Below are 113,370 nucleotides of genomic sequence, written 5' to 3'. Positions count from 1 at the left end.
CGATCTTGGCCCGGCCCGTGTACCCGCGGGCGAGGCGCACCGCGCTCATCGTCGCCTCGGTGCCGGAGTTGACCATGCGCACTTCCTCGACGCTGGTGCGCTCCACGATGGCGTGGGCGAGCTCAATCTCGGCCTCGGTCGGCGCCCCGAAGGACAGGCCCTTGTGCAGCGCCTTTTCCACCGCCTCGATGACCTGCGGGTGAGCGTGCCCGTGGAGCATCGGACCCCAGGAGTTCACGAGGTCGACGTAGGCGTTGCCGTCGACGTCGTAAAGCGTGGAGCCCTCGGCGCGCTCGATGAAGCGCGCCTGCCCGCCCACCGAGCCGAAGGCACGCACCGGCGAATTCACCCCGCCCGGGGTGAGCGTTTGGGCACGGGCGAAGAGCTCGGCCGAGCGCGCGGTGTTGGCGGAGGTCGGGTGTTGCGCAGTCATGGCCCCTATCTTAGGGCACGGGGGTGCGCGCTCCGCAGCTGCGGAGTCGGCGGGGTTTAAGCAGCACGGCGCTGCCCCCGGAACGCCGTGAAGAAGATGACCACGATGAGCGCGATCGCGATCCAGTTCGCCACCCGCGCGTACTGCTCAAGCACGAAGACGACGGGCTCGCCGATGCGCCAGCCGAGCGCGAAGTAGAGCAGCGACCACAGCGTCTTGGCCACGAAGTTGAGCAGCATGAACTTCCACAGCTTCATCCCGGTCATGCCCGCGAGCACGAAGACGACGAACGCGATCGGCAGCGGGATAGGAAGGTAGGCGAGGAAGATGCCGACCCAGCCGAGCTTGCGCCCCCACGCCTCGGCGCGAGCGATGTTTTTTGCCGCGCGCTTCGATTGGCTGGCCTGCACCTCGAGCATGCCGCGGCCCCACAGCTTGCCCGCCCACCAGTAGATCCAGTCGAACTTGATCGCCACCACCGAACCGATGAGCAGGTAGGCGAGCCAGTTCTCCGCCTGGCCGATAGAGGCCAGCGCGCCTGTCGATGCCGCGCCGATGCGCGAGCCGGTGAGCGCCAGCATGACCGGCGGGTCGAGGCCGAGCAGCCAGGCGCGCAGCGGGATCATCGCCATGCCGAACAGGCCGACGAAGCCGAAGAGACCCAGGCACCAATAGTCCTGCTTCGTCGGCTTCGAGTTCCAGGGCAGGCCGTCTTCCTCCCACCACTCCTTCTCGGCGGTAGGCTCCGCGCTCGTCATCGCAAGACCTCCGCCGCCGCCCGACGCGCGCCCGCGATGACGTCGGGCACGCCAACGCCGCCGACCCAGGCGCCGGCGACCTCGATGCCGGCCGTGCCCGCCAGGTGCCCGCGCACGGCCTCGACGGTGGCGAGGTGGGAGGCATCAAAGCGCGGCAGCCCGCCGAACCAGCGCTGGGTGTAGATCTCTTCTAGACCGGCGGCGCGGCCGTCAAAGCCGGTGATGGTCTGCAGGTCATCGAGCGCCCAGTCCACCAGGTCATCCTCGCTGGCGCGCAGCGCGACATCGTCACCGAAGCGCCCGAAGCTGGCGCGCACGAGCGCCCCGCCGCGCTTCGCCAGGTGGGGCCACTTGCGCGAGGAGAAGGTAAACGCCTTCGCGCGCACCCCCTGCTCGCCGGAGGCGACGAGCACCCCGGAGTTGTTCGGCAGGCCGGCGTCTGTGGCGAAGCGCATGCCCACCACGACGGAGTTGGCCAGCTTCACCGCGGAGAGCGCAGACGCCGCCTCGGGCGCAACCTGCTTCAGCAGAAGCGCCGCCGTCGGCGCGGGCACGGCGAGGATGACCCGGTCGTAGTCCTTGTCCTCGCCGCCGGCGAGCCGGTAGCCCGCGGCGGAGGACGAGATCCCGGAGATGAAGGCGTCGACGTAGATGTCGGCGCCAGATTTTTCCGCGAGCGCCTCGTAGAGCTCCTGGTAGCCCTCGCGGAAGGTGGAGAACACCGAGCCCTGGCCCGTCGGCAGCTCGGCGCGCGAGGCCTCGAGGTTGCCCACCGCGTCCCTCAGGTGCACCGGGCCGTCGGCGGCGAGGCGGTCGAGCTCGCCGGCGAGCTGCGGCAGCGTCGCGCGCAGCCCCAGGTCGTCCGCGGAGCAGGAATACACCCCGCCGAGCAGGGCGGAGACCACCACGTCGACGACCTCGTCGCCGTAGCGGGCGCGCACGAGCGCACCCACGCTCACGTCTCCTCCGGCCTCCCAGGTGAACCCAGGGGCGTCGGATTCGGCGTCGATACGCGCCGCCGCCTCCGCACCCACGAGGTGCGCCACCGCCTGGCCCGTCGACGGAATGCCCATCACCCCGCCGCGCGGCAGCGGCAGTGCCCGGCCGCCGGCGTAGACCAGCGAGCCCAGGCCGGAGGGCGCCACGAGGGAGTCTTTCAACCCGAGCTCGGAGATGAACTCCACGGCGTCGGTGCGCCGCGAGAGGAAGGCCTCGGCGCCCATGTCGGTGGGCCCGGCTTCGAAGGGCACCGTGTACAGCTTGCCGCCGATGCGGTCGGTGGCCTCGTAGACGTCGACGTCATTCTCGCGCAGCTCGTAGGCTGCCGTCAGCCCTGCCAGGCCCGCGCCGATGATGGCAATACGCATTTAGCTCTCCTCGTGGATAATCGCGACAGCCTCGGTGATCGCGCCCGGGTCGGTGGCGGGCAGCACCCCGTGGCCGAGGTTGAAGATGTGCCCGGTGGCGTTGCCCGCCTCGATCGCGCGCGCCGCCTCCGCCTTGATGCGGCTAACCTCGCCGCGCACCACATCGCGCCCGGCAAAAAGCATGGCCGGGTCGAGGTTGCCCTGCAGCACCCGTGGGGAGGCGAAGCGAGCGGCGGCGGCATCGAGCGGCACGCGCCAGTCCACGCCCATCACCTCGCTGCCCGCCTCGCTCATCGCGCCGAGCAGCTCGCCGGTGCTCACGCCGAAGTGAATGCGCGGGATCTCGCCGGCCACGCCTTGTAGGATCTCGGTCGAGTACGGCAAGACGTGCTCCCGGTAGTCGCGCTCGGACAAGAACCCCGCCCACGAGTCGAACAGCTGCATCGCATCGATCCCGGCGTCGACCTGCGTGCGCAGAAACGCCGTAATGGTGGGCACCAGCTTGGCCATGAGCGCGTGCCAGGTCTCCGGGTCGGCGTGCATCATCGCCTTGGTCTTCTCGTGGTTCTTCGACGGCCCGCCCTCCACGAGGTAGCTCGCCAGGGTAAACGGCGCGCCGACGAAACCGATCAGGGCCTGGGTCTCGTTGAGCTCGCCGAGGATGATGCGGATTCCCTCTGCGACCTCGGTGATGTCTCGTCCGAGCACGGGCAGCTTATCGACGTCCCCCCTCCCCCGCACCGGCTGTGCCACAACCGGCCCTCTCCCCGGCACGATCTCCACCTCGACGCCGGCTGCCTTGAGCGGGACGACAATGTCGGAGAACAAGATCGCGGCGTCGACGTCGTGCCGGCGCACCGGCTGCAGGGTGATCTCGGCGAGCAGCTCGGGCATGAAGCAGGACTGAAGCATCGGGATTCCCTCGCGCACCTTGCGGTACTCGGGCAGGGAGCGGCCCGCCTGGCGCATGAACCACACCGGGGTGCGCGAAGGGCGGCGCCCGGCTGCGGCGGCGATCAAGGGGGCGTCGGGGAGCGCGCGTCTAGTCATATGCCAGCAGTCTACAGAGGGAAACGGCGCGCCCTGGCGGAGAGTGCCTCGATGATGAGAGTGCTGCCGAGCATGAGCAGAGTCGCCCCCATCGGAGGCAACACGCCGGCGACCGCCAGCACGATTGCGACGATGTTGTAGGCCCAGGCGAAGAGCATGTTCGCGTCGATGATGCCGCAGACCCGACGCGAGAGCGCGATGAGCTGGGGGATCGCCATGACGTCGTCACGCAGGAGCACGACCTCGGCGTTGTCCTCGACCTTGCTCAGCCGCGAATCAATCGCCTTGTCGTTGGCGTAGAGGATGCCGACGTCGGCGACTTTTAACACCTCCATCATGGTGTGATCTCCCACCATCGCCACCGTCGCGCCCTGGGTGTGCAGCGCGCGCACGGCACCGGGCTTGTCGGCGGCGCGCACCCCGGCCAGGACGTTGGTCACCCCCAGGAAGTCCGCGAAACGCCGCGCCACCGGGTAGGTATCGCGCGTGAGCATGACCGTTTCCACCCCGAGGTCCTCGAGTCGCTCCACCGCGTCAATCGCGTCGTCCTTCGCCGGGTCGTAGAAGGTGATCACCCCGCGGTCCCTGCCCTTCCAGCGCACCACGATCGGGGTGCCGCCGCTCGTGGCGGCGACCGCGAGGCGGCCTCGCAGCTGCGAGAGTTCCGTCGGGCGCCACAGAGAAGCGTCGATGACCTCCGTGTGTTCCTCGCCGTTGTCCTCCTCGAAGGTCAGCGTGAGGCGGCCGGAGAACTCCCCGTCGGCGCTGTCGACCTCGTTGCTCAGCTCGATCCAGGTCGGCAGCATCGCGTCCTTCGATCGGGTGTCGCGCGACTCGCGCGCCGCCTTCACCAGCGCCTTCGCCATCGGGCTGTCCGACTCCACAGCGAGGACGGAGGCAACGCGTAAGACGATGTCGGAGTCCTCGCCGCGCTCGGCGGTGACCGTCTCGACGAACATCTCCGGTTTCACGAGGGCGCCCACGCGGTTGAACACCGCGGTGTCAGTCGCCTCCAGCACGCGGAACGTGTGCCCGTCGCGCATGAGGATGCCGTTGCGGGCCGCGGCCTCGATACCGAGGCGCAACGCCAGCGCCGGGGAGATCGCCAGCGCCACCGGTGCGACGACCGCGAGGATCGCCAACGCTGTGGAAAACGCGGCGTTGGCATCGCCGGTGATGAGCAACCACAGCAAGAAGTCGGCCCCCGCGATGAAGTAGGCCGCGGGGATGAGCAGGCTCGCCGAGCGGGTCGAGAGCATTGTCGCCAGGTTCTCGCGCCGCGAGGCATCCTCTACCCACTTGTGCACCGCGGCCCAGCGGGTCGCGTGACCCGTGCGGGCCACGCGCACCTTGACCTGCCCCTCCTGGATGGTATCGCCGGAAAACACCCGGGAGCCGACCTTGACCGTTTGGGGCTCCCTGGCGTCGATAAGCGGGCGGTGGAGCCGGCACGAGCCGCCCACGACGTCGCCGTCGACGGGGATCACATCGCCCGGGTGCACAATCACGTCGTCGCCCCGGTTGAGCTCGGAGGCGGGGATGGCCTCCTCGATGGCCTTGCCCACCCCGCGCGGGCGGCGGATCACCCTATACTCCCGGTTCGGGTCGGGGCGGCGGTACTCCATGTCTTCGAGCAGGTAGGAACGCACCCGCACCGCGTTGTAGCGGCCGATGAGCAGCAGCGCCGTCACCCCGCAGGTCACGTCGAGGAACAACTCTATGTCCTCGCCGTGCATCACGGGCAGCCAATTCCCGCTCGAGGTCCAGCCGATATCGCCGGCACTGGTAAAGACCAAAGCCCCCAGCGCCCACAGGTAGGAACTGAGCACCGCGATCGAGCTCGCGCCGTCAAGCGCCGAGATCCCGCGGCGCACCCCGCCGGCCATCGCGCGGTGGAAAGGCCACGCGCACCACAGCGCGACCGGGGTCGCGAGCGCGAGGCAGAGCCACTGCCAGCCCCCGAACTGCAGCGCCGGTATGTAGCTGAGGGCCACCACCGGCGCGCTCAAGGCCACCGCCACCCACATCCGCACCGGGGTGACCAGGTCGCGAGCGGTAAAGAGCACGTCGGACTGAGAGGTGGCGGGGCGCTCGACCTCGCCCCGCATGAAGCCGGCGGCGCGCTTTTGGCTCAGGGAGGCCTCCTCGTGCTTGCGCAGCCGGCGCATGCGCCCCGACATTCGGCCCGCCACCCGCCGCGTGCCGCGCCGCGGCATCGGGTGGCCGACCGCTCGGCGCCCCACAGCGCGGCGGCGCAGCGTCGAATCGGACATCTGCGCGGTCACCCCGAATTCCGCGATCACCGCGGTGATCTCTGCCGGGTTCAGCGACTCCGGGGCTGTCACCCAGGCCGTGGCGGTGGGGTAGACGAGGCGGGCCGAGACCCCCTCGAGGCGCTCGAGCGCCTCCTCGATCTCGCGCAGCTGGGGTGCGTCTTCGATGCCGGAGAGCAGGAAGGCATACGAGGTGCGTGTGGTGTTCTCTGCGTCGTCGCCAAGCTCGTGCGGGGTATCCGGATCGAACCCCGCGCTGATCGCCGCCCGGCGCGCCTCAATGATCGAGCGCTCCAGCTCGTCTCCCGCTAGCTCCTCCACGGACCCAACCTGTCGTGGTAGGCGTTGACGGCGGGGCGGAACATGAAAAACAGGCTCAGCGTGAGCACGATGACGACGGCGAAGGACGCCCACGAGGTCACCCGCATGAAAAACGCCGCGACGTTCAGGAAGATCGCCCCGGCGATGCACACCGACGCCCACGCCCGCGCGCCGCGCACCCGGGCGGACACCAGCGGCGCGCTCACCGCCAGGCCGATCGCGAGGGCGATGTTGCCGAAGGCGGCCACCCGCATGTTGCGCATGAAGGCCGCGCGGGCCTCCTCGGCTGCCCCCTCCGGGAAACCGACCGACAGGAGCACCATCCCGGTGACGAGCATGAGCACCGCAGCGACGACGGCGAGCCAGTACGCGGCGCGCAGCTCGCCCGGCGCGCCCTGGTCGGCGCCCGCCGTTCCGGGGCGGCGGTTCGGGTCGCCTTCACCCGCCACCATCGTGGGAAACATCCCTGCCACCTTTTTCGCCTACCCGCCCTTCTGTGCGTCGCCGGAGATAAACTCGTCCACTTCCTCCCGGGAAGCGTAGATCAGCGCGCACACGGCCGCCACACCGACGATGATCTGGGCCGCGCCGAGCACCGCCGGCACCGCGACGGGTAGCGAGGTCGCGGCGGCCACGGCCGAAGGCGCGACGACGACGAGGCCCGCCCGGATGGCAAAGTAGACCGAAAACACCGACAGGAGGCGCTTGGCCCCGCGGGCCCAGCTCCAGCGGCCCGCGACGGCGCGCAGGGCGACGGCGAGCAGGGCGATGATGAGCAGCTGGAACACCGCCATCATCGCGATCGAGGTGTAGGTGCTCAGCGCGATCATCTCGGCGCTGACCTCCTGGCCGCGCGAGCGCGCGACCTCCCCGGCCGCCTGGCGCAGCGCGGAGGGGTCGGCGGCGAGCCCGATGGCGTTGACGACCTGGAACGCTAACTCCCCGGCGATCATCACCGCCCAGGAGCCGAGCAGGTAGCTCAGCACCTCGGGGCGGGCCCGGCCCGAGGTCATCGCAGGGCCCTCGCCGCGTCGATGGCGAAGTAGGTGAGGATCTGCTCTGCCCCCGCGCGCTTGATGGAGGTCAGCGATTCAAGCATCACGGCGTCCTCGTCAACCCACCCGTTGGCTCCTGCCGCCTTGATCATCGCGTACTCCCCGGAGACCTGGTAGGCCGCCACGGGGACGGGGGAAAACGCGGCGATTGCCCCCACGATGTCGAGGTAGGCCATCGCGGGTTTGACCATGACGAAGTCCGCGCCCTCCTCGATGTCGAGGCGGGCCTCGCGCAGGGATTCGCGGGCGTTGGCCGGGTCTTGCTGGTAGGTGCGGCGGTCGCCGGTGAGGCTGGAGCCGACCGCGTCGCGGAAGGGGCCGAAGAAGGCGGAGGCGTACTTCGCGGAGTACGCCATGATCGCCACCCCGGTATAGCCCTCGGCGTCGAGGGCCCCGCGGATCGCGCCGACCTGGCCGTCCATCATGCCCGAGGGGCTGACGATGTGCGCCCCGGCGCGGGCCTGGGCGAGCGCCATCTTTTCGTAGAGGGCCACTGTGGCGTCGTTAAGCACAACGGATGAGCCTTGCTTGTCGACGCCCACGACACCGCAGTGCCCGTGGTCCGTGAATTCGTCCAGGCACGTATCGGCCATGACGATCAGGTCGTCGCCGAACTCCTCGCGCAGGGCGCGGATGCCCCGGTTGAGCACGCCCTCCTCGGCCCAGGCCGCGGAGCCTTCTGCGTCTTTGTCTTCGTCGCGCGGCACGCCGAAGAGGTCGATGCAGCGCACCCCCGCCTCAAGTGCATGCTCCGCGGTGGCCTTGAGCGAATCGAGAGTGTGCTGGTACTGGCCCGGCATGGAGGCGATCTCGCGGGGCTCGGCGATTCCGTCGGCGAGGAACATCGGGTAGATGAGGTCGGCCGGGGAAAGCCGCGTCTGCGCGACCAGGTCGCGGATGGCGGGGGTGGAGCGCAGTCGGCGGGGACGGTAGGGCAGATTTGAGCTAGACACGCACCCTAGTCTAGGCCCGGGGCGCGGCCTACTGTTCGGCGGCCTTGCGGCGGGCCCGACGCTTCTTGCGCGGGGGCGGGAGCTGCCCCGCGGCGCGCAGCCCGGCGACGTGGTTGGCCAGTGCGTCAACAAGCGAGGGAACGTCGGAGACCTCCGGGACGACGTCGACGCGCAGGCCCTGCTCGCGCGCCTCGGCCGCGGCCATCGGGCCGATCGCGGCGATGATGGTGCGCTGGTGGGGCTTGCCCGCGATGCCGACGAGGTTCTTCACCGTCGATGCGGAGGTGAAGCACACCGCGTCGAACCCGCCGGTCTTGATCATGTCGCGCACCTCCACCGGCGGCGGCGCGGCGCGCACGGTGCGGTAGGCAACCACGTCGTCGACCTCCCAGCCGCGGTCAATGAGGCCGTCGACAAGCACGTCCGTGCCCAGGTCCGCGCGCGGCAGGAGCACCCGGGAGACCGGGTCGATATCCTCGACGTACTCAGGGAAGATCTCGACGAGGCCGTGGGCGTTTTGCTTCGTGCGGTGCGGCACGAGTTCCGGGACCATACCGCGGGCGCGCAGCGCGTCGGCGGTCTTCTGCCCCACCGCGGCGAGGTGCACCCCGGCAAACGAGCGCGCGTCCAAGCCGAGCTCTTCGAACTTGTCCCACACCGCGGCCACCGCGTTGGTGGAGGTAAAGACGATCCACTGGTAGCGGCCCTCGACGATGCCCTTGATCGCGCGGTCCATCTGCGCAGGGTTGCGCGGCGGCTCCATGGAAATAGTGGGCACCGACTGCGGGATCGCGCCGTAGGCGGACAGGCGCGCGTTCATCGGCCCGGCCTGCTCCTTCGCGCGCGGCACGAGCACGCGCCAGCCGTAGAGCGGGCGGTTTTCCCACCAGGAGTACTTCGTGCGGTCATCGACGGCGGTGCCGATGGTGACCACGAGGTTGCCGTCGAGGTCCGCGTCGATCTTGCCGATGGTCTCTAGCGTGGCGTCGAAGGTGCGCTGCAGGCGCGTCGTTCCGTTCGTGGTCACGGTCAGCGAGGTCGACGGCGCGAACCCGCGGGCGGTGAGCTCGGCCGCAATCACCGGCAGGTGCGCCGAGAGCGCCTGCAGCACCAGCGGCTGCGGGGCGAGCGCGAGGCGGTCCCAATCGACCGGCTCGTTAGTCAGGTCGGCCTCGGTGAAGGTCGACCCGAGCGCGATGCCCGCGAACGACGGCACTGTCGACGGCAGCGACATGCCCGGCACGACGTGGAACTCGAGACCGGCGGCGGCCACGGCGGAGATCTCTTCCTTCACGGCGTCGCGGGTCAGGGGGTTGCCGGCGACCAGGCGTACCACATCGCCGTCACCGGCCTCGCCGCGCTCGATCGACGCGGCGGCCTCGGCGAGCGCGCGCGAGAGGATCTCTACGATCTCGCTGCTACCCGCCTCGGCCTCCGTGAGCTCGGCGGCGGTCGGCTCCGGCGGGCGCGGGGGCTTGCGGCGAGCCCCCGCGGCGCGGGCCTCGGCGCACATCTCCTCGTAGCGCTCGTCGGCGGCCTTCAGCTTCGCCTGCGGCACCGGGAGCTTCGAGGCAACGACGTCGCGCACCCCCTGAAGCACTTCTGGGTCGACAACGGCGATAGAATTGGCTTCCATCACCTCCCGGGCGCGGATCGTGAGAAGATCAGGGTTGCCCGGGCCCGCGCCGACGAAGATAATCTTCCCCGGCTGGGGCGTGGCGGAGGGCAGAGTCATAAAAAGTTCTTTTCGTAGAAAGGCTCAATGCATGGCCCGGCGTGGGTCGAGCGCGCCGGGGGTTGTCAAGGTTTCGTAGTTCCACCTTAATTTGAAGACGCCGTGAAACAAAAAACCGGCTAGCCCATCAGCCGCGCCGCGCCCTCCTCGAGCAGGCGCCCGGCGATCTCGCGGCCGAGCGAGCGCGCCTGCTCGAGGCAAGCATCCCCGGCGATGTCGGCCTCTGCGGATTCCACGAGCTGGCGGGAGCCGTCGAGGGCGAAGACACCTGCGGTGAGCGCGAGGCGGCCGCCGTTGAGCTCCGCGTGCGCGGCGACCGGCGCGGTGCACCCTGCCTCGAGGGAGGCGAGCACCTGGCGCTCGGCGCTGACCCGCAGGGCGGTTGTGGCGTCGAAAAGCTCGTCGAGCGCGGCGCGCGTGGGTGCATCATCGACCCGGCACTCCACCGCCAGCGCGCCCTGGGCGGGGGCGGGCATGAGCTCTGTGACGTCGAAAAGCTGTGTTGCGCGATCCCCGTAGCCGCCGCGCGAGAGCCCCGCGTACGCCAGGACGATGGCGTCGAGCTCGCCGGATTCGACCCGCCCGAGGCGCGAATCGATGTTGCCGCGCAGGGGACGGATGTCCAGGTCGGGGCGCAGCGCCTTGAGCTGCGCGACGCGCCGCGGCGCCGAAGTACCCACGCGCGCGCCCGCAGGCAGGTCCGCAAGCCCCATGCCGTCGCGGGCGATGAGGGCCTCCCGGTTGTCTTCGCGGGGAGGCACCACGATGTGCGCCCGCGGCTCGTCGGCCGTGGGGAGGTCTTTGAAGGAGTGCACGGCGACCTCGACCTCGCCGGCGAAGAGCGCGTCGCGCAACGCGGAGGTGAACACGCCCACGCCGATGCGCTCCACCGGGGCTTGGGAGATATCGCCCGGGGTGGTGACGGTGCGAAGTTCGGCGTCGTGCCCGTTCGCGATGAGCGCGTCGCGCACGTGGCCGGCTTGCGTGCGGGCCAGGTGGGAGCCGCGCGTGCCAATTGTGAGCATCTTAGCTCTCCTCTCGTTGTGCGGTGGGGGTATCGGATATCTCGCTGAGCTTCGGCAGCCGCTGCGCGTCGATCGCCACCGAGCTGCGCCCCAGCCCGAAGAGCTCCTCGATGGCGGTTTCCACGCTCACGGTCTCGGAGGCGGCCGCGAGCTCTTTGATCTTGACGGTCGGCGTGTGCAGGATCTTGTCGACGACCCTGCGGAGCGCCCTGCTTACCTGCGCGAAATCGTCCTCGTCGAGGTGAGGGAGCCGCGCGCGCAAGCGCGCGAGCTCGGAATCGGTGACCTCGTCCGCCGCCCGGCGCAGCTGCGCGACCGCGGGGCCGACCTCGCGCACGCGCTGCTTGGAGCTGAACTGTGAGACCTCCTCTGCGACGATCGCCTGGGCGGCCTTGAGGGAGCGCGAGTCCTTTCCTCCCGACTCGCGCTGGAGGGCGCCGAGCGACTCGATGTTGACGAGGTGGACCCCTTCGAGCGCGACGACCGCGTCATCAATGTCGCGCGGCAGCGAGAGGTCTGCGAGCATGATGGGCCCGGTGATGTCCGTGATGTCCGCGGCGGTGATGGTGAACTCGTCGCTCGCGGTCGCCGAGACGGCGATGTCACAGCGCGGCAGCGCGGCCACGCGCTCGTCGAAGTCGATGACCTCGGCCGTAACTCCCGCCTCTCGGGCGTGCTCCGCGACGCGCTCGGCGCGGGAGCGGGTGCGGTTGGCGATGATGAGCCTGTCCACGCCCCTCTTGCCCAGGTGTGTCGCGGCGAGCGAGGCCATCGCGCCGGCGCCGAGCACGAGCGCGGTCGTGCCGGAGAAATCCTGAATGCCCATCATCGCCATCGCCTCGTCGAGGGCGAGTGTGACCATGGAGGCCCCGGCGTCGTCAATGTCTGTCTCCGTGTGCACCCGTTTGCCGGTGCGCAGCGCCGATTGCGCCAGGGAGTGCAGGCCGGGGCCGACGGTTCCGCGCTCGGCCGCGTCCTGGTAGCTCTCGCGTACCTGCCCGATGATCTGCTGCTCCCCCACGACCATGGAGTCGAGCCCCGAGGTCACCGTCATCAAGTGCTCCGCGGCGGCGTCGGCATAGCGCACGTAGAGGTAGGTACGCAGCTCGCTCTCCTCCACGCCGGAGGTCTCGGCGAGGACCTCGAGCACATCTTCCACCCCGGAGTGGAACGAGTTGGTCACCGCGTAGACTTCGAGCCGGTTGCAGGTGGAGATGATCATCGCCTCGGAGAGGGATGGCTGGTTAACCAGCGCCGTCGTCGTGACACTTTGGACGCGATCGTCCATGCTCAGCCGCTCGAGAAGAGCCACTGGCGCCGAGCGATGGGACATCCCTACGACGAGAACACTCACACTAAACCCTCCGGACCCTTGCTCGATATCACACTAAAGGATAACCCAGCTAGCGTGCGAGCTCGGCGGCGAGGGCCTCGTCGTCAACCTCCCAGCACGCAAACTCGTCGCCATCGATAACGACGACCGGGACGCGATCGCCGAACTCGATCGCGAGCGCCGGGTCCGTATCGACATCAACGAGCTCGAAGCTCGCGCCCGCAGATTCGACAATAGGCGCGATCTGGCGCGCGACACGCCCACACGAGCCGCAGGTGGCGCGCACCATGAGCTCGACCTTTTTCACGCCTCTCCTTCTCTCTTCCCCTTGTGAGTGCCTACACGCGCGCCTCACGCTGTACGGTAGGTACGTTACCAGCCTCAGGTAGGCCCGAAAGGAAGGTCACGAGTGATGAGCGCGGATCATCCCCACTCGCCGCGGAGGGAGTTCCTTGCCCAGTGGTCTGCGTCCCACGGCAACCTCCGCCGTTTCTTGGAGGATCGCGCGATGCGCCCGCTTGGCGACGACGCCCAACGCGCCGCCGGCGAGGCCGCAGCCGCCGCCGCAATCTCCGAGACCTTTGGGATGACCATGGAGGATTTCGCGCTCGGCGTCGACTCCGTCGGCGGGGCCTTTGCCTCCGCCGGCGCGGCGCGGCTTAACCAGCCGGACCCTGATATCCCCCAAGACGCCGAGGCCGCCGCGTTCTTTGACATCGACAACACCTTGATCCAAGGCTCCTCCCTCGTGCTACTTGGACGTGGCCTGGCCAAGCGCCGCCTGATCACCCTGGGCGAGCTCCTCCCCGGCCTGACCAAGCAGTTGCGCTACCGTATCCTCGGCGCCGAACGTACCTCCGACATCGCCAGCGGCCGGGAGCACGCGCTCGGCCTGGCGCGCGGAAAGAAGGTCTCCGACCTGCTCGATCTTGCCGACGACATCGTCGAACACCAGATCCTCTCCCGTGCCTTCGAGGCCACCATCGAGCTGGCCCAAATGCACCTCGCCGCCGGCCAGCAGGTCTGGCTCGTCTCCGCCACCCCAGTCCAGATCGGTCAGGCCCTAGCGAAGCGGCTCGGCTTCACTGGTGCGCTGGGCACGGTCGCCGAAGCGGAAGACGGGGTCTTCACCGGCCGGCTCGTCGGCGACATCCTGCATGGTCCAGGCAAGCGCCACGCAGTGGCCGCGCTCGCCGCAATCCAGCAGCTCGACCTAGGCCTGTGCACGGCCTACTCCGACAGTATCAACGACATCCCCATGCTCTCCATGGTGGGAACACCAGTGGCCATCAATCCCGACCGTGCACTGCGCAAGCACGCGCAGAACAACGGATGGGAAATCCGCGACTACCGCTCTGTGCGCAAAGTCGCTCTGCCCGCCTCAATCATCATGGCCGCCGCTGCGATTGCCGCCGGGGCGCGAGCCGCGATGCAACGGCGCGGGTAGGTCGCCGCGCGGCGGTGCGACCGCGAGGCACTTGCGGGTTTCGTACTCTGCAGTTGCAGAGTCGGCGGCGTCCACTCTGCAACGCACCACCAACCCCACCCGCTACAAGCCCTCGGCGTCCACTCCGCAGCTGCAGAGTCGGCAAGCCCTCGGCGTCCACTCCGCAGTTGCAGAGTCGGCGGCGTCCACTCTGCAACGCACCACCAACCCCACCCGCCACAAGCCCTCGGCATCCACTCCGCAGCTGCAGAGTCAGCAATACCTCAGCGTCCACTCTGCAACGCACCACCAACCCCACCCGCCACAAGCCCTCGGCGCCCACTCTGCAGCTGCAGAGTCAGCAATCCCTCGGCGTCCACTCTGCAACGCACCACCAACCCCACCCGCCACAAGCCCTCGGCATCTACTCCGCAGCTGCAGAGCCAACACGCCCCCTCCCACTCCGCAATTGCAGAGTCAGCAATACCTCAGCGCCCACTCTGCAACGCACCACCAACCCCACCCGCCACAAGCCCTCGGCGTCCACTCCGCAGCTGCAGAGCCAACACACCCCCTCCCACTCCGCAATTGCAGAGTCAGCAATACCTCAGCGCCCACTCTGCAACGCACCACCAACCCCACCCGCTACAAGCCCTCGGCGTCCACTCCGCAGCTGCAGAGCCAACACACCCCCTCCCACTCCGCAATTGCAGAGTCAGCAATACCTCGGCGCCCACTCCGCAGCTGCAGAGCCAACAAGCCCCCTCCCACTCCGCAGCTGCAGAGTCAGCAATACCTCAGCGCCCACTCTGCAACGCACCACCAACCCCACCCGCCACAAGCCCTCGGCGTCCACTCCGCAGCTGCAGAGTCGGCAATCCCTCGGCGTCCACTCCGCAGTTGCAGAGTCGGCGGCGTCCACTCTGCAACGCACCACCAACCCCACCCGCCACAAGCCCTCGGCGCCCACTCCGCAGCTGCAGAGTCGGCAATCCCTCGGCGTCCACTCCGCAGTTGCAGAGTCGGCGGCGTCCACTCTGCAACGCACCACCAACCCCACCCGCCACAAGCCCTCGGCGCCCACTCTGCAGCTGCAGAGTCAGCAATACCTGGGCGTCCACTCCGCAGTTGCAGAGTCAGCAATACCTCGGCGCCCACTCTGCAACGCACCACCAACCCCACCCGCCACAAGCCCTCGGCGTCCACTCCGCAGCTGCAGAGTCAACACACCCCCTCCCACTCCGCAGCTGCAGAGCCAACAAGCCCACCCGCCGCGCGTCTTCCCAATCAACTCACAGCACGTACCCCGCACATGCAAGAGCCCGCACCCATGAAACGGGGTGCGGGCTCCTGTACTGCCGGGCTACTTGCCGAGCTTGCGACGCTGCACGCGGGTGCGGCGCAGCATCTTGCGGTGCTTCTTCTTAGACATGCGCTTGCGGCGCTTCTTGATGACTGAACCCATGAAAGCTTCCTCGTTTCTTCGATGTTGCCTAGTTGTATGTACATACCTGCCTGCGGTCACGGAAGCGGCGCTTCTCAGCGGTGCGGGCGTTTGCGGCATCGGCGAGGTGCACTCTCACTTCAGGCACACGCCCCACGCATCCCGTGCGCGCGCTGGCACGAATGCATAACAGCATACCGTGGTGGCTTTGACCGACCAAAAACCTCAATGCCCGCCGCACCGTGGTGCGACGGGCAAAAAGGACCGCAGGTAGCCCCTTGGGCTATCCCACGTTGTACACGGAGGAGTCGAGGTATTCGCTCACGGCCCGCTCGTTCACGCGGAACGACCGTCCCACACGAACTGCGGGGAGGTCCCCGGCGTGGACAAGACGGTAAACCGTCATCTTCGACACACGCATAATCTCGGCAACCTCAGCGACTGTGAGGAACTTACCCTTATCTTCGTTAGCCATAATTTTCTCTACCCTTCAGCACGGTCGCGCTGTAGGCTTCCCCTCCCACAGGACGATCACGCACGTGCCTTAACCAGACTAGCGTGAAACCTGTGCGCGGTGCGACTTATTCGCCAAAAGCGGCCTTGAGTGTCGCCTGTGAAAGCTGGGAACGGGCTCTACCCTCCGAGCCCTGCGGAGCGCTCGGCCACCGCCTCGGTCGCGCGGAAGATCGCACCGCGCACCCCGGACTCTTCGAGTTCGCGAATACCCCGGAACGTCGACCCGCCGGGCGAGGTCACCGCGTAGCGCAGCGCGGCCGCGGAGTCGTCACCCATGAGCATCTCGCCGGAGCCCCAGACCGTCGCCGCGGCGAGCTCCTCGGCAACATCGCGGGTAAGCCCGAGGGCGACCCCGGCGTCGATAAGCGCTTCCGTGAAAAGGAAGAAGTAGGCCGGACCCGCGCCAGAGACGGCCGTGGCTGCGTCGATGAGTTTCTCGGGAATCTCGACGACCTTGCCCGTGACGGCGAGCAGACGCAGCACGCGCTGGCGCGTCTCGTCGTCGACGTAGCGTCCGCACGCGACGACATGTACACCCTTGCCCACCAGCATGGGGGTGTTGGGCATGACGCGCACGAGCGGTGTCCCAGCCGCAGAGACCGCGGATTCCATGGCGGCAAGAGTAACGCCCGCCGCCATGGATACCAGCGCGGTCTGCTCATCGTGGTGCGTCAGCGTCTCGCTGATCTCGCCGATGACGTCGATGACCTGGGCAGGCTTCACGCAGAGGAAGCAGAGCGAGGCACCCGAGACAGCCTCGACGTTATCGCTGCCCGTCACCACGCCGTAGCGCTCCGCCAGTTCGGCGGAGCGCTCGCTCCTGCGGTTGGTCACGAAAATAGAGTTCGGGTCGACCCCGGCTTTCACCAAGCCCGCGACGAGCGCCTCGCCGATGTTGCCGCCGCCAATCACGGCGATCTTGCCCGGGTTGGCCTCCGGGGAATCGAATTGATCAGTTACTGCATTGTTGTTGTTATCCACGTCCTCCACAGTGCCACAACTGCGGCACTATGCAACCGCGCCGCTAGAGGCGGGAAATCAGACCGGGGCCGAAGGTGACGAGCAGCCCGGCGAGTCCGGCAAGTGCCATGGTCAGCCCATCTCGCCCCGTGCGCAGCGCACGCACCCCGAAGACGACGGCGGCGGTGACCACGAGCGAGGCAATCACGGCGACGATAGCGGAGACGTTCGCCCACACCCACTGGAAAGCGATGAAGCCCAGCACGCCGGCGACGAGTCCGAGGAAGACGAAGAGCACGAGCAGGATCGGGTTGATCGCCGCGTCCTCCACGGGTTCTTCCGCGGGCTCCTCGGCCGGTTCGACGACGGGGATCTCCCCTGTCGCCTCGGGCGCGGCGGCCGGGCTGGGCGCCTCGACCTTGCGCAGCACCGTGGTTTCCTCGGCCGGCTTCACAGCAGGCTTATCGACGACCGGCTCAGCGTCAATAGGCACGCTCGAGTGCTTTGCCTCGACCGGGCGCGCCTCGACCTTCTTTAGCGAACCCGTCAGCTCAGCAACGGAGACCCCGCCCTCGTCGAGGCTGCGTCGGTGGCGGCGCCGCGTCGGCGCGGCATCGGGGTTTTCCTTACTCGCGCGCGAGAGCAACTCCGCGACTGTGAGCTGAGAGTTATCCGACATTAGCTCTCTCCTTCGTCGTCGTATCCCTGGTCAATGCGCCGCAGAATAACGCCTTCGCGCAAAGCCCACGGGCAGATCTCTAACTTATCAATATTCAGCGCGCGCATCGCGGCTTCCGCCACGAGGGCACCCGCCACGATCTGGTGCGAGCGATCCGCGTTGATGCCCTCGAGCTCCGCGCGGTCGGCCGCCGTCATGCGCGAGATGAACGCGATGAGCTGGCGCAGGCCCGGCGCGGTGAGCGTGCGCTTGACAAACGGTCCCGCCGACGACGGCGCCGCGCCCGTCAACCGGGCAAGGGTCCGCAGCGTCTTCGACGTGCCCACGGCCAGCCCAGCATCGCCCAGCGCGCGGAACTTCTCGGCCGGGGCGGCGAGCTCGGCGTCGATAAAGTCGCGCAGAAGGTTAATCTTCTTGCGCTCCGGCGGATCGGTGTCGAACCATTGGTGGGTCAGGCGTCCCGCCCCCAGGTCAAGGGAGACCGCCAGGTCGGGGGTCTCCTCGGTGCCCGTGGAGAGCTCGAGCGAGCCGCCGCCGATATCAATGTTCGTGATCCGCCCGGCCGACCAGCCGTGCCAGCGCCGCGCGGCCAGAAACGTCAAGCGCGCTTCTTCCTCTCCGCTCAAGATGCGCAGCTCGACGCCGGTTTTCTTCTCTACCCGGCGGAGCACATCCTCTGAGTTCGTCGCCGAGCGGATCGCGGAGGTGGCGAAAGCAAGGAACTCCTCGCACTTGAGGTTATCGGAGAGTTCCCTTGCCTCTTGAACCGCGGAGACCAGCTTATCGATCCCCTTCGGCTCGATCGCTCCGTCCTTATCCAGCAGCTCCACCAGCCGCAGCGGCTGCTTCCAATCGCTCATCGGGGTGGGTCTGCCGCCGCTGTGGGCATCCACCGCCACGAGGTGGACGGTATTGCTGCCTACATCTAATACACCTAGTCGCACACACACAGCGTAGTGGGTCTACGGTAGCGAAGTGTGAATCAACCATCCGGGCGCCCTGTTTTCCTTGGTTTTCCTTCCGCCTCCCCGGCCGGCCGCTCCATCCTCGCCGGCCGCGAGGTTCCGCCAGATTTCCCCCGCGAGCGCTTCGAATTCATCGATCCCGACGACCCGCTGCACCTCATCAGCGTCGATCTGACCTGGCTGGAGTCGACCTGGTCGTGCCGCTTCGGCACGCCGCAGTGCCGCGGCATCGATGCAGACCTGCCCGTGGTCGGCTGCTGCATCCACGGCGCCTACCTCTCCGACGAGTCCGACCGCGACGACCTCTACAACGCGGTGGCGCTCATGGACCCGAAGTTTTGGCAGCTGCGCCCCGCCGACGTCGATTCCTACATTGCCGCTGCCGACCCGACCGAACTCGAGCCGTGGCTCGAGTGGGACGACGACGAGGAGGAGCCGGGCCTGAAGACCGCGCGGGTCGACGGCGCCTGTATTTTCGCCAACCGCGCGGACGCCGAGACCGGCCCCGGCTGCGCGCTGCACCAGTGGGCGCTGGCCACGGGGCGCGACATCATCGGGTCGAAGCCGGAAGTGTGCTGGCAGGTGCCTTTTTCACGTGTCGACGCCTACGAGGAACGCGCCGATGGCACCGAAATCTTGCGCACCACCATCGGCGAGTACGACAGACGCCAATGGGGTGGAGGAGGCGAGGACTTCGACTGGTGGTGCACCGGCTCCCCCGATTGCCACTCGCCGGCCGACGCCCCGCCCGTCTGGCAGTCGATGAAAAACGAGCTCACCGCGCTGATCGGGGAGGCGGCCTACGAGGTCGTCGCCACGCATTGCGCCTCGCGTTCGCCCTCGGCGCCCCACCCGGCCACAGGCGCCGCTCGGAATCAGGCCTCGAACTTGTAGCCCAGGCCGCGCACCGTGACCAGCTGCGTCGGGCGCGAGGGCGAGACCTCGATCTTGGTGCGCAGGCGCTTGACGTGAACGTCGAGGGTCTTGGTGTCCCCGACGTAGTCCGCGCCCCAGATCCGCTCAATGAGCTGGCCGCGGGTAAGCACGCGTCCGGAGTTGCGCATGAGGTATTCGAGCAGGTCGAACTCCTTTAGCGGCATCGATACCGGCTGCCCGTCGACGAAGACGGTGTGACGAGAGACGTCCATTTTCACGCGCCCGCCCTCCAAGACGCGATCGTCCGGTTCCTCTTCCTCCTCGGCAACCTCGGGCCCGCGCCGCAAAACCGCGCGGATGCGGGCGATGAGCTCGCGGGTGGAGTAGGGCTTAGTCACGTAGTCGTCCGCGCCGAGCTCGAGGCCGACGACCTTATCAATCTCCGAGCCGCGCGCGGTAACCATGATGATGGGTACCGCGGAGGTCGCGCGCAGCTTCTTGCACACATCGGTCCCGCTCATCCCGGGCAGCATGAGGTCGAGCAGGACCAGGTCGATCGAGTTGCTGTCGAACAGGTCCAAGGCGCTTTGCCCGTCGGGCGCGACGATCGCGTCGAAGCCCTCCTTCCCCAAAAGGTAGGCCAGGGGGTCGGCCAAAGATTCCTCGTCTTCGACGATGAGGATGGTCGTCATTGCTTCTCTCCCTTTCCTAATCCACCTACGGCAACGTGTGCCTCGGGGGTGTAGATCGGCAGCTCGATGGTGAAGGTAGACCCCGTCTCCAGCCGCGACCACACCTTAATGTTACCGCCATGGTTTGCCACCACGTGCTTGACGATGGCTAAGCCAAGACCCGTCCCCCCGGTCGCGCGCGAACGCGCCTTGTCTACGCGATAGAAGCGTTCGAAGACCCGCTTCTGGTCCTCCGGGGCGATCCCGATTCCGCGGTCAGTCACCCGGATGTGCACGACGTCGTCGCGCACGACCTTCTGCGTGATAGTCACCGGCTGGTTGCTCGGCGAATAGTTGATCGCGTTGGACACCAGGTTGGACACCGCCGCGGTCAGCAGCGCCCGATCCCCCATCACCTTGATCTCAGTATTCTCGGAGCGGGTCAGCTCGATCTCCCGGTTGTCGGCGGCGACCTGGTTGCGCTGGATGGCGTCGTCAATGACGTCGTCAACACGCACGGGCGCCATATCCGGCAACGCCTCCGCGCCCTGCAACTTCGACAGGTTGATCAGGTCCGTAATCATCTCGCCCATCCGCTGCGATTCCTTGAGCAGCTTGTTGCCAAAATACATCACCATCTCCGGCTCGCCCGGGTCCTGCAAGAGCGCTTCCGCGAGCAGCGAGATGCCGCCCACCGGGGTCTTGAGCTCGTGGGAGACGTTGGCCACGAAGTCGCGCCGGGCCGATTCCATGCGCATGTTCTCTGACTCGTCGGTGCCGTAGACGATGACGAAGGAGGTATCCGTCAGGGTGAGCGGTTTGACCACCGCGCACACGTGCCGCACGAGGCTGCCGGTGGCTCGTTTGGGCAGCTCGAGGTCCAACGTACGTGTCTCGAGGTCGTCGAAGACTCCTGCAGCGGTCTCCATCACCGTCGGGTTGACCGTGCGCCCGTGCACGATGGACATCTCGTGGGCGCGCGGGTTCGACAACACGACGCGCCCGGCGCGGTTGACCACCAAAAACCCGGTGGTCGAACCCTGGATGGCCAGGTGCATGACCTGGCTCATGGTGCTGACGTGGCTGGCGTCGGAGCTCAGCTGGGAGCGCCTCCGGTTGCGCCCGATGACGCCGAGGAGCCACCGCGTAAACAGCACCGCGGCCACAGCGAGGACGGCGCCGAGGGCAAACGCGTAGAGGGGACTCACACTGCGTTACTTCTGGTTGCCCTGGTTAGCCACCGCCGCCGCGCCAGCCGCCGCGGCGGCGGGGTCGAGGTAGGTCCCGCCCGGGTTGAGCACCACGCCGCGCTCTCCGAGCTCGTAGACCAGCGGCATGCCGGTCGGGATGTTCAGGCCCGCGATGTCGTCATCGGAGATGGCGTCGAGGTGCTTGACCAGGGCACGCAGCGAGTTGCCGTGGGCGGCAACCATGACGTTTTTGCCCTCGAGTGCCTCGGGCAAGATGACGTCCTCGTAGAACGGCAGCAGGCGCGCGACCACGTCTTTGAGGCACTCGGTGCGCGGGACCGCGGGGAGGAAAGCGTAGCGCGGGTCAAAGGCCTGGGAGTACTCGTTATCGTCCGCCAGCTCCGGCGGCGGGGTGTCGTAGGAGCGGCGCCACGTCATGAACTGCTCCTCGCCGTATTCCTCGCGGATCTCGGCCTTGTTCAGGCCCTGCAGGCGGCCGTAGTGGCGCTCGTTGAGGCGCCAGTTGCGCTCGACGGGAATCCAGTGGCGGTCAGCGGCGTTAAGCGCGATGTTCGCGGTGCGGATCGCGCGGCGCAGCAGCGAGGTAAAGACGATGTCAGGCAAAACGTCGTTGTCCGCCAGGAGCTTACCGGCGTTTTTCGCCTCCTGTTCGCCCTGTGCCGTCAGGTCCACATCCACCCAGCCGGTGAACTGGTTCGACTCGTTCCAGGTGCTCTGTCCATGCCTCACAAGGATCAGTTTTCCGATGCTCATGGTCTAAAGCATGCCACGAAAAAGCGACCGTCGCCCGGGGGCCTTACCCGCCGAAGGGTTCCCGGGGCACCCCGCCGGGAACGAAGGAGGCCACGGTGGCGTCGTAGACGCGGCCGAGCGCGGCGGCGGAGGCCGCCCAGCTAAACCGGGCCGCGTGGCCGACGGCTGCCTCGCCCATCACGATGCGGCGCTCGTCGTCGTCGACAAGCAAGCCCAGCGCGTCCGCCCACGGCCCGGGCTCGTGGCCGTCGACCAACACCCCGGTGACCCCGTCGGCCACCGCGAGGGGGAGGCCGCCCACGCGCGCGGCGACGACCGGGGTCCCGGTGGCCTGCGCCTCGATGGCCACGAGCCCGAAGGATTCGTTGTAGCTGGGCACGGCGACGATGTCGGCCGCCCGGTAGATCGCGACCAGGTCTTCGGGTGGGCGTGGGCCGAGGAAGCGCACGCGCCCGGCGATGCCCTCTTCGTGCGCGAGGTTGCGGTAGTACTCCACGCTCGAGCCGCTTCCCGACGCCCCTCCGCAGATGATGACCCGCACGTCGCGCTCGGGATCTCGCCGCAGCACCTCCGCGACCGCGCGGATGAGCACCTGCGGGCCTTTGAATTCCTGCAGCCGCCCCACGAACGCGACAACCTTGGACAACAGCGGGATGCCCAGCTCTCGCCTCGCCCGCTCGGTGTTGCGGTCCGTGCCGGGGGTATAGAGCTGTGTATCGGCACCGGGGGTGACCACGGTGATCTTCGTCGCATCGACGTCGTAGTGGCGGGCCAGCTCGTCGATTTCGTCTTCGGTGTTGACCACCAAGGTGGTGGCGTTATCCACGATCTGCTGCTCGCAGATCCGCCGCGCGTCGCTCTCCGGGGAATCGCTGGCCGCGCGGTGCGCGTTTTTCACCGCGGCCCAGGTATGCCCGGTGTGAACGAAGGGAACCTGGGCGAGGTCCGCCATGAGCCAGGCGACCTGGCCGGAGAGCCAGTAGTGGGAGTGGACGATGTCGTAGTGCACGCCGCGCGCGCGGGCGAACTGGAGGATTCCCCCAGCAAACGCAGCGAGCTGGGTGGGCAGGTCTTCCTTCGACAGCCCCTCGTACGGCCCGGCGACGATGTTGACCACGCGCAAGCGCTCGGCGACCTCGACGACCTCGCCCTGGCTGGGGCGGGTGGCGCGGGTGAACACGTCGACGGAGATGCCCCGGCGAGCGAGCTCGCGGGCGGTGTTGATGACGTAGACGTTCATCCCGCCCGCATCCCCCGTGCCGGGCTGCTCGAGCGGGGATGTGTGCATGGAGATCATGGCGACGCGCATGGGCACAAGTGTATGTACGCGCCGGGCCTCTAGTACGTCGCGTGCCGGTGCCAGGAGCAGAAATCGCTGGCCACGTCGGCTGCGAGGAGCTCGTAGGCGTGGAGCGTGCGCGCGTTGATGCGCTCGAGCCGTACGACCGAGCCCTCGGCGAGGTGGCGGTCGTACGGGATGACGTGGACGCAGCGCGTCCGCGCCGCGAAGTGGGCAGCTAGCGTGTCGACGTCCACGGTCAGCGCCCCCGGTGCATGCACCGAGATCACCACGACCGCGTTCGTCGCCAGCTGGTCGTAGCCGTGGAGGCTGAGCCAATCGAGGGTCGCCGCGGCCGACTGGGCCCCGTCGAGCGCGGGCGAAGTGACCAAGATCAAGGTGTTGGCCAGGTCCAGCACCCCGGCCATCGCCGAGTGCATAAGCCCCGTCCCGCAGTCGGTGAGGATCACGTTGTAGTGGTGCTGCAGGATGTCGACGGCTCTGCGGTAGTCGGACTCGCTAAACGCCTCGCTCACCGCCGGGTCGCGCTCGGAGCCGATCACCTCCAAGCGGGAATCCGCCTGGTGGGTAAACGCCCTCACCTGCGGGTAGCGCGAGGTATCCGGGGCGCACAGCAGGTCGCGGATCGTCGCCGGGCTCGGCGCGGCCGCGCGCTGCGCCAGCGTGCCCAGGTCCGGGTTGGCGTCGATGGCGATGACCCGGTCGCCGCGGTGGTGCGCGAAGACCCCGCCGAGGGCGACGGTGGTCGTCGTCTTGCCCACCCCGCCCTTCAAGGACATCACGGCGATGCGGTAGTCGCCCCGCAGCGGCGCCCGGATGGCGTCCACAAGCTGGCGTTGCTCGATCTCGCGGGCGGATCCGCCCGGGTTGATCCGGCCGCCGGAGGCGGCGTGGATAAGCCTGCGCCACCCGCTCTTCGGCGGTGATTTCACCGGGTTGACCAGGGCTGAGGTGTCGAGCCCCGGCGCCTGCGCGAGCTCTGCCTGCTGCGCGGCTGCACCAGTCGTGCGTCCTTTTGTCGTCATTGCGTATCCCCCCCGATCGCGTTGTTGCCTCCTTTCATACCCGATTTCTCCGCAGCTCGCCTTGTGCCCCTTTTCCCAAAAATGTGACGCGTCACACCTTCCGTCCCCTACAATGAACGAGGACTCACCCATGACGTCCGCTGACGCACACCGCCGTATACACACGCGAAGGAGCCACACCCCGATGGGCGCACGTGAAGAAAAAGCCTGGCTAGACCACTACGCGCCGTGGACACCGCACGAGGTCGACCTCGGCGACGACACGGTCGTCGACATCTACGAGCGCAACCTGGCGCGGTACGCAGACCGCACCGCCACCTGGTTCTTCGGCAACACCATGACCTACGCCGAGTTAGACGAGAACGTCGTCCGCGCCGCCGCCGGCTTGCAGGAGCTGGGGGTCTCCCAGGGCGACCGGGTCGCCCTCATCATGCCGAATTGCCCGCAGCACGTCATCGCCTTCGTCGCGGTCATGCGCATCGGCGCCACCGTCGTCGAGCACAACCCGCTCTACACCGCCGCCGAGCTCACCCCCCAGTTCCAGGACCACGGCGCCGAGGTCGCCATCGTGTGGGACAAGATCGCGCCGACGATCTCCCAGATCCGCAAGGACTCCCCGCTGCGCACGATCGTCTCGGTGAACATGATCGAGGCGATGCCGCTGGCGCTTCGCCTCGGGCTGAAGCTTCCCGTGCCCAAGATCAAGGCGATGCGCGAGAAGCTCACCGGCCCGGCCCCGGCCACCATCGCCTGGCAGGACCTGCTCGTCCCGCGCAGGTTCGACCCGCCGGCGCGCATCAGCCAGGACGACACCCTGCTCATCCTCTACACCTCCGGCACCACCGGTGTTCCCAAGGGAGCCCAGCTCACCCACGGCAACCTCAACGCCATGTTCAAGTGCGGCGTGACCTGGGTCAAGGACCTGGGCAAGGAGCCGGAGAAGATCATGACCATCTTGCCGATGTTCCACATCTACGGCCTCGCCCTGACCACGGGACTCGCCCTGGGGACGGGATCCGAGCTCATCCTCGTCCCGGCGCCGGAGCCAGAGCTCATCGCCATGGCGCTGAAGAAGAACCCGCCGACTTTTTTCCCCGGTGTGCCCACGCTCTACGAGCGGATCTCGCAGAAGGCGCTGGAGTCCGGCAGCACGTACCCGTCGATTAGGAATTCCTTCTCCGGTGCCTCCACCCTACCCGCCTCGACCATCGAGAACTGGCAGGCGATCACCGGCGGTCGGCTGGTGGAGGGGTACGGCCTGACGGAGACCTCCCCCATCCTCACCGCAAACCCGATGGACGGCAACCACCGGCCCGGGTACGTCGGTGTGCCCTTCCCCAACACCGACATCCGCATCGCTAACCCCGACAACCTCGACGAGACGATGCCCGACGGCGAACCAGGTGAACTCCTCGCCCGCGGCCCCCAGGTGTTCAAGGGCTACCTCAACCGCCCTGAGGCCACCGCGGAGGCGTTCCACGACGGCTGGTTCCGCACCGGCGACATGGGGGTGATGGAGCCCGACGGGTTCGTGCGCCTGGTCTCGCGCGTCAAGGAGATGATTATCACCGGCGGCTTCAACGTCTACCCCGACGAGGTCGAACTGGCCTTGCGCGAGCACCCCGACATCGAGGACATCGCCGTGATCGGCAGGCCGCGTTCCGATGGCTCGGAAGACGTCGTTGCGTGCGTCACCCTGCGGCAGGGGGCAGAGATCGACTCCGACTCGCTGCGCGACTGGGCCCGCGAGCGCCTCACCCCGTACAAGGTGCCTCGCACCTTCTACCACTTCGAGGAGCTCGCCCGCGATCTCACCGGCAAGATCCGCCGTCGGGAGGTCAGCGAGACCCTTGAGGCCCTGCGCGAGAAGGGGGAGGAGACGGTCGTCGGCACGAAGAGCCACACCTAGGCAAGCTACGCAACCGTAAGAAGCGGCATATACTCGCTTGCATGGCTTCTTACGACTCCGCACCCTGGCTCGCCCACTACACGCCGTGGACGAACGCCACCCTCGATTACGGCGACGCCACCCTGGTGAGCGCGTACGCCGACAACCTGGCGAAGCACCGCGACGACCCGGCGACGTGCTTCTTCGGCCGAAGGCTCACCTACGGCGAGCTCGATGCCGAGGTTCGGCGCACCGCGGCGAGCCTGGCCGCCTCCGGCGTCGCGGCCGGCGACCGCGTCGCCATCATGCTGCCGAACTGCCCGCAGCACCTCGTCGCCTTCTACGCCGTGGCTCTGCTCGGCGCCGTCGCCGTCGAGCACAACCCGCTCTACACCGCCGCCGAGCTCACCCCGCAGTTCAACGACCACGGCGCGAAGATCGCCCTCGTGTGGGACAAGGCCGCGGCGACGGCCACCGAGCTACGCGGGACGACTCCGCTGGAGACCGTCGTGAGCGTGGATATCACCAAGGCCATGCCCCGGCTCGCGCGGCTCGGGCTGCGCCTGCCGCTGAAGAAGCTGCGCGAGGCCCGCGCGCAGCTCACGGCGCCGGCACCCGAGACGATCTCGTACGAGGCGTTCGTCAGCGAGGCGCTGCGCGGGGACGCCGCCGAGGCCTTCACCCCCGCGCGCGTCGCCCCCGACGACCCGCTGGCCATCCTCTACACCTCCGGGACGACCGGGCAGCCGAAGGGTGCGATCATCACCCACCGCACCCTGTGCGCCAACGCACTCCAGGGCGTCGCGTGGGTGGAGGATTTTCAGCGTTCCAGCCAGCGCATGCTGGGCACCCTGCCGCTCTTTCACGCCTTCGGCCTCGTCTTTACCACGGCCCTGCCGCTGTTCACCGGCAGCGAGGTCATCCTCCTGCCCGCCCCGCAGATCCCGCTCGTCCTCGGCGCGATCAAGAAGTACAAACCCACGTTCGTCCCCGGCGTACCCACCCTGTTCGAGCGCGTCGTCGAGCAGGCGCAAGAGCGCGGCGTCGACATCTCCTCGCTCAACATCGGCTTCTCCGGCGCCGCGTCGCTGCCTGGCCCGCTTATCGACGACTTTGAAAGGCTCACCGGAGGCAGGCTCATCGAGGGCTACGGGCTCACCGAGGCCGGCCCGATCCTCATCGGAAACCCGCAGAGCGACGAGCGCCGCCCCGGCTACATCGGGCTACCCTTCCCCGACACCGACGTGCGCATCGCCAACCCCGACAACCCGGAGGAGACCGTGCCCTTTGGCGAGGCGGGCGAGATCCTCGCGCGCGGCCCGCAGATCTTCCCCGGCTACTTCAACAACGACGAGGCCACGGCCAAGGCCTTCCACAACGGCTGGTTCCGCACCGGGGACATGGGCGTGATGGATGAAGAAGGCTTCGTCAAGATCGTCTCCCGCATCAAGGAGCTCATCATCACCGGCGGGTTCAACGTCTACCCTGCCGAGGTCGAAGACGTCATCCGCCAGCACCCGGACGTAACCGACGCCGCCGTGGTGGGCAGGCCGCGCTCTGACGGCTCCGAGGACGTCGTTGCGTGCGTCACCCTGCGCCAGGGCGCCGCGCTCGACCCGGAGGGCCTGCGCGCCCACGCGAAGAAGAACCTCACCCCGTATAAGGTGCCGCGCACCTTCTACCACTTCGAACAGCTCGCCCGCGACCCGCTCGGCAAGATCCGCCGCCGCGAGGTCCGCGACGACCTGCTGAAGAAGCTCGAGGGTTAGACCAGCTCCTCCTCCCCGGGGACCTCTCCCCACGCCGGAACACTTCCCGCGCGCAGGCCGGCTAGCGTCGACGACGTAGCCAAGCCAGTACGAAGAAGCGAAAGTGGGAAGAACTTGTCCACGCATTACGACTGGGGTGCTATCGAGCCCCCTCTGAACCAACCAAGCCACAGCACGCCTCGGGGCGGTGTGAGGAAGGCCACCGTCATTTTCGCGGCCATTGTCGCGGTCGTCGCCGTCGTCGTCACTGTGATCGCAATCCGGCACGTGTGGCCCGGCGCGAAAGGCCCGTTGGGCTGGGACGACGAGGAGGTTGCCCGGGTGTTCGCCGGCGACAGGATCGGCACCTGCGACCTCGGCGAGGAGTTCTACGCCTCGATCGGGATTTCGGACGTCAGCCTCGATGCCGAGAACAACCTGTGCACGGGCTACGCCACGTCTGCCGGGGTCAAGGCCCCCATCGTCGTCGCGATGGACAACACCGCCGCGAAGGGCAACCTCCAGCCCGCCCCCGCCGCGCTGACGGGCGAGGGGCTCGAGGGCTGGATGGCCAGCGAGCAACGCCCCGAGGCGCCTGAGGACCCCACGAAGTTCTTCTACGACAGGGACGGCCTGGTGTGCGTCATGTACAGCGAGGCGTACGCGCTCGAGGGGCTCACCCTGGGCACCCCGGCCGGGTGCGACACGCTGCGCCCGTTGGCGGTCCAGCTCAACAACCTGGCCAGCCAGCACGAATCCACGCGGTCGTACACCGACCCCGGCAGCACCGTGCTGGCCTTGTCTAACGACGTCTACGACCCCCTGAGCGGTTCGGCGCTGGCTGCGGGCGCCACCGCTGAGCTGGAGCTCGACGACCACGACAAGAGCACCATGACCATCACCTCCGTGAGCGCCAAAGAAGAGCAACAATCCATCCGCTACTGCGCGAACGCGACCGTGACGATGGGCGACTACGACGCCGCGGCGAAGAAGTGGCTCAGCGAGACCAAGAAGACCCCCGGCGTCGGCTCGGCAGAGTCTGGCGTGGGCGACCGAGATTTTAGCCCGAGTGCGCCGAATGTGGTGCTCACCCTGCCCGACGGCACCCGGCTCAACATGTCGTACAAGTCGCAGGATTTCCTCTCTGCCGAGCCGGGTAGCCAGGCGCCCGTGGAGTACTGCGCCAGCGTCGCCCGCCCGGCGATCAGCGGCGGCGAGGTGATCGTGAGCACCAACGCCAGCAAGAACTACTCGACGCTGTCGCCGGTGTCGTGGAAGGTGCGCCCCGAGGAAAAGGCCGCGCGCTAGATCTCGACCCCGACCCACACGGGCTCGGGCTCGAGGGTGACGCCAAATTTCTTGGCGACGCCCCCGCGCACCTCCCGCGCCAGCTCGACGATGTCGGCGGCCCGGGCCCCGCCCCTGTTCGTCAGCGCCAGGGTGTGCTTCGTGCTCAGCCGGGCCGGGGCGCCCTCGCCCGGGTAGCCCCGGGGGAACCCGGCGCGCTCGATGAGCCAGGCCGCGGAGAGCTTTACCCGCCCGTCGGGCTGCGGGTAGCGCGGCATCCCCTCCTCCCCCACCAGGTCAGCGACCCTGTCGGCCGCCTCGGGGGGCACCACCGGGTTGGTGAAAAAGGACCCGGCGGACCACGTGTCGTGGTCTGCGGCGTCGAGCACCATGCCCTTCGCCCGGCGGGTGGCAAGGATGTTCTCGCGCGCCTGCGCGAGCGGCAGCCGCTCGCCGCCGAGGTGGCGCAGCGGCGCGGAGAGCTCGCGGGCCGCGAGCTGCAGTTCGATCTCGAGCACCACCGCGCGGGAGGTGAACTTGAGGTTGGAATAGCGGTACGCCAGATCCAGCGAGTCGGCGGGCACCCACTCGTCGACGCCGGTTTCGCGGTTCCACAGGCGCACGCGGGTCAGCACGTCGGCCACCTCCGCCCCGTACGCCCCGACGTTTTGCACCGGGGTCGCCCCGGCGGAGCCGGGGATTCCGCTGAGCGCCTCGATGCCGGCCAGGCCGTGCTCGACGGCGAAGGAGACGACATCGTCCCACACGGCTCCCGCTCCGGCGCGGATCGTTGTGGCGTCGATAAGCGCGATGCCCTCGTTAGCGGCGACGACGGCGGTGAGCTCTAACGGCCCGTCGGCGACGAGCAGGTTGGAGCCGCCGCCGACGATAAGCAGGCTGCTCCCGGCCGCGTCGAGCCCGGCGACCGTATCCGCCAGCTCGCCGGCGCTCGTGCAGGTCACAACGTCGCGCGGGGTACCGCCGACGCGCAGCGTGGTCAGGGCCGAGAAAGATGAAGTGGACACCCCTTAAACGGTAGTCTGTAGGGCATGACTGCACATAGCGACGTCACCGTAACCGTCAACCACCCCGCAGAGAAGGTCCGCCAGGCATTCGCCACCAAGGAATACTGGGAGTTCATCGCCGCGAACCTCTCCCCGGAGCCCGGAACGCTTGCCGAATTCGACGGCACGACCGCCGTTCTCTTCGAGATCCTGCCCAAGTCCATCCTCCCCGAGGCCGCGCAGGCGATGATTTCCGCCGACCTGAAGCTCAAGCGCACCGTCAACCTCGGCGGGCTCGAGGGCGAGGGATCCACCTACGACTACGTCGGCGACGTCAAGGGCACCCCCGTCGACTTCAACGGCGAGATCACGCTTGGCGAGTCCGACGGGGCCACCACCCTGAGCTACGCCAACGAGGCGAAGGTGAACATCCCGTTCATGGGCGCGGCGCTCGAGCCCAAGGTCGGCGAGGCGCTCGAGGAGATCTTCTCCAACGAGGCCAAGCTCACCGAGCAGTGGATCACCGAAAACCTCTAGATTCATCCCCCCTCCCTCATGGCCGATCATGCCCATAACCTGCGCGCGCAGTACGGGCGGGATCGGCCCTTTGGCGTTATCACCCGCGGCACCACCGGGGTCAACCGCCTTCGGCGCTGCGACCGCTGGGTGCGCTACCACGCGGGGGCCCAAGAGGTGCTGCGCTCCACCCCGCGCCCGCTCGCGATCGACGTCGGCTACGGCGCCTCCCACACCACGACGGTCGAGTGGGCGCGGTGGCTGCGCCAGATCAACCCCGCGGTCGAGGTTGTCGGCTTGGAGATCCACCCGGAGCGGGTCCTCCCGCCGCGCGACGGGGTGCGCTTCGAGCTCGGCGGCTTCGAGCTGGCGGGCTACACGCCGCACCTCGTTCGCGCCTTCAACGTGCTGCGGCAGTACGACGTCGCCGACGTCGCCCCGATGTGGGAGGCGGTCACCTCACGCCTTGCGCCGGGCGGGCTGTTCATCGAGGGCACGTGCGACGAGCTCGGCCGGCGCGCGGCTTGGGTGCTTCTCGACGCCACCGGGCCGCGCACCCTCACCCTGGCCTGGGACCCCCACGACGCGCAGCGCCCCTCCGATCTCGCCGAGCGCCTGCCCAAGGCGCTCATCCACAACAACGTGCCAGGGGAGGCGATCCACGCGCTGCTCGCCGCCGCCGACGAGGCCTGGGAGCGCGCCGCAGGGTGGGCCCCGCACGGGCCCCGGGTGCGGTGGCGGCACGCCCACGCCGAGCTGATCCGCGAGGGCTGGGGGCTCGCGCCCGTACGCCGCCGGCTGCGCGATAACACGTTGACAATCAACTGGGAAGACGTCTCGCCCCGCGACTGGGACGTATGATGTCCCCATGACAAAAACCAACGGCTCGCTCGCGTGGAAGATCTTCGTCGGCGTGCTCGCTGTCCTCGTTGTTACCGCCATCGTCGCGGAGTTTGGCCTGCGGGCCTACCTCTCGCGCCGCATCGAGACGGAGATCGCCGCCGCCGTCGATCTTCCGGCCTCCGAGCACGCGCAGGTCTCCTTCGGGCATTCCCCGCTGACCTTCGGGCTCCTGACCAGCAAGGTCCCCGAGCTCACCGCGGCCATCCCCTCGACACTCGCGCTCAACGAGGACGGCTACACCGGAACCCCCGCCGCCACGGTCAACCTGAGGGACCTGCGCCAGACCGACGCCGGCGCGGTCGCGGAGTCCATGGACCTGGCCACGGTGGTGCCCGACTCGTTCATCCAGGAGATCTTGCAGCAGCAGATGCGCCAAGCGCTGGGCGATACCGGGCTTTCGCCGAAGCTGCTGGAGAACTTCGTGAGCGTCTCCGAGGTGAAGACGAACGCCGCCGCCGGGACGATTTCAATCACGTTCACCGAGGGCGTCGCTGCCCTCGACCTCCACCCCCGCACGGAAAACGGTCAGGCGACCTTCGACGTCGACGCGACCCGCCTCTTCGGCATCGACCTGCCCGGCGGGGCCGCGGAGAAGATCTCCGAGGCCCTGCAGGAGGGGATGCGGCAGGCCGTTTTCGGCAATCTCCGGGTCAGGGACATCACCACCATCGAGGGCGGCCTGCGTGTCACCCTCGCCGGCGAGGAGGTCAACCTCGACGAGCTGGCGGGATCAGCCCAGTCCCGCTAAAGACTCGGCTCGCGCCCGCGGCGAGGGCGTCAACGGCGGCGTCAATGCCCTCCCCGAGCCCCCAGAGCGCGAGTTCGAGCGAGGTGCGCGGCAGCTCGTGGCCGGCCTCGCACACCAACACGTCCGCCCCGAGCAGCTCCCCGGCGCGCACGACCTCCGGCCTCCCCGCGTGGATGAGGCCCAGCCGGGCGGGTGCCTCGACCGCCTGGCGCACCGCAATCGCGTCCGCAAGCACCGCGTTCTCGCCCGCGGCATCGGCGTCGATCGCGAGCCAGATCTCGTCTGCGCCCATCTCGACGGCGAGACGCGCCTCGGCCGCCTTGATCACGCTGTGGTGCCGTCCGTCGGGCAGGCCGACCACAGCGATAACGGGAACACCGAGACGCGCCGCGGCAGCGACCCGCGTCGGCTCGACGACGACGCCCGCGGAGCCGGGGAGACCATCAACCGCACTGCCCCGCAGCGCGAGACGCCCCCTGCGGGTGGCCAGCCACTCGATATCGTCCACGCGCTCCTACCAGCCCGAGTTGCCGCGGATGATGTTGATGAGCGCAGGGCGCACGTCGAAGTAGTAGAGGCCGATCGCCACCACGCCGAACCACGACAAGAAGGGCATCCGCAGCAGGCATACCGCCGCAGACATCACGACGATGGCGACCCACGCCCACTTGCTCTGCCGACCCGCCGCCTCGAAGGCGTCGTCACGCGTGGTGGCGATCAAAAAGGCGGCGATAAGCCCGGCGATGGCGACCGCGGCGAACAAGGCGTTGCGGGCAATGGCCGGAACGGCCAGGATCAGGCCGATGAGGCCTAGGCTTGCGGGATCCATGGGTGTGACGATCCTCCTCGTCATTCGTGGGTGGCTGTGCCGCCGCCTATCTTATCGAGTCTTATCGAGTCGGCCTAGAAAAACAGTGCGCGGGAGAGAGAGTAGATGACCAGCCCCGCGAGCGCGCCGACGATCGTCCCGTTGAGGCGGATGAATTGGAGGTCCTTGCCGGCCATGAGCTCGATCTTCTCGGCCGCCTCCTGGCCGTCCCAGCGCTGGATCGTCTCGGAGATAATCCCGACGATTTCTCCCGCGCCGTTCTCCGCGAGGTAGCGGGTGGCCACGCCCAGGCGGCGCTGCGCGGCGGCCTGGACCTGCGGGTCGTGGGCGAGCCTGCTGCCCCAGGTCAGGCACAGCTCCACCAGCTTGCGCCGAAGTGCCGAGGAGGGCTCGCCGGCGGCGTCGATAAGCGAGCGCGATGCCCTCTCCCAGATTCCCGCCGAAGCGGAGGTGACCGCCTTCGACCCCATGACATCCGCCTTGATCGCCTCGACGCGCGCGATCGTGGCGGCGTCGTGCTGCAGATCCCGCGCGAAGCCGGCGATCTGGCGCCGCAGCGCGAGCCTCGCCTCGTGGTTGGGGTCGGTGTCGATCTCCCGCATGAAGCTCACCAGTTCCCGGTAGACGCGCTCGCCGACGAGGTCCTTGGCAAACTGGGGCGCCCAGCGCGGCATGCGCTCATCGATCATCTCGATGACGCTGTCCTCCATTCCCGCGACCTTGCGCCTCGCCCACGAGATGACGTCGTCGATCACGGGCTCGACCTTGCCGTCCGCAATGAGCCCGTCGAGGGCGCGGCCGAGGTGGGGGCCCCACTCCGGCTCCGCCACGCGGTCGATGACCTGGCGGTCGATGATGCGCCGTGCCTCTTCCGGGTCGATCGAGGCCACGATGCGCGCGGCGAGTGAGCCCGCGTGCGCGGAGACGAGCTCGGCGTTGTCCTCGCGCTCGAGCCACAGCCCGACGCGGCGCGGCACCTCCGCCTGCGCGACCTTATCCGTGATGGTCTGCGCGTTGAGGAAGTTCTCGCTGACGAAATCGCTCAGCGCCCCGGCCACCTGATCCTTCCTGCGCGGGATGATCGCGGTGTGCGGGATGGGCAGGCCGAGAGGGTGGCGGAAGAGCGCGGTCACTGCGAACCAGTCCGCCAAGCCGCCGACCATGCCGGCCTCGGCGGCGGCGCGGACGTAGCCCGCCCACGCCGGCGCCTCGCCGGTCGACTGCCACCAGGAGCAGGACAAGAAGATCGCGGCCATCACGCCGAGCAGACTCGTGGCGACGCCCTTGTGCACGCGCAAGGCCTTACGCCGCTGCGCGTCCGTTACGGCGGGGGCGCTCTCGTGTCTCGACATGCCCTCGATTAAAGCAGGTCGGCCGTCGGGCTAGTTCACGCGGCCGGTGCGCTTGCGGTAGGCGCGGTAGTTGCGGCGCCCAATCGTCATCAGAACGGCGGCGCCGATCAAGGTGACGGCAACCTCAATGAGCCCGAGCGTGAGCAGCTTGGCGCCGATGTTGGGCTCCGAACCCATCCCGACTACGAGCGCACCGGCACCCCACACCGACAAGCCGATGCCGAAGAGGGCTGCCAGGATAAGCCCCATAGCGACCCACATCGCGTGGGTGTTGAGCGAAGAGTGCGGCGCGGAGAGCGAGACCGGCTCGTAGCCATCGATGTAGGAGTCCTCGATGCTCTGCTGGTATTGCGGGAAGCTCTCGCTGCGGATGTCCGCGACCGACTCGTGAGTGTGAGCCATGGTGATTCCTTGTCTCTTCGTTGGGGCACCCTGTGGGGCCCCAAAATCATGACATTCTCGCTGCCAGTATAGGGCAGCCCTAGTCGTCCTTGCCACGGAATGCGGCGCGGGCACGCTCGGCGTTGATCGCGCCAACCGCGTCGAGCGGGATGCCCGCCGGGCATACGTCGGCGCACTCGCCGAAGAGCGAGCAGTGGCCGAAGGTGGTCTCTAGCTCGTCGACCATTTGCCGGGCGCGCTTGCCCCGCTCCTCCTTGCCCAGGGGAAGCAGCTTGAGGTGCTTGAGCTTCGCCCCGGTAAAGAGGTGGGCGGCACCGTTCGGGCAGGCGGCAACGCAGGCGCCGCAGCCGATGCAGGCCGCGTAGTCGAGCGCAAGCTCGGCCGTCTGGTGGTTGACGTGGAGGGTATCCGCGTCCGGGGCCGTGCCGGCTGCGACGGAAACGTAGCCGCCCTGCTGCATGACGCGGTCGAGGGCCGAGCGATCGACCGCGAGGTCCTTGATCACCGGGAACGCTCCGGAGCGGAACGGCTCGATGCGCAGAGTGTCGCCGTCTTTGTAGTTGAACAGGCGCTGCAGGCAGGCGGTCGTGTTCTGGCCCGCGCCGTGGGGGCGCCCGTTGACGGTGACGCCGCAGGTGCCGCAGATGCCTTCGCGGCAGTCGGAGGCGAAGGTAAACGGCTCCTTGCCCTGCTCGACGTAGGAGTTGTTCACGTGGTCGAGGAGCTCGAGGATGGACATCTGCTCCACCGCGTCGTCTACCTGGACGGTTTCAAAGCTTCCCTCAGTATCGGGTCCGGCCTGACGCCAGATCTCAAGTGTCAGTTTCATTACTTGTAGTTCCTTGCCATCAGTGGGATCGAATCGAAGTAGAGCGGCTCGGCGTGGCGGACGAAGGCGTCCTTGCCCGCCGGCTCCCAGGCGGAGACGAAGCACCAGTTGTCGTCGTCACGCTGCGCCTCGCCGTCCTCGGTGAGGTGGTCATCGCGGTAGTGCGCACCGCAGGACTCGTCGCGGTCGAGCGCGTCGATGCACATCAGCTCGCCGAGGTTGATGTAGTCCGCCAGGCGGATCGCGGCCTCGAGCGTCTGGTTCATATCATTCGGGCTGCCCGGGATCGAGATGTTGGCCCAGAAGTCTTCGCGGAGGCGGCGGATCTTGTCGATGCCGGCCTTGAGCCCCTCGACGGTGCGGGCAACGCCGCAGTGCTCGTAGAGGATGTCGCCGAGCTGCTCGTGGAAGTGCTCCGGGCCGTGCGGCTCGGGGCCGCTGACACTCATGAGGCGCTCGATCATGTCCTGGGCGCGGGTCACGGCCTCGTGGACCTCGGGCGCGTCGATGTCGAGCACCTCCTCGCCGAGGTGGCCGGCGAGGTAGTTCGGCACCGTGAACGGGAGCGTGAACCAGCCGTCGACGGACGCCGAGAGCAGCGAGTTCGCGCCGAGGCGGTTAGCGCCGTGGTAGGTCCACGAGCACTCGCCGGCGGCGAACAGGCCGTCGATGGAGGTCATCTCGTTGAAGTCGGTCCACAGCCCGCCCATGGTGAAGTGCACGGTCGGCGCGATGCGCATCGGCTCCTTGTACGGGTCGGAGCCGGTGGAGTCCTCGTACATCTCGAAGAGGTTGGAGTAGCGCTCGCGGATGGTGCCCTCGCCGAGGCGCTCGATGGCGTCGGTGAAGTCGAGGTAGGCCGAGTTCTTCAGCGGGCCCACGCCAAAGCCGGCGTTGAGCTGCTGGGAGATCGCGCGGGAGGCGACGTCGCGGGGCACGAGGTTGCCGAACGCCGGGTAGCGGCGCTCGAGGAAGTAATCGCGCTCCTCCTCCGGGATGTCCTTCGGGTCGCGGTCGTCGCCCTTCTGCTTCGGGGTCCAGATTCGGCCGTCGTTACGCAGCGACTCGGACATCAGCGTCGTCTTCGCCTGCCACTTGGCGTTGACGGGCAGCCCGGTCGGGTGGAACTGGACGAAGCACGGGGATGCAAGGTAGGCGCCGCGCTCGTAGGCGCGCATCATCGCCGAGGCGTTGGAGTTCTTCGCCAGCGTCGTCTTGTGGTAGACGTTGCCGTACCCACCGGTGGCCAGCACGACCGCGTGGCCGGTAAACGGCGTGATCTCCCCGGTGATGAGGTTGCGGGTGACGATACCGCGGCAGCGTTTCTTGCCCTCTTCGTCGGCCGCGACGACGAGGTCCATGAGGTCGTGGTGGGTGAAGATCTCGACGTTGCCCAGGTGGATCTGGCGCTGCAGGGCCGAGGCGGTGGACAGCTGCAGCTGCTGGCCCGTTTGCCCGCGGGTGTAGTAGGTGCGCGAGACCTGCACGCCGCCGAAGGAGCGGGTGGCCAGGGTGCCGCCGTATTCGCGGGCGAACGGGGCGCCGATGGCGTTCATGTGGTCGATGACGCGGGCGGACTCGATGGCGAGGCGCCAGCAGTCGGACTCGCGGCAGCGGTAGTCGCCGCCTTTGACGGTGTCCTTGGTGTGGCGGTAGGCGCTGTCGTTATCGACCTTCTTGCCGCGCGCCGAGTTCACGCCGCCCTGGGCCGCGATCGAGTGCGCGCGGCGCGGGGCGTCGTGGTAGGTAAAGGCCTTGACCTTGTAGCCGAGCTCGCCGAGCGCGGCCGCGGCGGCGCCGCCGGAGAGACCGGTGCCGACGACGAGGACGGTGAACTTGCGGCGGTTGAGCGGCGAGACCAGGTTCATGTGGTCCTTCTGCCACTGCCACATGTCCTTCATGCGGACCTTGTCGCGGTCCGGCTCGTTGCTCGCGAGGATCCGCCCGGCGCTCACGCCGGGGACGGACGAGCTGGGCTGGCTAAACTGCGTGGGCTGTTGAGCCTGGTTGGGCGCCGTGGCGCTAAAAGCGGTAGTCATTGATCATTTTCTCCTAGTGCGCCGTTACCGAGTGAATCCGGGGATGAAGCCGAACGAGATCGCCAGGGGCATGACAACGTTGCCGATGACCACGATCATGGGCAACAGGTACGCGGCGATCACCATGATCGCGTGGCCGCGCTTGCCCAGCCAGCCGAGGTCGGACACGGCGAGGTAGATGCCGTGGGTGAGGTGGAGGAGCAGCGCCAGGTTGGCGATGACGTAGATAGCAACGACCCACCAGCGGCCCGGGGCGAAGGTGGCGATGAGGTTGTTGCGCACCGCGCCGTGGACGAATTCGTCGGAGGCGACGACCTGGCCGAGCGTGAGGTCGAGGATGTGGAAGACGACGAAGAGCAGCAGGATCGCGCCGGTGATGAGCATGGACCGGGTTGCGGTGGACTGCCAGCCGCCCATGAGGTTGGTGCGCTTGAACTTGCCGCGCGACTTCGAGGAGCGGGCCTTGAGGGTGAAGGCACCCCACACGTGGGCGACGAGGCTGGCGAGCAGCACGATGCGGATGACCCACAGTACTGCGCTGTAGGGGAAGATCGGCTCGCCCATCGAGCGCAGGAAGTGGCCGTACTCGTCGATCGGTGCGACGCCGTTGGCGTGTACGGGCATGAAGATCTTCAGGTTGCCCACCATGTGGCCGAGGACAAAGAGCCCGAAGAGTAGTCCTGTGACGGCCATGATCATCTTCACGGCCCAGGTCGGGACAGTCGGCCGCTCGCGCAGCGGCGCTTCGGTAATTTTTCCGTGACGAATTGCGTCGCGGTCTGCGTTTTGTACAGTCATGGCACCTCCAGTGTCGCTATTACTCTACGAAACGGGCTCTGCCTTTACCTACTTATCGGCCATCCTTGCCCCCGCCTGGTTCCGCCCTGTGAGCCTGAGCGCCGCCGCGCGGGGGCCCGCTACCCCGAGGTCCTGCGTTTTCGCCGCTCGTGTGAGTTTGAACACTTCTCTTTCCCATCGTGGGGTCGCTTGCACCATCTCCCACACCCAAAGGGTGTCAAACTTTCGTTCCACTCCCCTCCGGCGCCCATCTTCGCACGTCTTTGCATATTTCTTTGCTGGCGTGCTACGGGGGTGGTTTAATTCTTCCATGCCCAAAACCTACGTCGGCTCCCGGCTGCGGCAGCTGCGCCGGGAACGCAACCTCTCGCAGGCGGCCCTCGCGGCGAGGCTGGATCTCTCGGCGAGCTACGTCAACCAGATCGAGCACGACGTTCGCCCGCTCACGGTGCCGGTGCTCAAGCGCATCACGGAGGCGTTCGGCGTCGACGCGACGTTTTTCTCGCGTGACGACGACTCCCGGCTCTTAGCCGAGCTCAAAGACGTCGTCGCCGACCGGGAGCTCGGCGCCCACACCACCTCGCTCCAGGAGCTCTCCGACCTGGTCTATCGCCACCCCAAGCTCGCCCGCTCGGTCGTGGAGATGCACCGCCGCTACTCCAACGCTCGCGACACGTTGACCTTGGCCGTGGATTCGCGGGTCTCCAGCCCCCAGCAGCTGGTGATGCCGCACGACGAGGTACGCGATTTTTTCTATTCGCGCCAGAACTATCTTGACGACGTCGACCACGCCGCCGAGGGCCTCGCCCTGCGGCTCGGCGTGGAGCGCTTCGGAATCCGCGTCACCGAGCAGGCTCTTGCCTCTTACATCAGCTCGGCGCACGGGGTGGAGGTGCGCACGACCCCGGCGGAATCCGAGGTGCTCCACCACTTCGACCGTCAGGCCGGGGTGCTCACACTCTCCCCGACGCTGAGCTTGGGGCAGCGCGCCTTCCGCATCGCCTCGGCTCTGAGCTTCGTGGAGGCGGGCCCGCTCATCGACTCTCACGTGGCGGCCGAGCCGTTTTCCTCCGAGACCTCCGCCAACCTGGCACGGCGGGGGATTGCGTCTTATTTCGCATCTGCGGTGGTGATGCCGTACGCGATGTTCCACGCGGAGGCTGAGCTCAGCGGCTACGACGTCGATTACCTCTGCCACGTCTTTGGCGTGGGCTACGAAACGGTGGCGAGCAGGCTCTCTACCTTGCAGCGAGCGAACATGCGGGGCGTGCCGTTTACCTTCGTACGGGTCGACCGCGCGGGCAACATTTCCAAGCGGCAGTCGGCCACGGGCTATCACCTCTCGACCTCCGGCGGGACGTGCCCGCTGTGGGGGATCTACGAGAGCTTCGCGCGCCCCGGCGAGACAGTCAGGCAGCACGCGGAGATGCCCGACGGCCGGACCTACCTGTGGATCGCGCGGACGGTTCGCCATCACAGGGTGCACTTTCGCGAAACGGAGAAGCTCTTCGCCATCGGGCTGGGGTGCGAGACCCGCCACGCTGAGCGCACGATCTACGCGACGGGGCTCACGCTTGGCGACGTCTCCCAGGCCACCCCGATCGGCGCGGGGTGCCGCGTGTGCCCTCGCGAGGGCTGCGCGCAGCGCGCCTTCCCCTCCGTGCAGCACGACCTGAGCGTCGACCCGTATTCCTCGACGGTCGCGCCATATTAGATTTTCCCTACACTGGGGGCCATGGCTACCAAGAATTCAGCACAACGAGTAATCGACGCCCCCGCCGGCGAGATCTTCGACTTCTTGTCCAACCCGGACCGCCACGCGGAGACCGACGGCTCCGGCATGGTCGTCTCCGCGGACAAGGCCGAGCGGATCACCACGGTGGGCCAAGTCTTTACCATGAACATGACCAAGGAGGACGGGGACTACCAGACCCGCAACGAGGTCTTTGCCGTCCAGGAAAACAAGGTGATCGGCTGGAAGAACCTGAAAAACGTCACCGCCGAGGTGAGCGTCGGGGCGAAGTGGCTCTACGAGCTTGAGAGCGTCGATGCCGACCACACCCGGGTGACCTTGACTTACGACCGCTCCGAGATCGAGGATGAGGCCGTGCGCTCGATGTCGGAGAAGTTCGACGACGAGTTCCTCGAGCGCAGCCTCGACTCGGTGGCGGCCGCCGTGGCCGGCAGCTAGAGGTTAATCATGTGGCCCTCGATGCCGTGGGCCACTTCCTTGAGCGCCTCCGACAGCGTCGGGTGGATGTGGATGTTGCGGGCGATCTCCCCGGCGGTGAGGTCGAAGCGCTGCGCCAGCGTGATCTCCGGCAGCAGCTCGGAGGCGTTCGCGCCGACGATGTGGCAGCCGAGGATTTCCCCGTGCTCGCCGTCTGCGATGAGCTTGGCAAAGCCCGCCTGCTCGGCGAGCCCGACGGCCTTGCCGTTAGCAGAGAACGGGAAGACGGCGACCTTGATATCCCGCTCGGGCCAGTTCTTGCGGGCCTGCTCCTCGGTATACCCCATGGAGGCGACTTGCGGGTTACAGAAAGTCGCGCGCGGGGTCATCATGTAGTCCTCGATCGGCAGCGTCTCTGCGCCGGCGATGGTCTCGGCCGCGATGACGCCTTGGGCCTCGGCGACGTGGGCGAGCTGGAGCTTCGCCGTGACATCGCCGATGGCGTAGATGCCGTCGACGTTGGTGCGCAGGCGATCGTCGACGTTGATCGCGCCGCGCTCGGTGAGCTCGACGCCGGTGTTCTCCAGGCCATAGCCCTCAACACGCGGGGCGAAGCCGACCGAGATCATCACCCGGTCCACGGTCAGGGTCTGGGTCTCGTCGGAGCCGTTCTTCGTGATGTCTACCTCTACGGTTTCGCCGTTGTCGCGCACCGCGGTGGTGGCGTGGCCGGTGAGGATTTTCACACCGAGCTTCTTGTAGGCGCGGGTGATTTCCTTGGACACGTCCTTGTCCTCGTTGGGCAGCACGCGGTCCATGTACTCGACGACGGTGACCTTCACCCCGTAGTTGGAGAGCACGTAGGCGAACTCCATGCCGATGGCGCCGGCGCCGACGATGACCATCTCCTTCGGGGCGACGGGGTTGAGGATCTGCTCCTCGAAGGACACGACGTTGTCCGACAGCTCGATACCCGGCAGCGAGCGGACCACGGAGCCGGTGGCGATGATGCAGTTGTCGAAGGTGACGGTCTTGCCCTTGTCGTCACCCTCGGTGATCTCGATCGTCTTCGCGTCGATAAACGAGCCGAGGCCGTTGATCTCGGTGATCTCGTTTTTCTTCATGAGGTAGTGGACGCCGCCGACGATCTTTTCGGAGACCTTCCGCGAGCGCTGGTGCGCGTCCGCGTAGTCGAACTCCACGTCACCCTTAATGCCGAAGGTCTTGGCCTCCTTGGTGAAGATGTGGGCCACCTCGGCGTTTTTGATCAGGGACTTCGAGGGGATGCAGCCTACGTTGAGGCAGACACCGCCCCAGTACTTCTTCTCCACCACGGCAACCTTCTTGCCGAGCTGGGCTGCGCGGATGGCGGCGACGTAGCCACCGGGCCCCGCGCCGAGGACAACAACGTCAAAATGTTCTCTACTCACGCCCACCAGGATACGTCTTCTTGCGCCTCGGCGTCCGCTTTTTGTGGGGGCCTAGAACAAGCCGAGCGCGAGCGCCGCGTTGGAGGACGCGGAAGAGCCTGCGTGGATGAGCTGGCCGAGGAAGTCGTTGATCTGGAGCTGGAGGGTTTCGAACGGGTTCATGGCTGTCTTCCTTCTTGCTTGTGCGTTGGGTGAATTGGTCTGTATCCGGTATCGCGGGGCGGGGCTACGTCGTTTCATCGGTCGTTTCGTAGCTATCGCTTCGCTAGCGGACATTGTGGCACGCGGGCCCGCGTCACGCCATTACCGGTAACGACAGTAACACCACCGGTATCAATCCGTAACAGTTTTCACCCAACTCACAAGTGTGGGTACTTACGGGTCGAAAAATTCCGAAACGTGGGATAGGTTTACAGCGATAGGGTCTGCAGCAGGCACCACAAGGTACCCGCACCACCCCCCACAGATAGCTGCCAGATAGAAGGATGTCCATGAACCTCAAGCGCTCCGTTCTCGCCACCACCGCGGCGATCTCGCTCGCCCTCGGCACCGCACCGGCGGCGTTCGCAGGCGCCAACCCCGACACCGTCACCGCCGCCACCGTCGCCGGGGATACCCCCGTGGGCACGGTCAAGGCGTGGGACGCCAAGACGGAGCCGTCGCTGACCATCCCCGGCGGAAAACCGCAGTCCTGGACCCAGCAGGTCGATCACAAAAACGTCCTGAGCTACAAGGTCTACTCCCCCTCGATGAACAAGGACATCCCGATCGCGGTCATCCCGGCGACGAATGAGGCCGGCGAGCGCGTCGACGGCGCCCCGATCATCTACCTGCTCAACGGTGCCGGCGGCGCCGAGCAGGACGCCGACTGGCTGAAGATGTTCAAGGCCGTCGACTTCTTCAAGGGCAAGGGCGTCAACGTCGTCATCCCGCAGGCTGGCGCGTTTACCTACTACACCGACTGGCTGGATGACAACGTCCAGGGCACCTACGTCAACGGCCCCCAGAAGTGGGAGACCTTCCTCACCAAGGAGCTGCCAGGACCGATCGAGGAGACACTGAAGGCCGATAACCGCCGCGCCATCGTGGGCTTTTCCATGTCGGGCACCTCTTCGCTCGTCTTGCCGGCACACAACCCAGGCTTCTACGATGCCGCAGCGTCCTTCTCCGGCTGCGCGGCCACCTCTTCGTTCCACGCCTACAACTTCGCCCGCCTGACGGTCAACCGTGGCTCCGGCACGGCCGATTTCAAGACGGTGACCCCGGAGCAGATGTGGGGCCCGATGGGTGGCGCTTACAACCGCTACAACGACGCGCTGCTTAACGCCGACAAGCTCGCGGGCACCGCGCTCTACATCTCCACCGCGACCGGCTTGGCCGGGCGCCCGGACCAGGTCGGCTACCTTGTCGGCCAGGGTGCCTCCGAGCCGGTGGCGAGCGTTGCGGCGACCACGCTGCAGGTTGAGGGCGGTGTCATTGAGGCCGCGATCAACAAGTGCTCCCACGACTTGCGCGCCAAGCTCGAGCACCTGAACATCCCGGCCACCTACGAGTTCCGCAACGCGGGTACCCACTCCTGGCCGTACTGGCGCGATGACATCGTGGAGTCCTGGGAGACCACCATTAAGCCGGCGTTCGGCCTCTAGGCTCCGCCCGGCCCCACGCTCCTGGCACCTCCCCGGGGCGGGTATGATGGGCCGACGATGAAAAAGCACAGGCTGCGCTCGACGCCGGTTCCCGGCACCGTCGACGCCTACACCGGCGTGGCGTTCAACCTCGGCTTCCACGTGCACCATTACGATGTGGACCTGGACTACAAGGTGGGGCCCAATCGCCTCCACGGCACGGCGACGCTCACGCTGACCACGTGGCGCGAGCTCGAGCACCTCACCCTCGACCTCGCCGAGTCGATGTCCGTGCGGCGGGTTACCGCGCGCAGCGCGACGGGCGGGGCAATCGAGGTCAAGAGGTTCCGTCAGTCGGGCGGGAAGCTGCGCGTGAGCTTTACCGCGCCGGTTCCGGTCGACGAGGAATTCCAGCTCGCGGTCACCTACGGAGGCAACCCGGCCCCGCGGCGCACCGCGTGGGGGCTCATCGGATGGGAGGAGCTCACCGATGGCTCCCTCGTCGCCAGCCAGCCCAACGGCGCACCGACGTGGCTGCCTTGCGACGACACTCCGGATGAAAAGGCGACCTATACGTTTCACGTCCGCGCGGATCGCGGCTACGCGGTGATTACCAACCCCACAACGAGGCCGATGGCGAGCTACCTCGCTACGGTGCAGGTCGGCGACTACGCCCGCCACCAGCTGGGCCGCAATACGTACGCGTGGCTGCCGAAAAACACCCAGCCTGGGGACTTCGCCACACAGCAAGACATGCTGGACTTCTTCGAGGAGACTTTCGGGCCCTACCCCTTCGAGCGCTACGAGGTCGTCGTCACGGAGGATCCCCTCGAGATCCCGCTCGAGGCGCAGGCGATGTCCATTTTCGGGGTCAACCACCTCACCGGCCACGAGCGCCTCATCGCCCACGAGCTCGCGCACCAGTGGTTTGGCAATTCCCTGGGCTTAGCGCAGTGGAACGACATTTGGCTCAACGAGGGGTTTGCGTGCTACAGCGAGTGGTTGTGGGCGGATCACGTCGGTGGGGACGTCGATAAGCATGTGCGCGAGCACTACCGCAAGCTCGCCCCGCAGGACTTCACTCTGGCCGACCCGGGCCCGCGCAACATGTTCGACGACCGCGTGTACAAGCGCGGCGCGATTGCGCTGCATGCTTTACGACGCCTCGTCGGCGACCCCGCCTTCTTCACCGCCATCCGGGACTACACCTCGCGTAACGCGCACGGCGTGGTGGAGACCTTCGACCTCATAAACGCCTTCAAGGCAGCCGCTCCGGGAAAGGACGTCGAAGCCGTCATCGACGCCTGGATCAACCACCGAGAGCTCCCGGAGTGCCCGTGAGGAACCTCTCCTACGCCACGGCGTTTGCGGCGCTCAGCGGCTTTGCCGTGCTATGGGTTGCCCAGCGCGTGCTCGATATCGGAACGGATTACCGCTACTTCGCCGCTTATTGGAGCTTGTTTTTCGCCTCCGCCGGGATCATCGATGGGCTGACCCACGAAACCACCCGCTCTGTCGCCTCCGACCGCGCGGCGGGCACCGCTAACCCGTGGCGCGCTGCGGGCCTCATCGCGGCTCTCGTCGCCGCCGCATCGCTGGCCCTCGGGGTGGTGTTGATGGGCCGGGTCGTGCCCACTGCCCCGCTGGCGGCCACCGGAATCCTCGTCTTCGGCCTCGTCAGCTACGTCTTCCAGGCGGCGCTCTCGGGGGTTTTAAGCGGGGCTGGTCTGTGGAGCCAGTACGCCGCGCTCGTCGCGCTCGATTCCGGCATCCGACTCGCCATCGCCATCGCCGCGTGGGCCCTGGGCTGGCAGCTATGGGCCTTCCTCGCCCTGACGGTCATCGGGGCGGTGAGTTGGACCGTCATCCTGGGGTGCTCGCCGCGGGCGCGGGGCAGCATCGGGCTCGCGCTGGATACGCACCCTTTCGAGTTCTACCGGCGTGTGGGCTCCGCGATGGTGGCCTCTGGCGCCTCGGCGGCCATGATCACGGGCTTTCCGGTGGCCGCGAGCGCGGCGTTTCCCTCCGGCGACGGGACGACGGTCGCGGCAGTCATCAACGCCGTCATCCTCACCCGCGCGCCCGTGCTCGTGCCCTTGCAGCGCTTCCAATCGGCGCTTGTGGTGAGGTTCGTCGAGAAGCGTGAGCGGATCTACGCAGCGCTTACCGCCCCGCTTGGGGCCGTGCTGGCCTTAGGCGCCGTGGGTTTCGTCGCCGCCTGGGTAATTGGCCCGGTGATCTTGCGCTTCGCCTTCTCCCCGGACCTCTTCGTCCCGGGGCTCACCCTCGGCGCGCTCACCTTCGCCTCGGCGTTCATGGGCGCGCTGATGATCACCGGTGTGGCCGTGCTCTCCACGGAGCGCCACGGGGTGTACGTCGCGGGCTGGGTGGTCGCGACGGTTGTCGCGTTCGTGCTGCTCTTCGCCCTGCCCTACGGGGTTGTGACGAACGTGTGCGCGGCCCTGTACGCTGGCCCACTTGCCGGAGCCGCGGTGCATGCAATAGGTCTACGTCGGTAGGGTTTTGACCCATGGAACGCGTTCTGGTCACCGGCGGCGCCGGGTTCATCGGCACCAACTTCGTCCGTTTGCTGCGTGAGCGACGCCCCGGGGTGCACATCACCGTCCTCGACGCGCTGACGTATGCCGGCAACCGCGCCAACTTGGACGGACTCGACGTGAAATTCGTCCACGGCTCGGTGACCGACGCTCAACTTGTCGACGCCCTCGTTGCCGCCGCCGACACCGTCGTCCACTTCGCCGCCGAGTCCCACAACGACAACTCGCTTGCTAACCCTGCCCCCTTCGTCCACACCAACGTGGTAGGCACGTTCACGCTGCTGGAGGCCGTGCGGCGTTACGACACCCGATTCCACCACATCTCCACCGATGAGGTCTTCGGCGACCTGCCGCTTGGCGGGGACGAGAAGTTCACCGAAACCACCGCCTACAACCCCTCGAGCCCGTACTCGGCAACCAAGGCCGGCTCCGATCACCTCGTGCGCGCCTGGGTGCGCTCCTTCGGTATCAAGGCGACGATCTCGAACTGCTCGAACAACTACGGGCCGTACCAGCACATAGAGAAGTTCATCCCGCGGCAGATCACGAACATTCTCGACGGCCGCCCCGCCAAGCTCTACGGCAGCGGCGCGCAGGTGCGCGACTGGATCCACGTCGACGACCACAACGACGCCGTGCTCGCCATCTTGGAGCGGGGAACGATCGGGGAAACCTATAACATCGGCGTCGGCGGCACACACGTGACCAACAAGCAGGTCGTTGAGATGATCTGCGAGATCATGGGCGGCACGTACGAGCACGTCGCCGATCGCCCCGGTCACGACCAGCGCTACACCATGGACGCCACCAAGCTCACCCGCGAGCTCGGGTGGCGCCCCCGCCACGCCCCGGAGCTGCGCACCGGGTTGGAGAGCACCATCGCGTGGTACTCCGAGCACGAGGATTGGTGGCGGGGCGCGAAGGAGGGCGTGGAGAAGCGATATGCGCAAGGCGGGCAGTAGGGCCCCAAACCCACGTATGCTGTGTACGACGGCGCGCAAAAACAGGCGGCCGAACACAACGGTAAGGACGAAGATGGAATTCCCACCACTGTCGCGAGAACTCCTGATAAAGGCGCTGAGCAACCTCGGCGTTACAGCAGGCCCCGACGAGGACGGGGTGCTGGGAGCACGCTTTCCCAACGCGGTCGCCCAGTTCTACCTAGATGAGAATTTCCTTACCGCCCACACGATTTGGAACGAGGTGGTCGCTCCCTCCTCCCAAGCCGAAGTCCTCGAACTGGTCAACACGCTCAACCAAGGGATCCCCACGGGGAAAGTCTCCCCGGTTCTGGTGGAGGGAGCGCCAACGATCGACGTTCATGAGCATTTCTTCGCGGCCCACGGGTTGAGCGAAAACCAGCTGTGCATGATGCTGGACGCTTACTTCCAAATCGCCTTCATGGTCTTTGACGAGTTCGAGCAGCGCGGTTTCGCGCAGAATGCGCAGGTGTAGAGATGGGGATCTTCGGCAAGAAGCGTAATCAAAAGCAACCTCAACCCAACCTTGGCCCGGTGTCGGCTGAGCGGGCTTTGGAGGTGTGCAAGGAAGCCGGGCTGCAGGTCGACTCAATGACAACCGGAGACTACCTTGTCGGGTACAACGGGTTGCAAATTGTGGTGGCCCAGTCGCAGGACCACCTCGCGCTTGGCACATATGTCCTGGCCGGGGATGGAAATGACTACACTATTGACTACTCCACCACGTCCGACTGGGTCATTGAATACAACAACGACAACAATGGCCCGGTCGCGTTTATGACGGAGCAAACCTACGAAAACGCCCTCCGCGTCGTGCTGCACTGCGAGTACCGTATCCTTAACGGGCTCACACTTTCCGACGCCCAGTTCCGCGACGAATTACTTTACGGTCTTGATGGCGTTTCCAGGGGGATTTACCAGTTCGTTGAGTACAAGGAGTCGAAACATGACTACTGAGTGGAGCGTATCGGAATTCGCGAAGTACATGAATTCGCTTCTGAAGAGGTATGTCGCTCCAGATGACGGCCTTCCGCCAGAGGCCATCGAAGTGCGAGCAGCGTGGAAAACGCCCCAGTACGTTTACTGCGTATTTTCAGTAAAATTCAGGGGCGGTCTCGCATATGCCGGGATGGAAATGCCCCCAATGCCGGATTATGAGGATGTTTCCTCGGAGGAGGATACTGCCGTCAAGGGCTGGGCGGATCAACTGGCGGGGGACCCGTTCATCGATGAGTTGGACTACGGCCCGGGAGACGACATCGAGTGGCTCGGCGGGATGCGAGACTTTTATCCGCGTAATTTCTCAGAGGTAAGGAGGATGAAAGAAGGCGACAAAATAGACGGTGGCCTTTACTTACCCCGAACGAACCATGGCTGATTATTTATCACATCGTGGTACCCTCCTTCTCAATCCAAACTTTTTTCCATATTAAACCACCGGGGGACCACATCGCTATTACCGTTAGTCTCATAGAGCGGGAACATCGTTTTTACTCCGCGGGTCTCTAACGCCCCGGGAAGAAAAATCGCAGTTTCCACTACCCCGCGAAGATCAAAGGACCGCCCGGTACTTACCTGCGTTCCGTCACTAGTACGGAAGGCTTCATAGATAGGCGTTTCATAGACTCGGTCTTTTCCCTCCATCCTGTCTTGACAGAGCCCTCTGAAGTACTTATTGATGGTATACAGGTTCCAAATTCCGTGCTTGTAACGAATCTTGTCGTAACCCCAAGGGCCTCCCCTCTTGCCGTCAGAGCTGTACCATCCTCGGCGGAGTACTACAGGAACTCCACATCTATCCCGGGTGGATAACACAACAGCGTCAGTGTATTCGTTACCCCCAGCAACCCCGCTACTCTGTAGTGTGGGCGTGTCTTGTGTGAGCCCTCCCCCGTCGAGAAAGTCGGGGAAAAACTTGTCTAGCTGGGCTCCATGGATGCTGCCCTTTTCAAACTTTTGCTCTTTCCACCCATCGTGTTCCACTCCAGGGTCACCAACAGGGTATCCTGCGTCTCCATCAATGGCGCCTGAGTACACCCATTGGAGTAATATGTCACCCGTCAACGCGTGAGCGCCGAATTTGGGGTGCCACACCATCATTCCCTTTTGGAAAAGGTTGTAACGTCCAATCCCGTCGGGCGTGGGCATCTCGCTGGTGACTGGAAATCCGAGGGTACTGTTTTGAGCTCCCATATCTTGCCACTTGTCGTAAATTTGACCTTGAATTCCAGCTTGTACTGGCGGGACGTTGTTGTGGGTATAAATATACCCACCCTGGTACTGTTGTTTGTACCAGTTGTCCCCAAGGGAAACGTCGTTGGTCACCGGGTACCCGAAGTGCCCGCGCTCCCATCCATTGTTTGCCCAAACGACTGTTGCAGGGATACCAACGGTATGAGCGCCAGTTTCTGGATGCCAGTAAATGAACCCGTTTATGAATTCCGATCTTCTACCAACGCCGTCCGGGTTGACCAACTCGTTACTCTTGGGATATGTTAGAAAACTACGTGGGCCGCCGATGGAATCGTAAAGTTCTCGAATCGCGCCGCATACTTCAAAGGGTGAGGGCCAATAGACTTGACAGCCGGGTCTCGAATTTAAAGTCGGGTTATTTTCGTCACGCAGTTGAGCCTCTTTCACCTCTGCAAGGTCCGCCTGCTCTTTAGAGAAGCCGCCTGGTATCTTTTCCCTATCGCTACGCATCTCCCCATCCACTACAACTGATTTAGGTGATTCAGTGGGACTCCATTCAGACGTTTCCTGCGGCGGAAGTTCGACCTTGGGATTTACCGCGGAGGGCCTCTCAGCCCATTTTGGAAGTATTGGAGTGGGAAATCCGTCTGACGTTACTCGCCCCTTTGACCCCTGTGAAGCGTCTTCATTGAAGCTAGAAGGAGAAGTATCTGTTGAGCTGGCCGAAGATTGCGAAAGAGAAGACTGAGCTGTTGCGACGTTGGGCGTAGCGCTTATTAGAGCTATCGAGATCGCGGCCACTAGCTTTCGTAGGAGAAGTTTCATGATAGTCCTTGAGGCGTCGTAGTAATCGCCGGATTTTCGTGTCTTGCGATGCGGTGCGGCGGACAATACACTACAGGACGCCTGTCAATGCTGCAGGGCAAATCGTGAAAATGTTTGCGTCGTGGGCACCACGCCCACACAAGGTTGGAGGGAGTGCCGGACACATGGGGATCGGGACGACATGCAGTGGGTTCCTGCTGACGGCCGCCACTGTCATAGGCGGTGCGGCGGGCCCTTTACACGCTGCGGCGGATGAACCACCATCCCTACAGGCAACAAGCACCACACCTGTTAAAGACAACCGCATCGCCGCCTTGTGGCAGGTTATACCCCCAGACAGCACAGAGGGCACACCCCAGGCCCGCAGGCAGTGCACCACAAGTTACCTAGGCGACGGCTTCTGGCTTACCGCACACCACTGCGTCTCCCACAACCCCTCGATGGACGGCTACCTCGAGCAGTTCGACGGGCAACGGGCAGGAATCGCCGGGATCCACACACTGTCCGAGATAGACGATCTCGCCCTCATCGAGACAGGGCCCGGTATCGACGCGGATGCCTTCGACATCGCGCAGACTCCACTCGAAGTAGGCCAACAAGCAACACTGACAGGCTACGGCGAAACCCACGACTATGCCTCATCAGCGACCACGACAATCACAGGCCATCGCGACCGAATAGATTTCGGTGCCGCAATCTACACCGGCCTACTTGAAGCACGGTCTGCCACGACATCACGCTCCTGCAGCGGTGATTCAGGAGCACCCGTGTATATAGGATCAACCATCTACGCAATCCACACAGCAGGAGGCTACAACCCTTCCTGCCTCGACGGAAAAGACAAACTGATGTGGCACACCAATATCGCATCCAGGGCTGACTGGATCAACAGCACTATAAGAATGAATGCTGGGTTAACTGCAGCGGAGGAACGTAAGGCTGCCGCCGGACTCCATGCTGCCCCACCACGTAAGCCTGCGCCGAAGGACGTCGATCGGGAAACCAGCAGTTACCCTCGCAGCCCGCTGAGCAGCAGCCACTCCAGTTCCTAGCCCCTTTAGCGTGCCAATCCCACCGCAAAGAGAGCTGATTCGTTAGCAGACGTAATAATATAGAACGATACGTGCGACGGTAGTAGATTCCGTACTTACCGACTCCGATGAAGTTGTTTCCGAATGGAAGGATAAGCGGTACTCGGTTGCTGCAGGCTACGCTGGGTAGCTAGCAGTTCCTCGGCTCTTGGGGGTGCGGCGCGCTGCGTCGGCCTGGTTAACAACCCCTCAGCCGGTCATCTAAGCGTATTCAATTTTTGTTCAATTGGACGAGAAGGAACACGTCGAAAAGCGGCATGCGCACAGCGGACAATAGGATCATCCTCGGGTCGATCGTCTTGCTCACTAGCATCGCGCTCTCAGTCGGCACCGTGTGAAGGCCGTGGCAACAGCTCGACGTGTTTCGCAGTGCCCGCCGAAGTGGCGGCTCGGATCGCGGGCGACGTTATTGCGCTAGCGGGTATCGCAATCGTCCTGGCGGGGTGCGCGCCACGGCACGTTCCCGGCACGTCCGGACCGCCGCCACTGTGATTGCGGTTTCTTTGCTTTGGTAACGCTGCTCATGATCGTCGGCAGTGCCATCGCACGTGCCCACAGACCGACCCGGGAAATTGGGGCCTCGACCGCCTCGATGCAGCCGCGCAGTGGTCCTACACTTGACTCCCATGACCCCCACCCCCATCGACGGACTGGAAATCCACCCACTCGACGTCCACGCGGACAACCGCGGCTGGTTCAAGGAAAACTGGTCCGGCCAGCGGCTGCGCCCGGTGCAAAACAACATCTCTTTCAACGCCCGGCGCGGCGCTACCCGCGGCATGCACGCCGAGCCCTGGGACAAGTGGGTCTCGGTAGCCACCGGGCGCATCTTTGCCGCCTGGGTGGACCTGCGCGAGGGCTCTGCGACTTTCGGGGAGAAGTTCGGAATCGAGATTGGCCCCGACACCGCGGTGTTCGTCCCGCGCGGGGTGGCCAACGGCTTCCAGGCGCTTGAGGACGCCACAACCTACACCTATCTGGTCAACGCCCGCTACAACCCGAACGGTACGTACGCCTACTGCTCCTACCGTGAAATCGACTGGCCGCTCGAGCCCACTGAGTTGTCTGAGGCGGACCAAAAGCACCCACCGCTTGCCGACGCCCGCACCGTGCCGCCGCGCAAAATCCTCGTCACCGGCGCGAACGGGCAGTTGGGGCGCGCGCTGCGCAAGGTCTACTCCGAGCGCGAGGCGGAATTCTGCACCCGGGCCGAGTTCGACATCACCGCCCCTCCTGCGCGGGATTGGAACGAGTACCACGCCATCATCAACTGCGCCGCCTACAACGACGTCAACGGGGCGGAAACAGAAAGGGGCACAGCGTGGGCGGTCAACGCGGATGCGGTCGCAAACCTCGCGCGCATCGCCAACGAGCACGACCTGGCCCTGGTGCACGTCTCCAGCGACTACGTCTTCGATGGGTTGAATACAGAGCACACCGAGGACGAGCTGCCATCGCCGCTCAGCGCCTATGGGGCGTCGAAAAGCGCGGGCGAAACCGCCGCCCGGGCCACGCCGCGCCACTACGTGATCCGCACCTCCTGGGTATTCGGCGAGGGCGCGAACTTCATGGACACCATGGCCCGGCTCGCGGACAAGGGCGTGAGCCCCAGCGTGGTCTGCGACCAGCGAGGCCGCCCCACGCACGCCGAGGACCTGGCGCGCGGCATCGCGCACCTTGTGGCCACGGGGGCAGAGTACGGCGTGTACAACATCACCTCCGACGGAGACGCGGTGGGCCGCGACGAGATCGCGATGAGCGTGTTCATCGGAGTGGGCGCGGACCCCTCTGACATCACCCCCGTGACTACTGCCCAGTACGCGCAGCTGGTCGGCCCGGAGGCACCGCGCCCGAAGGAGTCCACCTTGAGCCTGGACAAGATCAAGGCAGCCGGGTTCGCCCCGCGCAACTGGCGGGCGGCGCTGGCGATCTACCTGGCGGGGCGTCGCTAAGCTGGGCGTATGAAAGGCATCATCCTCGCGGGCGGCTCGGGCACGCGCCTCTACCCCATCACCAAGGGCATCTCGAAGCAGCTCATGCCGATCTACGACAAGCCGATGATCTACTACCCGCTGAGCACGCTGATCAGCGCCGGCATACGCGAAATCCTCGTCATCACCACGCCGGAGGATGCGCCCGCGTTCCAGCGCCTGCTTGGCGACGGCTCCCACCTCGGTGTCATCCTCGACTACGCCGTCCAGCCCTCCCCCGACGGGCTGGCCCAAGCCTTCCTCATCGGGGAGGAGTTCATCGGGAGCGACTCCGTGGCCCTCGTGCTTGGCGACAACATCTTCGAAGGCGCCGGCCTCGCCCAAATCCTCGGAGACATCCGCGACGTCGACGGCGGCGCGATTTTCGCCTACGAGGTCTCCGACCCGCAGCGCTACGGCGTAGTCGCCTTCGACGAGAACGGCACCGCGACCTCGATCGAGGAGAAGCCGGCCTCCCCGAAGTCGCCGTTTGCCGTCGTGGGGCTGTACTTCTACGACAACGACGTCGTCTCCATTGCGAAGACCATCGCACCGAGCGATCGCGGGGAGCTCGAAATCACCTCCGTCAACGAGGCCTATCTACGCCAGGGGCGGCTCCAGGTCCACCGGCTGCACCGTGGCGACGTCTGGCTCGACACCGGAACAATCGATTCTATGAGCGAGGCAAGCGCGTACGTCGAGGCGATCCAAAAACGCACCGGCACGGTGATCGGCTCGCCCGAGGTCGCCGCCTATCGCGAGGGGCTTATCTCCCGGGATCAGCTAGTCTTCCTGGGAGAATCCATGCTCAAATCCGGCTACGGGCGCTACCTTCTCGACGCCGCACGCGACTAGCGAAAATTTTCGCACAAATTTTCCATAGGGCCTTGCATGATCGAATACACGTGCTATAGAATGGCGGGTGACATCAAGGGGGGGGACTTATGACACGCGATCAACGCCTCGAGGGGGCACGGCTCATGACCGAAGGGGAGTATTTGCTCTTCGGCTCGTATGCACGCGGCCGTGATGAAGACAACGGCGACTACGACACCGAGGTCGCCGAGCTCATGGCGCTATCACACCGCAGCAAGCGCTTCGTCGAGTCCGGCATCTTCGGCTACATGCGGCTGGGCGATCTCCCCCAGCTGCGCGCGCTGCAGGACGAGCACAGGATCATCGACGTCACCCGGCTTTCCGCCATCGACTCCGCCATGAGCGTGCTGCCCCCGGGGACCACAACCGAGACCTTCACGCTTTGTGACGACCTCCTCGTCTCCATGTTCACCCCCGCTCACCTCGGCCACCCGCTGCCCACCTTGTGGAGCATCACCCGCAGGCTGCGGCGCCTCATCGCCACCATTGACCCCTCGGTCGACTTCGACCCGAAAAAGCGCCGCGCCCGCGAGCGCTCTCGCGATCCCCGCGTCTCCTTCTACCCCTGCGGAAACGGCCAGGCGGGGCTGAACCTTCACGCCGATGCCACGACTATCGCCGCCTGCGGCGCATTCATCCGCTCCACCGCCCGCGCCCACAAGCTCGGCGCGGCGGAGACGATGGTCAAGCTGCTCACCGGTGCTCTCACGCCGGAGCCCAAGGCGATGCTCCACGTCTACAGCCCCGGTATCGACGGGGAGCGCCAACCCGGAACCTCCGCCTTTCTCCCCGGGCTCGGGTGGACGGACGCCGAATCCACCGCAGCCCTAGACGAGCTCCTCGCCGCCAGCCCGGTTACGGTCATCGACCTCGACGCCGTCCGCTCACAGCGCGTCGGAGGCTACACCCCGACGGCGAAGATGGCTTCCTACGTCCGCGCCCGCGACGGCGCATGCGTCTTCCCCGGCTGCCACGTACCCGCTGAGCGCTGCCAGCTCGACCACCGCATCCCCTACGGACAGGGAGGCGAAACCACCCCAGACAATCTCCACTGCTTGTGCCAGCGGCATCATAATTTCAAGACCGATAAGCGGGGGTTTTACATCCCAGACCCCGCCACGGGCGAAACAATCTGGCTTTTCGCAGACGGCACCTGGATTACCAGCGAGGCCAAGGGAATCCTGCGGGACAACCTCACCCCGACCAACCCCAGGTGGGCAACAACCCGCGAACGCGTGCGCGCCCGTCGCGCCCACATCGCCCGGTTCAACGCGGCGTGCCACGCCGCCTGCGACGAATACGACTCCGGGGCCGACTATGGCGCAACGGTGGCGAAAATCAAGCACCTTGAGGAGGAATTTGACCTCACCTTCGACTACCCACCGCAACCAGAAGACCTCTCGTGGATCCCGCCCGAACCGGACGACACTGAACCTCCCTATCCCGACCCGCTCGCGTAGGATACGGCCACGTGGCCACGATTTCTGCGCTTTTGTCCGCCTACAGAAACACCCCCGCCGGGGAACTCCGCCAGGCCTTGGACTCCCTCGCCCGGCAGACCCGCCCCGCCGATGAGGTTGTCGTCGTCTTTGACGGGCCAGTCTCCGACGATGTGGAGCGCTTGGCAGAGGGGACTGAGAATGTGCGCGTCGTTACGCTTGCTCACAACGTGGGCCTGGGCCCCGCGCTGCAGGCGGGCCTGGAGACAATCACCTCCGACTACGTCGCGCGGCTCGACACCGACGACATCGCGCACCCGGAGCGGATAGAAAAACAAGTGGCATTTATGGAGGCCCACCCAGATATCGCGGCGCTCGGCACTGCGGTACGCGAGTTTTCAGGCGCGACCGATCTCGATGCCGGCCCGGTGCGCGCGCTGCCGGAAACCCACGAAAAAATCGCGAAATACGCCCTGATCAACTCGCCGCTCAATCACCCCTCGGTGATGCTGCGCACCGCCGCGATCAAGGAGGTCGGCGGTTACCAGGGCGTCCACTTCATGGAGGACTACGACCTCTGGGCCAGGCTCATCGCCGCCGGCAAGAAACTCCACAACATGCCCGAGCCGCTGACGTACTTCCGGGTGAGCCCGGAGCAGTTCGCGCGGCGCACGGGCCGCGAGATGTTCGCCGCCGAGCGCGAGATGCAGGTCCGGTTAGTTTCTTACGGGCTCGTCGGCCCGTGGCGCGCTAGGTTCAACCTCGCTGCCCGAACGACCTACCGGTTGCTCCCGATGACGCTGTTGACACGCGTATATACCCGCCTTTTTCACCGCGGCTAGTAACGTATAGGCCACCATGAGCGAAATCCAGGACTACTCCGACACCTGGCTGGTGATCCCCTGCTACAACGAGGGCCCAGTCATCCAGGAGGTCATCGAGCATGCCCGCGAGACTTTTCCTCACATCGTCGCGGTGAACGACGGCTCCAAGGACAACTCGGCCGCCGCGATCCACGCCGCGGGCGCGCACCTGGTGAACCACCCCGTCAACCTCGGCCAGGGCGCTGCGATCCAGACCGGTATCGAATACGCCCGGGCGCAGCCCGGCGCGAAGTACTTCGTCACCTTCGATGCGGACGGCCAGCACCAGGTCAAGGACGTGGTGAAGATGGTCGCGCGGCTGCGCACCGAGCCGATCGACATCGTGGTGGGCACCCGCTTCGCCGGCCAGGAAACCACCCAGGTGCCGCTGATCAAGCGCGTGGTACTCAAGACCGTTGTCTTGCTCTCTCCCCGCACGCGACGCCTCGGGCTCTCGGACGCCCACAACGGGCTCCGCGCCTTCAATAAGAAGGTCGCAGACGAGATAAACATTCGGATGAACGGCATGTCGCACGCCTCCGAGATCGTCGCGCTTATCGACGCCAACGGCTGGCGCGTCACCGAGGAACCCGTAGACATCCTCTACACGGAATACTCGATGAGCAAGGGGCAATCTCTCATCAACGGCGTGAATATTCTCGCCGACGGCATCGTGGCAAGGAGGCTCCCGTGATCCAGGTCCTGCTGCTCGCGGCCGCGCTCGCGGTCGCGTTCTACTTCTTTACCAACCGCAAGAAGGCCAACGCCAAGGCATGGGTGAAAATCGGCTTCGCCGCGCTCATGGTAGCCGCCATCCGGGCGATCCTGCGACCCGATGACGTCACCGTGCTGGCTAACTGGCTCGGCGTGGACCGGGGCACCGACCTCATGCTCTACGTGCTCATCATGGCGTTTTTCTTCACCACGATCTCGGCCTGGACGCGATTCCGCGAACAGGAGCTGCGGTATGCGCGACTCGCCCGCGCCGTCGCTCTGCAGAACCCTGTGGTTCCTAGCGACGACGCGGGCGAGGGAGAACTCACGCGGCCCTAGTAGCCGCGCTTAATCCATTCTTCGAGGTGGGGAGCTTCCTCACCGATCGTGGTGTGATCACCGTGGCCGGTGCGCACGATCGTCTCGGGAGGAAGATCCAGCACTCGCTTCTGTAGCGAGTCGATGATGGTGTCGAAGGAGGAGTAGGAACGACCCGTCGCTCCCGGGCCACCCTGGAACAGGGTGTCCCCGGAGAACAGGACGCCGGCTTCCTCCGCGTAGAGCACCATCGACCCCGGCGAGTGACCGGGGGTGAGCAGCGCCTTGAGCTCGGTGCCCGCGATCTTGAATACCTCTCCGTCCTCCATGTCCACGAACTTCTCGTTCGGGTTCTCGTCGTACCAAAGCATGTCGTCGCCGGGGTGCAGGTGCACCGGGGCGTCGACAAGCTTGCTCAAAAGCGGCGCGGCGTCGACGTGGTCGTTGTGGCCGTGCGTGGCAATGATGCCCTTGACCTTGCGGTCGCCGACAGCCTTGGCAATCGCCTCGGCGTCGTGCGCGGCGTCGATGATGTAGACCTCCCGGTCGTCGCCGACGATCCAGACGTTGTTGTCAACGTCCCACTCACCGCCGTCGAGCGAGAAGGTTCCTGACGTCAGGACGTGTTCGATGCGGAGATCCACTTAGAACTCCACCACGCTTCGCAGCACATCGCCGCGCTTCATCTTGGCGAAGGCTTCCTCGATGTCTTCGATGCCGATGCGCTCGGAGACGAACTCGCCGAGCGGGAAGCGGCCCTGCATGTGCAGGTCCACGTACGTCGGGAAGTCACGCTCCGGCAGGCAGTCGCCGTACCACGCCGGCTTGATGGAGCCGCCGTGGCCGTAGAGGTCAATCGCGGGGATGTCGACGTGGTCCTTCAGGTTCGGCACGCCCACCATGACCATACGGCCGGCGAGGTCGCGCGAGTAGAAGGCCTGGCGCCACGTGGGCTGGATGCCGACGGCATCGATGGTGACATCGGGGCCGAAGCCGCTGGTGAGGTTGCGAATCTCCTCGATAACCTCTTCCTCGCCCTTGTCCTTGGAGCAGACGTAGTCGGTCGCGCCGAAGCGCTCGACCGCGGCCTTGCACTTGCGCTCGTCGAGGTCGACGGCGATCACCTTCGACGCGCCCGCGAGGTGGGCGCCGGCGATCGCAGCCAGGCCCACACCGCCGAGGCCGAAGACGGCAACGGACTCGCCGCGCTGGATATCGCCGGTGTTCACCGCGGCGCCGAGACCAGCCATGATGCCGCAGCCGAGCAGAGCCGCAGCGGCCGGATCTTCCTCGCGGTCAACCTTCGTGCATTGCTTCTCGTGGATGAGGGTCTTCTCGGCGAAGGAGCCGATGCCGATGGCGGCGGTAAGCTCGGTGCCGTCCTCAAGAGTCATCTTCTTGGAGGCGTTGTGCGTGTTAAAGCAGTTCTTCACGTCGCCCTTGCGGCAGGCGCGGCACTCGCCGCAGACCGCACGCCAGTTCAGGACCACGAAGTCGCCGACCTCGACGTGGGTGACGGCCTCACCGACGGTCTCGACGATGGCGGTGGACTCGTGGCCAAGCAGGAACGGGAAATCGTCGGCGATGTCGCCGTCGCGGTAGCCCAGATCGGTGTGGCACACGCCAGTTGCCAGAACCTTGACCACAACGTCGTTGGGGCCCGGGTCCGGGATCACGATGTCTACTAGTTCAACTTCACTGCCCTTTTCGCGGGCGATTACTCCCTTGACTTTTTCACTCATAGCCCCATGCTAACACACTTCTTAAGAAGCCGCTATCACATCAGCTACGTGACGGTGCCCACGCTCGTTGACGTGAGCGGGGAGCATCCTGGTGTCCCCGGTGAAGTCGATCAGCCCTGCCCACATCCTCTGATCATCCGGTGCACACATGCTGTTGTTCCAGGTCGAAGGCTTAAGGTCGAGGAACTCGGTGCCCGTCGCGCGCGCGGCATCTATAGACATCCACTGCGCTAGGTCTTCCCAGCGGGCTGCGTCTGGAGCAGGAGTCCAATCGGACGCATGAGGTAGGACGTGCACGAGGCAGAGCTTTCCGTCCTTGGTGATCTTCGGGTAGCCCACGAACTGGATGCGCGCATTCGGAGCCGCCGCCCTGATCCGCTCAACCTGCGGGGCCATATAGCCAACGAATCTGCGGCGCACGTCCCCCTCGGCGCCTGCCGGATATTTGTACGTGTCGTTAAAACCGACGGTAATGATCACGCGCGCGGTTTCGGGCGTGAGTGCCCCCTCACGGAGGGCTCGGTCGATCTGCCCCTGGAAGGGCTTGGGGCTGGGTGAAATCGTCGTCGTTCCCGTGCATGAGTAATCGTAGGGAATGAGTGCGAGCTGGGCCGCCGCGAGACGCCCCCAGTTCGTGCGACTTTGGGGGCACCAGGTGTTTAGACCCGAGCTGCCGCGAGGGTCGAGTCCAAGCTTGGCGTTGACAGCCTCGCCTGCCGTCGGGTTCGCGACTACTGAGTCTCCGAAGATGACTAGGTTTCGATCCGCGGCGTGAGCCTGGGGAACGCAAGTAAGGGCAAGAGCCGAAAGCGCTGCGACACCAACTGTCGCAATACGGCGACGGAAGCGGAGAGCGTCCGATAGTTTGTGTGCGGGGGGTGGTTTACAGGTAGTCCGCGAATCGGTCTGGGTATGCCACAGCTAGTTGGTTGATGGCTTGTTTCCAGCCATTGGCCTTCGCTCCTTCAACATACCCGTTGCACTCAACGGCGCGCTTGGCTTGCTTCGCGCGTTTGGCAGCGCGTTTGTCTTCGATGTTGCAAATCATCAGCCAAAGCGTCTTCAGTGCTGCTGTATCGTTCGGGAACTGGCCCCGGTTTCGGGTAGCTTTGCGCAGCTCAGCATTGAGTGACTCGATCGAATTCGTGGTGTAGAACACCTTGCGCGCCGCTGGCGGGAACTGCAGAAACGGCACGAACCGTTCCCACGCATCACGCCAGACCTTCACCGACTGCGGGTACTTCTGGCCAAGCTCAGAGGTTTCGAACGCATCTAAGCTGGCACGGGCGGTATCTTCGTTTGCGGCCGTGTAGATCGCACGTAGCGCGCTGGAGACGGGTTTTCGGTCCTGATAGGACACCCACCGGTTCGCCGCCCGGATCAGGTGCACGATGCAGGTCTGCACCATCGAATGTGGCCAGGTTGCCTCCACGGCTTCCGGTAGGCCTTGAAGACCATCACAGCAGACGATGAAGACATCCTGGACGCCACGGTTGGCCAGATCTGCGCACACAGATGCCCAAAAGGCGGCACCTTCATTATCAGCAATCCACAAGCCCAGGATGTGCTTGATACCGTCCACGTCGATGCCCACCGCCATGTAGCACGCCTTGTTGACTACACGGTGGCCATCGCGGATCTTCACGCGTAGCGCATCAAGGAAGATTACTGGGTAGAACTCGTCGAGCTGACGGTTCTGCCAGATCATGACCTCGTCTAAGACTGCATCGGTAATCGTGCTGATCGTATCCGGGCTCATATCCACCCCCAGGGTGGTGGCGAGATGGTGCTGAATATCGCGCACGGTCATCCCACCGGCGTACAGCGAGATAATCATGTCATCAAGCTCTGTCAGCCGGCGTGAGCCCTTGGGCACCATCTTTGGAGCAAACGTGCCGGCACGATCCCTGGGCATGGTCACTTCCAACGCGCCGTACCCAGAATTGACGGTCTTGGTGTACGACCCGTTGCGGTGGTTACTACCCTGTGTTGGTTCAACCTGGGCCTTCATCTTCCGGTCGGAATGACCATAACCCAAATGGGCATCCATTTCCGCCTGCAGACCAGCGTTAATCGATGCCTGCAACAGGCCTTTGACCAGGTCGCTGGCGTCATCGGTGGACGTCGACAACTCGCCAATCAGCGTGGCGAGCTCAGGATTTTCCATCAGCTTCTCGCTGATCTCGTTGACCTTGTCCTGGTCATGGTTTTTCTTCGTTGTCACCGTTGTCATTATCGGTGAAACTCCTTCTGGATCAGAGCCTCACACACAAATTTCCTGACACCCTCCGGAAGCGCCTGGTAACCATAATGATATCTCCTCGTTGCTTGGACCCCGCCTGCGGGGCACTTTAGCGGTGGCTTACTATTGCCTTATCATACCGACAGCTGTAATTGTTACTCGCATGTAAAGCATCCTCCAGCCGGGGGGGAGGGAAAGGCTGCCAATAAGTAGGAACCCATTGCACCGGAGAAGCCTTGAGCACCCAGGAGAAAGCATCATGCCGACAATGAAATTGCTCGAGCGCGTAAGGTTTACTAGCCACGCGTTCGTTTCGCTCTACAGCGCCGCCTATAAGGCCGGAATACTCGATACAAAGCAATCCCTCAGGACTGCGGTGTTAACTTACGCTGCCCTGGCGCGCTACCGCTTCACCACCGCCCGCGAGGTCGAACTCGGCGCCGCTGTCTGCCCAGCACGCAATGCACTGATCGACGACGAGGGAGTGCTTTCCTACAAGCAGCTGCGCGACCAGTCCCGCACCGTGGCTAAGTGGTTGCTCAAGCTCAAGCACGACCAAGCGATTCCCACCTTGCGCATCGCCATCATGGCCCGCAACGGGCGCGGCATCATCATCCCGATGGCCGCTAAAGGCTACTCCGGCGGGGAGCTCTTTCTCATCAACGTCGGATCCTCTCCCGAGCAGCTCGCGGGAATCATTTCGGAAAACGACATCAATGTACTCTTCCTTGACGACGAGTTCGCCGACCGGCTCCCTGGCTCCCGCGACAACCTCACCGTCGTCTGGGCGCACACCGCCTCGCCCCACGGCGACGAGCTGACAACCGAACGCATCATCCTCAACGGCGACGCGGGCATGCCGGAGCTACCTATCTTTCCCAAGCACGGAGACATCGTCATCATGTCGTCCGGAACCACAGGAATACCCAAAGGCGTCCGGCGCGCCGAACCTATCCTTCCCTTCGTCATCGCCGGCTATTTGCGCGCGGTGCCCTGGACAGCGGGGCTCACCGTACAGGCGACTGCTTCAATGTTCCACATTTGGGCTGGTCTGCGGCCAACCTAGCGTTCGCCGCGCGAAACACACTCGTGACTACGCGCGTGTTCGATCCCGAAAAGGTTTATGCACAAGTACAGGACTACCGCTGTGACGGGCTGTTGACCTCTCCCATCTTCCTCAAGAAAATGATGGAGGTAGAGGATAACGAAAACTGGAACACTAGCTCCCTAAAATTCATCGCCTCAGCCGGAAACGCCTTAACACCCCACCTCGTCGAACGCGTAATTGACCGCTTCGGGCCCATCCTCGCCAACTACTACGGCTCCACCGAACTCGCCCTCGCCGCGAGCGCCTCCCCGGAGATGGTTGCAGGAGACCCCACCATCGCCGGGCGCATACCCCCGGGGACAATCCTGCGTATCTACGACGATGCCGGCCGCGAACTTCCCCAAGGCGAGGTCGGGCGCATCTTCCTCACCAACGAGACCGCGCTGAAGGGTTACACCAACCCAGAGACCCCCATCGTCACGATCGACGGCCTCGTCGAAATGGGAGACCTCGGATACATCGACGCAAACCAGATGCTCCACGTCCTCAGCCGTAACGACGACATGATCATCGTCGGCGGGGAAAACGTCCACCCCCAATCCGTCGCTCAAACCCTTGAGAGGATGCCCGGCATCGCCGACGTCTACGCCGGCGGGGTCGACGACGACGAGACCTTCCAACGCATCGCCGTGTGGGTCGTACGCACCAACGACACGGCAGGGCAGGCGCTCACGCCGGAGCACATCCGCGACTGGGTTCGCGACAACCTCGCCGACCACTCCATCCCCCGCGACGTGAATTTCGTCGACGAACTGCCCCGCAATGCAGTCGGCAAGGTCGTCCCCCGTCTCCTGCCCGGCACCGGAAGCCAGGGGTAACGCTACAATCTTGTGGCGCGCGTTCGTGCGCCTACACAAGGAGTTCTCATGCACTTTTCCGCCAAGACACTGCGCCGCTTCATGGGCTTTTGGCCCCCGTACCTCGGCGCCGGGGTCCGAGTCGTGGAGTTCGCCGATGACGGCAGCAGGGTCGTCGTCAAGCACAAGCTCACGAAGCTGAACCAGAACGCCGTGGGCACGGTCTTCGGCGGCACCATCATGTCGATGACCGACCCGTTCTACATGCTCGCCTCCATGGCGAGGTTGGGTAAGGACTACCGCGTGTGGGACGTCGCGGGCGAGGTGCAGTTTCTTAAGCCCGGAACGGGTACGGTCACGGCGGTCATGGAAATCCCTGACGAGACCTACGAGCTGATCAAGGAAAAAACTGCCGACGGGCAGAAGTACCTGCACTGGTTCGCCACCGACGTGACCAACGAAAACGGGGAGATCGTGGCGAAGGTGCGCCGGCAGGTCTACTACCGGCGACGCCAGGAGGCCTAGGCAAAAGCCCAGATCACGGCGGTGCCGATAGCGGCCGCGGCACAGGTGGTCAGCGAGATCCACGGCAGCCGCCCTCCCTCGCGACAGGGAGACCTGACAGGCGTAGTCGGCGAGGGCGTCGCCAATGTCCTTGCCGGGGACCTCGTTGAGCCGGCAGGCGAGGACGAATTCTTCCGCCCATTGGGGATCGATGTTCGGCGCGAGACTATTCGTTGCCATGGGTGATCATCCTTTCGGTGCAGTGAGGAAAGCCGCTGTCAAGGCGGTAAAGTGCTCCCAGTCGTGGATTTGGGTCGCGAGGTGGTCGCGGCCGGCGTTGCTAAGCCGGTAGAACTTGCGCTGCGGCCCGTTGTCCCCGGCGCGCCACTCGACGGTGACGAGGCCATCCGCCTCCAGCCTCCCCAGCAGCGGGTAGAGGGTTCCGCCCTTGATGGTGCCGAATCCGGCCTCTTTCAACGCGGTGGAAATGGCATACCCGTAGTTCGGCCCGTCGCGCAGGGCGCGAAGCACCACGGTGGGCAGGATCGCCTTGAGCCAGTGCGTTGCAACCTATATTGGGATAGCACTTAGCGGCGGGACGAGAAAACCCCAGCTAGAACCGCTGTCTAGCTGGGGTTTTGGTGGAGCCACCTGCGAGAATCGAACTCGCGACCTTCTCATTACGAGTGAGATGCTCTACCGACTGAGCTAAGGTGGCCGGCCGCGTCACGCGTACCGCCAAGAAAGCTTAGCCCACGCCGATAAAACTAAGAAACCAGCAGGTCACTTGACGTTGCAGGCCTGCCTGATCCGCCCGAGCATGCCGAAGAAAGCCACGGCGGGGGTGACGTTGAAATCCAAGGACTGCCTGCACGCGGCGATGGCGTCGAGGCACGCCACGATGCCCTCGGCCGGTACCCTCTGCGCGATCTCGCGCGCGAGCCCCTCGAAATCCGGGTGGGTGAGCCCCACCGCGGCCCCGCTGCCGATCACCAGTGCGTCGCGGTAGACCCCGGCGAGATCGACAAGCACCAAATCGAGCACGTCGCGGGTGCGACGAGTTCCGCGCGCCTTCTGCTTCGTCTCCAACGCCTTAACAGTCGAGGCCGCCCCACGCAGCGCCCGCGCCGCGCCCTTCCCCTTCGCCCCCACGCCGAGCGCCTGTTCGAGCTTCTCGCGCTCGAGGGTATCCGCCTCCTCGTGGGAAGCCACCGCTTCCTTCTCCGCCGCCTTAATGAGCGAACCCACGGCCTTGAACGCCTCGTCCCCATGAAAGATGAGCTCGGCGAGGTTGATCACCTGGGCGCGGCGCTGTTGCATCTCCTCCGAGCGAATCAGGCGGCGGGCCCGCCCAATGTGGTGCAAGGATGTGGCCGCAGCCAAGCGCGCAGTGGCTTCGTCCGCGCCTTCCTCGGCGGTGAGCAGGCGAACAATCTCAGCCTCGGACGGCGCCGGGATGTAGAGGTGCCGGCAGCGCGAGCGCAGAGTCGGCGAGAAGTCCTCCGGATCGGTCGACGGCGCGCACAGGATAATCACCGTCGACGCCGGTGGCTCCTCGACGGTTTTGAGGAATGCGTCCGCCGCGGCCGTCGAAAAGCGGTCCGCCTCGTCGACGATGATGACGCGCCACCTGCCCACCGTGGGCAACCGCGAGGCCTGCTGAATGATGCCGCGCACCGTCTCTACCGAGATAGACAGCTCCTGCGGGCGGATGTGAACGACATCGGTGTGAGCGTCGGCGAAGACCTTCCGGCAGCTCTCGCAGCGCCCGCACCCGACCTCGGTGGCGTCGGTGCACTCGAGGGCGGCAGCGAACGCGACGGCGGCGTGCGAGCGCCCGGCCCCCGGGGGGCCGGTGAAGAGCCAGGCGTGGGCCATCGCGTAGGAGCCCTCCCCGGCGGCCGCGCGCATGATGGTCTCGCGGACCCGGGGGGCGTCGACAAGCCGCTGCCTCACACTCGCTATAGTCACACCCGCAACAGTACTACCCCGGGCACACTAGAGTAGGTCACCGTGGACGGAATTTGGCGCAGCTTCAAGTGGCTGTGGGGCACCTCGTGGCCCCTCTACGCCGCGACCGTGCTCGGCACCAACGTCTTCGGCGCGATCGCGATCATGACCTACGTGCGCTACTTCATCCCCATGGCAGAGGTCAAGCAGCTCTCCGTCACCGGCGGCGGGCTCGGCGTGCTGGGGATAAGCTACTTCGCCTTCGCCATCGTCGTCGGCATCATCGTGACGTTTTTCCTCTTCCGCCCCGTGCTCGACTGGCAGCGCCAGCCCGACCGCCACGACCCCAACATGATGCGCAACCTGGTCATGCGCATCCCGGCGCTACAGACGTTCATCGTGGTGGCGGTCTGGCTCATCGGTATCGCCATCGCCACAGTGGCGTCGCTGCGTGTCGACGCCCGATTGGCCCTCGTCGTCGCCGTCTCCACCTCCATGGCGTGCTTGGTCGTCGCGCTTCTCACCTACGTGCAGGCCGCGCGACTCGTGCGCCCGATCGCCGCGGCGGTGCTCGCCCGCCGCTTCGAGGACTCCACCCTGGAGCCGCCCATCAAGGCCCGGCTCTACATGACGTGGTTCACCACCACCGCAATCCCGCTCCTCGGCATCCTGCTGCTCGTCTGGGCACAACACAGCGGTTTTTTCACCAACACCCCCGGCGAGCTCATCCCAGCGATCTCGGCGCTCTCGCTCACGGCCCTGCTCACCGGCAGCCTGGGCACCATGTTCGCGATCATGAGCGTCGTCGACCCGATCAAGGAGCTCCAGGCGGCGATCAACCGGGTGCGTCGCGGGGAATCCGGCATCCAGGTAGACATCTACGACGGCTCCGAGATCGGGGTGCTCCAAGCCGGGTTCAACGAGATGATGCGGGGGCTGCGGGAGCGCCAGCGGGTGCGCGATATTTTCGGCCGCTACGTGGGCACGGAGGTCGCGCAGCGCGCGCTGGAGGAAAAGCCGGAGCTCGGCGGCGAGGACCGCAAGGTCGCCGTCGTCTTCGTCGACGTCATCGGCTCCACGACGTTCGCCGTCAACCACTCGCCGGAGGAGGTCGTCGCCGCGCTCAACGAGTTCTTCGCCATCGTGGTCGAAGTCGTCCACCGCAACAAGGGCGTGATCAACAAGTTCGAGGGAGACGCCGCGTTGGCGGTGTTCGGGGCGCCCGCCGCGCTTCACGACGCCACCTCCCACGCCCTCCAGACGGCCCGCGAGCTACGCCAAGAACTGCGCGGACAAAAGCTCCAAGCTGGGGTCGGCGTAGCCGCGGGCCACGTCGTCGCCGGGCACATCGGCGGCTCCGACCGCTTCGAGTACACCGTCATTGGCGACGCCGTCAACGCCGCCTCGCGCCTGACAGACCTCGCAAAAGACACGCCGGGGCGAGTGCTCACCAACGCCGCGACACTACGCTCCGCCAACGAGGTTGAACAGCAGCGCTGGACGCTCATGAAGTCGATCGAGCTGCGCGGGCGCAACACCATGACGCAGCTGGCGCGCCCGGTGCGCTCGACGCTGGCGGACCGGTACTAGCTCTTCCGCTTGGCCTTGACCACCCGCTTCGTGGTCTTTTTGACCGCCTTCTTCTTTACCGGTGCCGAACCCTCGTCCGCCTCCCGAGCCCGGCGCGCGGAGAGCAGCTCGTTGGCGCGCTCGTCGGTGAGCGTCTCCGGGGTATCGCCCCGCTGCAGCGAGGCGTTGGTCACCCCATCGGTGACGTACGGGCCGAAGCGGCCGTCCTTCACGCTCATGGGCTTGCCGGAGACGTCGTTGTCGCCGAGCACCTTCAGCGGGGGCTTGGCGGCGGCGCGCCCGCGGCGCTTCGGCTCCGCGTAGATCCGCCGCGCCTCGTCAAGGGTGACGGTGAAGATCTGTTCCTCGCTGGCCAGCGAGCGCGAGTCTTTGCCCTTCTTCAGATACGGGCCGTAGCGGCCGTTCTGCGCGGTGATGACCTCTCCGTCCGAGGGGTCAACGCCCACCTCGCGCGGCAGGCTGAGCAGCTTGAGGGCCTCCTCGAGGGTGACCTCAGAGGGATCCATACCGGAAAACAGGGAGGCCGTGGCGGGCTTGAGCTGGTCGTCGATGAGCTCCGCGATGCGCTTGTCCTTCTGCGCCGCGGCGGTCTTCGTCTCCCAGTTCTTCGCGCGCTTGCCCTCGGCGGCGCGCTGGGCGTCTTCCTCGGCGCGCTCGGCGGCAACGACCTGCTCGGCTTTCGCCTCGGCGCTGGCACGTTCGTCGTCACGCACGAGCTCCGTGACGTACGGCCCGAAGCGCCCCTCCTTGGCCACCACAGTGCGCCCGTTGTCCGGATTGGCGCCCAGCTCGCGGCCGGACTGCGGGATGGCGAAGAGCTTCTCCGCCATCTCCAGGGTGATCTCGTCCGGCGTGGCGGACTCGGGCAGGTTCGCGCGCTGGAACTCCCCGTCCGCGATCTCGCGCTCGATGTAGGGCCCGTAGCGGCCGACTCGGACGTTAATCGGGTGGCCGTCGGCGTCGTCGAAAAGCTTGAGCGAATTGACCGCGCGGGCATCGATGGACTCCAAGTTGGCCTCGATGATGTGCTTGAGCCCGCCGCGGCGCGCGATCGCGTCCGCCATGTTGTCGTCGGCCTCCGCGTCGCCAAAGTAGAACGCCGTGAGCCACCTCGTGCGGTCCTCGCTGCCATGCGCGATCTCGTCGAGCTCGTCTTCCATCGACGAGGTGAAGTCGTAGTCCACCAACGCGTCGAAGTTGTTCTCCATCAGCCCGATGACGGAAAACGCCACCCAGGTGGGAACGAGCGCGTTACCCCGGGTGACCACGTATCCGCGGTCCTGGATTGTCTTAATGATGGAGGCATAGGTCGACGGGCGCCCAATGCCTAAGTCCTCCATCTTCTTGACCAAGCTCGCCTCCGTGTAGCGCGCCGGCGGGTTCGTCGAGTGCCCGTCCGCGCTGACCTTGATGGCGGTGAGCCGATCGCCCTCGGCCAGACGCGGCAGGCGCGCCTCCTTATCCTGGGCGTCCGAATACGCGCGCAGCCAGCCGGGGAAGGTGATCGTGCGGCCGGTCGCGGCGAACTCGACGTCTTCTCCCGAAGCGGCCTGACCCGCAACCGTGACCTTCATCGAGGTCCCGCGCGCATCCTCCATCTGGGAGGCGACGGTGCGCTGCCAGATCAGCTCGTAGAGCTTGAACTCCTCGGCATCGAGCGAGGACGCAAGCTGGCCGGGCGTGGCAAACCTCTCCCCCGCGGGGCGGATCGCCTCGTGGGCCTCCTGCGAATTCTTCACCTTGCGGGAATAGACACGCGGGCTGGCTGTGACGTAGTCGGAGCCATAGAGTTCGGTCGCGGCGCTGCGCGCGGCATCCAGGCCCTGCGCTGAGAGCGCCGTGGAGTCCGTTCGCATGTAGGTGATGTGGCCGTTTTCGTAGAGGCGCTGGGCGATGCGCATCGTGCGCGCCGAGGTAAAGTGCAGCTTCCGACCGGCCTCCTGCTGCAGCGTCGAGGTCATAAACGGCGGGTAGGGCCTGCGCGTATACGGCTTCTCCTCCACCTCCGCGACGGACATCTCGCGCCCCTTGAGCCCCTCGGCCAGGGCCTCGGCTGCGGCCTGGTCGACGACGTAGACCTCGCTGGACTTCACCCGGCCGCGGTCGTCGAAATCGCGGCCCTGCGCGACGCGGCGCTGATCGACGCCCACGAGACGCGCGTCGAACTCCTCCCCCGCCTGCAGCGTAGCGGTGATATCCCAGTACTCCGCAGAGACGAAGGCCATGCGCTCGCGCTCCCGCTCGACGATGACGCGGGTGGCCACCGACTGCACGCGCCCGGCGGACAAGCGCGGCATGACCTTCTTCCATAGCACGGGGGAGACCTCGTAGCCGTAGAGGCGATCGAGGATGCGGCGGGTCTCCTGGGCATCGACAAGGTTGTAGTCGAGCTCGCGGGTGTTCTCCGCCGCCTCGCGGATGGCGGACTCGGTGATCTCGTTGAACACCATCCGCTCCACCGGAACCTTCGGCTTGAGAGTCTCCAGCAGGTGCCAGGCGATCGCCTCCCCCTCGCGGTCCGGGTCTGTGGCCAGAAGGAGCCGGTCCGACTCCTTGAGCTTCGCCTTGAGGTCCGCGACCTTCTTCTTCTTATCGGGGCTGACCACGTAAATCGTCTCGAACCCGCCCTCCGGGTTGACCCCCAGCTTCGCCCACGGCTCCTTCTTGTACTTCGCGGGGACGTCCGCGGCGCGGCCGGGAAGATCTCGGATGTGCCCCACGGAGGCCTCGACGATGTAGTCGGACCCGAGGTACTTCTGGATCTTCTTCGCCTTCGTCGCAGACTCGACGATGACGAGGGTCTTGCCATTTTCCGCCACGCTGGGGGACACCTCTCTTACGATTTTCGGATTCGCACCTTACCCCTGGGTGCAGGAGTAAAACTCCCTTAGTTGTATCAGAGAAACCCAACCTTCGGTGCAACCTCCCAGGCACCGGCCCGCGGGCGGCACTAGAATCTTGACAAGCGCTATCGCTCCGCCACGCGGAGAAAGTCTAGAGAGAGGAGGTGCGCGGTGATCGACTCGCTGATCGGCTTTTTCGAACAGCTCATGCAGATGCCCATCTTCTACCCGCTGGTCACCCTCATCATCATCGGCGACGCCCTCGCTCCCATCATCCCCTCGGAGACCGTGCTCAACCTCGCCGGCGCGTTCTCCGCCTCGGTCGGGGTGCCCAACGTGTGGGGCGTGATCATCGCCGCGATCATCGGCGCGATCATCGGCGACAACATCTGCTTCCTCCTCGGCAGCCGGCTAATCAAGGTGGTCAACCGCCTCGATCCGGATTCCAAGGCCGGCGGGGCGATCACCTGGGTCAGGCGCAACATGAAGCGGCGCGCCGGGGTCACCATCATCGTCGCGCGCTTCATCCCCTGGGCCCGCTGGGTGGCCACGATCGTGTTGGGCTCGGTGAAATACCCGTGGCTGTCGTTCTTCCTGTGGGACACCGCCGGCGTCATCATCTGGGCCTGCCTCGGCGTCGGGGTGGGATACCTCGGCGGGTCGCTCTTTGCGGACTGGCCAATCCTCGCCCTCATCGTCGGCGTGACCCTCGGCTTCCTCGTCGGCATCGCGCTGCAGCGCGCCCAGGCGAGGCTCTTCGAGTGGCTCGACGTGCGCCGCGGCGTATCGAAGCTCTAGGGAAGAACTCTAAGGAACAACGACAAAAGCCCCCGCGCGCGGCTGCGTGGGGGCTAGAAGGCCGAGGGGATTAGATGGGGCGAACCGCCTGGGCCTGCGGGCCCTTGGCGCCATCGCCGATCTCGAACTCAACCTGCTGGTTCTCTTCCAAGGTGCGGAAGCCGTTGCCCTGGATCTCGGAGTAGTGGACGAAGACGTCGGCGGAGCCGTCCTCGGGAGCGATGAAGCCGAAGCCCTTCTCAGCGTTGAACCATTTGACAGTGCCAGTAGCCATTGATGTGCCTTTCAAAGAATTGTGGTTGAAACTCGGTCGAGGAACCACCAGGCCAACAATGGACCTGGTGCCCGCGTACAAAAACTCTCGCGAGCACCTAGCTAGGCGCGCACAGAATCTGCGACCGACCCCAATTGTGCCACGAAAGACGGGCCGCGTCGAGGCGGTGGCATAATTTTTTCCATCATGACCCCCACCTACGGCAGCGAAATCCTCGAGATCCTGCGCGCCCGCATGCCCGCGGCGACGGTCACGCACGTAGAAACGCTCCCGGGGCGCCCCGCGCGCTACGCGCCGTGGCCAGAGTGGGCCGAGCCCGACGTGCGAGCCGCTCTTGCCGACGCCTCCGTCACCCGCCTCTACTCCCACCAACGCGCCGCCGCCGACCTCGCCTACGCCGGGCGCGACGTCATCGTGGCCACGGGCACCTCGTCGGGAAAATCACTGTGCTACCTGCTCCCCGTCTTAACCACGCTCGCCCGCGAAGCCAGGGCCTGCGCGATGTACCTCACGCCCACGAAGGCGCTCGGTTCCGACCAGCTCGCGGCGGTATCACAGCTCACCCGCGCGGTGCCCGGCCTCGCCGAGGTCAACCCCGCCCCCTACGACGGCGACACCCCGGGAGAGGCCCGCCCCGGTATCCGCGACCGCACCCGGTTCGTCTTCACCAACCCGGATATGCTCCACGCCGCCATCCTGCGCAACCACCCCAGGTGGGCGCGGGTTTTGCGGCGCCTGCGCTACATCGTTGTCGACGAATGCCACACCTACCGCGGCGTGTTCGGCGCAGGCGTCTCGCTCGTCCTGCGACGCCTCCTCCGGTTGTGCCGCGCGTACGGATCGAACCCCACGGTGATCTTCGCCTCCGCCACCGCCGCCGACCCTGCCGGGCAGGCCGCGCGCCTCATCGGGCGCGAGGTCACCGCCGTCACCGAGGATTGCGCCCCGGCCGGGGAGAAAACCTACATTCTTTGGGAGCCCGGGTTTATCGAGGGCGCCGAGGGCGAACACGGCGCGCCCGTGCGCCGCGCCGCGACAACGGAGTCCGCCGACATCATGGCGGCGCTGGTTGAACACGGCGCGCGCACCTTGACCTTCGTGCGCTCCCGCCGCGCCGCCGAGATCGTCGCCATGCGCGCCGCCGAGGGCCTCGTCGCGGCGGGACGCGCCGACTTCGCCCAGCGCGTGGCCTCCTACCGCGCCGGCTACCTCGCCGAGGACCGCCGCGCCCTCGAGCGGGACCTCGACAACGGGGCGCTGCTGGGCGTGGCCACGACCAACGCTCTCGAGCTCGGCATCGACGTCGGCGGGCTCGACGCCGTGGTCATGGCCGGATTTCCAGGCACCGTCGCCTCCTTCCGCCAACAAGGCGGCCGGGCCGGCAGGCGCGGGCAATCCTCCGTCGTCGTGCTCGTTGCCCGCGACGAGCCGATGGACGCCTACCTTGTCAGCCACCCCGCGGCGCTGCTGGGCAAGCCGGTGGAAAACAGCGTGTTTAACCCGGCCAACCCCTACATCCTGCGCGGGCACGTCTACTGCGCCGCGGTGGAGCGGCCGCTGACCCCCGAAGATGTCGAGGAATTCGGCGCCGAAGGGGTCGTCGAAACGCTTGAAGCGCAAGGCTACCTGCGTCGGCGCGGCACCGCGTGGTACGCAGCCCCGCAGCTCGCGATCGAACCCACCCCGGAGACGGCGCACTCCGCGGTGAGCCTGCGCGGCGGAGGAAGCGACGACGACGTCATCATCGTCGACGCCACCGACGGGCGGGTGCTGGGCACCATCGACTCCTCGCGGGCATTGAGCCAGGTCCACTCCGGCGCGGTCTACATCCACCGCGGCGAATACTTCGTCATCGACGAGCTCGACCTCGACGAATGCGTCGCCCTCGCGCGGCCCGAGACGCCGGAATACACCACGCAGGCGCGCTCGACCACCCAGATCTCGGTGCTGGGCGAGGCGCACGCGCGCACCAACCCCGCCCCCGGGCTGTGGATCGCGAGCATCGACGTCGAGGTGAGAGAGACCGTCACCGGCTACGTGATGCGCCACCTCGACGGCACCGTCCTCGCCCACGTCCCGCTCGACCTGCCCGAGCAACGGTTGGTCACCCGGGCCGTCGCCTACACGGTGGACCCGCTCGTGCTCGACGAGCTCGGGATCAGCGCGGCTGATCTACCCGGCGCGCTCCACGCCGCCGAACACGCCGCGATCGGCCTGCTGCCGCTCATCGCCACCTGCGACCGGTGGGACATCGGCGGGGTCTCCACCGCGCTGCACCCCGACACGCTCCTGCCGACGGTTTTCGTCTACGACGGCCACCCCGGCGGCGCCGGGTTTGCCGACGAAGGCTTCGCGCGCTTCCACGAGTGGATCTCGGCCACCTACGACACCGTGAGCTCGTGCAGCTGCGAGTCGGGCTGCCCCTCATGCGTGCAGTCCCCGAAGTGCGGAAACGGCAACCAACCCCTGAACAAAGAGGCCGCGCGCACGCTCCTCGGCGCGCTGGTGGCGATGACGGCCTAGAGCGGCCCGGCACGGGCGCGGGCCGCGACGGTACCGATACGCGCGGTGACGACGACGTCTCCGTCGACCGTCTCGCACGCATCGAGCCGGGCGGCGTTGGCGCGCGCGGTCTCCTCCGCCCAGCGGCACGGCTCGGCCCCCGCGTAGAGGGCCTGCGCCGCACCCACCGCGGCGAGGTCAGCGGCGACCTGGGCGCGGTGCGCGTTCGCGACGTGCGCGCCCAGCGTGACGACGACCGCCAAAAGCCCCATGAGCGAGGCGATAAGCCCCGCGGAGAACACGGTGGCGTAGCCGCCCTCGCCGCGCAGGGCCTCCCGCCTCGTCACCGGAACTCCACGGGGTAGCTCGCCGTGGCGGTCATGGCCGCCACAGGCGCGTCCACCACCGCGGTGACGCGCACCACCCCGCCGTCCTCGGCGACGGTGACCACGCCGCGCGGGGCTGTGTAGTCCACGCCGATGGCGTGCGAGCGCGCCGCGGCGCCCGCGATGTCCACGGCCGCAATGTATGCAGCCATGGTCGCGATCCCGGCCACGATCGCCGCCGCGACCGTGACGAGCACGGAGAGGGCTATCGCGGCTTCGACGGTGACGGAGCCGGTGTCGTCGCCAAGCATGCCCCGCCCCTAGCCCGGGGTGTTTGACAGCGCGTCGGTGATCACTCGTTCGATCGCGCTGGTGACGCCGTTGCCGTTGACCACCATGTAGAGCACCCCGGCGAGCGCGGCGGCCGCGAGGCTACCGAAGGCGTATTCGATGGTGGACATGCCCCGGTCGTTGGAGAGTTTCGCGTGCAGGTGGGCATACAGCACGTTTGAGAGTCGATTCATGGGATACAGTGCTCCTTCTAGGTCAGTGTGGACCCCAGGCTGATTGCCGTGGGGATGAGTCCGAGTACGAAAAATGCTGGTAGGAAAAAGGCGGTCAGCGGGATGCTGATGAGCACCCCGGCGCGCTCCGCCTTGGCGGTGGCGGCGTCTCCGGCGGCCTCTGTGAGCCCCCGCGCGATGCGTTCACACCCCGCGGCTATCGCCGCGCCAGACGCGTTCGACAACGCAACCAAGCTCGCCAGGTCCGCGCCGCCCGGAACGTCGTGGAAGTCGGCCCAAGCCTTCTCCGGCTCGACGCCGAGCGCGCCCAACGCGGCGGCCCTGCGCCACATGCGGGCGAGGTCCGCCTCGGGAGTCGCCCCGTAGGAATCCGCCACCGACTCCGCGGACGCGGGGACGGAGAGTCCCGCCCGGAAGCACGCCGCGAACAGAGAGATATCGGAGGCAAGGCGGTGGACGTCAACCTCTACGCGAGCCTGCTGCCACGATCGGGGCCCCGCGCGGGGGATTTTCGGCTCGCTCGCGGCCACCAGTCGAGCCGCGGGTGAGACCCCGGTGGCGAGGAGCGCCGCCGCGGCCAAGATCAGCGCCGGGGCGATCATCGCGCCGCCCCCGCAATGATGTACTGGCAGGAGAGGAACCCCGCGCTCACCAGCACTGTGCCCAGCACGAGCAGCGCGCCGCCGAGCCCGCCGCCGAAGAGGAAGCCCAGGGGGTGCGCTCCCATGGCGGTGCCCATGGCCACCCCGGCGAGGGGAAGGATGGATAAGACCACGGCCGTTGTCTTCGGCCCAGTCAGCGCCGCACGAGTCGCGGCGCGGTGCCGCGCGGCGGCATCGATGCGGTCCCGGGCGCGGGAGAGCAGGTCCGCGACCGGCAAGCCCCGCGACGCCGAGAGGGACCACAGGGCAGCGACCTCAGAGACCTCCGGCGTGGCGGCGTTGGTGCACAGCTCGCGCGGCGCGGTCGCCGTGCGGGCGGCGGCAACGAGCTGCCGTAGATCCGCCGCCAGCGGTGGGGGGCACCCCTCGGGGACGAAGCGGGCCGCGTGCTCGCACGAGGCTGCCAGCGCGTTTCCTGCCCGCAGGTTGGTGACAACGTGGCCGAGAAACCCGGCGACGATGTCCTGGTTACGCGCCCGCTGCTTCTCCTCCCGGTAGGTCTCGCCCGCGCGCCACACCGTGGCCACGCCCACCCCGCCGGCCACGACGACGGAAAGCCGCTCGGCGGCCACAGCGGCGAGCGCCACCACGCACACGGCCGCCATAACGATGCCCGGGTGGATTGCGCGGGCGCGCGGTATCGCCCCGATGCGGGCGGCGGGGGCAGCCGGGGCGAGGAGGAGGGCCGCTAAGGCTAAGGCTGTTGCCATGGCAGAGGCGGTCATGACCCGAACGCCTCCCGGTAGCCGTCGAGCTCACCGCGGCGAGCATCCCAGACGACCCTGACCCGCAGCGGGTCCGGCTCCACGACGCCGAGCTGGTCTAGCCTCCGCGCCCCATCGCGGTGCCGCTTCATCACGACAATGACGTCGAGCGCGGCCGCAAGCTGGGAGCGGAGGGAGGCGCGATCGAGCCCGCCCAGCGCCGCGAGCGCCTCGAGCCGGGCGGGGACCTCCTCGATCGAGTTGGCATGCAGTGTCCCAGCCCCGCCGTCGTGGCCGGTGTTGAGCGCTGAGAGCAGGTCCACGACCTCGGCGCCGCGGATCTCCCCGACGACGATGCGGTCCGGCCTCATCCGCAGCGCCTGGCGTAAAAGGTCGCTCAGCTCGATCCGCCCCGCACCCTCAGCGTTGGCGGCGCGGGAGGTGAGGTTGACAACGTGCGGGTGTGCGGGCGCAAGCTCGAGCGTGTCCTCGATGACGACGATGCGCTCGGCGGGGTCGACCTCGGCGAGCATCGCCGAGAGCAACGTGGTCTTGCCCGCGCCCGTCCCGCCGATGACGACGAACGCGCGGCGGCGGCGCACCACGCCGGCGAGCGCGGCGAGGCGCTCAGCGTCCATCGCACCGGAGTTGTGCAGCTGACTCAAGGTCGCCGCGGTGCGGCGCAGCACCCGCAGGGAGATGCACGTCCCCGCCTGCGCCACCGGGGCGATCACCGCGTGGAAGCGCACGAGCGTGCCATCGTCGCGGGTGAGGTGGCCGTCGCAAAACGGCTGCGCATCGTCGAGGCGGCGACCGCAGCCGGCCGCGAGCCGCGCCGCGAGGCGTCGCACGTCCGCGTCTGCGGCGAAGGTGATCTCCGTGCGTTCGAGCCCGCCTCCCCGATCCACGAAGACGGCGCCCGGCCCGTTGACGCAGATGTCGCTAACCAGTGGGCTGGCCAGCAGAGGTTCGAGCGGCCCGGCACCGGTCGTCTCATCCCGCAGCGCGCGCATAATCTCGAGCACATCGACATCGCTGAGCACGACGGCTTCCTCCCGGATGAGCGCGGAGAGCCGGGCCGGGTCCGCCCCGGGCTCGTCGGCGAGGCGCCGCTTGACCTTCGCCACAATGTCCTCTCGCGCGGCAACGCGGGCCACCATCATCCCACCTCCGCGAGGACGGCCTCCGCGGCGCGCGCCAACGGACGCGGCAAGCGTATGGGCAGACCCGCTGTCTCGACCTGGCGAGTGAGCCCGGCGATTTCAGGAAGCTCGGCGACGACCGGCTCTTTGGCCACACGTTCCACCTCAGCGGTGCTCAGGCCGGACCAGGCGCGCCTGCGCACCACGAGGGCGACGTCGAGGCTCTTTGCTGCCAGCTCGGAGGCGATGCGCGCGGCGCTCGCCGCCGCCCTCACCTCGGCCGGCACCACGAGCACGGCGACATCGCTGCGCTGCGGGACCAGGCTCACCGGACAGTCGACGACGGTTAAGCCGTCCGCGCCGAGCGCCTCGGCCGCCCGCTCCAGCATCCCCGCGTCGAGCACGAACGGGTCGTTGATTGTCGTGCGCGAGCTTGTGAGCACCGCGATCCGGTCGGGGGTCGACGGAAGCGCGTGGCGCAGCCCCGCCCGCTCGATCGTGCCCTCGCCGATCACGATCTCGCCCCAGCGGGCCCCGACCGCCGCCTCGATGCCGAGTAGGAGATCGATGCCCCCGGAGTAGCGGTGGGCGTCCACTAGGGCAGGCTCCCGGTCCGCCGCGGCGGACCGGCACAGGCACGCCCCGAGCGTGGACGCCCCGGCACCACCGGCGGTGCCAACGACGGAGAGCACCCTCCCTACCTGCGGGGGCTGCGCCAGGGAACCGAGCGCGCGCAAGAGGCCGGCTGCTTGCTCCGGCAGCACGAACCCCTCCTGCGCCTGCGGGCACACCGCAAGCTCAGCATCGATCGTCTCGACGCTACCGGCAACGAGGAACACCCCTGGGCGGGGGCGCCGGGGGGCGCTCGATGCGGCGTCGATAAGAATGGCGTAAGCGGTATCGGCGTGCCGCGCCAGCGCTGCGGGATGTGCCTCGGCGGCGGCGTCGATAACCTGGCGGCCGGTCGCCGCGGCGAGGTGGACCGCCTCGGTGTGCAGCGCGGCGTCCGAGATCGCGACGAGGATCGGCGGCTGGCTCGCCGCGGTGTGTGCTCTCATGCCCACGACTCTCGCGCGGAGGCGCCGCTCGCTCAAGGCCCGCCGCCAGAACCTGTGGATAACTCCGCGGTGTGGTGACGCTTCACCATCCACGCGGGGGTTTCCTGTGGAGAAATAAGGAACGGCCCGCGCCTCGGGGGGGGTGTGCGCGGGCCGTCGGTAACCCGGCCTCGGGGGGGTGGGCCGGGGCAGGCCACACACTTAATGGGGGCCATGCGTGAACGATTATTTCACACGCGGCGACGCGAATGCAAGACGGCCACGCCCCTTTTTCGCATTTTTCTTCGAAACCCCTCGTCAGCCACGTGAAGGCACCCGCACACCCCTTAAGGCCACACCAGCCACAGAAGGCAACCAAGCGGTGGCCCGCAGTGGCCTACAATGGCACCCATGACAGCGGATCAGGCCACGGCGAGCGCAGCCTTCTTCGACCTGGACAAGACGATCATCGCGACGTCGTCAGCCTTCGCGTTTGGCAAGGAATTCCTCAACAACGGCCTCATCACCCGCCAGGAAGCCCTCGAGATCTACTGGACAAAGGCCTCGTACATGCTCACTGGGCACACCAGCGAGCAGATGGATTCCACCCGTGACCTCCTCGCGCAGATGACCGCAGGTTGGTCGGTCCGCGACATCAACCACATCACGACCACGACGATGCACAGCGTGGTCACCCCCGCGATCTACTCCGAGGCGCGAGAGCTCATCGCCTCGCACAGGGCGGCCGGGCGCGACATCATCATTATCTCCGCCTCCCCCGCGATCCTCGTCGAGCCGATCGCCCGAGAGCTCGGCGTCGACCTCATCGTCGCCACCGAACTCGAGGTCGTCGAGGGCAGGCTCACCGGCACGATCACGCGCTACCTCAAGGGGGAGGCCAAGGCGGAAGCCGTGGCGCAATTCGCCGCCACGCACGGCTACGATCTCGCCGCATCGTACGGGTATTCCGATTCCGCCACGGACATCCCGATGCTCGAAATGGTCGGCCACCCGATCGCCGTCAACCCGGATCGCGCACTGCGGAAATACGCCATGGAGAAGGGCTGGGAGGTCCGCACATTCAAAAACCCCGAGCCGCTGATCCAGATGCCCAACGCCCGCGAGGTCGGCATCGGGGCGGGCGTGCTCGCCGGGGTCACCGCGCTGCTCGGCGCGGGCGTGTGGGCCGCGCAGCGGTTCAAGCGGGACGGGCGCAGCGCATAGGCGATCCTCTAGGATAGAGACCGTTCCATAAAAAGGCTATTGTGGTCGTGTTAAGTGAACTTGGCAGGAGCCACCGAGGAAGGTTGGAAGAAACACGTGAGCAACAAGGGTCTCTACACAAACGGTTCGACCGCGATTTCCGCCAAGGTCGACTCCATCCCGCTGCGCGATACGGACGTCACCCAGCCGGGGCAGGACTCGATTGGATCCCTCGTATCGAACGCGACTGAGCAGGTCTCCCGCCTCGTACGCAACGAGGTCGAGCTGGCGAAGACTGAGGTGCTGGGGGAAGTGAAGAAGGGCGCGCTCGGGGGCGGGCTCTTCGCCGCAGCAGGCGTCATCGCGCTGTACTCTAGCTTCTTTTTCTTCTTCTTCCTCGCCGCGCTGCTCCACCTGTGGATGCCGTGGTGGGCGGCTTTCCTCATTGTGTTCGCGGTGATGATCGCCGTCGCCGGCGCCCTGGCGTTCGTTGGCTTCCGCAAAATCCGCGCCATCAAGGCACCGGAGCGCACCATCGAGTCGGTCGGCGAGCTGAAAAACCTCGTGCCGGGGCAGGCGCAGAAGAACCTTGCGCAGGATAACAGCGCCCACTACACCGGCACCCCCGCCCCGACGGGCACCCCGCGCAGCGGCTCTACGGCTGTGAAGACGAACTAGGCGCCCCCTCCCCCCCGGTGGCCAGCACGCGGCTTTCCCCAAGCGTTGTCGAACTCGGGGGCGATTTCGCTCACCACCACCTCCATACCCGCGGGATTCGCCTCCACGCCGTGAGCGCGGGCGCCCCCAGCGACCCCCTGATCATGCTGCTCCACGGCACGTTCGGGGGGTGGTTCGACTTCCGCGACGTCATCGCGCCCCTAGCGGCCCGAGGTTTCCACGTCGCGGCCATCGACATGCGCGGCTACGGCATGTCGGATAAGCCCCGGCCGCGGCCCGGCAACGACATGCTCGTCGCGGTGGGCGACGTCAAGGGCGCGGTCGCGGCGCTGGGGCACAAAGACGCCACCGTCCTCGGCGCAGACACGGGCGGTGCCGTCGCCTGGGTTGCCGCCGAGACCTACCCCGAGGTGGTGTCCAAGATCGTCACCGTCTCCGCGGCCCACCCGGCGGAGCTGCGGGCCGCCGCGCTGGCGCGCCCCTGGGAGTGTGGCCCGACAATTGGGCGCATCGCCGTGAGCCACCTGCCCCCGGCCGTCCTCGAGCCCTTCGAAGCGGCTCGTCGGCGCGCCTACCGCCGCGACCTCCGCGCGAACACGGCCCCGCCCTTCCAACGCAGTGAGTGCTTCTCCCGCACCCTCGAGCTGCGCTGCACCGCAGCCTCGATCGATAACGCCTTTAGCCACAGCGTCGTAAACTCTCGCCTCCTCACCGACGCCCCAAGCCCGCGCGGGGCTAAGATCACCGCGCCGGTCCTGGCCATCCGCCCCGAGCAGAGCATGTGGGCGCGGATCGACGCCTCCCAGCGCGCCCGGACCACCTCGAGCTACGCCCAGGTTTCCATCCCCACGGCCAAAAACCTGCCGCACGTGGAAGACCCGGCGGCCTTCGTCGATGTCGTCGCCGCTTTCGCCGCGCGCAGCTAGCCGACGACGCAGGCCTGTGTGTCCACCGGTGCGGTGAGGTTTTCGAACCTCCCCACCACGCCGGCGACCTGGCGCCAGGTCAGCGCGTAGCCCGTCTCCTCGGAGTCGACCGAGGCGCCGAAGATCACCCCGGCGACCTCGCCGCGGGGGGTGAGGAGCGGGCCGCCAGAATTGCCCTGGCGGATGGTGCCGCGCAGGGTGTAGGCTTCGCGCTCGACCCGCCCAGTGGCGTAGATGTCGGGCCCCGCGATCGTGATGCGGCTGCGCACGCGCGCCGGGGTGGCCTCGAAGGGGCCCGAGTGGGGGTAGCCCATAACCGCGGCGTCGTCGCCCGCGGCAAGCTCGCCTTCCGCCGCAGCGATGGGATCGAGCCCGAGGCCTGGGGAGTGGAGCACGGCGATATCAACGTCCGGGTTGTAGTAGACCACAACGGCCGCTTTGACTCCTAAGACCGTATCCAGGCTCACGGTCTGCGTGCCGGCGACGACGTGCGCGTTGGTGACCACGTAGTCCTGCGCCGCCACGAAGCCCGATCCCATCAACCGGCGCCCGCACACCCCGGCCTCGCCCATCACGTGGACGACGCTGGGGCGCACCGCGGCCACGACCTCCGCGTCGATCGCCGCACTGCTCGGAGCGTCGACCTGCTGTCCCACCGGGGTAGCGAACGGGGAAACCAGCGGGGGCAGGCCGGATTCGCTGATGAGGGCGGCGAGCCGGGCCGGGACCGATTCGAGGGGGGCGGGCGCGAGGGAGTCGATTACCCCGAGGATCGCGGATTGGCGGATGCCCTGCCCCACCTTGCCTGGCGCGGTGGAGGCGAGCGGGAGGGAGATAAACCACAGCACCAGCGCTACCGCTGCCGCCTGGACCAGCGCTCCCAGGATGGAATCGAACACCCCGCCGCGGCGCACCCGGGCGCCGACGATGCGGCCGACGAAGTTGCCCATGCTCACGAACAACACGACGACGGCGAGGAGAATCGCTAGTTTTCCGGCGCGCTGCGTGGAGAGGTTGACCAGCGCGGGGGCCACGGCGAGCCCGACGATGAGGCCGGAGAGCACTCCCACCATGGACAGGATCGCGCCTAGTGCCCCCTGGCGCCAGCCGCTGATCCACGCGGCGACGAGCGCGGCGGCCAAGATTGCGTCGACGATAATGGCGGGCTCCAACGCGTTAGTACTCCCTCACAAGCTCTCCCGATATCCGGGTTATTCTACTCGCCGTTGCGGGTGCCCTCCAAGGCCCGGCCCAGGGGAACGACGGTAGTGTCGTAGTCGCTTTGCCAGCCTGCGGCGGTAAAAAGGGCGTCGATAAGCATGCCCGTAAATCCCCAGACCAGGTAGCCGTGGGTGCGAAAGGCCGGGCCGTGGAAGCCCGCGAACCCGACCTCGAGGCGGCAGGCGGGGTCGAGCAGGTCGCTCACCGCGGCGAAGAAGACGTCGTCGGTCTCCGCCGGGCTCGCCGGGTAGGGCTGGCCCGGCTGCGCCGCGTAGGCGAGGATCGGGCGCACCACCCGGCCGCTGCCGCCAGTGACGACGGATGGGAGCGAGGCGAGCGGAGTGACGCGGGCGGGCTCGAGGCCGGTTTCCTCCCACGCTTCGCGCAGCGCCGCCTCGACCGGCCCGCCGTCTCCGGGATCGATGTGCCCGCCCGGAAACGCCATCTGGCCGGAGTGGCTGCGCAGCGTCGGCGCGCGGTGGGTAAGCAGGATTTTCGCCTCGGCCGCGCTCGCGCCCGTCAACGCCATGAGCACAGCGGCCTGATCGGGAGTACCCGGGCGGGGGGCGCGCCGCCGCGGCCACGCTCCGGGACGGAGGCCGTCGAGCATGGTGGCGAGCCAGGCCGGGGCGAGCTCGGGGCGCAGCGCAATATCGGCCATCTAACTCATCGCCCCGACGGCCTGCGCGAGCTCGGCCGACGAGTGGAAGACCCGGGGGAAGACACCGAGCTGCTCGTCGCCGCGCAGCACGACGGTCAGCGGCACGACGCCGGGAAGCCCGAGCGTGCCGGCGAACGAGTTGTCCGGATCCTGGTAGCTCGGCAGGCCCACCCCCAGGTCCTCGAGCAGCGCGGCCCCCTTCGACCCCGCGGGGTCTGCGTGGACGCCGACGACGTTGACCTGGGGGTTCTCCGCGGCGTAGCGCTCGATCACGGGAAGCTCGCCGCGGCAGGGCTCGCACCACCAGGCCCACACGTTGACCACGGTCACGCCCTCGGGTGCGGGCCCGGTCTCGCCGCCAAGGCAGTCGAGCGAGACCCCGCCGATGGTCGGCCCGGGGCAGGCGGGGCGCGCGATCTCGACGGCGCTGGGCACCTCGCTTATCGACGCCTCATCGCCCCCGCTTCCCCGGCCGAGCATGGCGAAGACACCGGCGAGCACGATGAGGGTACCCACGGCGGCCGCTGCGAGCCCAAGGGTGATCGGCTTGTTCACCTACTACTGCCCCTCCCCCGCCTGTACGAAAGCCAGGATGTCCTCGCGCTCCGGGCCCGTGACCCGCTTCGCGGCCGGGGCGGGCTCGGTCGGCCCGTCCACCCCGAAGGACGGGCAGTCGTAGGCGAGGGGGCACGCCCCGCAGGCGGGGGTGCGAGCGTGGCACACGCGCCGACCAAGAAAGATGATCCGGTGGGAAAACATCGTCCACTCCCGCTTCTCAATGAGCACCCCGATAGCGCGCTCTATCGCCACGGGATCGCTCTCGGTGGTCAGCCTGAGCCGGCGCACGAGCCGCTGGAAGTGGGTATCCACGGTCAGGCCCGGCTTGCCAAAGGCGTTGCCCCGCACGACGTGGGCCGTCTTGCGCCCCACACCGGGCAGCGTGACGAGGTCCTCGAGCGCGGTGGGCACCTCACCGCCGAAGCGGTCGCACAGCGCCCGCCCGAGCCCGATGAGGTTGGCCGCCTTGGCGCGGTAGAAGCCGGTCGGCCGGATGATCTCCTCGATATCAGCCGGACTCGCCGCGGCGTAGTCTGCCGCGCTGCGGTAGCGGGCGAAGAGGGCGGGGGTGACCTGGTTGACCCGCACGTCGGTGGTCTGGGCGCTCAAGACGGTGGCGACGAGGAGTTCGAGCGGGTTGGTGAAATCGAGCTCGGCGTGCGCATCGGGAAAGACCACCGTGAGGGTCCGATTGATGCGTCGGGCGCGCCGCGTGCGCCCAAGGTTCGTCTCGGAGCCGACGGCAGCGGGGTGTGAACCCGGCCGACGGTGGCGCTGCGGCGTGAGAGAAGCCACCGTGGTTTTCGTCATACGTGCAACTATAGTGCTCCCCCGCAACCCACTAGCATGTCTACTATGACAGTTCTCCTGGTAGCGCTCGTTCCCGTCATCCTCGGCTCCTTCGCCATCGGCATGGAATGGGTGGAATCAAGGCTGTTCTCTCAGTAGTTACACGCGGATACTGTGACGCACCTCCCACATCGGTGGTACGGTAGTCGCAGTAAAAAGTGGCTTCACCGTAGGAGGTTTCATGGAAGGCGAATTCGACATTCTCGCCCGAGCAGGGATTTTTCAGGGTGTCGAGGCCGATGCGGTGACAGCGCTCATCGGCGAGATGAAAAAGGTCCACTTCCCGCGGGGGACGACGATCTTCGAGGAAGGCGAGCCCGGAGACGAGCTCTACATCATCATCGAAGGCAAGGTAAAGCTTGCCCGCCACGCCTCCGACGGCCGTGAGAACCTGCTCTCCGTCATGGGCCCATCCGACATGTTCGGCGAACTCTCCATCTTCGACCCGGGCCCGCGCACGTCTTCGGCCGTTTGCGTCACCGAGGTCACCGCCGCGACGATGAACTCGAACGCGCTGCGCACGTGGATCGAGAGCTACCCCGAGATCTCGCAGCAACTCCTGCGCGTGCTCGCCCGTCGCTTGCGCCGCACGAACGCGACGCTGGCGGACCTCATCTTCACCGACGTCCCCGGGCGCGTGGCCAAGACACTGCTGCAGCTAGCGAACCGCTTCGGCACCCAGGAAGGCGGAGCGCTGCGCGTTAACCACGACCTCACGCAGGAGGAAATCGCCCAGCTCGTCGGCGCCTCCCGCGAGACCGTAAACAAGGCCCTCGCGACCTTCGCGCACCGCGGCTGGATCCGCCTCGAGGGCAAAAGCGTGCTCATCGTCGATACCGAGCACCTCGCCCGGCGCGCGCGCTAACCGCCGTTGCGGATGTAGCGCAGCGCGACCCGGGTGGATTGCTCCGCGGCGCCGCGGAGGACGGGATCGACGTCGTCGTAGATGGCATTAACCAGGGTATTGATGTCCGCGTCATAGCCGTGGGCCTGCAGCGCCTCGCGCAGCTGCTCGAGGCGCAGGGTCCGCCGGTCGATGTACTTGCGGGCGAACGCCGAGGTGTCCTCCCCGTCGGGCCCGTGGCCCGGCAAGAGTCGCACCCCGCTGCCCTTCTCCTCCAGCATGGTCAGCGTCTCCAGGTAGGCACCGAGGTCCCCGTCCGTCTCGGAGATCATCGTGGTGTGGCGCCCGGCGATGGTATCGCCGGTGACGATGCCCTCAAGCTCTGAGCCCCACGCCTCGCCCGTGAACACGAAGAAGCTCGCCGAGTCCGCGGTGTGCCCGGGCGTCGCCGCGACTGCGACCTGCGGGGTCAGCCCGTCGAGGGCTAAGACCTCGCCATCGACAATTGGCTCGGCCCCGGCGCAATACTGGGGATCGATGGCGCGGATCGGCGCGCCGGTGAGCTGGCGGAACCGCGCGGCGCCGTCGGCGTGGTCGTAGTGGCGGTGAGTGAGCAAGATGAGCGCGACCTTATCGGCCTTGGCGCTCAAGACGTTGAGGTGGCCTTCGTCTTCGGGGCCGGGGTCGACCACGATGCTGCATTCATCCCCCGGGGCGCGGATGACCCAGGAGTTCGTACCCTCGAGCGCTGCGTAGCTCGGGTTCGGGCACAACACGACGGCAGCGGAGGGGGTAACGGGGCGCAGTTGGCTGTAAGCGGGGTGCTCCATACCTGCCAGCTTAGCGCGCTTCGACGACGAGCTCGATCTCTACGGGCGCGTCGATCGGGAGCACGGCAACGCCGACTGCGGAGCGCACGTGCGCGCCGTCTTCACCGAAGATCTCCCCGATGAGCTCGCTCGCGCCGTTGACCACCTGAGGCTGCCCTGTGAACCCGGGGGCGGAGGCGACGTAGCCGACAACCCTGACCACGCGCGTGACGTTGTCGATGCCGACGACGCTGTCGACCGCGGCCAGCGCGTTGAGGCACGCGGTGCGCGCGAGGTCGTAGGCCTGCTCCTCGGTGATCTCCGCACCGACTTTGCCGGCGGCGGGCAACGTGGCGTCGACAAGCGGGAGCTGTCCGGACGTCCACACCTGGTTGCCCACCCTCGTCGCGGGGACGTAGGCAGCCAGGGGAGCGGCGACTTCAGGCAAGGAGATGCCGAGCTCGGCGAGCTTTTCGCTGACGGTGCTGGCCATACCTTAGACCTCGCGCTTCATGTAGGCGACGAGGTTTTCCGGGCTCGGCCCCGGGGTGACGGTGACGAGCTCCCACCCGTCTTCGCCCCAGGTATCGAGGATCTGCTTAGTGGCGTGTGTCAAAAGCGGCACGGTGGCGTATTCCCATGTTGTCATGGGCCATACCCTACCCGCTAAAGGCCGACAACCTCGCCGCCACTGGCCAGGTGGGTAGCCCAGTTCGTGACGTGGGGGTTCTTCCGCAACACAGCGCGGCGCTGACGCTCCGTGAGCCCTCCCCACACGCCGAACTCGATGCGGTTATCCAGCGCGTCGGCGAGGCACTCGAGCGCTACGGGGCATCGGCGGCAGATGACGGCGGCCTTGCGCTGCTCGGCGCCGCGCACGAACAGCGCGTCTGGATCCCCCGAACGGCAGGTGGCCTGGGTGACCCATTCTCCACGGTCGAAACCGCCTTGGCCGGCGAAATTCGATGCGGGGGCCGAATCCGACCCGTATAGGTGGCGGCCCAGCGTTGCCGTCATGACGTCTCCTCTAAGGCTCGGCAGGGAAATATTTTTCCCAATGGAACTAACTTGTGTCTGTAAGTGTATTCACATCCGACCATAACTGTCGAATGGGTCACATAAATCGGGGGGATTGGGGATTCCCCCGCCCCGCAGCGGTGGTTTAGGGTAAGGGGGTGTCAGCACTCACTTCGCTAGGGAAGCTCCTCGCCGCGATCGCCGCCGCGGGCCTCGCCATCGCGCTGTGCCTTGCCCCCATCGCGGGGCTAGGCGGGGTGGCGGTCGCGCGGACGGACGAGACGATGCGCTCAAACCTCTCCGATATTGCCGACGGCCACATGCCCGGCGTGACCACCATTACCGACGTCGAGGGCACTCCCCTCGCCTGGGTCTTCTCGCAGCGCCGCTACGAGGTGCCCAGCGAACAGATCTCGCCCTACGTCAAAGATGCTCTGATCTCCACCGAGGACCGCCGGTTCTACGAGCACGACGGCGTCGACATCCAAGGCTTCGCCCGCGCGATGGTCACAAATGTCCTCGCCGGGGGCGTCGAGCAGGGTGCCTCCACCATCAACCAGCAGTACGTGAAGAACTACCTCTGGCTCGTCGACGCCGAGACCACCGAGGAAGCCCAAGCCGCCACCGAGCAGTCCATCCCTCGCAAGCTGCGGGAGATGCGCATGGCCGCGGAGCTGGATAAGACCCTGGGGAAGGACGAGATCCTCACCAACTACCTCAACCTCGTCTCCTTCGGCAACCACGCCTTCGGCATCGAAGCCGCCGCCAGGACCTACTTCGACATGCCGGCCAAAGACCTCGGGCCGAAGGAGTCCGCCCTGCTCGTCGGCCTTTTGCAGTCCGTGGAATACCTCAACCCGTATACCAACCCGGAAGGGGCAACCGAGCGCCGCAATGTCGTGCTGCACAACATGGCCAACGCCGGGTCGATCACCCAGGCCGAGGCCGACGAGCTCAGCGCGCAGCCGCTGGGAACGCTCGCCGAGCCGAACTTCTTGCCCGATGGCTGCCTGGCCGCGGGCGACGCCGGTTTCCTCTGCGACTACGCGCTGACCTACCTGGCGGGCAAGGGCCTGCCGCAAGAGGAGCTGGAGAAGGGCTCCTACACGATCACCACCACCCTCGATCCGCAGGTCCAGCGGGCGGCGGAAAACGCGATCCGCTCCAGCGTCGACCCCTCTACCGCTGGGGTGGCCGGGGTGCTCGACGTCATCCGCCCCGGGGAGGAGAGCCACGACATCGCCGCCATGGCCACCTCACGTTACTTCGGCCTTGACCTTGCCCAGAACCAAACCATCATGCCGCAGGCGTCCTCGCTGGTGGGCAACGGCGCGGGCTCGGTGTTTAAGATCTTCGCCGCCGCCGTCGCGCTCGAGCAGGGCATGGGGCTCGACACCATGCTCGATACCCCGGAGCGCTCCGTGGTCTACGGCATGGGCGAAGGCGGCGCAAAGAACTGCCCGCCCGGAGCGTACTGCGTGGAAAACGCCGGGCGCTACCAGCCGCAGCTTTCCCTTCGCGACGCCCTCGCGCAGTCCCCGAACACCACCTTTATCGAGCTCGTGCAAAAGCTCGGGGTCGAACCCACCGTGGACATGGCGGTGCGCCTCGGGCTCCGCTCGTACGCGGATGAGGGCACCTTCGACGGCAAGCGCTCTATCAAGCAGGCCGCCGTCGAGGGCAACATGGGTTCCTTCGTCTTAGGCCCCCTCGCGGTCAACCCCCTCGAGCTCTCCAACGTCGGCGCGACACTGGCCTCGGGCGGACGCTGGTGCGAGCCCAACCCGATTGCCAAAGTCACCGACAAAGACGGCAACGAGGTCTTCATCAACCGGCCGCCCTGCGAGCAGGTGGTGGACAAAGAGCTCGCCAGCTCGCTCGCGCAGGGCATGTCCGAAGACGCCAAGACCGGCACTGCGCGCGGCGCGGCGGCCGCAGCGGGCTGGAACGCGCCGGTGGCGGCGAAGACCGGAACAACGGAATCGCACCAGTCCTCCGCGTTCTTCGGGTTCAACCGCGCGCTCTCCGGCGCGCCCTACATCTTCAACGACGGCACCCAGACCACGCCCCTGTGCACCGCGCCGGTGCGCCAATGCGCTGAGGGCACGCTCTTCGGCGGCAACGAGGCGGCCGAGGCATGGTTCCGCATGGCGGGCGCGGTGCCTGGGGCGCGCGAGGCAGGCCTGCCTGAATCGAGCGCGGTGTTCGACCGCGGCAAGCGGCAGGCGGCCCTCGACACGGTCATAGGCATGAGCACGGATCAAGCCCGCAGCCAGCTCGAGGGGCAGGGTCTGCGGGTGGTGCTGCAGACCGTCTTCGGCGACGGCGCGCCGCGCGGCACCGTCATCTCGGCGACCCCCACCGACCCGAACCTTCCCCCCGGCACGCTCGTGAGGCTTAGCGTCTCCGACGGCTCCCCATCGCGGCCGAGCGCGCCAAAACCGTCGCAACAGACCGACTTCGAGCAGCTTCAGCGCCAGCTTGACGACGCCCGCAGCCAGCTCGAGGACATCTTCGGGCGCAACCGTTAACTCAGCCCTTAGCCCAGGCGCTCCTTCACCGCGGCGGAGAGGCGCTTGCCGTCCGCCCGGCCCGCGGCCCTCGCGGTGGCGGCCTTCATGACCGCCCCCATCTGCGCCATGGAATCCGCCCCGGTCTCCGCGATCGCTTCGTCGACGAGTGCGGCCAGCTCGGCGTCGTCAAGCTGGGCGGGCTGGTAGCCCTCGAGCACTGCCGCCTCCGCGAGCTCGGCCTCCGCGAGGTCCTCGCGCCCGTTGGAGCCGTAGATCTCCGCGGACTCGCGCCGCTTCTTGATCTCGCGGGCGATGATCTTGAGCACGTCATCGTCGGTGACGTCGTGCTTCGCCCCCTCGGTCTCCGCGGCCTGGATCGCCGCGAGCAGCATGCGGATCGTGCCCGTGCGGGTCTTGTCCTTGGCCTTCATGGCCTCTTTCAGGTCGGCGCGGATCGCCTCTTTCATCTCGCTCATATCTCCCCAGGGTAGACGAGAGGTAACCTAGGGTGCGATGAAGCTTCGACACATTGCACTGGGCCTCGCCGCACTCGGCGCGGCCACCGCCGGCCACGGGTTCGCCGAGCTGAGCCGCTTTGAACTGCGGGAATACCAACTTCCCCTGCTCGAGCCAGGTACCCTCGGCGGCCGTGGTCCCTTCAGGATCCTCCACATCAGCGACCTGCACATGATCCCCAGGCAGCGCAAGAAGATCGAGTGGGTGCGCGCACTCGATCGACTAGACCCCGACCTCGTGATCAACACCGGGGATAACCTCTCCGACCTGCGCGGCGTGCCCGCGGTGCTCGAGGCGCTGGGACCCCTGCTCGATCGCCCCGGCGCGTTCGTCTTCGGCACCAACGACTACTGGGCCCCGCGGCCGGTCAACCCGCTGAAGTACCTCACTGACACCAAGCGCGCGCCCTCCTACGTCGACCTGCCCTGGCAGGGCATGCGCGCCGCCTTCATCGAGCACGGCTGGCACGATGCGACGCACAAGCGCCTCGAGTTCAAAGCCTCTGGCCTGCGCCTCGCGCTCGCTGGTGTCGACGACCCGCACCACGACCTCGACCGCTACGACGAGGTCGCCGGTGCCCCTAACGAGGCAGCCGACCTGAGCATTGGCCTCGCCCACGCCCCCTACCGCCGGGTGCTCTCCGCCTTCGAGGCCGACGGCTACGACCTCGCGCTCGCCGGGCACACCCACGGCGGGCAAATCTGCCTGCCTGGCGGGCGGGCCTTAGTCACCAACTCCGATATCGACCGCCAGCGCGCATCCGGCCTGCACCGCTACGGGAAGATGTGGATGGAGGTCTCCAACGGGCTCGGAACCTCAAAGTACGCCCCCCTCCGCTTCTTCTGCCGCCCGTCGGCCTCCCTCATCGAGGTCACGGAGCGCTCGTCCTGAGCAGGCGTTTTGGCACGCAATAGCGCCTAGAGTAATCTATCCCAAGTACATCGCGTACGCCGGGATATGGCGCAGCTTGGTAGCGCGCTTCGTTCGGGACGAAGAGGTCGCAGGTTCAAATCCTGTTATCCCGACCATGCAGACACGAACCCCTGCCTCACCTGCGCAAACAGGTGGCGAGCAGGGGTTTTTCCCAGTTGGGAAACACGCAGGTCCCATGCGGTAAGGTGCGACAAAGTGCGCGGAAATGTGGGCACGCCTAAACGCGCGTGTGAACCTGGACCTGCCCCCCTGAAGGTGGACACACTGAAACCGGCACCCCGCTGGGAGCGGGGACGTACCTCATCCACCATGGTACGCAAGACCTATATAAGCGTGACGCAGCCACGTTGTACGAGCCGACTTTCAGAGCCACGATCTACGCAATCGCATCGGATCTCGGGGTAAACCGCAACTGTTGTGGGCGCTCCCCGAAATGTAGCCCACCGGAAAAGTCCGCAATGCGGAGTCCGCGGGAGGGTTGACTCTGCAGCTGCAGAGTCGGGGTGTGGAGTCACGGTGCAGCCGGAAAAGTCCGCAATGCGGAGTCCGCAGGAGGTTCACTCTGCAGCTGCAGAGTCGGGGTGCGGGCTCCGCGGGCGGGTTCACTCTGCAGCTGCAGAGTCGGGGTGCGGGCTCCGCGGGAGGTTGACTCTGCAGCTGCGGAGTCGCGGTGCGGGCTCCGCGGGAGGCTAACTCTGCAGCTGCGGAGTCGCGGTGCGGGCTCCACGGTCAGGTTGACTCTGCAGCTGCGGAGTCACGGTGCGGCCGAAAAAGTCCGCAATGCGGAGTCCGCGGGAGGCTAACTCTGCAACTGCAGAGTCGAGGTGCGGACTCCACAGGAGGTTGACTCTGCAGCTGCGGAGTCAAGGCACGACCCACTGGGTTACTTTCCAACGAGTACCAGAGGGCTACTTTTCGGCCGGGAGGGTGTCCGATTCTTTGTGTGCGGGGGGCTTGGTTTACAAGTAGTCCGCGAATCGGTCGGGGTAAGCCACGGCTAGTTGGTTGATGGCTTGTTTCCACCCGGTGGCTTTCGCTCCTTCAATATAGCCGTTGCATTCGATGGCGCGCTTCGCTTTCTTCGCTCGCTGGGCAGCGCGCTTGTCCTCGATGTTGCAGATCATCAGCCACAGCGTCTTCAGCGCCGCGGTATCGTTCGGGAACTGGCCGCGGTTGCGGGTGGCTTTCCGCAGTTCAGCATTCAGCGATTCGATCGAATTCGTGGTGTAGAGTACCCGCCGTGCCGCAGGCGGGAACTGCAGAAACGGCACGAACCGATCCCACGCATCACGCCACACCTTGACCGATTGCGGATACTTCCGTCCCAGCTCGGACGCCTCGAACGCGTCCAGGGCGGCGCGGGCGGTGTCCTCGTTCGGTGCGGTGTAGACCTCCCGTAGCGCGCTGGAGACGGGTTTGCGGTCTTGGTAGGACACCCACCTGTTGGCCGCCCGGATCAGGTGCACGATACTCATCTCGCACCATGGAATTCGGCCAGGTTGCCTCCACGGCTTCCGGCAGGCCTATAAGCCCGTCGCAGCAGACGATGAACACGTCTTGGACCCCACGGTTGGCAAGGTCAGCGCACACGGATGCCCAAAAACTGGCGCCTTCATTGTCTGCGATCCACAATCCCAGGATGTGTTTGATGCCGTCCATGTCGACGCCTACCGCCATGTAGCAAGACTTGTTGACCACGCGGTGGCCATCGCGGATCTTCACTCGCAGCGCGTCGAGGAAGATCACTGGGTAGAACTCGTCGAGCTGGCGGTTTTGCCAGATCATGACCTCTTCTAACACCGCGTCGGTAATGGTGCTGATCGTATCTGGGCTCATATCCACCCCGAGGGTGGTGGCGAGATGGTGCTGAATATCGCGCACGGTCATCCCACCGGCGTACAGCGAGATAATCATGTCGTCGAGCTCTGTGAGCCGACGGGAGCCTTTGGGCACCATCTTTGGAGCAAACGTGCCGGCACGATCCCTCGGCATGGTCACTTCCAACGCGCCGTACCCAGAATTAACGGTCTTGGTGTACGACCCGTTGCGGTGATTGCTCTCCTGTGCGGTTTCCACCCGGGCTTTCGCCTTACGGTCGGCATGGCCGTAGCCCAAATGTGCATCCATCTCCGCCTGCAGACCAGCGTTGATCGATGCCTGCAACAGGCCTTTGACCAGATCGCTTGCATTGTCAGTGGAGGTGGACAACTCGCCGATCAAGCTGGCGAGTTCAGGATTTTCCATCAGCTTCTCGCTGATCTCGTTGACCTTGTCCTGGTCATGGTTTTTCTTCGGTGACACCGTTGTCATTATCGGTGAAACTCCTTTTAGATCAGAGCCTCACACACAAATTTCCTGACACCCTCTCGGCCGGTGCTGCAAGAACGATCACATCTGTCTGCACACCTGGCCTTTGTACGTTCGACACCGGCGCCCAAATCAACACTCACGTCGAAGAAGTCGTCGGCACTATTGCCACAACACACAGTGAACGCACACCTGCCGAAGGCTCTCCCACACCGAGCTCGCACAGCTGCGCGCATAGACACCCGGCATCCGGCCGCACCGATATCCTCTCCGCCGATAACCGGGGCGTCCAAGGCAATGACGCGCCCGGCTTGCTCGAATGTGTCTACAGGAATCGACCACTAGCTAGGTAGCTGGCTACTCGGGATAGACCACCGCTTCGGCGCTTGAGGTGTGAGTGCCGGTGGTGTGAGGTAGCGCGAGCTGTACCGTGCGCAATCTTGACCACTAACGCCAATAAGAGAGTTAATTAACATTACGACGAGCCGGATACCGGACCGTTGTCGCCTGGAGCCGCGTAGGGTCCAGAGCTTTAACGAAGGTTTGGTACATGCGGGGCGTTCTCCTGCCGTTCGGGCACTCATCACCTGTTGATAATTACGGGTGCCCGAAGCTATCAACACAATCGGTGCACCACACGGAGGCGTGGATCATCCGAGTCGCTGCGAGGAGGAGCGGAATACCCCCGCTTGATCGGGGGTTACACGTTTCTACGCCCGCGGCCTGTTGAGGCCGACAACGCCTAGCAGGGCCACCGCCGCGGAGAGCCCGATGCCGACCCACAGCGCGGTGGCCGAGCCCCCGTTGCCCGCAGCGCTCAGCGCCGCGGTGAGCCAGTGCATCGGCATGGCGCTGGAGGCGGACTCGACAACGGCGGGAACGTTCCCGCCGGCTGCCTGCTTCCACGCCCACCCGACGAGGCCGATTTCTGCGACACTGATCGCCGCCGCGGCACCAATGCCCGCGCCGTTGCCGAAGCTGGACATGAGCATCCACGTCAAGCCCGCGGCGGCGAGCGTAGCCAGTGCGAGCGCAAGCGCGCACGTCGCGAGGGCGGCCGGGGCCATGGACACGCCGAGCACCATGACGAGGACGAATCCTACCGCGGTGATCAGCGCGGCCCCGGAGGCGACGACCCACCAGCGCCGCCCGCCCGGAAACACCGCCGCTGCGGCGAGGGCGAAGCCGGTAAGCGTCACCAGTGCCGCGATGAGCATCGCCGCCAGCGGGGCTAGCGCGGAGGACGGGGCGGCCTCACCCGCCGAACCCGCTGAACCCGCAGAGCCCGCTACCGGAGTAGGGGCCGGCAGCGCGCGGCGTACCGCGTCGATCTTCTGTGCGTTGCCCTGCGCCATCTCATCGAGCTTGCCGGAGCCGTCGCGAAGCTGGCTCACCCCCTCTCGCGCCTGGCCCGCGCCGTTGTTGAGCTCACCCAACCCGCTGGCCAGGCTGGCCGCTCCGTTCGTCGCCGAGTAGATGCCATCGTGGTAGGCGTACCCGGGCACGGAGAGCTGGTTAGCCACCTCTCGCGAACCGGCCTTGAGCTGGTTGAGCTGAGCTACTGCGTCGCCGGGCAGCTGGGCGGTTTGGGCCTGGCTGCGCAGCCCGGTCAAGGCGTCCCGGGCGGCGGCCACGTCGGGGTTTTTCGAGTCCTTGAGACGCTCCAGCGCCGTATCGATGGCCGCGATGACCTGGCCGCGCACGGCCTCGAAGCCGACGACCTGGTCGACGATCCCGCCCACCGTGTCCGCAACCTGGGTCGCCCCGCCGGCGAGCTGGCCGGTGCCTGCCTGCAGCTCGACCATGCCGTTTGAGAGCTCCTGCGCTCCCGAGTGCGCTGCAGCCACCCCGTCGATCAGCTGCGCGGAGCCCTCGTCGAGCTTGACCACGCCGTCGTTGAGTTGGCCCGTGCCGCTGGTGAGCAAGCTGGCCTGGGCTGCGGCCTCCCCGGCGGCACGGCGGGCGTCGACAAGCGAATCGGGCCCAGGAGCCACCGCGGGCGCACCGGTGGCGGCATCGCCCGATGCCCAGGTGGCAGCGGGCTTCATCGGCAAAAACGCCGCCACGACTAGGAGGACGACAGCAACGAGGAGACGCCATTTCATGCAAGGCAATATAGCCACGCATCCAGCCACAACACGGGAGGCGCACCGCGCTACCGCGGCCCGCGCCCGCACAGTTATGCGGTGATGTCCCATAGAGTTGCTAACCTAATACCTATCCCATTGCCCGATTACGTGCGGCCATGGCGCCGCACCATGCTGGAGCCCGTGCTGGAGAGAGCCCATGACGCTACCTTTCGTCCTCGTGTTGGTCAGCGCGGCCGTGGCGGTGGCGCCCGTGGCGGTCAAGTGGCTTGATCGGCTAGCCGGCTGGCCGCTCGCCCTTGCGTTCCTCGGTGCCGCGGGCGCCCTGGCCAGCGCATACCCCCAGGTCGCGGCGGGCAGCCCGGAGGTCTGGGAGGTGACGTGGGCGCGCGATTTCTTCGGCACCGGCACGGACGTCACCTTCGCCCTGCGCGCGGACGGGCTGAGCATGTTCTTCGCCCTACTCGCGCTCGTCATCGGCGCGGTCGTCTTCATCTACTCCGCCGCCTACCTGCCGCGCAAAGAGGGCAACACGAGCTTCTACACCATCATGACGGCGTTTACGCTCTCGGTCCTGCTGCTCGTGCTTGCCGACGACACAGTCCTGCTCTTCATCGGCTGGGAGCTCGTCTCCATCGCCTCGTTTCTGCTCATCGCCCGCTCGGGTTCAGGCGGCGAGGCCGGGTCCTACCGCACCTTGATCCTCACCTTCTTCGGCGGGCTCACCCTTCTCACCGCCCTGGCGCTGGCCTCGGTGGCCGCGGGAACGACGAGGCTAGGCGCCATGTTGGCCTCCGACGTCTGGGCGCAGCGTCCGCAGCTGACAACCCTGATCGCCATCCTCGTCGCCGCGTCGGCCTTTACCAAGGCCGCGCAGTTCCCCTTCCACTTCTGGCTGCCCGAGGCGATGGCCGCGGCGACGCCGGTCTCCGCCTTCCTCCACGCCGCGGCGGTGGTCAAGGCGGGCATCTACCTGCTGCTGCGGTTCTCCACGGTGTTTGCAGGCGTCGCCGCCTGGAACTGGCTGCTCATCACGGTCGGGCTCGGCACCGCCGTCATGTCGGCGCTTTTCGCGCTCACGAAGACGGACCTCAAGCAGCTCACGGCGTATTCCACCGTCTCGCACCTGGGCTGGATCGTGGCCGCGGTGGGCGTCGGCACGCCGAGCGCACTGGCCGCCGCGCTCGTGCACACGCTCGCGCACGCGCTGTTTAAATCGAGCCTGTTCATGCTCATCGGCGTGATCGACCACCAAGCCGGCACCCGCGACATCCGCCGCCTCGGGCCGCTGTACCGCCAGATGCCGTTCACCTTCGGCTCGGTCGTGGTCGCCGCCGCGTCCATGGCGGCGGTGCCCCCGCTGTTCGGGTTCGTTTCCAAGGAGTCGATCCTCGCGGCGCTCACCGAGGCCCCGGCCGGCGGGTTCTTGCTCGTAGTCGCCGGCTTCGCCGCGTTCTTGACGTTCGCCTACTGCGCCAAGATCGTCTTCGGCGCGTTTGTCGACGGCCCGCGTGACCTCTCCGAGGTCCGCGAAGCGCCGCTCTCCCTCTGGCTGCCGGCCGCCGTGCCCGGGCTGTTTTCCATCGTGGCGCCCTTTGCGCTCTCCGCTGTCGATTCACCGATCAGCGCCGGGGTGCGCGCCATCGGCGGCCCGGAGGATTTCACCGCCCACCTCTCGTTGTGGCACGGGATCACGGCGCCGCTGATCGTCTCTGTCCTCGTCCTCATCGCCGGGGTGGTCTTCATCGTCGCGCGCAAGCGAGCCTTCGCCGCGCTCAACGGCCGCGCGCTGCTGCCAGCCACTGGTAACGACGTGCTTTCGGCCCTCATCTCAAGACTCGGTGCCGCGGGGCGCGCGGCAGGGGCCATGGCGGCCGGGCCCAACCCGTCGCGCCACCTCGTGTGGCTCGTCGCGTGCGTTCTCGCCCTCGGCCTGAGCGTGCTCGCGGCACGCAACGGCATCGACGGGGTCGCCCCGGCCCCGCGTGTCGACGGCTTGACGTACGCCACCGATCTCATCCCGTGCGCCATCATCGTCGCCTCCGTCGCCGCCCTCGTCTTCACCCGCGGCAGGCTCACCGCCGCGGTGCTCCTCGGCACCCTCGGGGTGGGCATGTCGCTGCAGATGCTGCTCCTCGGCGCGCCCGACGTGGCACTCACGCAGTTCCTCGTCGAATCGCTCACCGTGGTGGTGATCATGATGGTGCTGCGCTACCAGCCGCGCCACTTCCCGCCCACCCCGAAGGCCCGCCAGTGGGCCGCGGCCGCGCTGGCCATCGTCGCCGGCGTCGTCGCGTTTGCGGGCGTCTACGGCTTGACCGGGCGCCGCGGCCGTTCCGAGCTCGCGCAGTGGTACCTCACCGAGGGCGGCGCGCAGACCAAGGCGGACAACATCGTCGCGGTCATCATCGTCGAGTTCCGCGGGTTCGACACCTTGGGTGAGCTCTCCGTGCTCGGGATGGCCGCGGTGGTTATCCTCGCGGTGACCCAGTCGATGCCGCGCTACGTCTTCCACGCAGGCACCCGGCCGCGCCCATTCGGGCAATCCCAGCTCAACGCTTTGCCCGTGCGCAAGCTCACCACGCTCGCGCTGCCGGTCATCGTGGTGCTCTCGATCCTCATCTTCTTCCGCGGCCACACCGCCCCGGGCGGCGGGTTCGTCGCCGCGCTGGTGATGGCCACCGCGTTCGCACTGAGCTACCTGGGCCAGGGGGCGGATTCCTACGTTGTGCGCGCGCTCTCCCCTGTCAGGCTGGCGGGGTGGGGAATCATCATCGCGATCTCCTCGGGGTTCTTGGGCTTCGTCGAGGGCGGCTTCATGTACGCCATTCACGGTGAAGTGCTCGGCCAACACCTCACCACCTCGCTCATTTTCGATTTCGGCATCTACCTCGCCGTGCTCGGCATGATCACCCAGGCGATCAACCAGCTCGGCGGCTACCTGCGGCCCGGCACGGCGGTTGAGGAACTGCCCTACCGCCGCACGGCGGAAAACCCCTTGCCCGCCGTGCCGGAGCCCGAGGCGCCAGCTGAGGTCGACCCACCCACCCCCGACCCGATCAACCCAGCAGACGCGCCCCAGCGCGTGGGCTCCAAGGAGGCATAGCGGGCCATGATCATCGCACTTACAATCGCCGTGCTCGTCGCCGGCTCAGTCTATTTGGTGATGCAGCGCGGCATGGTTCGCGTCATCATCGGCATGGCGCTGTTTGGCCACGCCACGAACCTCACCATCCTGGCCGCCGGCCTGGGCCCGTGGCGCGGTGAGGCCTTCCCCTCACGCACGCCGTTCGAACAGCTGACTGATCCCCTCCCCCAGGCCTTCGTACTCACCGCCATTGTCATTTCCATGGCGACGACGACGATCTTGCTCATGCTCGCCGCGCTGGGCAGCGACGACGATACCGCCGAGCGCCCCTCCGGGGTAAGCGCCACGGATCCGCAGCAGCGGAGCGTCCCCTCGGCGCTCTCCACCGCCGGGCGGCGCGCCCATCTTTCCCCGACCCGAGAGGAGCGCGCGTAATGACCACCGGCCAACTCCTCCCCGTCTTCGTCGCGCTCCCGCTCATCGTCTCTGCGGTCGCTGCGCTCAACCCCAAAAAGGCGCTCAACGACGCCCTCGGGTTGATCGTTCCCGCCATCAACTTCGCCGGCGGTGCGTGGCTCTTCGCCCACACCGCGGCGCACGGCACGCTCTCCCACGTCATCGGCCTCTACCAGGGCGGGGTGGGCATCTCGTTTGTGGCAGATCAGTTCTCCGCGGTGATGCTCATGGCGACGATGCTCGTCGCGCTCACCGCGAACTGGTTCGCCATCGTCGCGGGCGAGACATCCGCGCGCTACTACACGGCTCTCACGCTCGTCCTCATCACCGGAGTCTCCGGCGCGGTCCTCACCGCGGACTTGTTCAACTTCTTCGTCATGATCGAGGTCATGCTCCTGCCGTCCTACGGGTTGATCGCCATGACGGGAACCCGGCAGAGGCTGGCCTCGGCGCGCATGTTCGTGGTGCTCAACCTCGCCGCCTCGACCCTTCTCGTCATGGGCGTGGGCTACCTCTACGCGGTGACGGGGGCGGTCAACCTCGCCGCCTTGGCCGGGGTCGCCGCAGGAGGCGGCCCGGCGACGGTGGCGGCGGGCATCGTCGTGATCGCGATCGCCGCAAAGGCGGGCGTGTTCCCCGTGCACACGTGGCTGCCGCGCTCCTACCCCTCGACCTCCGCGGCGGTGATGGGGCTGTTTTCCGGCCTGCACACGAAGGTCGCGGTCTACATGCTCTTCCGGCTCTGGGTCGTGCTCTTCGACATGGATCCGCGGTGGAACGGCCTGATCGTCGCCGTCATGGTCGTCTCCATGGTGCTCGGCGGCTTCGCCGGCTTGGCGGAGGCGTCGATTCGCCGGGTGCTCGCCTACCAGATGGTCAACGGAATGCCGTTTATCCTGGTCATGCTGGCGTTCACGGACGCGCAGCCGCGCCATGCGCTGGCCGCCGGGCTGCTCTACGCCCTCCACCACATGGTGACGGTGGCCGCGCTCGTGCTCAACGCCGGGGCGGTCGAAGAAACCTACGGCACAGGCACCCTCTCGCGTCTCTCTGGCCTGGCCCGGCGCGAGCCGTGGACCGCCGCGGTCTTTGCGGCGGGCGCGTTTTCCATCGTCGGCCTTCCCCCGTTTTCCGGCACGTTTGGCAAGGTCGCGGTCGTCTTCGCCGCGGCCTCGCCGGGTGGCTGGCGCTCGTGGGTGGTCCTCGCCGCCATCATCCTCGCCTCCTTCGGCGCGTTGCTGTCGATGATGCGGGTGTGGAAAGAGGTCTTCTGGGGCCGCCCCATGCAGCAGTACCCCGCGGGGCTGCGGGTCGCACCGGCACTGCTCGCCCCGTCCGTTGCGCTCATGGCGCTCTCGTTGGGGATGTTCCTCGGCGCGGGGCTGGTCTGGGGCGCGGCCACGTCCGCGGTTGACAGCCTGCTTGACGTCGATACGTACACGCAGGCAGTGCTTGGCGACGCCCCAGTGGGCGTCCCCGACGCATCCGCCCTTCTGGAAGGACAGCACCAATGAGCATGAAAGGTATCGCGCACTCCTTAAGCTACGCCGCGTGGCTGGCGAAGGAGATTTTCGCCGCCGGGCTCACAGCTGTTGTCGCGGCATTCAGGCGCAACTCCGGCATCGCGCCCATCGTCATCTTCTACCCCCTGCGGGTGACCACGGAGTGGGAGATGTTTTGGTTTTCTACCTCCATCACGGCGACCCCGGGGACGCTCTCGATGGGTTTCCGCTACGATCCGGACCGCGAGGGAGGAAAGTTCCTACTCGTGCAGGCCGTGTTCGGCGAGGACCCCATGTCTCAGATCGAGGGCTTGATCGAGATGGAGCAGCGCCTCGCTCCGCGCGTGGCCACGCAGCCACTAGACCCCGCCGACGTGGGGTGGAGGCCGTACGTGGACACCGTTTCTGAAAGGCAGGACTGAATAAGGATGTTTGGAGTCGTGCTCACCGCGTGCATGATCGTCATGGCCGTGTGCCTCCTCGTCGGGCTCGGCGCGGTCATCGCGACGTCCGACGAGCTCTCGCGCGCGGTGATGGCGGACCTGGTGTTCTACGCCATGGTCGCCATCTACCTCGTGTGGACGTTGATGAACGACACGATGATCGCCTACGAAGTCGCGATCCTCGCCGCGCTGGTCTGCGGCACGATCCCGACGCTGTCGATGGCCCGCATCATCTCGAGGGGGCGGCGCTGATGACTATCGCCGAGATCATCTCCTCACTGCTCGTCATCCTGGCCACGGTGTGTGTCGTTGCCACGACAATCCTCCAGCTGCGTGCCCCCGACGCGCTTACGCGGGTAAACCTCATGGGACCCCTCGTTGTCGTTGCGTTCCCGCTGCTCATCGCCGCTAAGCTCTGCCATACGTGGTCAACGAGCGGGTTCAGCGTCGGCGAGACGCTCCGCGCAGTACTGGCCATCGCGGCCGTGTGGGTCGCCGCCTCTGTCGCCAGCTTTGTCATGGGGCGCTCCCTCTACGGCGTGACCGTGGTGGATCGGGAATCCGGGGCGGAGGGAGCTGGGACTAGCTTCCACTGAGACCACGTACTTCTATCCTTTCTGCTGAAGAAGTTGTAGGCGTACGGAACGCCCATGGTGTAGCGATCGTCCCATTGGAAGTTGATTTCTCTGCCATCGGCATCAAGGAACCGCCTCTGTGGTGATCGGGTAAACAGCGCACGCGGATCGTCACAGCGGGGAGACCAATAGACGCGATCTTCAGAGTGTGGGTCGGAGTAGACGCATTGGAGCGACTTTGGATCCCGGATCCTCATTTTTGCTGACCCCGGGCCCCTGGATACGGTTTCGATCTGAAGCTCGTCGCTATACTCGGTGTGCGGAAGTGAGCACTTTGCCGTCCACAAGAATTTCCCAGGGTCGCTCCACCAGCACACCTTTCCTCCCCAGGCGCTGGACTCTCCGCCGTCCCATCCTTGGATGTTCACAAGAGCCCGATCAGGAACGGCGCGCTCCCTAATCGCGTAATAGAGAGAAGAATTCATATTCGCTTTCGGCGCGGTATGCTCCGGGCGGGCGGCCTGGTTCAAATAACCCTGCTCGTAGGCATAGATATCAATCGAATCGGTGTCGTCCGCAGTAAGCACGGTCGCGCCAATTGAGTGAAGGAAGTCCAGGTTGTCGCGCCAATCATGCCTCTCCGCCGCAACGGGTGAGGATGCACGCCGGTCCGCCAACCGATAGCAGCAGCTCGATGTGTTGTTAAAGAATGCTTCGGTAGCCACTATTGGCTCCTTAGTGCCATAGGTGTTCGGTACCGTGAATCCCGCCGCAGGGCCAGGAGTAAACATGACATAATCTGGTACGGGGACGAAGGCCCCCAGCCGGGCGCCGTAGAAGTGGACTAGTGCGACAAACTCTGCGATCGTCCCCTTCTTGACGTTATCTAGCGCGAGGTTTACCGGCCGTTCGTAGGCTCCGAACCGAGACCCCGCATCCTTTTCTGTGCGACGGAACTCGGTCGAGTCTTTGATATTGACCTCGATGACTGGGGCATGCGTGTGATCTGCCGCGGCCCAATTCGCTACCGCCCGCGACGCGTTTGTGCTCAGCTCCAGCTCTGGGGGCTGAGGAATGTCAGGAAGTTCGTTGAGCTTTGCAGCGATGCCCGGGTCGACTTTGAGCATGAACAGGAAATCCTGGGGGAGCCCCTCGCGCTCCAACAGGTTCCTCATGTGTTCCGGTGTTGGGGCATCGTTCATCGCAAACTTGACCACAACACGCTTTGGCACTTCCGCGCCTGGATAGAGCCGCGCCTTGTCGGCTATGACGCGCAACGTTGGAATCAGTGCCTCGGACTCTTTGATTTCCAGGTGCACGAGTGAATTCGCGTCAGAGTCAATAATGAGCTGGATGAGCTCTTCCACGGTGGGAACCAGGTAGTGCGTGGGCGTACGATCGGGTTTCACGAGCCTCTTTCGCCGCACCTGATCGAACGTGAGCGAATCCAGGCGAGGGTTCGGTCCAGTATCCGACTCAGGATCGTAGGACGGCTCAAGCATCTTGCCCACGCGCACGTCGTGGAAAACCACAAGCTTTTTGTCGCTGGTCATCCGGACATCGGTTTCTACCGCGGGCCGGCACTCTTGGAACGCTTGGGCGAAGGCACCGAGGCTGTTCTCCGGGATCGATTCGTCAAAGCTCCCGCGGTGCCGAGCGGTGATGACCCTTCCCCCAATGGCAGGGTGGATCAGCTGTTCATATTGCTGCTGCCATGTAGGACACACTGGAGCAGATGCTGGTTGCTGGGCCCGGGACGAGGCTGGACTCACAGCGGCAGCCGCCATTGTCCACACCAGGATCATGAAAAAAACGTATGCGTGGCGCCGCGCTTTTTCCTTACCTCTCATGAGAGACCTTTCTTAGGTTATTGACAGGACAGAGTGGAAATGTGCCGCGTCCACAGCTCTCTCCGCGGCGCTGGGCAGCAGGCTAAACAACCGAAAAGAAAATATCTATAAGAAGGATCACACATAAAGATTTTTCGAATCCGTCTCCGCCGCGGCTCACCCAGGGATGGGGAGCGGTTGCGTCGATTAGCAGGCCAGGCACTGACAATGAGGCCCACGCATACTCTTAGGTGCGACCCCCCTTCGTTCGAATTCAAAAAATTCGATGCGATATGACACACCTGGCACTGCGCACCTCAGAGCCCCAACCCAAGAATTCACCGATGGGTTACTTAAGATTCATAGCCCAGACATCACAGGCACCTACTATCTTGAGCTGCGTTCACGCCAAGCACAATGCAAGGCTATATTGACGCACACGTGTCGGAGGCTCTCATTCAGCCATGCCCATCTCATTACATAAGGATGACCACATGTCCCCGTCTTCTTCCCTCCCTCTTCGAGTCCATGGACTTTCGCTGTGCATCGCGGCAGCGACAGTGGCGTCTGTTGCCACGGTCATCGTGCCCGCCGCGGTCGAATCTCCGCTAGTCGCTCCCTCTAGTGCTGCCCCCGCCGCGCAGGCTCCCGCGGCAGACATCATCGACGTGGATTTCAGCAGCCAGGACGCACCTACCGACACAGCGGCAAACCGCACAGTCACACCTTTCGGGGATCCGCAGCTCACCTTCGACGGAAAGCTCGGCAGGACTGTCGCCCAATTTGACGATGACGGATACGTGATCAATTTGAATGATCCGGGTGACAAGTATGCCGTGCCGCTCGATGGTTTTAGCCTCGAGTGTTCATTCCGTTACAACACCGAGCTGCCTCCGAATGAGGTGACGCTGTGCGGGAACAAGGCCGGAGGCGGGTTCGCCTTGCTCGTGGACAAGGGGCAGGTGCAGTTTTCAGTCCACGACGGCACGGGATATAAGAAGGCTGGCGCCCCCATCCAAGGCGATCGCTGGTACCACGCCACGGGTGTCTTTGGCGGAGGTTCAGCCAAGCTCTACCTCGATGGAGAGCTCGTCGCAGAAGTCCCGACCGCCCCCACAATGCAGCTCGTGAAAAGCACAAACTCTCGGGGCTTCGCTATCGGCGCCGACTCGGGTTCCAATGCGATGTTGGACAACTACGCGAACGCACGAATCGGCAACGTGCAGCTCTACGGGCAAGCTCTTGACGACGCCGACGTAGCCGCACGGGCGGAGTCTTTCTACAACCGTTCTGCAGCAGAGGTCGTTCCCGACGTTCTCAATGTCGACATCAATAATGCCCCGCAGGAGACCCCCTTTGTTGATATCCAGCACCAAGATCGCGACTACTCAACCGACGGCGAAATGATCCTGCGCGATGACCAGGCGCTAAACCGTCGCGTTGCAAAGTTCGACAACACGGCGGTTCTCTACACCATCGGCGATACTTCCAACCCGGATGGGACCTACGAGCACGATGTGTACGGCCACCTCGGGGACAACTTCTCGGTCGAGTGCACCTTCCGCTATGACGCACCTCTCCCTACTTCTGGCGAGGCCGGCATCTGTTCGAATAAGCAAAGTGGAGGGTTTTCCCTTTCGCTCTACCAGGACTATCTCACTTTCGCTGTGAGCACCGGCGAGTACAACTACGCGCGGGTTAAGGTCGAACCCCATCGCTGGTACCACGTGGTGGGTGTTCTTGAAGGCAGCGTTGCCAAGCTGTACGTCAATGGCGAGCTGGCCGCCTCCGTGCGCACTCCGTCTCCGTCGTTGAAGCCCCCCACCAATTATCGCGCCCGGATCTGGACGCTCGCCTCTGATGCAGGCGACGGGTCGGCACAGTACCACGGCAACCTGACCCTTGCTAATTCAAACCTCTATTCCCGCGGACTTACTCCCGACGAGATCTCTGCGCTGAGCCGAGACATGCTCGGCAGCAACGTCTACACGGTGCCCACTCTCACTTCCGTTGCTCCGGCCCAGGGGAGCGAGATCACGCAAGAGACCGCTTTTGAAGCCACGTGGAGCAATCCGGATCTCGTGGCAGCAGATATGACCTATACGCTAGATGGCGCCCCCTTGAAGCCCGGTGACCTGATCGGTCCGGGCCTCAAGGCGGGAGAGCACACCATCACTGCAACGGGGTCAACCGTCTTTGGCCAGCCCATCAATGAGACCGTTTCGTTTACCTCCCCCAACAACCTCATTGCATCGGGCACAACGAACGTCGCTGGTGCCAACGGAGTTGCGCTGTCCGCAAACGCCGTCAATCCTTCGGGCGGAGATATCACGACGACCTTCTACAAAGGAGAGATCACGACCCCTTCGGAGTCGTTCCAGGGGCTGATGGGTTCCGCTATGCCCACTACCTTGGATTTCGAGTACACCGACCAGCAGGAAATCCCCGCAGAGGGGCGGTCTCTCGCTGCACACGAAGGTAAGCAAGCTTTCCAGCGCTTCGATGTGCCCGTCAAGTCATTCCGCGAGGGACAGTCCGTGCGCTGGACCGGAATGCTTGACCCGACACGCCAGGCGCGCCTGCTTGTATGGAACCCCACATCGAACACATGGGATGCTCTGAGTACCGGCAATGGTGTCGCTCAAGGTGAGACGACCCTAACAGGTGCCCTGAAGCAGGAGCACGTCGCCGACGGCTCAGCCCACGTCCTTGTGCTCGGCATCGACCCGTTTGCGCTCTTACCAGAGACTGAGAAGGGAACGTTCGCGGATCCTGCCGATTACGATTTCTCGATCGCGCACATGACGGATACTCAGTTCCTCTCCGAGGGCGCCACTGAGGATTCCTACAGCGAGCAACAGCGCGACGTGTGGGCACGGGCCTACAAGGAACAGCTCGATTGGATCGTAGAGAACCGAGAAAGCAAAAAGATCGCCTACATGGCTCACTCCGGCGACGTCATTGAGAACTGGGTGCTTGCAGACTACGGTGCAGAGGAAGAGCAGAAGCGCGCACGCGCCATCAAGGAATTTGAGTTTGCCAAGCAGATTCATGATGAGTTCGAAAAGGCAGAACTTCCCCACGGCGTGCTCGCGGGCAATCACGACAACCGCAACGGCACCGAGGACGGCAAGAATGGTGAAAAGATCCTCTTCAACGACTACTTCGGGCCGGAAGACTACGAAGCGCTCTCCAACAGCCCCGGTTGGCAACAAGCGCAGGCAACGTACCACCCCTGGAAAGAAGGGGACAACAGCAACCACTATGACCTGTTTACCGCTCCAAACGGGATGGAGTTCGTCGTGGTTCACCTCGGCTACGGGGTGGACGCGGATGAGGCAGCCTGGGCTGATAGCGTTCTCAAGCAGTTTAAGGACCGTAATGGAATCGTTGTAGCGCACAGCTACCTGGGCCCGTCGACAGCCGCGAATGGTCACGATGGTTATCTGTCCTACGACGGCTCGATGATCCAAAGCGAGGTCGTGGACAAGAACCCCAATGTTGCGATGGTGCTTTCCGGGCACGAAAACGGCGTGGCCATTAACGTCCGCCGTGACGTCACCGACAAGGGAAATAATGTCCTGGAACTCTTGTCCGACTACCAGGAGTACGAGATCCCTGCTGGCGAGGTGGGGCTCGCTGGGGTAGACGGCAGGTCTGCCGCCGACATGCTTAAGCTCGGCGCGTCTTTCCTCCGCCTGTTCCAGTTCCGCGCCAACCCGGACAGCGGGGAGTCCACCGTGCAGGTCACTACCTACTCCCCGTTCCTAGACAACTTCGGCGCATCGGAGTACGACCCGCGTGGCCGCTACAACGGCAACGAGGACGAGTTCGCGCTGCCGATTCAGCTCACCAACCGCTCGACGAGCTTCTCTACAACCTCGGTCGAGGTCACCACACCGACCGACGAAGTGATTGGCGAGGTAAAGACCAAGTCTGGATGGCCCGCCAGCGTCACCTGGACCGGCCTCGAGCCTGGCAAAGAGTACGCGTGGTACGCGGTGAGCCGCGATGCGGGGAATGACACGGAACTCACCTCCACGCTTACGCAAATGAGTATCTTCACCGCGACCCGCAATGACAACCAGACCGGTGACTTCAAGGCACCTTTGCTGACTGTCCCCAAAGAAACCGTGCTGAAGATCGGTGATCGCTTTGATCCTCTCGCCGGCGTAGAAGCCACCGACGAGGTCGACGGCGACATCATCTCTTCGGTAAACGTTGCCGGCGCCGTGGATACCTCGAAGGCCGGAACCTACGAGCTCGTCTACACTGCAACCGACGCGGCAGGCAACCAAACCACCGCAACGCGAACCGTTACGGTGAGCGGCGATTCCCACCCGGGCTCAAGCACTGGCGACGATGGGTCGTCCACGTCAAGCTCTATGCCAGCCACCACTCGGTCGGGCTTGATCGGCGGCATCATTGGCACCGTACTCGGCGCGACTGGAGCGATCGCCATTGTCGCCGGGCTGATCAACACCTTCTTCCCGAACGCTGCCGCTGATATCCTCGCCCGCTTCAACATCCGGCTGTAGCAACTGATCCGCCTGTGTTTCCCCACACAGGCGGCACGATAAGCCACATGGGCTGATCGCCCGGGATACCCCAGGTGATCAGCCCAAATCCCGTCTTGGCAGTCTCGATTGCGCGAGCAGCAACGCCTCGCTATATCGCGAACATCAAAGCCCCCACAGGGGCCAGCTCATTTCATCTGGGCCCTGTGGGGGCTTTGTTCACCGATATTTTCGCAGTGAGGCTCTAGACCTCGCGCTTGCGGGCCAGCTCGGCGCGCAGCTTCTGCTCCAGGTCAGCATCGACGTTGCCCCAGTAGGCAAAGACGCGCTCTTCGATGTCCTTGTTGGTGATCGGGAGCATCTTGTTGGTCACGTTGTTGACGAAACGCTCGCGGGCGGCGTCGTCGAACACCTCGGTGTAGAGGGTGCGGGCCTGGCCGAAGTCGTCGTCCTCAGCGTGCTTGACGTAGGCGACGCGGTTGAGGTCGGTGCCATGCGGGTCCGGGTTGACGTACAGGTTCGAGGCCTGGCCGTAGTCGGTGTGGTTCGAGGAAGAATCCTCACCGTTGTCCAGGAAGCCGGCTCCCTTGCCCGTGTGGTTCGGGGAGTAGTTCGGCTCGCCCTCGTTGCTGAAGAAGTACGCCATCGGGCCGCGCTCCGCGTAGGTGTTGACCTCGTTGATCGGGCGGTTGACCGGCAGGTCCTTGTAGTTCGGCCCGATGCGGTAGCGGTGCTGGTCGGCGTAGGCGAAGACGCGGCCCTGGAGCATACGGTCCGGGGACAGGCCGACGCCGGGGACCAGGTTGGCCGGGTCGAGGGCGATCTGCTCGATCTGGGCGTGGTAGTTCTTCGGGTTGCGGTTAAGCACGAAGTACCCCACGTCGACGAGCGGGTAGTCCTTCTGGGACCAGGTCTTGGTCAGGTCGAACGGGTTGAAGCGGTAGTTCTCCGCGTCCTCGAACGGCATGATCTGCACCTTGACGTCCCAGATGGGGAAGTCGCCGTTGGCGATCGCGTTGTAGAGGTCCTCGCGGTGGTAGTCGGCGTTCTGGCCGGCAACCTCTGCGGCTTCCTCGTCGGTGAAGGTCTCCCAGCCCTGGCGGGTCTTGAAGTGGTACTTAATCCAGACCGCCTGGCCCTCTTCGTTGACCCACTGGTAAGTGTGGGAGCCGAAGCCGTCCTGGTGGCGGGAGGTCTTCGGCGTGCCGCGATCACCGAGCAGGTAGGTCACCTGGTGGGCGGACTCAGGGGTGCGGGTCCAGAAATCCCACTGCATCTCGTCGTCGCGCAGGCCGGAGTCCGGGCGGCGCTTCTGGGAGTGGATGAAGTCCGGGAACTTCATCGGGTCGCGCAGGAAGAACGTCGGGGTGTTGTTACCCACGATGTCGTAGTTGCCGTCCTCGGTGTAGAAACGCAGGGCGAAGCCGTGCACGTCGCGCCAGGTGTCCGGGGAGCCTGCCTCGCCCGCCACGGTGGAGAAACGGATAGCCATCGGCGTGACGGTACCGGGCTGGAAAAGCTTAGCCTTGGTGTACTTCGAGACATCCTCGGTGATGTGCAACTCACCAAACGCACCGTGGCCCTTGGCGTGGGGGATACGCTCAGGCACGTTCTCACGGTTGAAGTGGGCGAGCTTCTCAATGAGGTGGATGTCATCGAGGGCAATGGGGCCCTGACGGCCAACGGTCGCCGAAATGTTCTCGGATGCGACGGGCTGTCCACCGAGCTGGGTGCTCTGGCCGTTGCCGGCGGGACGCTCGCCGCGTGCGACGATCTCCTCTGCCTTGGATTGGTCTGCCATAATGTCGGCCTCCTAGCCTTCATGTGGGGGTATAGCTTGTATGTACGGACTTGTGATATCCGGTTCCAACTGTACGTGTCGCACGCGTGGTCGGCAACGACCCTCAGTAAATTCGCCGCTTTTACCATGCCTCTAGCTCCGCGCTTGGCCCTGGTATGGTTTTCACCCGTGAGCAGCCCTGACGATTTTGTCACCGAGCTCGCCTTGCGCGCGGGCCGGGGCGATCGCGACGCGCTCACGACGTTTATTGAACAGACCCAGGCGGACGTGTGGAGGTTTCTCGCCCACCTCGCGGGCCGGGAGCAGGCAGATGACTTGACCCAGGAGACCTACCTGCGTGTGCTGAAGGCGCTGCCGAGGTTCGCCGGGCGGTCGTCGGCACGCACCTGGCTGCTTACGCTGGCGCGTCGCGCGTGGGTGGATTCGGTGCGCCACGATATGGCGCGCCCGCGCACCTCCGCGACCGACTACGCCGACGCCGCCTCCCGCAGCGCCAGCCCTGACAACCCGAACACGTGGTCGGAGGTCATCGACGCGCGCATGCTTATCGACGCCTTGCCGGCCGAGCGGCGCGAAGCGATCGTGCTCACGCAAGTCATGGGCTACACCTACGAAGAGGCTGCCCGCATCGCGGGCGTGCGGGTGGGCACCATCCGCTCCCGAGTCGCCCGCGCGCGCCGCGACCTCATCGAGGGCGCCGGCGGGGCGCCGGATCGGCCCCGCTAGGCGGAGAGGAAGGTGGCCACCCGGCCGATGAGATCCCCGATCCAGCTCGAGGATCCCGCGGGCGCGGCAGAACCCGGCGCTGCGGCCTTCAGCTCGGCGGGTTCGCTGCGCTCGATGGTCACGCGCAGATCCCTCTCCTCGCCCCCATCGGTGCGCACGGATACTGCTGCGTAGTCACCCTCGGGGGCGGTGAGCGGGGCGGTGATGCGCAGCCCCTTGGGGCTGGTGAGCACGCTCCACCCGGCCGGCAGCGTCGAGTCTTCCCCTTCCGTGATGCGGTAGGTCAACGGGTGTGCCTCGGTGGGCTCGAGCACGATGGTCTCGCCCGGGGCGATGCCTAGCTCTAAGCCGTGGTCGGTCTCCTCGAAGCGGGCGGGATCGACCGGCGTCGACGGCGCGGCGGTGCCCGTGGCCGACGGCTGGGCGCTCACCGGCGGCGCGGCCGGCGCGGCCACGGCTGCGGTGAGCGCAAGCGCCGCCGCGGCAGTGCGGAGGCGCGCACGATCCGAAAAAGTCATGCGTTTCATTGTCGTCTCATGGTCCCAGACAAGCAAGCTACGATGCCCATCTTTACCGGACTGCAACACAATTGTGTCCTCGGCGCATTGCCGCCCGGGCGGGCTTAGACGAGCAGCTCGGCGATCTGGATCGTGTTGAGCGCGGCGCCCTTGCGCAGGTTATCGCCGGAGACGACGAAGACGAGGCCGCGTCCGCCGGCGACGGCCTGATCCTGGCGGATGCGCCCGACCAAGGAGTCGTCGATACCCGTCGCGGCGAGCGGGGTGGGAACGTCTACGAGGGCGACGCCCGGTGCCTGCGCCAGCACCTCTCGGGCGCGCTCCGGATCGATCGCCTCGGCGAACTCGGCGTGGACCACCATCGTGTGGCCGGTAAAGACCGGCACGCGCACACAGGTGCCGGAGACCTTGAGCTCCGGCAGGCCGAGGATCTTGCGCGACTCGTTGCGCAGCTTCTGCTCCTCGTCGGTCTCCTCGCTGCCGTCACCGACCGGGTTGCCGGCGAAGGGGAGCACGTTAAAGGCGATCGGCGCGACGTAGGGGCCTAGCTCCCCCGGTGCCACGATGGAGCCGTCGCGGGTGAGCTCGCGGGTGCGGTCGCCGACCTCGGCGACCTGGTTCGCCAGCGCATCGACGCCGGCCAGCCCGGAGCCGGAGACCGCCTGGTAGGAGGCAACGCGCAGGGACTCAAGCCCGGCTGCGTCGTGCAGCGCCTTAGCCACCGGCATGAGCGCCATGGTGGTGCAGTTCGGATTCGCGATGATCCCCTTGGGCAGGCTCGCGGCCTTTTCCGGGTTGACCTCGGAGACGATGAGGGGGACCTCGTCGTCCCTCCGCCAGGCGGAGGAGTTATCCACAACCTTGGCCCCGGCGGAGGCGAAGACCGGCGCGTACTGCGTGGAGGTCGAACCGCCGGCGGAGAACAAGGCGATATCAACATCCGCGATCGAATCCGGGGTGACCTGGGCGAGGTCTTCCACCTTCACCTCGCGCCCGCGAAACTCCAGGGTGGTTCCGGCAGAGCGCGCGGAGGCGAAAAACCGCACGGTATCGGCCGGGAAATCGCGCTCGACGAGGATGTCGCGCATGACGCGGCCGACCTGGCCGGTGGCGCCGACGACTGCAACTGTGGTCATGTCCTCTATAGCCTTCCTGTCTTTAGCGTCCGGTGCCGGCGTAGACCACCGCGGGCTCGTCGCCGCCGAGGTCGAACTTCGTGTGGATGGCGCGGGCCGCCTCGGCGAGGTTGTTCGCGTCCACCACGGCGGTGATGCGGATCTCGGAGGTCGTAATCATCTCGATGTTGATGCCCGCGTCGCGCAGCGCTTCGGTGAAGTCCGCGGTGACCCCCGGGTGCGACTTCATGCCGGCGCCGATGAGCGAGACCTTGCCTATGCCCTCGTGGTAGACGACGTCGTCCCAGCCTTCCTTGTTCCGCAGCGCGCTGAGCAGCTCGATCCCGCGGCTGCCGTCGGCGACGGGGAGGGTGAAGGTGATGTCGGTCTTGTTGTCTTCGGCCGAAGAGATGTTTTGCAGCACCATGTCGATGTTGATCTCCGCGTCCGCCAACGCGCGGAAGACCTTGGCTGCCTCGCCCGGGGTATCCGGGATGCCGAGGATGCTGATCTTTGCCTCCGAGTTGTCGGTGGCTACTCCTGACAGGACTGCTTCTTCCACGGGGATATCCTCCAATGCTCCGGCGACGAGGGTGCCGGTGTCGTTGCTGTATGACGAGCGTACCCGCAGGGGCACGTTGAAAGCGCGGGCGTATTCGACGCTGCGCAGCACGAGGATCTTCGATCCGCTAGCGGCGAGCTCGAGCATCTCTTCGAAGCACAGGTGGTCGAGCTTGCGGGCGTCGGGAACAATGCGCGGGTCGGCGGTGTAGACCCCGTCGACGTCGGAGTAGATCTCGCACTCGTCTGCACCCATCGCCGCTGCCAGCGCGACCGCAGTGGTATCCGAGCCGCCTCGCCCGAGCGTGGTGACATCCCGGGTGTCGCGGTTAACCCCCTGGAAGCCCGCCACGATGGCGATCTTGCCCTCCTGCACGGCGTCTTCCACGCGCCCCGGGGTAACCTCGATGATCCGGGCGTTGCCGTGGCGCTCTGTCGTAAGCACTCCGGCTTGGGAGCCGGTGAACGACTGCACGTCGACGCCGTGGGAGGCCACGGCCATGGCCACAAGCGAGTTCGAGATGCGCTCGCCTGCGGTGAGCAGCATGTCCATCTCTCGGGCCGGCGGGGTCGGGTTGACCTGGGCGGCGAGGTCGAGCAGCTCGTCGGTGGTATCGCCCATCGCAGAGCACACCACGACGACGTCGTTGCCGGCCTTTTTGGTGGCCACGATGCGCTCGGCAACGGCACGGATGCGCTCGGCGCTTTCGAGGGAGCTTCCCCCGTACTTCTGGACGATCAAGGCCATGCCTTCGAGCCACCTTCCGGTTCGAAATTTTTGTGGAATGCGCGTCTCAATAATACTCATTGCCCCGCACAGCCTCTAGTGTGGATGGCCGTGCACAACC

107 protein-coding genes, 2 tRNA genes and 1 pseudogene (2 of these 110 running past the window's edge) are annotated in these 113,370 nt (G+C 66.1%); 46 read left to right on the top strand and 64 right to left on the bottom strand.

Translation table 11 applies throughout. The features are described from left to right. The 12 genes from hemL to C3E79_RS01290 form a co-directional block, all read right to left on the bottom strand. Positions 1 to 433, bottom strand: the beginning of a protein-coding gene (gene hemL / locus C3E79_RS01345; RefSeq protein ID WP_108403290.1) for a glutamate-1-semialdehyde 2,1-aminomutase. 884 nt of this gene lie to the left of the window's left edge; 433 of the gene's 1,317 nt are visible here — the first part of the coding sequence; its start codon is at positions 431 to 433; the stop codon falls past the left edge of the window. A gap of 56 nt (positions 434 to 489) precedes the next feature. Further along, entirely contained in the window at positions 490 to 1,191 is a 702-nt protein-coding gene (locus C3E79_RS01340; protein ID WP_108403289.1) for a DedA family protein, read from the bottom strand. Beyond that, positions 1,188 to 2,558 (bottom strand): protoporphyrinogen oxidase, encoded by a 1,371-nt coding sequence (locus tag C3E79_RS01335; protein WP_108403288.1) that lies wholly within the window; start codon positions 2,556 to 2,558, stop codon positions 1,188 to 1,190. Before C3E79_RS01335 ends, C3E79_RS01340 begins: the two co-directional genes overlap by 4 nt. Beyond that, entirely contained in the window at positions 2,559 to 3,608 is a 1,050-nt protein-coding gene (gene hemE / locus C3E79_RS01330; protein WP_108403287.1) for a uroporphyrinogen decarboxylase, read from the bottom strand. Positions 3,609 to 3,619: 11 nt separating this feature from the next. After that, a complete protein-coding gene (locus C3E79_RS01325; protein ID WP_108403286.1) occupies positions 3,620 to 6,202 on the bottom strand; it encodes a heavy metal translocating P-type ATPase in 2,583 nt (860 codons plus the stop codon). After that, positions 6,190 to 6,666, bottom strand: a complete 477-nt coding sequence (locus C3E79_RS01320; RefSeq protein ID WP_108403285.1) for a hypothetical protein — start codon at positions 6,664 to 6,666, stop codon at positions 6,190 to 6,192. The genes C3E79_RS01325 and C3E79_RS01320 overlap by 13 nt, the downstream gene beginning before the upstream one ends. Positions 6,667 to 6,684: 18 nt before the next feature. After that, positions 6,685 to 7,215: a hypothetical protein gene (locus tag C3E79_RS01315; protein WP_108403284.1), complete on the bottom strand. Its 531-nt coding sequence runs from the start codon at positions 7,213 to 7,215 to the stop codon at positions 6,685 to 6,687. Then, positions 7,212 to 8,210: a porphobilinogen synthase gene (hemB, locus tag C3E79_RS01310; RefSeq protein ID WP_108403283.1), complete on the bottom strand. Its 999-nt coding sequence runs from the start codon at positions 8,208 to 8,210 to the stop codon at positions 7,212 to 7,214. Before hemB ends, C3E79_RS01315 begins: the two co-directional genes overlap by 4 nt. 28 nt (positions 8,211 to 8,238) lie before the next feature. Then, positions 8,239 to 9,945, bottom strand: coding sequence for a bifunctional uroporphyrinogen-III C-methyltransferase/uroporphyrinogen-III synthase (locus tag C3E79_RS01305; RefSeq protein ID WP_108403282.1), 1,707 nt, complete (start codon positions 9,943 to 9,945; stop codon positions 8,239 to 8,241). Between the two features lie 119 nt (positions 9,946 to 10,064). Beyond that, a complete protein-coding gene (hemC, locus tag C3E79_RS01300) occupies positions 10,065 to 10,970 on the bottom strand; it encodes a hydroxymethylbilane synthase (protein WP_108403281.1) in 906 nt (301 codons plus the stop codon). A 1-nt stretch (position 10,971) separates the two neighbouring features. After that, a complete protein-coding gene (locus tag C3E79_RS01295; RefSeq protein WP_108403280.1) occupies positions 10,972 to 12,324 on the bottom strand; it encodes a glutamyl-tRNA reductase in 1,353 nt (450 codons plus the stop codon). 49 nt (positions 12,325 to 12,373) lie between these two features. Beyond that, complete coding sequence (locus C3E79_RS01290) at positions 12,374 to 12,592, bottom strand: glutaredoxin family protein (RefSeq protein WP_108404995.1); 219 nt, start codon at positions 12,590 to 12,592, stop codon at positions 12,374 to 12,376. A 123-nt stretch (positions 12,593 to 12,715) separates the two neighbouring features. Here C3E79_RS01290 and C3E79_RS01285 point away from each other — a divergent pair, with 123 nt between their 5' ends. Next, entirely contained in the window at positions 12,716 to 13,750 is a 1,035-nt protein-coding gene (locus tag C3E79_RS01285) for an HAD family hydrolase (RefSeq protein ID WP_108403279.1), read from the top strand. A 1,342-nt stretch (positions 13,751 to 15,092) separates the two neighbouring features. Here the strand turns inward: C3E79_RS01285 and C3E79_RS01280 are convergent. From C3E79_RS01280 to C3E79_RS01260, 5 genes are all read right to left on the bottom strand, one after another. Further along, the gene (locus tag C3E79_RS01280; protein ID WP_003855542.1) at positions 15,093 to 15,194 is read right to left on the bottom strand and encodes a 30S ribosomal protein bS22; all 102 of its coding nucleotides are present in this window, start codon (positions 15,192 to 15,194) and stop codon (positions 15,093 to 15,095) included. 262 nt (positions 15,195 to 15,456) lie between these two features. After that, entirely contained in the window at positions 15,457 to 15,648 is a 192-nt protein-coding gene (locus C3E79_RS01275; protein ID WP_108403278.1) for a helix-turn-helix domain-containing protein, read from the bottom strand. A gap of 158 nt (positions 15,649 to 15,806) precedes the next feature. After that, positions 15,807 to 16,670 carry a pyrroline-5-carboxylate reductase gene (proC, locus tag C3E79_RS01270; protein WP_108404994.1) on the bottom strand — a complete coding sequence of 288 codons (864 nt, stop codon included), beginning with the start codon at positions 16,668 to 16,670 and terminating at the stop codon, positions 15,807 to 15,809. Between the two features lie 43 nt (positions 16,671 to 16,713). Then, on the bottom strand, positions 16,714 to 17,328 hold the full coding sequence (locus tag C3E79_RS01265; protein ID WP_108403277.1) for a hypothetical protein: 615 nt from the start codon (positions 17,326 to 17,328) through the stop codon (positions 16,714 to 16,716). Then, positions 17,328 to 18,272: a Ppx/GppA family phosphatase gene (locus tag C3E79_RS01260; protein ID WP_108404993.1), complete on the bottom strand. Its 945-nt coding sequence runs from the start codon at positions 18,270 to 18,272 to the stop codon at positions 17,328 to 17,330. The genes C3E79_RS01265 and C3E79_RS01260 overlap by 1 nt, the downstream gene beginning before the upstream one ends. 33 nt (positions 18,273 to 18,305) lie before the next feature. On the opposite strand from C3E79_RS01260, the gene C3E79_RS01255 reads away from it, so the two are divergent. Next, positions 18,306 to 19,187 carry a DUF3109 family protein gene (locus C3E79_RS01255; protein WP_108403276.1) on the top strand — a complete coding sequence of 294 codons (882 nt, stop codon included), beginning with the start codon at positions 18,306 to 18,308 and terminating at the stop codon, positions 19,185 to 19,187. On the opposite strand, the gene C3E79_RS01250 is transcribed toward C3E79_RS01255, so the two are convergent. From C3E79_RS01250 to C3E79_RS01230, 5 genes are read right to left on the bottom strand one after another with little or no spacing between them, the layout of a single operon-like run. Continuing rightward, complete coding sequence (locus C3E79_RS01250) at positions 19,169 to 19,861, bottom strand: response regulator transcription factor (RefSeq protein ID WP_108403275.1); 693 nt, start codon at positions 19,859 to 19,861, stop codon at positions 19,169 to 19,171. The two genes, C3E79_RS01255 and C3E79_RS01250, sit on opposite strands and share 19 nt — an antisense overlap. Next, positions 19,858 to 21,048 carry a sensor histidine kinase gene (locus tag C3E79_RS01245; RefSeq protein ID WP_179948299.1) on the bottom strand — a complete coding sequence of 397 codons (1,191 nt, stop codon included), beginning with the start codon at positions 21,046 to 21,048 and terminating at the stop codon, positions 19,858 to 19,860. The genes C3E79_RS01250 and C3E79_RS01245 overlap by 4 nt, the downstream gene beginning before the upstream one ends. Positions 21,049 to 21,054: 6 nt before the next feature. Then, positions 21,055 to 21,804, bottom strand: a complete 750-nt coding sequence (locus C3E79_RS01240; RefSeq protein WP_108403274.1) for a phosphoglyceromutase — start codon at positions 21,802 to 21,804, stop codon at positions 21,055 to 21,057. Between the two features lie 43 nt (positions 21,805 to 21,847). Continuing rightward, the gene (mshA, locus tag C3E79_RS01235; RefSeq protein ID WP_108403273.1) at positions 21,848 to 23,113 is read right to left on the bottom strand and encodes a D-inositol-3-phosphate glycosyltransferase; all 1,266 of its coding nucleotides are present in this window, start codon (positions 23,111 to 23,113) and stop codon (positions 21,848 to 21,850) included. Positions 23,114 to 23,142: 29 nt separating this feature from the next. Beyond that, positions 23,143 to 24,129, bottom strand: a complete 987-nt coding sequence (locus C3E79_RS01230) for a MinD/ParA family ATP-binding protein (RefSeq protein WP_108403272.1) — start codon at positions 24,127 to 24,129, stop codon at positions 23,143 to 23,145. Positions 24,130 to 24,313: 184 nt separating this feature from the next. Between C3E79_RS01230 and C3E79_RS01225 the strand changes: the two genes are divergently transcribed. The 3 genes from C3E79_RS01225 to C3E79_RS01215 all read left to right on the top strand — a co-directional run bounded on the left by C3E79_RS01225 (position 24,314) and on the right by C3E79_RS01215 (position 29,073). Next, the gene (locus tag C3E79_RS01225; RefSeq protein ID WP_108403271.1) at positions 24,314 to 26,038 is read left to right on the top strand and encodes a long-chain-fatty-acid--CoA ligase; all 1,725 of its coding nucleotides are present in this window, start codon (positions 24,314 to 24,316) and stop codon (positions 26,036 to 26,038) included. 41 nt (positions 26,039 to 26,079) lie between these two features. Further along, entirely contained in the window at positions 26,080 to 27,786 is a 1,707-nt protein-coding gene (locus C3E79_RS01220; protein ID WP_108403270.1) for a long-chain-fatty-acid--CoA ligase, read from the top strand. Between the two features lie 189 nt (positions 27,787 to 27,975). Then, positions 27,976 to 29,073 (top strand): hypothetical protein, encoded by a 1,098-nt coding sequence (locus C3E79_RS01215; protein ID WP_108403269.1) that lies wholly within the window; start codon positions 27,976 to 27,978, stop codon positions 29,071 to 29,073. Here the strand turns inward: C3E79_RS01215 and C3E79_RS01210 are convergent. Then, complete coding sequence (locus C3E79_RS01210) at positions 29,070 to 30,077, bottom strand: UDP-N-acetylmuramate dehydrogenase (protein WP_108403268.1); 1,008 nt, start codon at positions 30,075 to 30,077, stop codon at positions 29,070 to 29,072. The two genes, C3E79_RS01215 and C3E79_RS01210, sit on opposite strands and share 4 nt — an antisense overlap. Before the next feature lie 24 nt (positions 30,078 to 30,101). Between C3E79_RS01210 and C3E79_RS01205 the strand changes: the two genes are divergently transcribed. Genes C3E79_RS01205 through C3E79_RS01195 form a run of 3 tightly spaced genes read left to right on the top strand, consistent with a single transcriptional unit; the run spans position 30,102 to position 32,223 of the window. Beyond that, positions 30,102 to 30,593: a DUF2505 domain-containing protein gene (locus tag C3E79_RS01205; protein ID WP_108403267.1), complete on the top strand. Its 492-nt coding sequence runs from the start codon at positions 30,102 to 30,104 to the stop codon at positions 30,591 to 30,593. A gap of 18 nt (positions 30,594 to 30,611) precedes the next feature. Beyond that, positions 30,612 to 31,433 carry an SAM-dependent methyltransferase gene (locus C3E79_RS01200; protein ID WP_108403266.1) on the top strand — a complete coding sequence of 274 codons (822 nt, stop codon included), beginning with the start codon at positions 30,612 to 30,614 and terminating at the stop codon, positions 31,431 to 31,433. A 7-nt stretch (positions 31,434 to 31,440) separates the two neighbouring features. Next, positions 31,441 to 32,223 carry an LmeA family phospholipid-binding protein gene (locus C3E79_RS01195; RefSeq protein WP_108403265.1) on the top strand — a complete coding sequence of 261 codons (783 nt, stop codon included), beginning with the start codon at positions 31,441 to 31,443 and terminating at the stop codon, positions 32,221 to 32,223. Here C3E79_RS01195 and C3E79_RS01190 read toward each other — a convergent pair. From C3E79_RS01190 to C3E79_RS01160, 7 genes are all read right to left on the bottom strand, one after another. Beyond that, on the bottom strand, positions 32,183 to 32,731 hold the full coding sequence (locus C3E79_RS01190) for a hypothetical protein (RefSeq protein WP_108403264.1): 549 nt from the start codon (positions 32,729 to 32,731) through the stop codon (positions 32,183 to 32,185). The two genes, C3E79_RS01195 and C3E79_RS01190, sit on opposite strands and share 41 nt — an antisense overlap. Positions 32,732 to 32,737: 6 nt before the next feature. Continuing rightward, complete coding sequence (locus tag C3E79_RS01185; RefSeq protein WP_108403263.1) at positions 32,738 to 33,052, bottom strand: DUF2516 family protein; 315 nt, start codon at positions 33,050 to 33,052, stop codon at positions 32,738 to 32,740. Between the two features lie 74 nt (positions 33,053 to 33,126). After that, positions 33,127 to 34,404: a DUF445 domain-containing protein gene (locus tag C3E79_RS01180; protein ID WP_108403262.1), complete on the bottom strand. Its 1,278-nt coding sequence runs from the start codon at positions 34,402 to 34,404 to the stop codon at positions 33,127 to 33,129. Between the two features lie 30 nt (positions 34,405 to 34,434). Then, the gene (locus C3E79_RS01175) at positions 34,435 to 34,806 is read right to left on the bottom strand and encodes a hypothetical protein (protein ID WP_108403261.1); all 372 of its coding nucleotides are present in this window, start codon (positions 34,804 to 34,806) and stop codon (positions 34,435 to 34,437) included. 79 nt (positions 34,807 to 34,885) lie between these two features. Further along, entirely contained in the window at positions 34,886 to 35,635 is a 750-nt protein-coding gene (locus tag C3E79_RS01170) for a succinate dehydrogenase/fumarate reductase iron-sulfur subunit (RefSeq protein ID WP_108403260.1), read from the bottom strand. Further along, complete coding sequence (locus tag C3E79_RS01165; RefSeq protein WP_108403259.1) at positions 35,635 to 37,674, bottom strand: fumarate reductase/succinate dehydrogenase flavoprotein subunit; 2,040 nt, start codon at positions 37,672 to 37,674, stop codon at positions 35,635 to 35,637. Before C3E79_RS01165 ends, C3E79_RS01170 begins: the two co-directional genes overlap by 1 nt. A gap of 24 nt (positions 37,675 to 37,698) precedes the next feature. After that, positions 37,699 to 38,472: a succinate dehydrogenase cytochrome b subunit gene (locus tag C3E79_RS01160; protein WP_108403258.1), complete on the bottom strand. Its 774-nt coding sequence runs from the start codon at positions 38,470 to 38,472 to the stop codon at positions 37,699 to 37,701. 310 nt (positions 38,473 to 38,782) lie between these two features. Here C3E79_RS01160 and ramB point away from each other — a divergent pair, with 310 nt between their 5' ends. Both ramB and C3E79_RS01150 read left to right on the top strand, forming a co-directional pair. Then, positions 38,783 to 40,186: an acetate metabolism transcriptional regulator RamB gene (gene ramB, locus C3E79_RS01155; protein WP_108403257.1), complete on the top strand. Its 1,404-nt coding sequence runs from the start codon at positions 38,783 to 38,785 to the stop codon at positions 40,184 to 40,186. A gap of 21 nt (positions 40,187 to 40,207) precedes the next feature. Further along, positions 40,208 to 40,663, top strand: a complete 456-nt coding sequence (locus tag C3E79_RS01150) for an SRPBCC domain-containing protein (RefSeq protein WP_108403256.1) — start codon at positions 40,208 to 40,210, stop codon at positions 40,661 to 40,663. On the opposite strand, the gene lpdA is transcribed toward C3E79_RS01150, so the two are convergent. Continuing rightward, entirely contained in the window at positions 40,660 to 42,072 is a 1,413-nt protein-coding gene (gene lpdA, locus C3E79_RS01145; protein ID WP_179948298.1) for a dihydrolipoyl dehydrogenase, read from the bottom strand. The two genes, C3E79_RS01150 and lpdA, sit on opposite strands and share 4 nt — an antisense overlap. A 491-nt stretch (positions 42,073 to 42,563) precedes the next feature. Between lpdA and C3E79_RS01140 the strand changes: the two genes are divergently transcribed. The 7 genes from C3E79_RS01140 to C3E79_RS01110 all read left to right on the top strand — a co-directional run bounded on the left by C3E79_RS01140 (position 42,564) and on the right by C3E79_RS01110 (position 48,613). Then, a complete protein-coding gene (locus C3E79_RS01140) occupies positions 42,564 to 43,718 on the top strand; it encodes an alpha/beta hydrolase (protein WP_108403254.1) in 1,155 nt (384 codons plus the stop codon). 57 nt (positions 43,719 to 43,775) lie between these two features. Continuing rightward, positions 43,776 to 45,038 (top strand): M1 family metallopeptidase, encoded by a 1,263-nt coding sequence (locus C3E79_RS01135; protein WP_108403253.1) that lies wholly within the window; start codon positions 43,776 to 43,778, stop codon positions 45,036 to 45,038. Further along, on the top strand, positions 45,035 to 46,216 hold the full coding sequence (locus C3E79_RS01130; protein WP_179948297.1) for a hypothetical protein: 1,182 nt from the start codon (positions 45,035 to 45,037) through the stop codon (positions 46,214 to 46,216). Before C3E79_RS01135 ends, C3E79_RS01130 begins: the two co-directional genes overlap by 4 nt. An 11-nt stretch (positions 46,217 to 46,227) precedes the next feature. After that, positions 46,228 to 47,217 carry a dTDP-glucose 4,6-dehydratase gene (gene rfbB / locus C3E79_RS01125; protein WP_108403251.1) on the top strand — a complete coding sequence of 330 codons (990 nt, stop codon included), beginning with the start codon at positions 46,228 to 46,230 and terminating at the stop codon, positions 47,215 to 47,217. Positions 47,218 to 47,290: 73 nt separating this feature from the next. Then, entirely contained in the window at positions 47,291 to 47,710 is a 420-nt protein-coding gene (locus tag C3E79_RS01120; RefSeq protein WP_158268469.1) for a YbjN domain-containing protein, read from the top strand. Between the two features lie 2 nt (positions 47,711 to 47,712). Continuing rightward, positions 47,713 to 48,192, top strand: coding sequence for a hypothetical protein (locus C3E79_RS01115; protein ID WP_108403249.1), 480 nt, complete (start codon positions 47,713 to 47,715; stop codon positions 48,190 to 48,192). Further along, positions 48,182 to 48,613, top strand: a complete 432-nt coding sequence (locus C3E79_RS01110; protein WP_108403248.1) for a hypothetical protein — start codon at positions 48,182 to 48,184, stop codon at positions 48,611 to 48,613. The genes C3E79_RS01115 and C3E79_RS01110 overlap by 11 nt, the downstream gene beginning before the upstream one ends. Positions 48,614 to 48,642: 29 nt before the next feature. Here the strand turns inward: C3E79_RS01110 and C3E79_RS01105 are convergent, their stop codons facing one another. Further along, the gene (locus C3E79_RS01105; protein WP_235840554.1) at positions 48,643 to 50,253 is read right to left on the bottom strand and encodes an LGFP repeat-containing protein; all 1,611 of its coding nucleotides are present in this window, start codon (positions 50,251 to 50,253) and stop codon (positions 48,643 to 48,645) included. Between the two features lie 164 nt (positions 50,254 to 50,417). Between C3E79_RS01105 and C3E79_RS01100 the strand changes: the two genes are divergently transcribed. The 7 genes from C3E79_RS01100 to C3E79_RS01070 all read left to right on the top strand — a co-directional run bounded on the left by C3E79_RS01100 (position 50,418) and on the right by C3E79_RS01070 (position 57,545). After that, positions 50,418 to 51,305 carry a trypsin-like serine protease gene (locus C3E79_RS01100; RefSeq protein ID WP_158268470.1) on the top strand — a complete coding sequence of 296 codons (888 nt, stop codon included), beginning with the start codon at positions 50,418 to 50,420 and terminating at the stop codon, positions 51,303 to 51,305. 665 nt (positions 51,306 to 51,970) lie between these two features. Further along, positions 51,971 to 53,296 (top strand): sugar nucleotide-binding protein, encoded by a 1,326-nt coding sequence (locus C3E79_RS01095; protein ID WP_108403246.1) that lies wholly within the window; start codon positions 51,971 to 51,973, stop codon positions 53,294 to 53,296. 9 nt (positions 53,297 to 53,305) lie between these two features. Beyond that, positions 53,306 to 54,169 carry a glucose-1-phosphate thymidylyltransferase RfbA gene (gene rfbA / locus C3E79_RS01090; RefSeq protein ID WP_108403245.1) on the top strand — a complete coding sequence of 288 codons (864 nt, stop codon included), beginning with the start codon at positions 53,306 to 53,308 and terminating at the stop codon, positions 54,167 to 54,169. 89 nt (positions 54,170 to 54,258) lie between these two features. Further along, on the top strand, positions 54,259 to 55,650 hold the full coding sequence (locus C3E79_RS01085) for an HNH endonuclease signature motif containing protein (RefSeq protein WP_108403244.1): 1,392 nt from the start codon (positions 54,259 to 54,261) through the stop codon (positions 55,648 to 55,650). A gap of 11 nt (positions 55,651 to 55,661) precedes the next feature. Then, entirely contained in the window at positions 55,662 to 56,471 is an 810-nt protein-coding gene (locus C3E79_RS01080; protein WP_108403243.1) for a glycosyltransferase, read from the top strand. Between the two features lie 16 nt (positions 56,472 to 56,487). Further along, complete coding sequence (locus C3E79_RS01075; RefSeq protein ID WP_108403242.1) at positions 56,488 to 57,186, top strand: glycosyltransferase family 2 protein; 699 nt, start codon at positions 56,488 to 56,490, stop codon at positions 57,184 to 57,186. Continuing rightward, entirely contained in the window at positions 57,183 to 57,545 is a 363-nt protein-coding gene (locus C3E79_RS01070; protein WP_108403241.1) for a DUF2304 domain-containing protein, read from the top strand. The genes C3E79_RS01075 and C3E79_RS01070 overlap by 4 nt, the downstream gene beginning before the upstream one ends. Here C3E79_RS01070 and C3E79_RS01065 read toward each other — a convergent pair. From C3E79_RS01065 to C3E79_RS01050, 4 genes are all read right to left on the bottom strand, one after another. Then, positions 57,542 to 58,168: an MBL fold metallo-hydrolase gene (locus tag C3E79_RS01065; protein ID WP_108403240.1), complete on the bottom strand. Its 627-nt coding sequence runs from the start codon at positions 58,166 to 58,168 to the stop codon at positions 57,542 to 57,544. The two genes, C3E79_RS01070 and C3E79_RS01065, sit on opposite strands and share 4 nt — an antisense overlap. Beyond that, entirely contained in the window at positions 58,169 to 59,266 is a 1,098-nt protein-coding gene (locus C3E79_RS01060) for an S-(hydroxymethyl)mycothiol dehydrogenase (protein WP_108403239.1), read from the bottom strand. A 21-nt stretch (positions 59,267 to 59,287) separates the two neighbouring features. Next, positions 59,288 to 60,016 (bottom strand): GDSL-type esterase/lipase family protein, encoded by a 729-nt coding sequence (locus C3E79_RS01055; protein WP_235840559.1) that lies wholly within the window; start codon positions 60,014 to 60,016, stop codon positions 59,288 to 59,290. Between the two features lie 133 nt (positions 60,017 to 60,149). Then, positions 60,150 to 61,499 carry an IS256 family transposase gene (locus C3E79_RS01050; protein ID WP_108403237.1) on the bottom strand — a complete coding sequence of 450 codons (1,350 nt, stop codon included), beginning with the start codon at positions 61,497 to 61,499 and terminating at the stop codon, positions 60,150 to 60,152. A 268-nt stretch (positions 61,500 to 61,767) separates the two neighbouring features. Here C3E79_RS01050 and C3E79_RS11725 point away from each other — a divergent pair, with 268 nt between their 5' ends. Genes C3E79_RS11725 through C3E79_RS01040 form a run of 3 tightly spaced genes read left to right on the top strand, consistent with a single transcriptional unit; the run spans position 61,768 to position 63,938 of the window. Beyond that, positions 61,768 to 62,574 carry an AMP-binding protein gene (locus C3E79_RS11725; protein ID WP_328587446.1) on the top strand — a complete coding sequence of 269 codons (807 nt, stop codon included), beginning with the start codon at positions 61,768 to 61,770 and terminating at the stop codon, positions 62,572 to 62,574. A gap of 23 nt (positions 62,575 to 62,597) precedes the next feature. Beyond that, positions 62,598 to 63,434: an AMP-binding protein gene (locus C3E79_RS11720; RefSeq protein ID WP_341866410.1), complete on the top strand. Its 837-nt coding sequence runs from the start codon at positions 62,598 to 62,600 to the stop codon at positions 63,432 to 63,434. Between the two features lie 48 nt (positions 63,435 to 63,482). Then, complete coding sequence (locus C3E79_RS01040) at positions 63,483 to 63,938, top strand: DUF4442 domain-containing protein (RefSeq protein WP_108403236.1); 456 nt, start codon at positions 63,483 to 63,485, stop codon at positions 63,936 to 63,938. A 225-nt stretch (positions 63,939 to 64,163) separates the two neighbouring features. Here the strand turns inward: C3E79_RS01040 and C3E79_RS01030 are convergent, their stop codons facing one another. From C3E79_RS01030 to C3E79_RS01020, 3 genes are all read right to left on the bottom strand, one after another. Beyond that, a complete protein-coding gene (locus C3E79_RS01030) occupies positions 64,164 to 64,451 on the bottom strand; it encodes a PadR family transcriptional regulator (RefSeq protein WP_199219515.1) in 288 nt (95 codons plus the stop codon). 108 nt (positions 64,452 to 64,559) lie between these two features. Further along, positions 64,560 to 64,635: transfer RNA gene (locus tag C3E79_RS01025), tRNA-Thr, on the bottom strand. Positions 64,636 to 64,700: 65 nt separating this feature from the next. After that, complete coding sequence (locus tag C3E79_RS01020) at positions 64,701 to 65,888, bottom strand: DNA polymerase III subunit delta' (protein ID WP_108403233.1); 1,188 nt, start codon at positions 65,886 to 65,888, stop codon at positions 64,701 to 64,703. A 42-nt stretch (positions 65,889 to 65,930) separates the two neighbouring features. Here C3E79_RS01020 and C3E79_RS01015 point away from each other — a divergent pair, with 42 nt between their 5' ends. Further along, the gene (locus C3E79_RS01015; RefSeq protein WP_108403232.1) at positions 65,931 to 67,457 is read left to right on the top strand and encodes an adenylate/guanylate cyclase domain-containing protein; all 1,527 of its coding nucleotides are present in this window, start codon (positions 65,931 to 65,933) and stop codon (positions 67,455 to 67,457) included. On the opposite strand, the gene topA is transcribed toward C3E79_RS01015, so the two are convergent. Next, positions 67,454 to 70,276, bottom strand: a complete 2,823-nt coding sequence (gene topA / locus C3E79_RS01010) for a type I DNA topoisomerase (protein ID WP_108404990.1) — start codon at positions 70,274 to 70,276, stop codon at positions 67,454 to 67,456. The two genes, C3E79_RS01015 and topA, sit on opposite strands and share 4 nt — an antisense overlap. A gap of 195 nt (positions 70,277 to 70,471) precedes the next feature. Between topA and C3E79_RS01005 the strand changes: the two genes are divergently transcribed. Continuing rightward, on the top strand, positions 70,472 to 71,098 hold the full coding sequence (locus C3E79_RS01005) for a DedA family protein (RefSeq protein WP_108403231.1): 627 nt from the start codon (positions 70,472 to 70,474) through the stop codon (positions 71,096 to 71,098). A gap of 70 nt (positions 71,099 to 71,168) precedes the next feature. Here C3E79_RS01005 and C3E79_RS01000 read toward each other — a convergent pair whose 3' ends face one another. Next, positions 71,169 to 71,372 (bottom strand): cold-shock protein, encoded by a 204-nt coding sequence (locus C3E79_RS01000; RefSeq protein ID WP_108403230.1) that lies wholly within the window; start codon positions 71,370 to 71,372, stop codon positions 71,169 to 71,171. A 186-nt stretch (positions 71,373 to 71,558) separates the two neighbouring features. Between C3E79_RS01000 and C3E79_RS00995 the strand changes: the two genes are divergently transcribed. Then, positions 71,559 to 73,895 (top strand): DEAD/DEAH box helicase, encoded by a 2,337-nt coding sequence (locus C3E79_RS00995; RefSeq protein ID WP_108403229.1) that lies wholly within the window; start codon positions 71,559 to 71,561, stop codon positions 73,893 to 73,895. Here the strand turns inward: C3E79_RS00995 and C3E79_RS00990 are convergent. Genes C3E79_RS00990 through ssd form a run of 7 tightly spaced genes read right to left on the bottom strand, consistent with a single transcriptional unit; the run spans position 73,892 to position 78,290 of the window. Continuing rightward, complete coding sequence (locus C3E79_RS00990; protein WP_108403228.1) at positions 73,892 to 74,221, bottom strand: Rv3654c family TadE-like protein; 330 nt, start codon at positions 74,219 to 74,221, stop codon at positions 73,892 to 73,894. The genes C3E79_RS00995 and C3E79_RS00990 overlap by 4 nt on opposite strands. Beyond that, complete coding sequence (locus C3E79_RS00985) at positions 74,218 to 74,511, bottom strand: hypothetical protein (protein ID WP_108403227.1); 294 nt, start codon at positions 74,509 to 74,511, stop codon at positions 74,218 to 74,220. The genes C3E79_RS00990 and C3E79_RS00985 overlap by 4 nt, the downstream gene beginning before the upstream one ends. Positions 74,512 to 74,520: 9 nt before the next feature. Then, on the bottom strand, positions 74,521 to 74,724 hold the full coding sequence (locus C3E79_RS00980) for a DUF4244 domain-containing protein (RefSeq protein WP_108403226.1): 204 nt from the start codon (positions 74,722 to 74,724) through the stop codon (positions 74,521 to 74,523). Between the two features lie 17 nt (positions 74,725 to 74,741). Further along, entirely contained in the window at positions 74,742 to 75,326 is a 585-nt protein-coding gene (locus tag C3E79_RS00975) for a type II secretion system F family protein (protein WP_108403225.1), read from the bottom strand. Beyond that, positions 75,323 to 76,111 (bottom strand): type II secretion system F family protein, encoded by a 789-nt coding sequence (locus tag C3E79_RS00970; RefSeq protein WP_108403224.1) that lies wholly within the window; start codon positions 76,109 to 76,111, stop codon positions 75,323 to 75,325. The genes C3E79_RS00975 and C3E79_RS00970 overlap by 4 nt, the downstream gene beginning before the upstream one ends. Next, a complete protein-coding gene (locus C3E79_RS00965; RefSeq protein ID WP_108404989.1) occupies positions 76,108 to 77,247 on the bottom strand; it encodes a TadA family conjugal transfer-associated ATPase in 1,140 nt (379 codons plus the stop codon). The genes C3E79_RS00970 and C3E79_RS00965 overlap by 4 nt, the downstream gene beginning before the upstream one ends. 2 nt (positions 77,248 to 77,249) lie before the next feature. After that, complete coding sequence (gene ssd, locus C3E79_RS00960; RefSeq protein WP_108403223.1) at positions 77,250 to 78,290, bottom strand: septum site-determining protein Ssd; 1,041 nt, start codon at positions 78,288 to 78,290, stop codon at positions 77,250 to 77,252. A 390-nt stretch (positions 78,291 to 78,680) separates the two neighbouring features. Here ssd and C3E79_RS00955 point away from each other — a divergent pair, with 390 nt between their 5' ends. From C3E79_RS00955 to C3E79_RS00945, 3 genes are all read left to right on the top strand, one after another. Next, positions 78,681 to 79,493, top strand: coding sequence for an HAD family hydrolase (locus tag C3E79_RS00955; protein ID WP_235840727.1), 813 nt, complete (start codon positions 78,681 to 78,683; stop codon positions 79,491 to 79,493). Between the two features lie 96 nt (positions 79,494 to 79,589). Beyond that, a complete protein-coding gene (locus C3E79_RS00950) occupies positions 79,590 to 80,150 on the top strand; it encodes a phage holin family protein (RefSeq protein ID WP_108403221.1) in 561 nt (186 codons plus the stop codon). Between the two features lie 110 nt (positions 80,151 to 80,260). Then, positions 80,261 to 81,076, top strand: a complete 816-nt coding sequence (locus C3E79_RS00945) for an alpha/beta fold hydrolase (protein WP_235840728.1) — start codon at positions 80,261 to 80,263, stop codon at positions 81,074 to 81,076. Here C3E79_RS00945 and C3E79_RS00940 read toward each other — a convergent pair. Genes C3E79_RS00940 through nth form a run of 4 tightly spaced genes read right to left on the bottom strand, consistent with a single transcriptional unit; the run spans position 81,073 to position 84,326 of the window. Further along, complete coding sequence (locus tag C3E79_RS00940) at positions 81,073 to 82,248, bottom strand: MarP family serine protease (RefSeq protein WP_108403219.1); 1,176 nt, start codon at positions 82,246 to 82,248, stop codon at positions 81,073 to 81,075. The two genes, C3E79_RS00945 and C3E79_RS00940, sit on opposite strands and share 4 nt — an antisense overlap. A gap of 44 nt (positions 82,249 to 82,292) precedes the next feature. Then, on the bottom strand, positions 82,293 to 82,958 hold the full coding sequence (locus C3E79_RS00935) for an NUDIX hydrolase (protein WP_108403218.1): 666 nt from the start codon (positions 82,956 to 82,958) through the stop codon (positions 82,293 to 82,295). Then, on the bottom strand, positions 82,959 to 83,513 hold the full coding sequence (locus C3E79_RS00930; protein ID WP_412778879.1) for a TlpA family protein disulfide reductase: 555 nt from the start codon (positions 83,511 to 83,513) through the stop codon (positions 82,959 to 82,961). Positions 83,514 to 83,516: 3 nt separating this feature from the next. Beyond that, on the bottom strand, positions 83,517 to 84,326 hold the full coding sequence (nth, locus tag C3E79_RS00925) for an endonuclease III (protein WP_108403217.1): 810 nt from the start codon (positions 84,324 to 84,326) through the stop codon (positions 83,517 to 83,519). A 220-nt stretch (positions 84,327 to 84,546) separates the two neighbouring features. On the opposite strand from nth, the gene glxR reads away from it, so the two are divergent. Next, on the top strand, positions 84,547 to 85,230 hold the full coding sequence (gene glxR / locus C3E79_RS00920) for a CRP-like cAMP-activated global transcriptional regulator GlxR (protein ID WP_108403216.1): 684 nt from the start codon (positions 84,547 to 84,549) through the stop codon (positions 85,228 to 85,230). On the opposite strand, the gene C3E79_RS00915 is transcribed toward glxR, so the two are convergent. From C3E79_RS00915 to C3E79_RS00905, 4 genes are read right to left on the bottom strand one after another with little or no spacing between them, the layout of a single operon-like run. Continuing rightward, positions 85,227 to 86,039: an MBL fold metallo-hydrolase gene (locus tag C3E79_RS00915; protein WP_108403215.1), complete on the bottom strand. Its 813-nt coding sequence runs from the start codon at positions 86,037 to 86,039 to the stop codon at positions 85,227 to 85,229. The genes glxR and C3E79_RS00915 overlap by 4 nt on opposite strands. A gap of 10 nt (positions 86,040 to 86,049) precedes the next feature. Further along, entirely contained in the window at positions 86,050 to 86,511 is a 462-nt protein-coding gene (locus tag C3E79_RS00910) for a RidA family protein (protein WP_108403214.1), read from the bottom strand. A gap of 3 nt (positions 86,512 to 86,514) precedes the next feature. Continuing rightward, positions 86,515 to 86,667, bottom strand: a complete 153-nt coding sequence (gene sp36 / locus C3E79_RS11255; RefSeq protein WP_146183430.1) for a Sp36 family protein — start codon at positions 86,665 to 86,667, stop codon at positions 86,515 to 86,517. A 17-nt stretch (positions 86,668 to 86,684) separates the two neighbouring features. Continuing rightward, entirely contained in the window at positions 86,685 to 87,035 is a 351-nt protein-coding gene (locus tag C3E79_RS00905) for a WhiB family transcriptional regulator (RefSeq protein ID WP_108403213.1), read from the bottom strand. A 158-nt stretch (positions 87,036 to 87,193) separates the two neighbouring features. Here C3E79_RS00905 and C3E79_RS00900 point away from each other — a divergent pair, with 158 nt between their 5' ends. After that, positions 87,194 to 89,566 carry a transglycosylase domain-containing protein gene (locus C3E79_RS00900; protein ID WP_108403212.1) on the top strand — a complete coding sequence of 791 codons (2,373 nt, stop codon included), beginning with the start codon at positions 87,194 to 87,196 and terminating at the stop codon, positions 89,564 to 89,566. 8 nt (positions 89,567 to 89,574) lie between these two features. Here the strand turns inward: C3E79_RS00900 and C3E79_RS00895 are convergent, their stop codons facing one another. Beyond that, a complete protein-coding gene (locus tag C3E79_RS00895) occupies positions 89,575 to 90,024 on the bottom strand; it encodes a GatB/YqeY domain-containing protein (RefSeq protein WP_108403211.1) in 450 nt (149 codons plus the stop codon). Positions 90,025 to 90,061: 37 nt separating this feature from the next. Here C3E79_RS00895 and C3E79_RS00890 point away from each other — a divergent pair, with 37 nt between their 5' ends. After that, positions 90,062 to 90,955 (top strand): metallophosphoesterase, encoded by an 894-nt coding sequence (locus C3E79_RS00890; protein ID WP_108403210.1) that lies wholly within the window; start codon positions 90,062 to 90,064, stop codon positions 90,953 to 90,955. Between the two features lie 60 nt (positions 90,956 to 91,015). Continuing rightward, positions 91,016 to 91,092 (top strand) — tRNA-Pro (locus C3E79_RS00885). An 864-nt stretch (positions 91,093 to 91,956) separates the two neighbouring features. On the opposite strand, the pseudogene C3E79_RS00880 reads toward C3E79_RS00885, so the two are convergent. Then, positions 91,957 to 93,307: pseudogene (locus C3E79_RS00880) on the bottom strand (IS256 family transposase). Between the two features lie 707 nt (positions 93,308 to 94,014). Further along, positions 94,015 to 95,409, bottom strand: a complete 1,395-nt coding sequence (locus C3E79_RS00875; protein ID WP_108403209.1) for a hypothetical protein — start codon at positions 95,407 to 95,409, stop codon at positions 94,015 to 94,017. 181 nt (positions 95,410 to 95,590) lie between these two features. Between C3E79_RS00875 and C3E79_RS00870 the strand changes: the two genes are divergently transcribed. The 6 genes from C3E79_RS00870 to C3E79_RS00845 are packed head-to-tail and all read left to right on the top strand — an operon-like array spanning position 95,591 to position 101,476. Then, a complete protein-coding gene (locus C3E79_RS00870; RefSeq protein WP_108403208.1) occupies positions 95,591 to 98,497 on the top strand; it encodes a DUF4040 family protein in 2,907 nt (968 codons plus the stop codon). Positions 98,498 to 98,503: 6 nt separating this feature from the next. Further along, positions 98,504 to 98,914: a cation:proton antiporter subunit C gene (locus C3E79_RS00865; RefSeq protein WP_108403207.1), complete on the top strand. Its 411-nt coding sequence runs from the start codon at positions 98,504 to 98,506 to the stop codon at positions 98,912 to 98,914. Further along, positions 98,914 to 100,449: a monovalent cation/H+ antiporter subunit D family protein gene (locus C3E79_RS00860; RefSeq protein WP_108403206.1), complete on the top strand. Its 1,536-nt coding sequence runs from the start codon at positions 98,914 to 98,916 to the stop codon at positions 100,447 to 100,449. Before C3E79_RS00865 ends, C3E79_RS00860 begins: the two co-directional genes overlap by 1 nt. After that, positions 100,446 to 100,859 (top strand): monovalent cation/H+ antiporter subunit E, encoded by a 414-nt coding sequence (locus C3E79_RS00855; RefSeq protein WP_235840721.1) that lies wholly within the window; start codon positions 100,446 to 100,448, stop codon positions 100,857 to 100,859. Before C3E79_RS00860 ends, C3E79_RS00855 begins: the two co-directional genes overlap by 4 nt. Positions 100,860 to 100,865: 6 nt before the next feature. Then, positions 100,866 to 101,132, top strand: a complete 267-nt coding sequence (locus tag C3E79_RS00850) for a cation:proton antiporter (RefSeq protein ID WP_108403204.1) — start codon at positions 100,866 to 100,868, stop codon at positions 101,130 to 101,132. After that, on the top strand, positions 101,132 to 101,476 hold the full coding sequence (locus C3E79_RS00845; protein ID WP_108403203.1) for a Na+/H+ antiporter subunit G: 345 nt from the start codon (positions 101,132 to 101,134) through the stop codon (positions 101,474 to 101,476). The genes C3E79_RS00850 and C3E79_RS00845 overlap by 1 nt, the downstream gene beginning before the upstream one ends. Here C3E79_RS00845 and C3E79_RS00840 read toward each other — a convergent pair. Continuing rightward, entirely contained in the window at positions 101,413 to 103,305 is a 1,893-nt protein-coding gene (locus C3E79_RS00840; RefSeq protein ID WP_108403202.1) for a glycerophosphodiester phosphodiesterase family protein, read from the bottom strand. The genes C3E79_RS00845 and C3E79_RS00840 overlap by 64 nt on opposite strands. A 473-nt stretch (positions 103,306 to 103,778) precedes the next feature. On the opposite strand from C3E79_RS00840, the gene C3E79_RS00835 reads away from it, so the two are divergent. Further along, complete coding sequence (locus C3E79_RS00835) at positions 103,779 to 107,822, top strand: LamG-like jellyroll fold domain-containing protein (RefSeq protein ID WP_158268514.1); 4,044 nt, start codon at positions 103,779 to 103,781, stop codon at positions 107,820 to 107,822. Positions 107,823 to 108,045: 223 nt separating this feature from the next. Here C3E79_RS00835 and C3E79_RS00830 read toward each other — a convergent pair whose 3' ends face one another. After that, complete coding sequence (locus C3E79_RS00830) at positions 108,046 to 109,602, bottom strand: catalase (protein ID WP_108403200.1); 1,557 nt, start codon at positions 109,600 to 109,602, stop codon at positions 108,046 to 108,048. 126 nt (positions 109,603 to 109,728) lie between these two features. Here C3E79_RS00830 and C3E79_RS00825 point away from each other — a divergent pair, with 126 nt between their 5' ends. Beyond that, entirely contained in the window at positions 109,729 to 110,328 is a 600-nt protein-coding gene (locus C3E79_RS00825) for an RNA polymerase sigma factor (RefSeq protein ID WP_108403199.1), read from the top strand. Here the strand turns inward: C3E79_RS00825 and C3E79_RS00820 are convergent. From C3E79_RS00820 to C3E79_RS00810, 3 genes are all read right to left on the bottom strand, one after another. Beyond that, positions 110,325 to 110,846 (bottom strand): hypothetical protein, encoded by a 522-nt coding sequence (locus C3E79_RS00820; RefSeq protein ID WP_108403198.1) that lies wholly within the window; start codon positions 110,844 to 110,846, stop codon positions 110,325 to 110,327. The genes C3E79_RS00825 and C3E79_RS00820 overlap by 4 nt on opposite strands. A gap of 104 nt (positions 110,847 to 110,950) precedes the next feature. Next, positions 110,951 to 111,982 (bottom strand): aspartate-semialdehyde dehydrogenase, encoded by a 1,032-nt coding sequence (locus tag C3E79_RS00815; protein ID WP_108403197.1) that lies wholly within the window; start codon positions 111,980 to 111,982, stop codon positions 110,951 to 110,953. 22 nt (positions 111,983 to 112,004) lie between these two features. Then, the gene (locus C3E79_RS00810) at positions 112,005 to 113,270 is read right to left on the bottom strand and encodes an aspartate kinase (RefSeq protein ID WP_108403196.1); all 1,266 of its coding nucleotides are present in this window, start codon (positions 113,268 to 113,270) and stop codon (positions 112,005 to 112,007) included. A gap of 84 nt (positions 113,271 to 113,354) precedes the next feature. Here C3E79_RS00810 and C3E79_RS00805 point away from each other — a divergent pair, with 84 nt between their 5' ends. Continuing rightward, on the top strand, positions 113,355 to 113,370 hold the 5' end (the start) of the coding sequence (locus tag C3E79_RS00805) for a DMT family transporter (RefSeq protein ID WP_108403195.1). The gene runs 848 nt beyond the window's last position; the window shows 16 of its 864 coding nt (coding positions 1–16); its start codon is at positions 113,355 to 113,357; the stop codon falls past the right edge of the window.

The organism is Corynebacterium liangguodongii, from assembly GCF_003070865.1.
GTDB classification, from domain to species: Bacteria; Actinomycetota; Actinomycetes; order Mycobacteriales; family Mycobacteriaceae; genus Corynebacterium; species Corynebacterium liangguodongii.
This window is presented reverse-complemented; position numbering and strand designations above follow the sequence as displayed.

Excerpts from the sequence above, each read along its gene's own strand:
- C3E79_RS00840 (WP_108403202.1), bottom strand. The coding sequence starts at position 103,305 with ATGAGAGGTAAGGAAAAAGCGCGGCGCCACGCATACGTTTTTTTCATG.
- C3E79_RS01250 (WP_108403275.1), bottom strand. The coding sequence starts at position 19,861 with ATGACGACCATCCTCATCGTCGAAGACGAGGAATCTTTGGCCGACCCC.
- C3E79_RS01340 (WP_108403289.1), bottom strand. The coding sequence starts at position 1,191 with ATGACGAGCGCGGAGCCTACCGCCGAGAAGGAGTGGTGGGAGGAAGAC.
- C3E79_RS01165 (WP_108403259.1), bottom strand. The coding sequence starts at position 37,674 with ATGACTACCGCTTTTAGCGCCACGGCGCCCAACCAGGCTCAACAGCCC.
- rfbB (WP_108403251.1), top strand. The coding sequence starts at position 46,228 with ATGGAACGCGTTCTGGTCACCGGCGGCGCCGGGTTCATCGGCACCAAC.
- C3E79_RS01160 (WP_108403258.1), bottom strand. The coding sequence starts at position 38,472 with ATGACTGTACAAAACGCAGACCGCGACGCAATTCGTCACGGAAAAATT.
- C3E79_RS00895 (WP_108403211.1), bottom strand. The coding sequence starts at position 90,024 with ATGAGCGAGATGAAAGAGGCGATCCGCGCCGACCTGAAAGAGGCCATG.
- C3E79_RS01205 (WP_108403267.1), top strand. The coding sequence starts at position 30,102 with ATGACTGCACATAGCGACGTCACCGTAACCGTCAACCACCCCGCAGAG.
- C3E79_RS01110 (WP_108403248.1), top strand. The coding sequence starts at position 48,182 with ATGACTACTGAGTGGAGCGTATCGGAATTCGCGAAGTACATGAATTCG.
- hemC (WP_108403281.1), bottom strand. The coding sequence starts at position 10,970 with ATGCTCACAATTGGCACGCGCGGCTCCCACCTGGCCCGCACGCAAGCC.
- C3E79_RS00905 (WP_108403213.1), bottom strand. The coding sequence starts at position 87,035 with ATGACGGCAACGCTGGGCCGCCACCTATACGGGTCGGATTCGGCCCCC.
- C3E79_RS01140 (WP_108403254.1), top strand. The coding sequence starts at position 42,564 with ATGAACCTCAAGCGCTCCGTTCTCGCCACCACCGCGGCGATCTCGCTC.
- C3E79_RS01040 (WP_108403236.1), top strand. The coding sequence starts at position 63,483 with ATGCACTTTTCCGCCAAGACACTGCGCCGCTTCATGGGCTTTTGGCCC.
- C3E79_RS00890 (WP_108403210.1), top strand. The coding sequence starts at position 90,062 with ATGAAGCTTCGACACATTGCACTGGGCCTCGCCGCACTCGGCGCGGCC.
- C3E79_RS01095 (WP_108403246.1), top strand. The coding sequence starts at position 51,971 with ATGACCCCCACCCCCATCGACGGACTGGAAATCCACCCACTCGACGTC.
- hemE (WP_108403287.1), bottom strand. The coding sequence starts at position 3,608 with ATGACTAGACGCGCGCTCCCCGACGCCCCCTTGATCGCCGCCGCAGCC.
- ssd (WP_108403223.1), bottom strand. The coding sequence starts at position 78,290 with ATGAGAGCACACACCGCGGCGAGCCAGCCGCCGATCCTCGTCGCGATC.
- C3E79_RS01105 (WP_235840554.1), bottom strand. The coding sequence starts at position 50,253 with ATGAAACTTCTCCTACGAAAGCTAGTGGCCGCGATCTCGATAGCTCTA.
- C3E79_RS01050 (WP_108403237.1), bottom strand. The coding sequence starts at position 61,499 with ATGACAACGGTGACAACGAAGAAAAACCATGACCAGGACAAGGTCAAC.
- C3E79_RS01135 (WP_108403253.1), top strand. The coding sequence starts at position 43,776 with ATGAAAAAGCACAGGCTGCGCTCGACGCCGGTTCCCGGCACCGTCGAC.
- C3E79_RS00980 (WP_108403226.1), bottom strand. The coding sequence starts at position 74,724 with ATGAATCGACTCTCAAACGTGCTGTATGCCCACCTGCACGCGAAACTC.
- C3E79_RS01265 (WP_108403277.1), bottom strand. The coding sequence starts at position 17,328 with ATGTCGGATAACTCTCAGCTCACAGTCGCGGAGTTGCTCTCGCGCGCG.
- C3E79_RS00875 (WP_108403209.1), bottom strand. The coding sequence starts at position 95,409 with ATGAAATGGCGTCTCCTCGTTGCTGTCGTCCTCCTAGTCGTGGCGGCG.
- glxR (WP_108403216.1), top strand. The coding sequence starts at position 84,547 with ATGGAAGGCGAATTCGACATTCTCGCCCGAGCAGGGATTTTTCAGGGT.
- C3E79_RS01240 (WP_108403274.1), bottom strand. The coding sequence starts at position 21,804 with ATGAGCATCGGAAAACTGATCCTTGTGAGGCATGGACAGAGCACCTGG.
- C3E79_RS00935 (WP_108403218.1), bottom strand. The coding sequence starts at position 82,958 with ATGGCCGATATTGCGCTGCGCCCCGAGCTCGCCCCGGCCTGGCTCGCC.
- C3E79_RS00995 (WP_108403229.1), top strand. The coding sequence starts at position 71,559 with ATGACCCCCACCTACGGCAGCGAAATCCTCGAGATCCTGCGCGCCCGC.
- C3E79_RS00815 (WP_108403197.1), bottom strand. The coding sequence starts at position 111,982 with ATGACCACAGTTGCAGTCGTCGGCGCCACCGGCCAGGTCGGCCGCGTC.
- C3E79_RS00870 (WP_108403208.1), top strand. The coding sequence starts at position 95,591 with ATGACGCTACCTTTCGTCCTCGTGTTGGTCAGCGCGGCCGTGGCGGTG.
- C3E79_RS00910 (WP_108403214.1), bottom strand. The coding sequence starts at position 86,511 with ATGGCCAGCACCGTCAGCGAAAAGCTCGCCGAGCTCGGCATCTCCTTG.
- C3E79_RS00865 (WP_108403207.1), top strand. The coding sequence starts at position 98,504 with ATGATCATCGCACTTACAATCGCCGTGCTCGTCGCCGGCTCAGTCTAT.
- C3E79_RS00975 (WP_108403225.1), bottom strand. The coding sequence starts at position 75,326 with ATGATCGCCCCGGCGCTGATCTTGGCCGCGGCGGCGCTCCTCGCCACC.
- C3E79_RS00810 (WP_108403196.1), bottom strand. The coding sequence starts at position 113,270 with ATGGCCTTGATCGTCCAGAAGTACGGGGGAAGCTCCCTCGAAAGCGCC.
- mshA (WP_108403273.1), bottom strand. The coding sequence starts at position 23,113 with ATGCGCGTCGCCATGATCTCCATGCACACATCCCCGCTCGAGCAGCCC.
- C3E79_RS01180 (WP_108403262.1), bottom strand. The coding sequence starts at position 34,404 with ATGTCGAGACACGAGAGCGCCCCCGCCGTAACGGACGCGCAGCGGCGT.
- C3E79_RS01290 (WP_108404995.1), bottom strand. The coding sequence starts at position 12,592 with ATGGTGCGCGCCACCTGCGGCTCGTGTGGGCGTGTCGCGCGCCAGATC.
- C3E79_RS01175 (WP_108403261.1), bottom strand. The coding sequence starts at position 34,806 with ATGGCTCACACTCACGAGTCGGTCGCGGACATCCGCAGCGAGAGCTTC.
- C3E79_RS01320 (WP_108403285.1), bottom strand. The coding sequence starts at position 6,666 with ATGTTTCCCACGATGGTGGCGGGTGAAGGCGACCCGAACCGCCGCCCC.
- ramB (WP_108403257.1), top strand. The coding sequence starts at position 38,783 with ATGCCCAAAACCTACGTCGGCTCCCGGCTGCGGCAGCTGCGCCGGGAA.
- C3E79_RS01315 (WP_108403284.1), bottom strand. The coding sequence starts at position 7,215 with ATGACCTCGGGCCGGGCCCGCCCCGAGGTGCTGAGCTACCTGCTCGGC.
- C3E79_RS00820 (WP_108403198.1), bottom strand. The coding sequence starts at position 110,846 with ATGACTTTTTCGGATCGTGCGCGCCTCCGCACTGCCGCGGCGGCGCTT.
- C3E79_RS00835 (WP_158268514.1), top strand. The coding sequence starts at position 103,779 with ATGTCCCCGTCTTCTTCCCTCCCTCTTCGAGTCCATGGACTTTCGCTG.
- C3E79_RS01150 (WP_108403256.1), top strand. The coding sequence starts at position 40,208 with ATGGCTACCAAGAATTCAGCACAACGAGTAATCGACGCCCCCGCCGGC.
- C3E79_RS01305 (WP_108403282.1), bottom strand. The coding sequence starts at position 9,945 with ATGACTCTGCCCTCCGCCACGCCCCAGCCGGGGAAGATTATCTTCGTC.
- C3E79_RS01100 (WP_158268470.1), top strand. The coding sequence starts at position 50,418 with ATGGGGATCGGGACGACATGCAGTGGGTTCCTGCTGACGGCCGCCACT.
- C3E79_RS01200 (WP_108403266.1), top strand. The coding sequence starts at position 30,612 with ATGGCCGATCATGCCCATAACCTGCGCGCGCAGTACGGGCGGGATCGG.
- sp36 (WP_146183430.1), bottom strand. The coding sequence starts at position 86,667 with ATGACAACATGGGAATACGCCACCGTGCCGCTTTTGACACACGCCACT.
- C3E79_RS00955 (WP_235840727.1), top strand. The coding sequence starts at position 78,681 with ATGACAGCGGATCAGGCCACGGCGAGCGCAGCCTTCTTCGACCTGGAC.
- C3E79_RS01335 (WP_108403288.1), bottom strand. The coding sequence starts at position 2,558 with ATGCGTATTGCCATCATCGGCGCGGGCCTGGCAGGGCTGACGGCAGCC.
- C3E79_RS01170 (WP_108403260.1), bottom strand. The coding sequence starts at position 35,635 with ATGAAACTGACACTTGAGATCTGGCGTCAGGCCGGACCCGATACTGAG.
- C3E79_RS01280 (WP_003855542.1), bottom strand. The coding sequence starts at position 15,194 with ATGGGTTCAGTCATCAAGAAGCGCCGCAAGCGCATGTCTAAGAAGAAG.
- nth (WP_108403217.1), bottom strand. The coding sequence starts at position 84,326 with ATGACGAAAACCACGGTGGCTTCTCTCACGCCGCAGCGCCACCGTCGG.
- C3E79_RS01220 (WP_108403270.1), top strand. The coding sequence starts at position 26,080 with ATGGCTTCTTACGACTCCGCACCCTGGCTCGCCCACTACACGCCGTGG.
- C3E79_RS00850 (WP_108403204.1), top strand. The coding sequence starts at position 100,866 with ATGTTTGGAGTCGTGCTCACCGCGTGCATGATCGTCATGGCCGTGTGC.
- C3E79_RS01115 (WP_108403249.1), top strand. The coding sequence starts at position 47,713 with ATGGGGATCTTCGGCAAGAAGCGTAATCAAAAGCAACCTCAACCCAAC.
- C3E79_RS01195 (WP_108403265.1), top strand. The coding sequence starts at position 31,441 with ATGACAAAAACCAACGGCTCGCTCGCGTGGAAGATCTTCGTCGGCGTG.
- C3E79_RS00830 (WP_108403200.1), bottom strand. The coding sequence starts at position 109,602 with ATGGCAGACCAATCCAAGGCAGAGGAGATCGTCGCACGCGGCGAGCGT.
- C3E79_RS00860 (WP_108403206.1), top strand. The coding sequence starts at position 98,914 with ATGACCACCGGCCAACTCCTCCCCGTCTTCGTCGCGCTCCCGCTCATC.
- C3E79_RS01120 (WP_158268469.1), top strand. The coding sequence starts at position 47,291 with ATGGAATTCCCACCACTGTCGCGAGAACTCCTGATAAAGGCGCTGAGC.
- C3E79_RS01285 (WP_108403279.1), top strand. The coding sequence starts at position 12,716 with ATGAGCGCGGATCATCCCCACTCGCCGCGGAGGGAGTTCCTTGCCCAG.
- C3E79_RS01275 (WP_108403278.1), bottom strand. The coding sequence starts at position 15,648 with ATGGCTAACGAAGATAAGGGTAAGTTCCTCACAGTCGCTGAGGTTGCC.
- C3E79_RS00915 (WP_108403215.1), bottom strand. The coding sequence starts at position 86,039 with ATGGAGCACCCCGCTTACAGCCAACTGCGCCCCGTTACCCCCTCCGCT.
- C3E79_RS00985 (WP_108403227.1), bottom strand. The coding sequence starts at position 74,511 with ATGCTTGGCGACGACACCGGCTCCGTCACCGTCGAAGCCGCGATAGCC.
- C3E79_RS01185 (WP_108403263.1), bottom strand. The coding sequence starts at position 33,052 with ATGGATCCCGCAAGCCTAGGCCTCATCGGCCTGATCCTGGCCGTTCCG.
- C3E79_RS01075 (WP_108403242.1), top strand. The coding sequence starts at position 56,488 with ATGAGCGAAATCCAGGACTACTCCGACACCTGGCTGGTGATCCCCTGC.
- C3E79_RS01085 (WP_108403244.1), top strand. The coding sequence starts at position 54,259 with ATGACACGCGATCAACGCCTCGAGGGGGCACGGCTCATGACCGAAGGG.
- C3E79_RS00825 (WP_108403199.1), top strand. The coding sequence starts at position 109,729 with ATGCCTCTAGCTCCGCGCTTGGCCCTGGTATGGTTTTCACCCGTGAGC.
- C3E79_RS00855 (WP_235840721.1), top strand. The coding sequence starts at position 100,446 with ATGAGCATGAAAGGTATCGCGCACTCCTTAAGCTACGCCGCGTGGCTG.
- C3E79_RS00970 (WP_108403224.1), bottom strand. The coding sequence starts at position 76,111 with ATGACCGCCTCTGCCATGGCAACAGCCTTAGCCTTAGCGGCCCTCCTC.
- C3E79_RS01225 (WP_108403271.1), top strand. The coding sequence starts at position 24,314 with ATGGGCGCACGTGAAGAAAAAGCCTGGCTAGACCACTACGCGCCGTGG.
- rfbA (WP_108403245.1), top strand. The coding sequence starts at position 53,306 with ATGAAAGGCATCATCCTCGCGGGCGGCTCGGGCACGCGCCTCTACCCC.
- C3E79_RS11725 (WP_328587446.1), top strand. The coding sequence starts at position 61,768 with ATGCCGACAATGAAATTGCTCGAGCGCGTAAGGTTTACTAGCCACGCG.
- C3E79_RS01230 (WP_108403272.1), bottom strand. The coding sequence starts at position 24,129 with ATGACGACAAAAGGACGCACGACTGGTGCAGCCGCGCAGCAGGCAGAG.
- C3E79_RS01000 (WP_108403230.1), bottom strand. The coding sequence starts at position 71,372 with ATGGCTACTGGCACTGTCAAATGGTTCAACGCTGAGAAGGGCTTCGGC.
- C3E79_RS00845 (WP_108403203.1), top strand. The coding sequence starts at position 101,132 with ATGACTATCGCCGAGATCATCTCCTCACTGCTCGTCATCCTGGCCACG.
- C3E79_RS01060 (WP_108403239.1), bottom strand. The coding sequence starts at position 59,266 with ATGAGTGAAAAAGTCAAGGGAGTAATCGCCCGCGAAAAGGGCAGTGAA.